Raw genomic sequence first — 113,404 nt, 5'->3', positions numbered from 1 at the left:
CGAGCGGCGGAAGACCATCACGACGATCGCCGTGAACACCAGCATCAGCAGGTAGTAGTTGGCCGAGCGGGTCAGTTCGTGGCCGAGGACGTCGTGCGGGACTCCGAGGTTGAATCCGAAGATCTCCAGGTCGGGGATCTGCGGGATGCCGTTGGAGCCGTTGGTGACGTCCGGGCCGCTGTTGCCGTTCAGGTTGTTCATGGTGATGCGGAAGATCTCACCGAAGCCGAGCGTCACGATGGCGAGGTAGTCGCCGCGCAGACGCAGGGTCGGAGCACCGATCACCACGCCGAAGATCAGCGAGGCCACGGCGCCGGTGAGAACGGCCGCCCAGAACGGGAAGTGGACGCCGATGGTCGACGAGGGGGAGCCGGAGACCAGGGCGGCGGCGTAGGCGCCGACGCCGAGGAAGGCGACGTAACCGAGGTCGAGCAGGCCGGCGAGGCCGACGACGACGTTGAGACCCAGGGCGACCGTGGCGAAGATCAGGATGTTCGCGCCGATGAGGGCGAACTGGTCGTTGGACTGGGTGAAGGGGAAGCAGATCGCCGCCGCGAACGCCGCCCCGAGGGTGACGTTGCGGTGCTTGGCCGTCAGCGAGGACAGCCGCTTCAGCAGGCCGGCACGGGTGACGGCGGTGAAGCCGAACGCCGCGACGATCAGGAAGCCGATGAACAGCTCGGAGTACTCGGTGCTGATGCCGTACGCGAAGACGTACAGGCCGACGCCGAAGCCGGCGGCGATGATCAGGATCTCCACCCAGGAGGAGAGTTCCTTGGCACGGCCGGGGTCGGGAGCGGTGAGCGAGTGACGGATACGGCCCCAGAGGTTCGGGGTCGGGTCCGACGCGTCGTAGGGCTGGTCGACGGAGAGGCCGAGGGCGCCGATCACGGCGACGAGCGCGCCGATGCCGGAGACCCAGGCGCCGGGCTCCAGGTTGACCAGGCCGCCGAGCTCCTGGGTGATCGCGCCGATGGCGTAACCCGTGGTGCCGAACACGCCGAGGGCGGCGAGCAGGACGGGGCTGTTCTTGCCGCCGGGGGTGAGCCAGCCAAGGCCGCGGATGCCGTAGCCGGAGAGGGCGAACAGCAGGGTCAGCAGGGAGCCGAAGAGGGTGAGGACCTGAAGGCCGCCCGGGTAGCCGGTGACGGTCAGGTTGCCCGGGAACTCCTCGGTCCACGTCCAGGCGAGGAACGTGCCTATGAGGGCGAGGGCGGAGCCGCCGACCGCCAGTCCGCGGGCCAGGGCCTGCGGCAGCGGGATGATCGGGGTGGCTTCGGCCGTGGACACCTTGGTGGTGCCGGTGCTCTTGTCCATGGGGATCTCGGTGGTCATGGGTATCACGCCCGATCCGCGACGCGTTCGCCGAGCAGACCTTGTGGCCTGAACAGCAGTACGAGGATGAGCAGAGCGAACGCCCACACGTCCTTCCAGGCGCCGCCGCCGAAGAGGTCCATGCCCGGGATATCGCCTATGTAGCCGGTGGCGAGGGACTCGGCCACGCCGAGGACAAGGCCGCCGAGCATGGCGCCGTAGATGTTGCCGATGCCGCCGAGCACGGCCGCCGTGAAGGCCTTCAGGCCCATCAGGAAGCCCATGCGGAAGCCCACCTGGCCGTTCTTGAGCCCGTAGGCGACGGCGGCGACGGCGGCGAACGCGGCACCGATGGCGAACGCCATGACGATGATGCGGTCGGTGTTGATGCCCATCAGCTTGGCCGTGTCCGGGTCCTGGGCCGTGGCCTGCATGCCGCGGCCGGAGCGCGTCTTCGTGACGAAGAAGCCGAGGGCGAGCATGCACAGCGGGGCGGCTATGAGGACGAAGAGGTCACCACGCTGGATGTTGGCGCCCAGGATCTCGATGGGGCCGCCGTGGAACTGCGGGAAGGGGTGGTCCTTCTTCGCGTCCGGGTACCACATCCACACGGCCTGCTGGAGGACGATGGACAGGCCGATCGCGGTGATGAGGGGCGCCAGCCGTGGCGCGGTGCGCAGGGGACGGTAGGCGAACCGTTCCGCCGCTGTGCCGACGGCGACCGAGACGAGGACGCCGCCGATGATCATGAGCGGGACTGCGGCCCCGAGGCCGAAGCCCTCGGGGAGTACCAACCAGACGGTGAGGGCCCCGAAGCCCCCGACCATGAAGATCTCGCCGTGGGCGAAGTTGATGAGCTGGACGATGCCGTAGACCATCGTGTAACCGATCGCGATGAGTCCGTACATCGCGCCGAGGATGAGTCCATTGGCCAGCTGTTGCGGCAGTTCGTTCACCGCAGGGCCTCCGTGGAGTGGTTCGGATATGGCGCCGCGCGGGAGCGCCGATGGACGCTTCCCGCGCGGCCTGGATCAATGTGTGAGTGGGGAGTCTCTACTCGTCCCTCGTCAGCCGAGCTTGGGTTCGCCGCTGAACTCCGGCGCCCAGGCGTTGCTCTTGACCTTGTACGCGGTCATCGTGTGGTTCGTGGTGTCACCGAACTCGTCGAACGAGATGGTGCCGGTGACGCCGTCGAACTTGACCTTGGCCATGGCGTCCAGGACCGCCTTGCGGCCGTCGGACGGGACCTTGCCGTCGTTGCCCTCGACCGCCAGCTTCACGGCCTCGATGATGGCCCAGGTGGCGTCGTAGGTGAGGCCGCCGTACGCCTCGTAGGCGTCCTCGTAGCCCCCCGCCTCGTAGTCCTTGATGAACGCCTTGGCGGAGTCGAGCTGCTCGACCGGCTTGCCCACGGAGGTCGCGAGGTCGCCCTCGGCCTTCTTGTTCAGCTTCGGGAACTCGCCGGAGTAGATGCCGTCGCCGCCCATGAGCGGGATGTTCTGGCCGCTGTCCTTGAGCTGCTGGCTCAGCGGACCGGCGGCCGGGTACTCGCCGCCGTAGTAGAGGGCCTGGGCACCGGTCTTCTTGATCTTGGCGACCACGGCGTTGAAGTCACGGTCGTCGGGGTTGACGTGGTCGCTGCCCACGATCTGACCGCCGAACTTCGTGAAGTTCGCCTTGAAGGACGCGGCCAGGCCGGCGCCGTAGGTCTTCTGGTCGTCGATCAGGTAGACCTTCTTCAGCTTCGCCTGGTTGTACAGGTAGTCGGCTGCGAAGGCGCCCTGGATCTCGTCCGTGGTGGCCGTACGGAAGAACGTCTTGAACTGGCGGACCGAGTCGCCGGTCTTCCAGCCGTCGCCCTGGGTCAGCTCCGTGCCGGTGTTGGCCGGGGAGACCTGGGTGAGGCCGGCGTCGTTGAACGGCTTCTGCATCTGCTGGGAGACGCTGGAGTTCAGCGGGCCGACGACGCCGAGGACGTTCTTGTCGCTGATGAACTTCTGGGCGTTCTGCTGGCCCACGGAGGGCTGCGCCTGGTCGTCGAGGGGCTCGATCTTGAACTCGACGCCCTTGACGTACTCCTTCTTGTTGGCCGTCTTGGCGGCCAGGTCGGCGGAGTTCTTGATGCCGAGGCCGAGGGCCGACAGGTCGCCGGTCAGCGGGGCGTCGACACCGATCACAACCGTGGTCTTGTCGCCGTTGCTGCTGCCGCCGTCGTCGTCACGCGACCCACAAGCCGTGAGTGTCAGCGATCCCGCCGCGAGCGCGGCGGTTATGGCGATGATCGAACGTTGACGCACGAATCAGGTCCTTTCCCTGGCACGGCGGCTCCCCATGGAACTCGCCGAGTCGAGCGCTGGGCCGAAGTGACTTCGAATCCGATGGCGCGGTGACTGGCGGTGACTCTAAGCGCGGGTGGGGAACATGGAGGAGGGCCTGACCAAGGCTGTGACGCTCTTGTTATGACACGGGGTATCGCAGAGCGGTACTCGGTGGGGGGAAGAGCGGATTTCCGGCTGATTCGCCCTGTCCACATTGTGAGAACTTGCAGCGTTCGCGCGTAGCTTCTTCACGAGTGTTCACGCGTTTTGGTGGTTACCGGGTTCGTTGCTGGAGGCTACCAGGGGGTCTCCGGCGTCTTGCGTGAAAGGCGGTCACCATAGGGGAACTGTTGGTTCGTATTGCACCCGGATTACGCTGAGTTACGAATGTGAAAGGTGTTCGGCGCCTCCGGCCCTTTCGTGCATAGGGCAACGAAATTCGGATTACGGAATGCCGCACTCAGCCCCATGGACCCCCGGTCGGCTCGCCTTCGCGGTACCGCTCCGCACACAACTCCCGTGCCCTGCGGGCGATCAGCCGGTCCGCCGCACCCTCGTCCGCGCGCTCGCGTTCGGCCCGCGCGGCGTCAACCACCTTGCGCAGGATCTCGTACTGACCGTCGGACAGGCCCATCGACTGGTAATCGCCATAGGTGTCGCCGGTCAGGGAGCGGCGCGCCCAGTATCCGATGAGGTGCGCACACAGCTGCGCGGGCGGAGTCGCCGACGGGGAGGGGGAGTTGGCGCTCGCCCGGGGCCCGGGCGCGTCGCCCCGGGCGCCCGGGTCTCCGCAGCCGGCCGCCGATACGGCGGCCAGCAGCGCCAGTCCGAGTGCGGCCCCCTTGCGGCGGGGGCCTCCCGTCGTCATGCCCCTGACGTTATGCCGTCGGGCGCCGGCGTTTCAACGGTGGGCAGACGCAAGGGGGTTGTGGTCATGCCGTCGTCGTCAAGGCGTCGGCGTCAGTTCGCCGACCGGAGGTGCTCACCGTCGCCCGGCCTCACGTCCCGCAGCAGACAGGTCAGCCGCGCGCTGCACACCCGCCGTCCCTGCTCGTCACTGATCACGATCTCGTACGTCGCCGTCGAGCGGCCCTGGTGCAGCGGCGTGGCCACTCCGGTGACGGTGCCGGAGCGCACGCCCCGGTGATGGGTGCAGTTGAGGTCGACGCCGACCGCGATCTTGGAGGTGCCGGCGTGCAGCATCGACCCCACCGACCCGAGCGTCTCGGCGAGCACCGCGGACGCGCCGCCGTGCAGCAGCCCGTACGGCTGGGTGTTCCCCTCGACCGGCATGGTCCCGACGACCCGCTCGGCGGAGGCTTCCACAATCTGGACACCCATGCGCGTCCCGAGGTGCCCGGCGGAGAAAAGGGCCGGCAGGTCGACGCCCAGCGCGGCGTACTCGTCGATGACCTCCTGCGGGAACTTCACGTGCTGCTGCTCGCCCATGGGTCGGCTCCGTTCAAGGGTGCTCAGTCGGTGCGGGTCGACTGAGCAAACGCTCAGTCGGTCGCCGATTGTTCCAGACGGACGACGACGGACTTGCTGGCCGGGGTGTTGCTGGTGTCCGCGGTGGCGTCCAGCGGGACCAGGACGTTGGTCTCCGGGTAGTACGCGGCCGCGCAGCCGCGGGCCGTCGGGTAGTGCACGACCCGGAAGCCGGGCGCCCGCCGCTCGACGCCGTCCTTCCACTCGCCGACCAGGTCGACGTACGAGCCGTCGGCGATGTTCAGCCGCTCGGCGTCCTCGGGGTTGACCATGACCACCCGGCGGCCGTTCTTGATCCCGCGGTAGCGGTCGTCCAGGCCGTAGATCGTGGTGTTGTACTGATCGTGCGACCGCAGCGTCTGCAGCAGCAGCCGTCCCTCCGGAACCTCCGGGTACTCGACCGGGGCCGCCGTGAAGTTGGCCTTGCCGGTCGCCGTCGGGAAGCGGCGCTCGTCGCGCGGGGCGTGCGGGAGCGTGAAGCCGCCGGGGCGGGCCACGCGCGCGTTGAAGTCCTCGAAGCCGGGGATCACCCGCGCGATACGGTCGCGGACCGTCGCGTAGTCCTTCTCGAACTCCTCCCAGGGCGTCCGGCTGCCCTCGCCCAGCACACGGCGTGCCAGACGGCAGACGATCGCCGGCTCCGACAGCAGGTGCGAGCTCGCGGGGTCCAGCCGGCCCCGGGAGGCGTGCACCATGCCCATGGAGTCCTCGACGGTCACGAACTGCTCACCGCTGCCCTGGAGATCGCGCTCGGTACGGCCGAGCGTCGGCAGGATCAGCGCGCGGGCACCCGTGACGGCATGGCTGCGGTTGAGCTTCGTCGACACGTGCACGGTGAGCCGTGCGCGCCGCATCGCCGCCTCGGTGACGTCGGTGTCCGGCGTCGCGGACACGAAGTTGCCGCCCATCGCGAAGAAGACCTTCGCCTCGCCGTCGCGCAGCGCGCGGATGGCCCGTACGACGTCGAAGCCGTGCTCGCGCGGAGGCGCGAAGCCGAACTCCTTCTCCAGGGCGTCCAGGAAGGCCGGAGCGGGCCGCTCGAAGATGCCCATCGTGCGGTCGCCCTGCACGTTCGAATGGCCGCGCACCGGGCACACACCCGCGCCCGGACGGCCGATGTCGCCGCGCAGCAGCAGGAAGTTGACGACCTCGCGGATGGTCGGCACGGAGTGCTTGTGCTGGGTGAGGCCCATCGCCCAGCACACGATCGTGCGTCGCGAGGCGAGGATCATGGCCATCGCCTGGTCGATGTCCGCGCGCGTGAGGCCGGTCGCCTCGAGGGTCTCGTCCCAGTCGGCGGTGCGGGCGGCCTCGGCGAACTCCTCGTAGCCGTGCGTGTGGTCGCGCACGAACTCCTCGTCGACCGCTCCCTCCGTCTCCAGGATCAGCTTGTTGAGGAGGCGGAAGAGGGCCTGGTCGCCGCCGATGCGGATCTGGAGGAACAGGTCGGTGAGCGCCGCGCCCTTGATCATGCCTTGCGGGGTCTGCGGGTTCTTGAAGCGCTCCATGCCCGCCTCGGGCAGCGGGTTCACGGTGATGATCTTCGCGCCGCTCGACTTCGCCTTCTCCAGGGCGGAGAGCATGCGCGGATGGTTCGTGCCGGGGTTCTGGCCGGCGACGATGATCAGGTCGGCCTTGTAGAGGTCCTCGAGCAGGACGCTGCCCTTGCCGATGCCGATGGTCTCGGAGAGGGCCGAGCCGGACGACTCGTGGCACATGTTCGAGCAGTCCGGCAGGTTGTTGGTGCCCAGCTCGCGGGCGAAGAGCTGGTAGAGGAACGCGGCCTCGTTGCTGGTGCGGCCGGAGGTGTAGAAGACGGCCTCGTCGGGGGAGCCGAGCGCGGTGATCTCCTCGCCGACGATGTCGAAGGCGCGCTCCCAGGAGACCGGCTCGTAGTGCGTGCCGCCCTCGGCGAGGTACATGGGGTGGGTGAGCCGCCCCTGCTGTCCCAGCCAGTAACCGCTCCTGGTCGCGAGATCGGCGACGGAGTGCGCGGCGAAGAACTCCGGGGTGACCCGGCGCAGGGTCGCCTCCTCGGCCACCGCCTTCGCGCCGTTCTCACAGAACTCCGCCGTGTGCCGGTGGTCCGGCTCGGGCCAGGCGCAGCCCGGGCAGTCGAAGCCGTTCTTCTGGTTGACGCTGAGCAGGGTCAGCATGGTGCGCTTCACACCCATCTGCTGCTGCGCCATCCGCAGACTGTGCCCGATGGCCGGCAACCCCGCCGCCGCATGCTTCGGCTCGGCGACCTGCGGCGCGTCCTGAACCGGATCACCCTTGGGCGGCTTCGTTGCCATCGCGCACTCCTCTTCACGTACACGTGTGAGCTACATCGCCGATCCTCGCATGCGGGGCCGACAGCACGATGAGGGGTCCCGGCATCCGCGGTCCTCCGGCATCCGGGGACCGACTGTCAGTGGGGCGTGGCAGGATCGGGGGCGTGGCAGAGACAGCATCGAAGAAGACCGACAGCAACTCCGGCGGCAGCCGGCCCCGCCTGATGCTCATGGACGGGCACTCGCTGGCCTACCGCGCGTTCTTCGCGCTCCCCGCGGAGAACTTCACGACCGCGACGGGCCAGCCGACGAACGCGATCTACGGCTTCGCGTCGATGCTGGCCAACACGCTGCGCGACGAGGCGCCCACCCACTTCGCGGTGGCCTTCGACGTGTCCCGCAAGACGTGGCGCTCCGCGGAGTTCACCGAGTACAAGGCGAACCGCTCCAAGACCCCGGACGAGTTCAAGGGCCAGGTCGAGCTGATCGGCGAGCTGCTCGACGCGATGCACGTCTCGCGGTTCGCTGTCGACGGCTTCGAGGCCGACGACGTGATCGCCACCCTCGCCACCCAGGCCGAGGCCGACGGCTTCGACGTGCTGATCGTCACCGGCGACCGTGACTCCTTCCAGCTCGTCAGCGAGCACACCACGGTGCTGTACCCGACGAAGGGCGTCTCCGAGCTGACCCGGTTCACACCGGAGAAGGTCTTCGAGAAGTACGGACTGACGCCCGCGCAGTACCCCGACTTCGCAGCCCTGCGCGGCGACCCGTCCGACAACCTGCCGGGCATCCCGGGCGTCGGCGAGAAGACCGCCGCGAAGTGGATCAACCAGTTCGGCTCGTTCGCGGAGCTGGTCGAGCGCGTCGAGGAGGTCAAGGGCAAGGCCGGTCAGAACCTCCGTGACCATCTGGAGGCGGTCAAGCTCAACCGCCGGCTGACCGAGCTGGAGCGCGAAGTCGAGCTGCCCAAGACGGTCACCGAGCTCGCGCGCGAGCCCTACGACCGCAAGGGCGTCTCGATGGTCCTGGACACCCTGGAGATCAGGAACCCGTCCCTGCGCGAGCGGCTCTTCGGCGTCGACCCCGGAGCCGAGGAGGCCGAGACCACCCCGATCGCGACCGATGGCGTGGAGATCGACGGCTCGGTGCTCGGCACCGGGGAGCTGGCCCTCTGGCTCACCGAGCGCGGCGGCGAGGTCCTCGGTGTGGCCACCGTCGACACCTGGGGGCTGGGCACCGGCTCGGTCGCCGAGGTCGCGCTCGCGGCGGCCGACGGCACGGCCGGCTGGTTCGACCCGTCGCAGCTGGACGAGGCCGACGAGAAGGCGTTCGCGGCCTGGCTGGCCGACGCCGCCAGGCCGAAGGTCTTCCACAACGCCAAGGGCGCGATGCGGGTCTTCGCCGAGCACGGCTGGAGCATCGAGGGCGTCCGCATGGACACCGCGCTCGCCGCCTACCTGGTCAAGCCGGGCCGCCGCTCCTTCGACCTGGACGCTCTGTCCCTGGAGTACCTGCACCGTGAGCTGGCCCCGGCCGCCACGGCCGACGGCCAGCTCGCCTTCGGCGCGGACGACGGCGCCGAGGCCGAGGCGCTGATGATCCAGGCCCGCGCGGTCCTCGACCTGGGCGAGGCCTTCGAGGGCCGTCTCGCGGAGGTCGGCGCCGCGGACCTGCTCCGCGACATGGAGCTGCCGACCTCCGCCCTGCTGGCCCGCATGGAGCGGCACGGCATCGCGGCCGACCGGCCCCACCTGGAGGCCATGGAGCAGATGTTCGCGGGCGCCGTCCAGCAGGCCGTGAAGGAGGCGCACGCTGCGGCCGGTCACGAGTTCAACCTGGGCTCGCCCAAGCAGCTCCAGGAGGTCCTCTTCGGCGAGCTCGCCCTGCCCAAGACGAAGAAGACGAAGACGGGCTACACGACGGACGCCGATGCCCTGGCCTGGCTGGCCGGCCAGACCGACAACGAACTGCCGGTCATCATGCTCCGCCACCGAGAGCAGGCGAAGCTGCGCGTCACCGTCGAGGGCCTGATCAAGACCATCGCGGCGGACGGCCGTATCCACACCACCTTCAACCAGACCGTCGCCGCGACGGGCCGGCTGTCCTCGACGGACCCGAACCTCCAGAACATTCCGGTGCGCACCGACGAGGGCCGGGCGATCCGCCGGGGCTTCGTGGTCGGCGACGGCTTCGAGTCCCTGATGACCGCGGACTACAGTCAGATCGAGCTGCGCGTGATGGCACACCTCTCCGAGGACGAGGGCCTGATCGAGGCGTTCACCTCGGGCGAGGACCTGCACACCACGGCCGCCTCCCAGGTGTTCGCCGTGGAGCCCGCCGCCGTGGACGCGGAGATGCGCCGCAAGATCAAGGCGATGTCCTACGGCCTGGCGTACGGGCTGTCGGCCTTCGGTCTCTCGCAGCAGCTGAACATCGACGCGGGTGAGGCCCGTGCGCTGATGGACGCGTACTTCGAGCGCTTCGGCGGCGTACGGGACTATCTGCGCCGCGCGGTCGACGAGGCCAGGGCGACGGGCTACACGGCGACGCTCTTCGGCCGCCGCCGCTACCTCCCCGACCTCAACAGCGACAACCGCCAGCGCCGCGAGGCGGCCGAGCGCATGGCCCTCAACGCCCCCATCCAGGGCACCGCGGCGGACATCGTCAAGATCGCCATGCTCAACGTCGACCGGGCCCTGCGCGAGGAGAACCTCACCTCCCGCATGCTCCTCCAGGTCCACGACGAAATCGTCCTGGAGATCGCCCCCGGCGAACGCGAGGCGGCCGAGGCCGTGGTTCGCCGGGAGATGTCCGACGCCGTCCACCTCAACGTCCCGCTGGGCGTCTCGGTCGGCGTGGGCCCGGACTGGGAGTCGGCAGCGCACTAGCCTCCGGCGGTACGGCCACATCTGGATACCGGTCAGCATCCCCGCGCCCCACAGGGGCGCGGGGCGGTGCTCCCCGGCAGGGCCCGTCACTCGCGTGGCCCCCGCAAAAGCGCTGTTGCCGGCCGATGCCCGTAAGGATGCGGGCATGGGTATACGCATGCTCCACCGCCGGACGGCTCCGGCGCCGGCGAACGCGAACAGCGAAGACGCACCCTCCACCGCACCGCCCTCGGTCCAGCCCTTCGCCGCCGACGCGAGCACCGCCCGCATCCCCGCCGACGTGATCGGACCGCTGCGGCACCCGGCGACGAACCTCCGCGGCTATCTGGCCCTCGCCCGCACCGCGCTCCCGCGCACCCGCCCGGCCCGTACCGTCGCGGTGTTCGTCGCGGCCGCCCGCGCCCTCACCGAGCCGCAGGCCGGCTCGGCTCTCTCCCGGCCCCATCCGCGCCCGTACTGCCAGGGCCCGGAACCGGACGCCACACCCTGACGCCGACGGCATACAGCAGCAACCCCAGGGCGAGGCCCGCGCCCGCCCCGAAGCACAGCGTCGGAATCAGCTCCCAGTACTTCGCGGTCGACCCCCAGTACGCCCACCAGCGCGACGCCCGCTGCACCGCGGCCACCGCGGCCGACCCGCCGATCACCGCGCCGGCCAGCCAGCGGTCGCGCACCGAAAGCACCGGAACCCCGACCGGCGCGCGGGCAGGGGACCGCCGTAGCGCCACGATCACGAACGCGGCGATGACGACCGCCGCCACCGCCGAACCGCCGTACTGGAGGTACCAGTACAGCGGCGACCCGGCGATCTCCTCGCGCAGCACGGGGAACAGCCGCATCCCCCAGCGGTCGAGATGCGTGAAGGCGTCCCACACGACATGCGTCAGCGCGCCCAGCACGGCCGAGACGTACCAGCGCAGCGCCAACGACGGCCGTACACGCGCGCGTGTCGCCCCGCAGCGCAGCAGCGCGGCCACCCGCGCCCGGCGCCGTACCGGCAGCAGCGCCACCAGCGGTTCACGCAGCAGGAGCCACAGGCCCACCAGCGCCCAGGCGATGACCACGTCGACCGTGAACACGCCCGCGAACGAGTGCGTGACATCGCCGAACTCCATCGCTCCATCAAAGACACTCGCCGCGTAATAGGTCATGTCGGGAGCGAAGGAACCCGCCACCAGTACGGCGGGCACGAGCGGGCCCCGGCCGGTTCCGTCGGTGCGCACGGCGGGCAGCACGGCCGCCGCATGGCTGAGCGTGAACGGCAACGGGGCTCCTCGCGCGGGGGCTTGACGGGACGGGTCGGCCCCGGTGTCGGCGTAGCCAGTATGAGGGACATACGACGCACAGCTCCCACATGGCCAAGCGGTAAAAATCGGGCGCCAACGGGTGACCGTGCAAAGGAAGTTGTCGTAGGGTCGCCTGGGTCGCCGCACCGGGGACAGCGGTCGAACAGATGAACAGCGACGAAGGTGGGCCGCGAGGGCAACTGTCGCGGCAAGTCGATCGTCACTACAAGGGCGAGCACCGCGAGCTCGGCAGACAGAGACGGGCGCTCGGGCGTCCACGGGAGGGGTCCATTTCATGGCGGCGCAATTCGGCAGGCTCCGCAAGGGCGCGGTGAACACCACGGTCGCCGCCGTCGTCGTCGCGGCACTGGCCGCCTCCCAGGCTCCGGGAGTGACCACCGACGACGCCGGGAGAAGAGTCACCACCGGCACCCAGCCCTCACCGGACACGCCCGCCGAGAACAGCGCGACCGGCAACTCGCCGTACTACACGGACCTGCCGCCGCTGAACAGCCCCAAGCCCTCGCCCAGTGCCGGTGCGACCCCGGTCGCCCCGGGCGAGAGCGAGGCGGGCATCCCCGCGACCGTCCTCGACGCCTACAAGAGGGCCGCGACCTCGCTGCAGCAGGCCAAGCCCGGCTGCAACCTCCCCTGGGAACTCCTCGCCGCCATCGGCAAGGTCGAGTCCGGCCAGGCCCGCGGCGGCCGCGTCGACGCGGACGGCACCACGCTCTCCCCGATCCTCGGCCCGCAGCTCAACGGCAACGGCTTCGCGAACATCGGCGACACCGACGGCGGCGCCTACGACGGGGACAGTTCCTACGACCGTGCCGTCGGCCCCATGCAGTTCATCCCGTCCACCTGGGAGTGGGCCGGCCGCGACGGCAACGGCGACGGCAAGAAGGACCCCAACAACGTCTACGACGCCGCGCTCGCCGCCGGCCACTACCTGTGCCGCTTCGGCTGGGACCTCTCCGCCCAGGCCGACCTCGACAGCGCGATCCTCAGCTACAACAACTCCCAGGACTACCTCAACCTCGTCCTGACGTGGCTGGAGTACTACCGCAAGGGCACCCACCAGATCCCGGACGGCACCGGCACCCTCCCGAGCGACCGCAGCGACGCGACGGCGGGCGCGAGCCCCTCGCCATCGCCGACGGAGCCGAAGACGCCGACGACGCCGAGCACCAAGCCCGGTGGCAACGGCGGCTCCGCGAGCCCCACCCCGAAGCCGGACGAGCCGGGTACACCCAGCCCGACGCCCACACCCACGCCCACCGACACGGTCCATCACCTGGAGAACGCGGGCACCGCGAAGCTCACCGCGATGGCGGGCGACAGCTTCACCGAGAGGATCAGCACCCGCGCCGAGACCAGGGCCGGCAAGGCCGTCGCCAAGGTACGGGTCCGCTTCACGATCGTCGGCAGCACCGACGCCACCTTCTCGACCGGCGAGAAGTACGCCGCCGCCGTCACCAACAGCGCCGGTGAGGCGGTGGCGCCGGCGCTCAAGGCGGGCGAGAACACGGGCGAGTTCGTGGTCCGCGCCACTCTCGTCGGCCGATCGGTCACGCTCGACTACAAGGCCACGGTCACCGAGCGCGCCGCCGACACCCTGGCCCGCACCAGCGAGACCGCGCTGACCTGCACCGCGGGCGGCGAGTTCGCCGACCAGGTCGAGGTCAAGGCGACCTACAAGGGCGCCGTCGCCGACAAGGTCGCGGCCACCGCCACCCTCATCAAGTCGGCGGACGACCCGGCCGAGAACGACAAGGGCCCCTACTTCAAGGACGCCGACGGCAAGACCGTACGCACCCTGAGCGGCCTGACGACGGACGCGAACGGTCTGCTCAAGCTCCCCAAGCTGTACGCCGACGACACCGCGGGCACCTATCTGCTCCGCATCACCACGGCCGGCGGCGCGACGCTGACGGTGGAGCTGAAGGTGGAGGCCGCCGCCACGCCCAGCCCGACCCCGTCGGACTCCGCGTCCGGCTCGCCCTCGGCGAGCCCGAGCGTGTAGGCCCGCGGGGCCAGCACGGCATCCGGCGAAGGGCGCTCTTCCGCTACGGCGGACAGGGCGCCCTTCGTCCGTGTGTGCAACGTGTTCTCATCTCGCCCGCCCGTTGCTACGGTGCCGAACCTGACGACGTATCAGATGCGTTGGCAGTGTCAGCTCCGGGATGCCGGGAGGCCCGTATGCGCGCCCTGATCGCCGCCGCGACCGGACTCGCCGCCGCGCTCGCCCTGGTGTTCACCCTCACCGCGCTGGGCAGCCCGGCCGGCGAGACATCCCCCAAGCCGCTGCTGACGACGGTGCCCGCACACCCGTAACCGCCCGTCCGGGAGGGAGGCCGAGATGCGCCGCAAGGCCAGTCTGATCCTGCTCGCCCTCGCCGTGTTCTTCACGGCACTGTCCCCGCTGCTGCGCTGGTACGCCTTCCCGCGCCTGGCCAAGATCCCGGCCGGCCAGTACCAGGACATGGTCCTGGAGGCGAAGGACGCCACCCTCCTCGACTACGGCACCATGAAGGCCCGCAAGGTCTCCAAGGTCACCATCGTGCAGACGCTCAAGGGCAACGTCGAAGAGTCGGAGAAGATCGAGAGGACGGCCGGCAAGGACGTCGTCGTCTGGGACGGTCTGTCCTATGTCGTCGGCCCCGACGGCAAGATGGTCTCCAAGATCCCCGAGCGCTACATCTTCGACGCGCACACCCAGGAACCCGTGCACGCCACCGGCGAGATGGTCGACGGCGACCCGGTGAAACGGACCGGCATCGAGTTCAAGTGGCCCTTCCTGACGGAGAAACGGGACTACGAGTACTTCGACGCCCAGGCGCGCGTCACCGCCCCCATCCACTACAAGGGCACACAGGACTTCCGCGGCGTGGACGTCTACTACTTCGAGCAGACCATCCCGTGGACCAAGGTGAGCTTCCCCAGGACGATGCCGGTCGAGGGCATCACACCGGAGTCCGTCGCCAAGACCGGCACGACCCGCTGGTACACCACCGTCCGCAAGTTCTGGGTCGAACCCCTCACCGGCGCCCCCGTCTACGGCGAGGAGATCCACAAGGAGGAACTGCGCGGCGGCACCCTGCTCGGGGACCGCGACAAGGTGACGGCGTTCGCGGGCCACGTGAAGATGCGCGAGGACTACATCGACCACACGGTCGACCTCGTCAAGTCCAACCGCACCCTGGTCCTGCTGATGACCTCGTACCTGCCCTGGGGCTTCCTGACCCTGGGCCTGCTGCTGCTCGCGCTCTCCCTCTACCTGGAGGCGCGGAGCCGCCGCCCCGGCGACCCGCAGCCGACGAAGAACACCGAACCGGAACCGGTCACCGCCTGAGCCGGGCGTTGGTGTGCCGGGTCGGCTCGGCCGTGGCGGGATCCTCGGGCCACGGATGCTTGGGATAACGGCCGCGCAGCTCCGCCCGTACGCCCTTGTAGCCGTCCTTCCAGAAGGAGGCGAGATCCGCGGTGACGGCCGCGGGCCGCCCGGCGGGGGAGAGGAGGTGGACCAGGACGGGCACCCCCGCGACGGCGGGCGACTCGTGCAGGCCGAACATCTCCTGCAACTTCACGGCGAGGACGGGCTGTTCGGGATTGCCGTAGTCGACCCGGATTCTGGACCCACTCGGTACGGCGATGCGCTCCGGCGCCAGCTCGTCGAGCCGGCCGGCCTCACCGGACGCCCACGGCAACAGCCGGGCCAGCGCCTGCCCCGCGTCGATCCGCCCGAGGTCCCCCCGCCGCCGGGCCCGCCCCAGCTCGGGCTCCAGCCACTCGTCCACGCGCGCGTGCAGCGCCTCGTCGGAGACCTGGGGCCACCGCTCCCCGAGGTGCAGACGCAGGAAGGCGAGCCGCTGCCGCAGTACGAGGGCGTCGGGCGTCCACCGCAACAGACCGAGCCCTTCCTGCCGCAGCCCTTCGAGGAGCGCGTTCCGTACGAGGGCGGGGTCGGCGTCGCGCAACGGGCGCGCCGCGAGCTCGATCGCCCCCAGCCGCTCGACCCGCCGGGCGACGACGTCCCCGTCGGCCCAGTGGACCTCCTGGCTCTCGCGGTACAGCGGTGCCGCCGCCGACCGGGCCATCTCCTCGTCCACCGCGGCGGCGAGCTGCACGCGCGCGTGCCCCTTGCCGACGGGCCGGTCCGCGACGGCCACGGCGATCCACGGGGCACCGCGCAGCGGACTGCCGGCACCGAGTTCGGCGCGCGTGCCGGAGGCCATCAGATAGGAACCGCCGTCGGCCCGGGCGACGCGCTCGGGGAAGGCGAGGGCGGCGACGAGGCCCACGGTGCGGTCGTCGTCGTCCACGCCCCGCGCCGACGCGCTCCCGGCGCTCGCCCGCAACCGGCGCACCTCCGCACGCCAACGCCCCGCATAGGCGTCCCCGCCCCGCCGGGCCGCCCGCCAAGCGGCGGCCAGGTCGTCGCCGTACTCCCTCGGGGCCTCCTCGCTCAGCAGCGCGACCACCTCGGCACCCGCACCTGAGGTGTCCAGCAGCGCCCGCCCCAGCCGCGGATGCAACCCCAGCCGGGCCATGGCCGTCCCCCGCGCGGTGGCCCGTCCGTCGGCGTCCACCGCCCCGATGGCCGTCAGCACGGTCCTCGCCGCCGCCATCGCCCCGCCCGGCGGCGGATCCAGCAGCGCCAGCCCGGTCGCCTCCGGATCGCCCCAGCACGCCGTCTGCAACGCGAACGCCGTCAGGTCGGCCACCTTGATCTCCGGCGACGGGAAACGCGGCAGACGCGCGTCCTCCGCCTCCGCCCAGCAGCGGTAGACCGCGCCGGGTGCCTCACGCCCGGCCCGCCCCGCCCGCTGCCGCCCGGCCGCCTGCGAGGCCCGCACGGTCGTCAGCGCGCTCAGCCCGCGCGCGTGGTCCACGCGGGGCTCCCGCGCCAGCCCGGAGTCGACGACCGCACGCACCCCGGGAACCGTCAGCGACGACTCCGCCACGGACGTCGCCAGCACCACCCGCCGCCGTTCCCCGCCCGCCAGCACGGCATCCTGCACAGCCGCCGACGCCCGCCCGTGCACCTGCAGCACCTCTACGTCGCCGAGCTCCCCCAGCTGCCCGGCCACCCGCGCGATCTCGCCCACGCCCGGCAGGAAACACAGCACGTCTCCCGCCCGCTCGGCCAGCGCCCGCCGGACCACCGACGCCACATGCGTCAGCAGCGCCGGGTCGACCCGCATGCCGTGCGGCGGCCGTATGGGACGCGTCGGGGGCGCCCAGACCACGTCCACGGGATGCGCGGTGCCCTCGGCCTCGACCACCGGGGCGTCGCCCAGCAGCCGCGCCCAGCCCTGCGCGTCCGTCGTCGCCGACGCGGCCACCAGCCGCAGCTCCGGCCGCAGCGCCTGCCGTACGTCCCACAGGAACGCCGCCACCGTGTCCGCGTCCAGGTGCCGCTCGTGGCACTCGTCGAGGATCACGACGTCCACGCCGGCGAGCTCCTGGTCGCGCTGCAGCCGCTGGAGCAGCACACCGGTCGTGACGACCTCCACGCGCGCGTGGCGCCCGACGACCCGCTCCCCGCGCACGGTGTAGCCGACGCTCTCGCCGACCTTCTCGCCCAGCAGCCACGCCATCCGCCGTGCCGCGGCCCGTGCCGCGATCCGCCGGGGCTCGGCGACGACGACGCGCCGCGCCGGTCCCTCGCCGAGCAGCCCCGCCAGCGCCAGCGGCACCAGCGTGGTCTTGCCGGTGCCGGGCGGCGCGACGAGCACCGCGGTGCCGCGCGCCTCCAGGGCGTCGCTCAGACCGGGCAGGGCGTCGCGTACGGGCAGCGCGTCCAGGGCGTCGTAACGGATCACGCTCTCAGTCTCTCCCCCAGCCTCAGGCCGGGGGTGCCCCCGTCTCGCTTCGCTCGCACACGAAGATCGCCGTCCCCGGGATCAGGTTCCCGCGCAGCGGCGACCAGCCGCCCCACTCCGAGCTGTTCCAGGCCGGCCACTCCGGCTCGACCAGGTCCACCAGCCGGAACCCCGCCGCCACGACGTCCCGCACCCGGTCGCCGATCGTGCGGTGATGCTCGACGTAGACCGCGCCGCCCTCCTCGTCCTGTTCGACGTACGGCGTGCGGTCGAAGTAGGAGGCGGCGACGGACAGGCCCTCCGGGCCCGGCTCGTCGGGGAAGGCCCAGCGGATGGGATGGGTGACCGAGAAGACGAACCTTCCGCCCGGCCGCAGCACCCGCCGCACCTCGCGCAGCACCAGCACCGGGTCGGCGACGAACGGCAGCGCGCCGTACGCCGAGCACGCCAGGTCGAAGGAGGCGTCGGCGAAGGGGAGCGCGCCCGCGTCGGCGCACACCAGGGGGAACGCGCCCCCGATGCGCAACGCGTGCTGGAGCTGGCGGTGGGAGAGATCCAGGGCGACCGGGCGGGCACCCTGCGCGGCCAGCCAGCGCGAGCACTGCGCCGCGCCGGCGCCGATCTCCAGGACCTCCTTGCCCTTGAGGTCCTCCGGCGGACCGAGCAGCTCGGCCTCCACCTCGTCCAGACCCTCGGGACCCCACACGAAACGGTCGTCGCCGAGGAAGGTGCCGTGGTCGATCTGGTACTCGTCGGCGTTGCGGTCCCACCAGCCCCGATTGGCGCGGGAACTCTCGGCGACACCGGCCGTGCGCCGGGTGGCCTCCGGTTCGAAGGAGGCGTCAGGGGCGCCGGAGACATCGGTCGACGCGCCGGACGCGATCTCGGGCGATACGGGCTCTTGGATGATCGGCTCCCTCGTCGTACTCTTCCGTCACCTGAATGGCGCGGCCCCCCGCGGATGTGTCACACAAGGGGCTGCCCAAGGCCTGCGTGGCCTCAAGAGACAGGTTTTGTGCCGGGTATGGGGCGATCCGCCCCGGGTGTGCGGCTTCGCGCATTGACCCTGTCCGGCTGCCCCCGTATGCTACAAGTTGCGCTGCGGGCCTGCGCACCTCAGACGTAGCAGGCTGCGCTCGCATCTGTTGTATGTCCCCTCGGTTGTCGAGGCGCCATCACCTTCACCGGTGGGGCGCTTCCTTGGCTGTCCGGCTTCTTCAGAGCGATACGGGCTCCCGGCGTAGCAGTACCTACGACTTCAATGTCCGTACCGGAGCCCTTTCCCACATGACGAGCAGCACCGAGACCACCGCCACCACCCCGCAGGTTGCGGTCAACGACATCGGTAACGAGGAAGCCTTCCTCGCCGCTATCGACGAGACGATCAAGTACTTCAACGATGGCGACATCGTCGACGGCGTCATCGTCAAGGTTGACCGGGACGAGGTTCTCCTCGACATCGGTTACAAGACCGAAGGTGTCATCCCGAGCCGCGAGCTCTCGATCAAGCACGACGTCGACCCCAACGAGGTCGTCGCCGTCGGCGACGAGATCGAAGCCCTTGTTCTCCAGAAGGAGGATAAGGAAGGCCGCCTGATCCTCTCGAAGAAGCGCGCCCAGTACGAGCGTGCCTGGGGCACCATCGAGAAGATCAAGGAAGAGGACGGCATCGTCACCGGTACCGTCATCGAGGTCGTCAAGGGTGGTCTCATCCTCGACATCGGCCTCCGTGGCTTCCTCCCGGCCTCCCTGGTCGAGATGCGCCGCGTTCGCGACCTCCAGCCCTACGTGGGCAAGGAGCTCGAGGCCAAGATCATCGAGCTGGACAAGAACCGCAACAACGTGGTCCTGTCCCGCCGTGCCTGGCTGGAGCAGACGCAGTCCGAGGTCCGCCAGACGTTCCTCACCACTCTCCAGAAGGGTCAGGTCCGTTCCGGCGTCGTCTCCTCGATCGTCAACTTCGGTGCCTTCGTGGACCTGGGTGGCGTCGACGGTCTGGTCCACGTCTCCGAGCTTTCCTGGAAGCACATCGACCACCCGTCCGAGGTTGTCGAGGTCGGCCAGGAGGTCACCGTCGAGGTTCTCGACGTCGACATGGACCGCGAGCGTGTCTCCCTGTCGCTGAAGGCGACCCAGGAAGACCCGTGGCAGCAGTTCGCCCGCACCCACCAGATCGGCCAGGTCGTGCCCGGCAAGGTCACGAAGCTGGTTCCGTTCGGTGCGTTCGTCCGCGTGGACGAGGGCATCGAGGGTCTGGTCCACATCTCCGAGCTGGCCGAGCGCCACGTGGAGATCCCGGAGCAGGTCGTCCAGGTCAACGACGAGATCTTCGTCAAGGTCATCGACATCGACCTCGAGCGCCGTCGCATCAGCCTCTCGCTGAAGCAGGCCAACGAGGCCTTCGGTGCCGACCCGGCGACGGTCGAGTTCGACCCGACCCTGTACGGCATGGCCGCGTCGTACGACGACCAGGGCAACTACATCTACCCCGAGGGCTTCGACCCCGAGACCAACGACTGGCTCGAGGGCTTCGAGTCCCAGCGTGAGGTGTGGGAGAACCAGTACGCCGAGGCGCAGACCCGCTTCGAGCAGCACCAGCAGCAGGTCATCAAGAGCCGTGAGGCCGACGCCGCTGCCGCTGCCGAGGGTGGCGACACCGCGGGTGCGGCTCCGGCCGCGTCCGGTGGCGGCGGTTCGTACTCCTCCGAGGGTGCCGACAACAGCGGCGCGCTGGCCTCGGACGAGGCGCTTGCCGCGCTGCGCGAGAAGCTGGCCGGCGGCCAGAGCTGAACGCTGGCTCGCTGAGGCTTAGCAGTTGACTGAGGGGCCGTACCTTTCGAGGTGCGGCCCCTCAGGCGTTTCCGGTTGTTCTTCGGCCGCGGGTGGGTGGGGGCTTGTCGCGCAGTTCCCCGCGCCCCCACAAAGCGGGCGGCGTTACGCGTGCCGTTCTCATGATCTTGGGCTTCTCCTCGGGAATGACGCCGCCCGTAAGGGTGTTGTGACGTATGGACACGAGGAGGAGCGGTCACAGTGCTTGATCCGCAGGGTTTGTACGCATGGGAGCCGAAGGGGCTCGCCGTGGTCGACATGGCGCTCGCCCAGGAGTCGGCCGGTCTTGTCATGCTCTACCACTTCGACGGATACATCGACGCGGGTGAGACCGGCGACCAGATCGTCGACGGGCTCCTGGACTCGCTGCCGCACCAGGTCGTGGCCCGCTTCGACCACGACCGGCTGGTGGACTACCGCGCCCGCCGGCCACTGCTGACGTTCAAGCGCGACCGCTGGGCCGGATACGAGGTGCCCGCCCTGGAGGTGCGGCTCGTCCAGGACGCGACCGGAGCTCCCTTCCTGCTGCTGTCCGGGCCGGAGCCGGACGTGGAGTGGGAGCGCTTCGCCGCGGCCGTCAAGGAGATCGTCGAGCGGCTCGGGGTGCGCCTGTCGGTGAACTTCCACGGCATCCCCATGGGCGTCCCGCACACCCGCCCGGTCGGCCTCACCCCGCACGGCAACCGCACCGACCTCGTCCCGGGCCACACCAGCCCCTTCGAAGAGGCGCAGGTGCCCGGCAGCGCCGAGGCCCTCGTCGAGTACCGGCTGATGGAGGCCGGGCACGACGTCCTGGGCGTCGCCGCGCACGTCCCGCACTACATCGCCCGCTCCCCCTACCCGGACGCGGCCCTGACCGTTCTGGAGGCCGTCACCGCGGCGACCGGACTGGTGCTGCCCGGCATCGCGCACTCCCTGCGCACCGACGCCCACCGCACGCAGAACGAGATCGACCGCCAGATCCGCGAGGGCGACGAGGAGCTCACCAACCTCGTCGAGGGCCTTGAGCACCAGTACGACGCCGTCGCCGGCGCCGAGAGCCGCGGCAACATGCTCGCCGAGCCGGTGGACATCCCGTCGGCGGACGAGATCGGCCGGGAGTTCGAGCGGTTCCTGGCGGAGCGCGAAGGCGACGGCTGAGCGGCAGGGCCGGTCCTGCCCGAAGCGCTGTCAGTGGCAGGACCTAAGCTGTCGGTCATGCTGAAGGTGGGCCTGACCGGCGGCATCGGCGCCGGCAAGAGCGAGGTGTCACGGCTGCTCGTGGAGCACGGCGCCGTGTTGATCGACGCGGACCGGATCGCGCACGAGGTCGTCGCGCCCGGCACCCCTGGTCTCGCCGCGGTCGTGGAGGCGTTCGGCGAGGACGTGCTCGCGGACGACGGCAGTCTCGACCGGCCCCGACTGGGGTCGATCGTCTTCGCCGACCCCGAGCGGCTCGCCGTGCTGAATTCGATCGTGCACCCCCTCGTGGGCACCCGCTCCCGCGAGCTGGAGGAGGCCGCCGCCGAGGACGCCGTCGTAGTCCACGACGTCCCGCTCCTCACCGAGAACGCCCTCGCGCCGCTGTACGACGTCGTGGTCGTCGTCGACGCCAGCCCCGAGACCCAGCTCGACCGGCTGGTCTCCCTGCGCGGCATGACCGAACAGGACGCCCGCGCGCGTATGGCCGCGCAGGCGACACGGGAGAGACGCCTGGAGATCGCGGACATCGTCATCGACAACGACGTGGCCCTGGAGGAGCTTCAGCGGCGCGTGAAGGACGTATGGGACGAGCTCGTGCGGCGGGCCCGCGGGGCGCGGGCGGACCGGTAGTCCCGTTCGCCCCAGGAATAGCCGTGTTCCGTTCGCGCGTTTAATCCTCCCAGTGAGGGAAGGACTCTGCCGTGCCCGAGACCAGCGGTTCGACCGGACGTACTCCGGAGACGCATGTCATCGACTTCCGCGCCGCCGAGCAGCTGCTCGCCGCGCGGGACCCGCGGGGTGCGGTGAAGCTGCTCGACGGGGTCATCGCGGTGCACCCGGAGAACACCGCGGCCCGGCTGCTGCGCGCGCGTGCATTCTTCGCCGCCGCGCAACTGCGGCCCGCCGAGCTGGAGTTCACCATCGTCCTGGAACGCGAACCGGACAACGCGTTCGCGCACTTCGCACTCGCCCGCACCTACGAGCGCCAGGGTCGGCCCGACCAGGCGAAGCGTCACTTCCGGCTGGCGGCCGCGCTCGACCCGAACCCGCGGTATCTGAAGGCGGCACGGTTCGACGCGTGAGCGGCGGGCGGGGTGGCCGGTCTTCGGCGCACCTAAGGGCGGCGGTCCTCCGGCGGCGGCCGGGGAGGACGGTAGTCGGTCGGTGGCCCCTGCGGGCGGTAGGGGCGGTTCTCGGGCGGGAAGTACGGCGGCACGTCGTGGCCCGGCTGGTAGTGCGGACCCTGGCGGATGTGCCTGAGCACCATGGCCAGGTCGATCGTGATCACCACCCACAGCACCCCGCAGGCCATCGCCCAGCCGGGGCGCCCGGCGAGTGCGAACGCCGCGGTCCCGAAGATCGCCCAGACCACGCCCCACACGCACAGCCAGAAACGGACCCGCAGCGCACTGCGCGCCGTCGTCGGCTCACTGCCCGTACGCATCCACCTCACCGCTCCTCCTTGAAACGTACTCCTCGTTCTCCTCGCAGGGGGCCCTGTGCTGCCGGACACCGATGAACTGGCCGAGGTGCTGCTCGATCTCGCCGTACCCCACGAGGACGTCAACGACCTCGTGCGGATGGGCCGGCGGGTGACGGACGACCCGGAGCTGCGGCCGTTCCTGGAACGGTCCGTGGACGAGCTGGTCCGGGGGATGGGGGAGGTCGGTGGCCCGGTCGACCTGCCCGACCTCGACTGGGCCTCGGGCGCCCTGCAGCGCTGCTTCCCCGTCTACGTGTTCGTCGCGGCGCTGCCGTACGCCCGCGCCTACCACCGTGACCGCGGCATCCCGGCCGATGTCTCCCGGCGCACCCTCGCCGACCTCGGCCGGAACATGGCCGTGCACCGCAGACGGCACGGCCGGGCGGGTCTGCAGGCCCCGTGGTGGCTCATCCATCACTTCCGCGGCGAGCTGTACCAGCTGGGCCGGTTGCAGTTCGAGCGGGCGCGGCTCGGGCAGCGTGCCGGGACCAGACTCGCGGCGGCCGGGCTCGACGTCGGCCCGGACTCGCCCTGCCTCAATGTGCATATACCGGACTTCCAGGGGCCGTTGTCCCCGCCCGCCGTCGAGCGGTCCCTGTCGCTCGCCCGGGAGTTCTTCCCGCGGCACTTCCCGCGGGAGCGGTACCGCGTGGCGACCTGCCACTCCTGGCTATTGGACCCACAGCTCAGGAAGTACCTCCCCGAGGACTCCAACATCGTCCGCTTTCAGGAGCGTTTCCGCGTCAGCGTCGAGGACCGGGAGGCGGCCGACACCGAGCCGGTCCAATTCGTTTTCGGCGACCCGGAGTTGCCGATCGAGAGCCTGCCGCGGCGAACGGCCGTGGAGCGGGCCGTCGGGGACCATCTGCGGGCGGGCGGACACTGGTACGTGGGGCACGGGTGGCTGCCGTTCGACGCGGACGGGACGCCGCCGTTCGACGGGGACGGGTGAAATTCCGTTCGTACGGCGATGAGTTCGGGAGCGAGTGCCGGTCTACCTCTGTGACAGCACCACGGACCGCCGAACACAGGAGACCCCCATGTCCGAGACCACCGCCTCCGTCACCACCGCCGCCTCCGCCACCTCCGGCACGGTCATCGCCGAGTCCGCGACCCCGCGTGGTCGCCGCGCCCGTATCGCCCTGCGCGCTCTGCAGATCGTGCTCGCCCTGTTCTACGGGATCGCCAGCGCCCTGCCCAAGCTGATCGCGCACCCGTCGGCCACCGAGGGCTTCGACGAGCTCGGCTGGGGGAGCGCGGGGATGTACACCATCGGGGCGCTCGAACTGGCCGGTGCCATCGCGCTGTTGGTCCCGGTGCTCCAGTCGGTGGCGGCGATGGCGCTGAGCGCGCTGATGGTCGGCGCGTTCGTCGTGACGATCACCGCCTTCGGCGGGGAGAACGCGGCGACACCCCTCATCCTGATCGTGCCGCTCGCCCTGATCGCGTGGGCACGGCGGAGCTCGAACGCGGATCTGCTGCGGCTGGTGCGACGACGCGCGTGAGCCGACGACCCATGAGCCGACGACGGCGTCCGTCGATGGCGTCCGGCAGGCCGAGAAGGCCGAGCCGGACGCCATCGACGCATGTCAGCCCTGGTGCGGTCGCCCCGCGCCGCCGCCCATGAGGCCGCGCAGGCGTTCCAGCTCCCGCCGGTCCCGCTTGGTCGGGCGGCCCGTGCCACGGTCGCGGATGCCGGCCGGGGCGACCGCCTCGCGCGGGGGCGGAGGGGGCGAGTTGTCGACAAAGCACTGAACCGCCACGGGGGCGCCCACCCGCTTGCGGATGAGCCGCTTGACGATGACGATCCGCTCCCGGTTCTCCTGCCGCAGCCGTACCTCGTCGCCGATGCGCAGGGCGTGGGAGGGCTTCACGTTCTGGCCGTTCACGCGCACATGCCCGCCCTTGCAGGCGGTGGCGCCCATGGAGCGGGTCTTCACCAGGCGTACGGCCCAGATCCAGCTGTCGACCCGCACGGACTCGCCGTTCTGCGGACCGGCGGCCTCGGCGGCGGCCACGGCGGCGGCGATCTTCGGGTCGACGGCCTGCTCGGCCTTCGCCTCGTCCGGCTGCCCCGGTGCCTCGGCCGCGTCCGCGCCGTCGCCCCTCGCCTCGTCATCCTCGGAAGCCATGCCTCGACCTTAGTCCCCGTACGGATCCGGCAGGGCCGTACGGTGGAGGCGTGGACGCCCTCGACGATCTCGACCTGCGGATCTCGGGCTGCCGGGCCTGCCCGCGGCTGGTCGGCTGGCGTGAGGAGGTGGCCCGCGTCAAGCGCGCCGCCTTCGCCGACCAGGCGTACTGGGGCCGCCCGGTGCCCGGCTTCGGTCCGCCGGACGCCCGGCTGCTGATCGTCGGGCTCGCCCCGGCTGCCCACGGCGGCAATCGCACCGGCCGGATGTTCACCGGGGACCGCTCCGGTGACGTGCTCTATCAGGCGCTGTACGACGTGGGCCTCGCCTCGCAGCCGACGTCTGCCGCCGTCGACGACGGCCTGGAGCTGTACGGCGTCCGCGTCACGTCCCCGGTGCACTGCGCTCCGCCCGCCAACAAGCCCACCCCCGGCGAGCGGGAGACCTGCCGGCCCTGGCTCGTGCAGGAGCTGCGGCTGCTGCGGCCCACACTGCGGGCGGTCGTCGTACTGGGTGCCTTCGGCTGGCAGGCGACCCTGCCGGCGCTGGCGGAGGCGGGGTGGCGGGTGCCCAGGCCGCGGCCGGTGTTCGCCCATGGGGCGCGGGTCGCGCTGGACGGGGCGGGAGGGAGCGCGCTGGAGCTCTTCGGGTGTTTCCACGTCAGCCAGCGCAACACCTTCACCGGCCGGCTCACACCGGCGATGCTGCGGGAGGTGCTCGGTGCGGCGGCCGGGGCGGCCTCGCTCAGCGAGGTTCCCCGCCTTCGCCGAAGAGGTGCCGGACCGTAGAGCGGTAGTTGGCCTGCACATGGCTGAGGGTGTGGGCGCGGGCGCGCTCGGGGTCGCCGGAGGCGATCGCCTCGTACAGGTCCTTGTGTTCCTCGAGGAGTTGGGGCCACTCCTCGTTCTGCCGGGTGAGCCAGCGCAGGCGGCCGTCGACCGGTTCCATGACCGAGGTCAGCAGGCTGTTGCCGGCCATGGCCAGGATCCTGTTGTGGAACCGGGTGTTGACGTCGGTGATCTTCTCGGCGTCCCCCGCCTCGGTGGCGCTCGCGGCGCCGCGCAGCAGCTCCCGCAGCTCCGCCAGATCCTCCTGCGTGGCCCGTGATGCCGCGAGTCCGGCCGCGTACACCTCCAACGCCTCGCGCAGCTCGAAGAGTTCCTTGACGTCGGCGGGGGTCAGCCGGCGTACGACCGTGCGGCGGGGTGTCTCGAAGTGGACGAACCCCTCGGCGACCAGCGAGCGGATCGCCTCGCGGACCGGTACCCGGGAGACCTCGAAGCGGTCGGCCAGCTCACGCTCGACCAGGCGATCGCCCGGACGCAGGCGGCCCGCGATGATGTCCTGCCGCAGCGTGGCGAGGACACGCTCGCGGATCGCTCCGAGCGGTTCGATCTTCGTCATGGGGCCATCTTCGCCGACTCCGGGCGTGATTTACGGAGCGTTAACAGCAGCGATATCCGTCCGAACGGTTGACGGGAGGACCATGAGGGCAGTTTGGTATACCAAACGCGTTGCCAAGTGACCGGAAAATAGCCAAGCGACCGGAAAGCAGCCCTCCTCCGTCCCCTCCCTCCTGGAGGCCCCGTGTCCCTCGCCGACCGTGCCGAAGTCACCGGCACACCAGCGTTCGTCCCCGATGCCCGGCTCACCAACGAAGACCTCGCGCCCGCCGGCAAGCGCAACTGGAAGGTCTTCGACCTCTTCGCCCTGTGGATGTCCGACGTTCACAACCTCGGCAACTACACGTTCGCGGCCGGCCTGCTGGTCCTCGGCATGAACGTGTGGCAGGTCTTCACCTCGCTGCTCGTCGGCTTCGTGCTCATCTACGTCGGCATGAACTGGATGGGGAAGATCGGGCAGCGCCACGGCGTCCCGTTCCCGGTCGTCAGCCGCATCAGCTTCGGCGTCTGGGGCGCCAACATCCCGGCGCTGATCAGGGCCGTGATCGCCATCATGTGGTACGGCATCCAGACGTATCTGGCCTCGGTCGCGGTGAATGTGATGCTGCTCGCCGCGTGGCCCGGCCTGGAGTCCTGGACGCACAGCTCCTTCCTGGGCCTGCACGCGCTCGGCTGGGTCTCCTTCCTCTCCCTCTGGCTCATCCAGGCGTTGATCATCAGCCGGGGCATGGAGTCGGTGCGGAAGTTCCAGGACTTCTGCGGTCCGGCGATCTGGGTGGTGATGATCGCGCTGGCGGTCTGGGTCCTCGCCAAGGCCGGCTGGACGATCTCGCTCACGTCCACCCCGCACCCGGTGTCCGTCGGCGAGCAGTGGCGGCAGTGGTTCGGCGCGATCGGCCTGATCCTCGCCACGTACGGCACGCTGATGCTCAACTTCTGCGACTTCTCGCGCTTCGCGCCCGACTACCGGACGGTCCGCAAGGGCAACTTCTGGGGGCTGCCCATCAACTCGACGGCATTCGTGGTCGTCTCGGTGATCGTCACGGCCGGTTCGCTGGAGGTGTTCGGCGAGGCCATCACGGACCCGGCCGAGCTGGTGGCGAAGGTCGGCAACACCTGGGTCCTGGTCCTCGCGGCCCTGACCTTCGCCATCGCCACCATGGGCGTCAACATCGTCGCCAACTTCGTCTCACCGGCGTACGACCTGGCCAACGTCTGGCCGCAGAAGATCACCTTCAAGGTCGGCGGCATGATCAGCACGGTCGCGGCGCTGGCCGTGACGCCGTGGAACCTCTTCTCGAACCCGACGGTCGTCAACTACTTCCTGGGCGGTCTCGGCGCCTTCCTGGGCCCGCTGTTCGGCGTGATCATGGTCGACTACTACCTGGTGAAGCACGGCCGGGTGGATGTGAACGAGCTGTTCTCGGCCGAGCCGGGTTCGCGCTACTACTACCGCAAGGGCGTCAATCCCAGGGCGCTGTGGGCGTTCCTGCCGGCGGCGGGTGTCGCGGCGGTGCTGGCGCTGGTGAAGGCGTTCAGCGATGTGGCGCCGTACTCGTGGTTCATCGGTACGGCGATGGCGGCGGGGCTGTATCTGGTGCTGTGCCGCGATGAGCGGGCCGCCGGGTCTGTGGCGCGGGAGGTCTGAAGGACGTGCGGATCGTCGTCACCAACTGCAACACCACGCAGGAGATGACCGAGGAGATCGTGCGAGGTGCCCGGGCCGCCGCAGGCCCGGGCACCACCGTGCTCGGGCTGACCCCCGGGTGGGGCCCCGAGTCGGCGGAGGGCTGGCTCGACAGCTACCTCTCGGCGGCGGCGGTGATGGACGCGCTGCGGACGTACGAGGGTCCCGCGTACGACGCGGTCGTCATGGCCGGCTTCGGGGAGCACGGGAGGGAGGGCGTCCGGGAACTGGTGGACGTGCCGGTCGTCGACATCACGGAGGCGGCGGGGCATCTGGCCTGCCTGCTCGGGCGGCGCTACGGGGTGGTGACCACCCTGGAGCGGTCCTGCGGGCAGATCGAGGACAGCCTGGAGACGGCCGGGGTGGGCCGCAACTGTGTCGCGGTGGTCGGCACCGGACTGGGGGTGCTGGAACTGGAGGACGGCGAACGCACGGAGTCCGCCTTTCTGGCTGCCGCCGAACGGGCCCGGGACGCGGGTGCGGAGGTCCTGGTGCTGGGGTGTGCCGGGATGACCGGGCTGCAGCGGGTCGTGGGGGAGAAGCTGGGGGTGCCGGTGGTCGACGGGGTGGGGGCCGCCGTGAAACTCGCCGAGTCGCTGGTGGGGTTGGGGTTGAGGACGAGTCGGGCCGGAGGGTACGCGCGGCCGTTGCCGAAGCGGCGGGGGTGGGGGCGGACGCGGGAGTGATCTCAGGGGTGAACGGGATGCCAGACGTAGCGCACGTCCGGCTCCCGCTCCTCGTTCCCGCTGCCGTCCGTGGACTCGACGGCGACGAAACCGTGTCTCTCGTAGAAGCGGTGGGCGGGCCCGTTGACCTGGAAGGTCCACAGGCTCAGCCCGTCCGGGCGGCGCCGTTTGGCGAGGTCGACGAACCGGTCGCCGATACCGCGCCCGCGCCAGTCGGGGTCGAGATAGAGCTGGGAGAGCAGATCGCCGTCGAGCACCATGAGCCCGACGAGCCGATCGGCGGCCTCGGCCACCCAGGTCTCCCGCAGCAGCACCACGACCTCCCGGAAGTACGTCCGCACCTCGTCGTCGGAGCGCGGCCGGACGACGGTCGGCAATGCGGCGGCGAAGGACCGCAGCCAGACGTCGGCGACGGCTCCGGCGTCGGTGGGCAGGGCGCGGCGGAGGGCGACGGCGGTCATGACCGCGTTCCCTCTCCCGACCGCTCGGGAACGACGGCCGTGGCCGTGATCTCCACCAACTGCCCCGTGTATCCGAGGCAGGCCACCCCGAGCAGCGTCGACGAATGAGGGCCGACACTCAGCCCCGACGCCTCGACGACCTCCCATACGGCCGACAGCACGGCGGTGTCACTGCTCACGACGTACACCTCGGTGGACAGCACATGCGCCAAGTCGCTCCCGACCGCACCGAGTTGCACCTCCAGATTGGCGATCACCTGCTCGGCCTGCCGTACGGGATCGCCTTCGCCGACGACCTTCCCGTCGCCGTCGAGCGGCACGGAACCGGCGAGAAAGGCGAGCTTCGTACCGGCCTCGACGACGGAGGCGTGGGAGTAGGTGGGGGGAGGGAAGAGGGCGGGGGAGGTGACGCGTCGGATCACGGCGGCTCCTGACAGGTGTGGGCCCGGCGAGGGCGGGCACGCTCGCGCGGCGTACAACTCGCCGATCATGCGCGCCCGTACGGCTGCACGCATCCGAATTTCCGACGCTCGTCCCGGGAGCTCTCCTACGCGCTCAGCCACTTCCGGTACCGTCCCGTCGAGGAGTAAGGAGGGCGACGAGATCAGGTACCGAGATGACGCGGGTCGCGGCCGCATTCTGAAGAAGCCGGCCGTGGCTGGCAGTGCGACGCCGGCCGCGACTGCGGCTCCTGACGAAGCGCCGAGCTGGTTGTCGCGTGCAAGCCGGGCATGCGGTGCCGGCCGCGCAGCATGATTGCGTTCATAAAGAACGTGGCGTTTCCAGGCATCGTCACATCCCCGAAACCCGAACGTTCCGTCCTCACCGAGTCCCACCCCTACCGTGGACACCACCGGCCGCACCCTTACGGCCACCCACCGCCCGGCCACCGTCGCCCGAAGGCGCGTACCCCGCCCTCGCCCCGACTGGAGCCCTGTGTCCCGGCCCGCACGTCCGCATCTCGCCCTTCCACCCTGGCTCGCCCACGCCCTGCGCACCCAGCGCGGACCCGTTCCCTGGAGTGCGGTCACGCGGGGGGCGTTGGCCGCCGGGCCCCTGCTTCTCGTCGCGGTTCTCGCCGGGCGGGTCTCCCTCGGCGTCGTCGCCGCCATCGCCGCCATGCTCGCCGGGATCAACGACCGCCCCGGCAGCCGACGTGTCTCCGTCCAGCGCATCGGGATGCCCGCGCTGGCGGGTGCGGTGGGGGTGCTCGGCGGGACGTATGCCGGGGATCACCTCGCGGCGGTGGCGCTCACCCTTGTGCTCACCGGGCTCGGGCTTCTCGCCGGAAGCGTCAGTGCGGTCGGGCCCGTCGCCTCCGCCGCCGGTACGCAGGTGCTCGTGGCCGCTGCCATCGGGGCCGGGATGCCGTTGCCCGAGAGCGGGTGGGAGCGGGCCGTCGCCTATGTCGTCGGGGCCGTCTGGTTGCTCTCGCTGCGGCTGGTGCTGCCCACGCCGGGATCGCTCGTCGGTGACTTCCGGTTCGACGGGGAGCGGGACGCGGTGGCGGGCGTGTACGACGCCGTCGCCGCGTTGCTCGACGCCGTCGGGAGCGGCCGCGCCACCGCCCGCCGCGTCGCGCTCACCGCCGCCCTCGACCATGCGCAGGACGCCCTCACCGGACCCCGGCTGCGGCGGTACTCCTCCTCGTTCGCCGAGCGACGGCTGCACGCGCAGTACGCCGCCGCCCTGCCGCTCGCCGAGGCCGCCACCGCGCTCGCCTGGACCGGGGAACCGGTGCCGACGCGGGCCTCCGAAGGACCCCGGCGCCTCGCCGCCGCCGTCCGCGACAACACCCACACCGGCCCCCTTCCCGCGCCCTCCCGCTCCGCGCCCGCCCTGCGCGCCCTCGACGACGCCCTGCTGCACGCCGCCGAGGCCTTCGACCAGGGCAAGGAGAACAGGGACCTGCACACCCGGCGTCGTACGGTGAAGGACCTGGTCCGGTCCGTGTTCGGGGCCGGCGGCCGGGAGTACGGGCTGCGCGTCGCCCTCTGCTTCGGAGCCAGCGCCGGGATCGCCCAGGCCCTGCACCACGCCCAGTGGTACGGGCAGCACCAGCACTGGTACTGGCTCCCGGCCACCGCCGTCTTCCTCGTCAAGCCCGACCTGGGGCCGCTCGTGTCCCGGGTGTTGTGCCGGGCCGCGGGCACCGTGCTGGGTGCCCTGCTCTTCGCCGGGTTCGCCGCCGTGCTGCCCCGGCCCGAGGGGCTCATCGCGCTCGTGGCGCTCAGCGGCGCCCTGATTCCCGTGGCCACTCGGCACTTCGCCGCCCAGACCGCCGTCGTGACCGTGCTGGTGCTCGCCCTGGTCATGGTGGGCGGCGAGCCGCAGGCCTCCGTCAGCCGGATCGGGGAGACGTTGCTCGCGTGCGCGATCGTGCTCGTCGTGGGGCATCTGCCGATGCCGGGGCAGCGGGGCGGGGGCGTGCGGGCGCGACTCGGGGCGGCCGGGCGGGCCGCGTACGCCTACCTCGCTCACGTCCTGCGTGAATCCGACCCCCGCGACACCGCTCCCGGCCCCGACCCCCGCGCCCACCGCTGGACCCTCCGCCGCGAGGCCTACCGCGCGCTGGCCGAGGCACGTACCGCCATCGCCCTCGCCGCCGCCGAACTGCCCGCGCTCGCCCGGCACACGGAAGGCGCGGACGAGGTCGTCCACACCCTCGAAAGGCTCGTCGACGCCACGACCGCCTGTGCCGTGCACCTCGACGACTCGGGCCGGCTCACGCCCCGGCACACCGCCCAGCTGACCGAGCTGCTGGACGAACTCGCGCAGGAACGCGTCCGGGTCGGGCTACGGATCCCCGAGGCCCCCGAGGTGCGCCTCGCGGGCTGACGCCGGCACCGTGGCCCGTACGCTCACAGCCCGCTCCCGGCCACATCTCTCAACTGCCGATGCGCACCCAGACCGGCGCATGGTCCGACCCCGCCTCGCCGCGACGTTCCTGCGGATCCGCCCCGACCGACGGCAACCGCGGAGCACCGGCGCCCGGCACCCCCGTCCCCGCCGCCGTCACCCGGTGGATCAGACGGTGGCCGCACAGGACGTGGTCGATCAGCTCACGCCGCCCGGAGTTGACGCGCGAGAAGCGCTGTTCGGCGGGGATCAGCGGGGCCACGTTCCACAGGCGGCCCGCGTCGCCCCTGTCCTTCACCTTGAAGCCGGGCGTGCCGACCTCCGAGCCGGGCGGGCCCAGCAGGATCTGCGTGGTCGCCGCCTGCACCTCGTCGTTCAGATCGCCCACGACCGCCACGTCATGGGCTCGTCCGTCACCCGCCAGCAGTACGTCCGCCAGCGCGCGCAGTGCCGTCGCCTCGGCCGCCCGCCGGTAGAGCGCATACGCCCCGTACCGCGCCCGTTCGCCTTCGTCACGCGGCTGGAAGCGGTCGCCGGGGTACGACAGCAGCTTGGACTTGAGGTGGGCCACCGCCACCCGCATCGGCCCGGTCCCCGCGGCCGGTTCCGTCTCCACCGCGAGGAAGCCCCGGCCCGACTCCGACGTCGTCCCGCCCTCGTCGTCCGTCTGCACGGGGCGCAGCTTCGGCGGGAAGGCGTTCGTGTCGTGCAGGACCCGCAGCTCCGTACGGCTGAGGAAACCGACCCTGATGCCCCGTCCGTCCGGGTGTTCGGAGAGCGCGATGTGCCAGCCCGCGCCCAGCATCCCGGCCAGGTCCCGCAGGGCCTCCGGGTCACCGACCTCCTGCACGCCGAGCAGGGCCGGGTCCAGACCGGTGACGACCGCGGCCAGCGCCGCGAGCTTCGTCTCGTACGCCGCCTTGTCCTTGGGGCCGAACTCGCCGCCGGGCCGGTAGAGGTTCTCCAGGTTCCAGGTGCCGAGGAGCATGCCGGGCTCCTTCCAGAAGCCGTGGGCCTTGAGGCCCGTCGAGCGGGCCGGGGTGCGCCCGCCGAGCCGGCCGTGCCGCGGCCGCCGGGCGGGCGGTGAGGCCAGCGTGCCCGTGCGGCAGGGCCGGGCGACAGACCCGTGACCGGATGCGCGGTTCACCTCACGCGCCCCGACGACCGCGTCGTACGTTGGCGTGATGACGCCTTCTCCCGCAGAAGCTCCCGCCGACCTCATCATCACCGGATGCACCGTCCTCGTGCACGACGATCAAGAGCGGATCGGATTCCAGGAGAACGCCGGGATCGTCGTACGCGGTGGGGTCGTCGAGTCCGTCACGGCCGCCGACGCGGTGCGCGGGCGGGACGCCGTCGAGCGGATCGACGCCGCCGGACAGGTCGCCCTGCCCGGCCTCGTCAACTGCCACACCCACGCCCCGATGGTCGCGCTGCGCGGGGTCGCCGAGGACCTGCCCCTCGAGGAGTGGTTCAACGACGTCGTGTGGCCCATCGAATCCAACCTCGCCGAGAAGGACGTGGAGTTGGGGGCGCGGCTCGCCTGTGCCGAGATGATCCGTGGTGGTGTGACCTGTTTCGCCGACCACTACTTCTCGATGGACGCCGTCGCCGCCGTCGTCGAGGAGTGCGGGATCCGGGCGCATCTGGGGGAGGCCTTCTTCTCCTCCCAGGGGGAGCGAGGTCGGGAGCGGTCACTGGAGTTCGCGCTACGGCACCGAGGCGGCGCCGGCGGCCGTATCACCACCACCCTCGCCCCGCACGCCCCCTACACGGTCGACGACACCGACCTCGCCGCCACCGCCGAACTCGCCCGCGACCACGCCCTGCCCGTCCACCTCCACGCCGCCGAGAACCGCGACCAGGCCGAGACCGGCCTAGCCCGCCACGGTGTCACCCCCATCGAGGTCCTGCGGCGCACCGGAATCCTCGACACCGACGTCCTCATCGCTCACGGCACGGGAATCCTGGACCGCGATCTGCCCCTGCTCCAGAACGCCACGGGCCGCGTCGCCGTCGCCACCGCCCCCCGCGGCTACCTCAAGTTCGCCTGGCCCACCACCACACCGGTACGCGCCCTGCACGACATCGGCATCCCCGTCGGCCTCGCCACGGACGGCGCCGCCTCCAACAACTCCCTCGACGTATGGGAGGCGATGACCCTCACCGCCCTCATCCAGAAGTCGGCCACCGGCGACCCCCGCTGGCTGACGTCCCGTCAAGCCCTGCACCACGCCACCCTCCAGAGCGCCCGCGCGGTCGGACTCGGGGAGACGGTCGGCAGCATCGCACCCGGCCGCCGCGCCGACCTCGTCCTGGTCGACCTCACCGGCCCGCACACCCAGCCCGTGCACGACCTCGCCGCCACCCTCGTGCACAGCGCCCGCTCCTCCGATGTGCGCACGACCATCGTGGACGGACGGGTCCTGATGCGTGACCGGGAGCTGCTGACCATCGATGTGCCCGCCGTCGTACGGGAGTTGGGGGAGCGACTGCCCGCGCTCCTGGACCGCGGGCACGGCAGGCGGATCCAGGAGTACGACGCATAGGCTCATCCGTATGGATCTCGCCGACGGCCTCATCGACCACCCGTACGACGTCTACCGGAGCCTGCGCGAAGCCGCCCCCGTCCACCGGATCGCCGGTCCGGACGGCAGCCCCGCCTGGCTCGTCACCCGGTACGACGACGTCCGTGCGGCCCTCGCCGATCCGCGGCTCTCCCTCGACAAGAGGAACGCCTCGCCCGGGAGTTACCGCGGCCTCGCCCTGCCGCCCGCCCTCGACGCCAACCTCCTCAACATGGACCCGCCGGACCACGCCCGCATCCGCCGTCTGGTCGGCCGCGCCTTCACCCCACGCCGTGTCGAACAACTCCGTGACCCCGTACGGCGCAGCGCCGACCGTCTCCTCGACGCCCTCGGCCCGCACGGCACCACCGACCTGATCGCCTCCTACGCCGCGCCCCTGCCCATCACCGTCATCTGCGACCTCCTCGGCGTCCCGCACGAGCACCGACGGGACTTCCGGGACTGGACCGACGCCCTCGTCGCCCCCGACCCTTCGCGACCGCAGGCCGCGAAGGAGGCGGTCGGCGCGATGCTCGGGTTCTTCACCCGGCTCCTCGCCGACAAGCGGACGCAGCCTGCCGACGACCTGCTCTCCGACCTGATCGCGGTCCGCGACGAGGGCGACCGGCTGAGCGAGGACGAGCTGATGTCCCTCGCCTTCCTCATCCTGTTCGCCGGGTACGAGAACACCGTGCAGCTCATCGGGAACGCGGTGCTGGCCCTGCTGCGGCACCCCGACCAGCTCGCCGCGCTGCGCGAGGACCCCGCACGAATGGCGGCCGTCGTGGCGGAGTTCAGCCGCTACGAGGGGCCCGCGCTGCTCGCCATCCGCCGCTTCCCCACCGAGGACGTCACCCTCGGCGGCGTCACCGTCCCGGCCGGCGAGACCGTCCTGCTGTCCCTGGCCGCGGCCAACCGTGACCCCGCCCGCTTCCCCGACCCCGACCGCCTCGACCTCGCCCGCGACGCCTCCGGCCACCTGGCCCTCGGCCATGGCATCCACTACTGCCTGGGCGCACCGCTGGCCCGCGCCGAGACCGAGATCGCCCTGGCCGCCCTGCTGGAACGGTTCCCCGAACTCGCCCTCGCGGACGAGGACGTGCGGTGGCGCCGCTCGCTGCGCGCTCGTGGCCTGGCGGCGCTGCCGGTGTCGTACGCCGAGAAAATCTCCTGAGAATTCTCCGCGCCGGCGATGAGTTCCGCCCCTGCCGCCGGTCACCACCCGGAACGGACCGTCGCACAGGAGGGGCGCTCATGTCGCTTCCGGAGATCGTCTCGCGCGCGCAGTGGCGTGCGGCACGCGAGGAACTGCTGGTCAAGGAGAAGGCGGCCACGCGCGCGCGTGACGTGCTCAACGCCGAGCGGCGCAGACTGCCCATGGTCGAGGTCGAGGAGGAGTACGTCTTCGAGGGCGGCGACGGCAAGGCCACCCTGCTCGACCTCTTCGAAGGGCGGCACCAACTCGTCGTCTACCACTTCATGTTCGCCCCCGAATGGGAGGCCGGCTGCCGCAGCTGCTCGGGATTCCTGGACCAGATCGGGCATCCGGCCCATCTGAAGGCACGCGGCACGACTCTTGCCGCCGTCTCCCGGGCGCCGTTCACGCGGATTCTGCCGTTCAAGGCACGGATGGGTTGGACGGTGCCCTGGTATTCCTCGTACGGCACCGAGTTCAACCTCGACTTCGAGGTGACCCTGGAGCACGAGGGCGAGCTGGTGGAACGGCCCGGGATCAGCTGCTTCCTGCGGGACCGGGACCGCGTCTTCCACACCTATTCGACCTACGAGCGGGGCCTGGACGGGCTGGGTTCGACCACCGGCTTCCTGGACCTCACGGCGCTGGGCCGGCAGGAGGAGTGGGAGCAGCCGAAGGGGCGCGCGTCGGCTCTCGGGGCGCCCGCGGGCAGTGAGCGCATCAGGTATCACGACGAGTATGAGGAGTGACACGAGGCGTCACGCTTGATCATCGAGTGTGAGCGAACGCTCACACATCGCGGTGAACGAGTGTCAACTACGTCTCAGTCCCGTCACTGAGCGAGGCTTTTCCTCTCCGCCAGGCGTTAACTCCTACAAGTACGACGCTTATCGGAGGTCAGGATGGTGAACGGGCGAACAGTGCTCGAACGCTTTCCCGCGGGCGGGCCGCGAGGATCGTGGCCGGCGGAGGAGTTCGCACACGCGCGGCGCATGGAGGGGCTGGCCGCCGAGGTCGTGATGGACCTCGCGACGGACGCGTTCCTGGTGATCGTCCGCAGCGACGTCGCGATCGACGCCGCCGCGTGAGCCCTCGGTGCGGGCGGGCCGGTCAGCCCGCCTTCGGTGCGGGCACCCGTGCCGTGAACTGCTCGGCCTGGAGCGAGTACAGCTCGGCGTAGACGCCGCCGGTGGCCAGTAGTTCGTCCGGTGAGCCGGACTCCACGAGCCTGCCCTGGTCCAGGACGTGCACCAGGTCGGCGTGCCGGACCGACGCCAGCCGGTGAGTGATCAGGACGACGGTCTGGCCGGTGGAGGCCAGCGCGCGGATCTTCTCGAAGACCTCCAGCTCCGCCCGTGCGTCCAGAGCCGCCGTCGGCTCGTCCACGATGAGGATCCGGCCGCGCCGGTAGGCGGCCCGTGCGATCCCCAGTCGCTGCCACTGACCGCCGGACAGCTCGTGCCCGCCGTTGAACTGACGGGCCAGCAGGGTGTCCAGGCCGTGCGGCAGATCGGCCACCACCTCCTCGGCCCCGGCCTCGGCGACCGAGCTGGCCAGGCGTTCCTCGGTGAGCGGCGCGGAGGAGCGGCCCACGGCCACGTTGACCCTGGCCGTGAACGGCCAGCGCTTGAAGTCCTGGGCCACCATCGCGATGCGCTCGGCGAGTTGATGCCGGTCGGCGCCGGCCGCGTCGACGTCGTCCCACAGGATGCGGCCCCGGTCCGGGGTGTACAGCCCGGCGAGCAGCTTGACCAGGGTCGTCTTGCCGGAGCCGTTCTCGCCGACCAGCGCGACGATCCGGCCGAGGGGGAGGGTGAGCGTGACGTCGTCGAGGGCGGGGCGGGCGGATTCGCCGGGGTAGGAGAAGGTGACGTTCTCGAAGCGGATCTCCTGGGGGTCGTCGGGCAGTTGGGCTCCCCCGACCGGGATCGCCCGTTCGGCCGCCTCGACGTACAGCCGCTGGAGATCGCCGACGAACAGGGCCTCCTCGTGGAGCGCGTTGACCTCCAGGACGAGTGTGTCGAGGCTGGCGGAACCGGTGCGGATCGCGATGACGGCCGTACCCGCCACCGACAGTGCCATGGCGCCGGCGAGCAGCAGTCCGCCGAGCGTCGCGTACGTCGCCACGGTCGCGAGCCCCGTCCAGGCCGCCGCGATCAGCCCGGTGCGCGCCGCCAGCCGGGCCAGCCGGGCCTGCTCCGCCTCCGCCGTCTCCGACATCGCCCGGTAGTGGCGCAGCAGGAAGGGGCCCACACCGTGCACCCGGATCTCGGGCGCTGCGGCCGGCTCGGTCAGCAGCCCGCTGATCAGATGGCCGGCCCGGGCGTGCTGCACCCAGGTGTGGAAGGACTCGTAGCGCCGCCGGGCGTTGGTCAGGGCGCTCCAGGCGCTGGGCAGCGTCATGGTGGCGAGCAGGGGGAGCAGGGCGGGGTGCAGCACGGTGAGCACACCGGCCGCGGCGATCAGCGAGATGCCCGCGTTCACCACGCGGGCGCTGTACGAGATCATGCGCCGGGCGGACGCGGCGCCGTACTGCGCGGTGTCCAGCAGCTTGTGGAAGGCGTGATCCTCGATCGCGGCGAGCTCCACGGCGGCGGCCCGCTCCAGATACAGCTCGGTCGCCACGCGCTCCACCTTGGGTTCCAGGCGTCCGGTGGCATACGTGGACGCGGCCCGCAGCAGCGTGGAGACGACCATCACGGCGGCCATGGCGACAAGCGCCGGCACGGCACCCCGTAACCGCTCCGCCAGCTCCCCGCCCTGGATCAGCCGCCCCAGCACACTGTTGACGGCGAGCAGCCCGACCGCCTGCGCCAGCCCGCGGCTCACCTCGGCCGCCAGCACGGTCCGCGCGGCCCGCCGGTCGGCCTGCCAGGCGAGCCGGAAGCTCGACCCCAGCAGGGACGGCAACCGCGTCACCATGGCCCGGAAGCTCAGTTCCAGAAAAGCGTCCCGGTGCTGGTTCCACCCCATGTCGTACCGCAGGGGACCCCCGAACAGCAGCCGCTCCGACTCCGAGACCCGCGCTTCACCGGCATCGCGTTTCTTCCTCACCCTGCACCCTCCCCCGACGGCCGCTCGTGACGGAGGGCCACTATGGCGGGGTGGGAGCGTCAGGGGGAGGGCGTGAGTGGGGGCGGGGGGTGCGCGCGGGCGTACGCCTTGAACGGGCGGCGGACCTCACGCGGTGACGCGTGGCGACCCCCTACGCGCTGATGTGCTTGGTCCAGGTCGGCGTGGTGCCCATGACCCGGCACAGCGCCAGATACAGCGGAATCGGCGGAGTGTAGGGCACCGTCCCCGCCGGCCGATGGATCAGCCGCGGAGCCTCCGGAACGACCGCCCCCGTCACATACCGCGCCGACGCCGGCCACTCCAGTGCGTAGTCGGAGTCGGACGGGACGATCCACCACCAGTGCGCGTCGTCGGCGTACACGCACCCCACGCGCGGCAGCCGCGGCAGGATCAGCGGACCGAAGCGGGCGGGAACCGCCACCGCGTCGCAGCCCAGGGGAATCGTCATCCCCTCCGGAACGGGCAGGAGGCGCGGGGCGGCCGATGTGCGCATGCCGCGGCGAAGGCGGACCAGCGTGTCCAGGCTCAGCACCTGACCGCCGCCGGACGCGCCGCTCACAGCCATGCGGATCCCATCCCCCTGTCGTGCCGGGCCTGTGTCTCGTCCTCGTCGCCACCGCAGGGCGGACCGGGCTTGGGCCGCGAGCCCCAGCCGAGGTCGTTGTACGGTCCGGTGCCGGTGCCGGGCACGTCACCGAAGCCGGCCCTGCGTGGCAGATCGGCCCAGACCACCAGTCCGGACCCGTGCTCCTGGGCACCCCAGGCATGACAGAGGGCGTCGATGAGGAGCAGTCCCCTCCCCTGCTCGTCCTCGGGGCGCGCGGGCGTCGGATGCGGCTCACCCGGCGCGCAGCCCTCGTCACGCACGGCTATTCGCACCAGTTCGGCGCCGTCGTGCAGCTCGCAGACGATGTGTTCGCTGGCGGTGTGCACGATCACGTTGGTGACCAGCTCGGACACGACCAGAGCGGCCGTGTCGCAGGTGTCCTCGCACACCGCCCACCCGTTCAGTCTCGCCCGGGTCAGACGTCTGGCCTGCGCGGGAGAACCCGGATGAGCGGCCAGTTCGAACCGGAACCGGCGCTCGGCCGGGGCGCCCCGCTGGGGGCCGACTCCCGTGCCGGCACCGAGGTCGTGGGGGACCGCGGTGGCGTCTGTTCCTAAGGGCGGGGACGGAATCACGCTTGCCACTATCGCCCCGCCGTGAACACTTGGCAAGTGTCACTCTGAAAAATGCAGAGTGCTGTGTGACTCTCTGGAAGGCCGTGGCACACTGCTCGCAACAGCATGTCGAACGGCGCCAGTTGGGATCACCGAAGATCCGCCACGATCTTCGAATAGGTCTTCGAATGGCGCCGTCGGCCTGTCAGCGTTCGGTTGGTCCGCGGGAGTTGCGACCGTCTGTCAATATTCAGTCGGTCTGCAGGGATACGGAATATGGGATACGTATTCGTTCGGTTGTGTAGGTGTTCATTCGTGGAGGTGGGGCGTGAGCGAGCCGCGGTCCGCGCCGACGGTCGGCCAGGTCGTCCTGGGCCGGCGCCTGCTGGACCTGCGCGAACGCGCAGGGCTCAAGCGTGAGGAGGCCGCCCGCGTCCTCCGCGTCGCCCCCGCCACGGTCCGTCGTATGGAGATGGCCGAGGTCGGGCTCAAGATCCCGTATCTCCAACTGCTCCTGAAGGCCTACGGCGTCTCCGAGGACGAGGCCGAGGGTTTCGTGCAGCTGGCCGAGGACGCCAACAAGCCCGGCTGGTGGCAGCGGTTCCACGACATCCTGCCCGGCTGGTTCTCGATGTACGTCAGCCTGGAGGGCGCGGCCGCCCTCATCCGGTCGTACGAACCCCACTTCGTGCCCGGTCTGTTGCAGACCGAGGACTACGCGCGCGGAGTGCTGAGGTCGGGCGCCATCGGCCAGACCAGCCCCGACGACATCGAGCGGCATGTGGCCCTGCGCCTGCAACGCCAGCAATTGCTCACCCGTGAGGACGCGCCCCGGCTATGGGTCGTGATGGACGAGACCGTGCTGCGCCGCCCGGTGGGCGGCCCGGAGGTGATGCGCGCCCAGATCGACAGACTCCTCCAGGCCACGAAGCTGCCCAATGTGACGCTGCAGGTGGCCCCGTTCGCGAACGGGCCGCACCCCGGCACGTACGGGCCCTTCGTGCTGTTCCGATTTGCCATGTCAGAACTGCCGGACATGGTCTACAGCGAGTACCTGACCGGCGCCGTCTACCTCGACGCGCGCCCCGAGGTGGCGACCCATCTCGAGGTCATGGACCGCATGGCGGCGCAGGCCGCTACGGCACATCGCACGAAGGAGATCCTGCGGGATCTCCGCAAGGAGCTGTGAATGGATCGCATCAAGCCGCGCATACACGTCTACAACGGCATGCCCGCGCGGGACTTGGGCAGCGAGGGCTGGCACAAGCCGTGGAGCGGCGGCAACGGCGGCAACTGTCTGGAGGCGATGAAGCTCGCCGACGGCCGGATCGCCGTCCGCCAGTCGACGGACCCCGACGGGCCGGCGCTGATCTACACCACGGACGAGATGACGGCGTTCATCGAGGGCGCCAAGGCGGGGGAGGCGGACTTCCTCCTTTCCTGAGCCACGTGAGTCACCTGCCTGTCTCTCGCGCAACTGCCTTGATTTGGTGCTTAGTTGATAATCAATTGCGTCTCAACCGTCTTAAGCGTCTCAACCGTCCTACGGAGTGCCTCATGACCGGGATCGACACCAGCAAGCCGCACCCCGCGCGGATGTACGACTGGTATCTCGGCGGGAAGGACAACTACCCCGTCGACGAGGCCATGGGCAAGCAGATGCTCGCCCTCGACCCGCGCGTCCCGGTGATGGCGCGGGTCAACCGCGCGTTCATGCACCGCGCCACCAGCTGGCTCGCCCGCCAGGGCGTACGGCAGTTCCTGGACATCGGCACCGGTATCCCCACCGAGCCGAACCTCCACCAGATCGCCCAGCGGATCGCCCCCGACGCGCGCGTCGTCTACTGCGACAACGACCCCATCGTGCTGGCCCACGCGGCGGCCCTGCTGCGCGGCACGGACGAGGGTGCGACCGAGTATCTGCAGGCCGATGTGCGCGACCCCGACGCCATCCTCGGGGGAGCCAGGAAGATCCTGGACTTCGGCCGCCCGGTGGCCCTTTCCCTGGTCGCGCTGCTGCACTTCGTCCCCGACGAGGACGGCGCGCACGAACTGGTCGGCCGGCTGCTGTCCGAACTCCCCTCCGGCAGCCATCTGGTGATCACTCACGCGAGCGCCGACTTCACCCCCGAGGAGTCGAAGGCGGCGACCGAGAAGCTCAAGGCGGCCGGCGTCACCCTGGCCCTGCGCTCCCGCGAGGAGTTCGCCCGCTTCTTCGACGGCCTCGAACTCGTCGAGCCCGGCGTCCAGGTGCCCCACCAGTGGCACCCCGAACTGGGCGAGCCCGTACCCGGACAGGACGACGGGGTCATCCCCGGGTACGGGGCGGTGGGGCGCAAGCCGTGACCAGGCCCAGGCCGTAACCAGTGCTCAGGCCGTAACCAGTGCTCAGGCCGTAACCAGTGCTCAGGCCCTGATCAGTGCCTAGAAGTACGACATGATGCGCCGCGGAGCGTCCAGCAGACGGCTGACGACCAGCACCGGCAGCGGCGGCTGCTCCGCCTTGGCGGGGCTCAGGTTCAGCCCGTAATAGATCTGCTCGATCGACGGCGGTCCGACCGCGAGGTTGCGCCGGACCGCTGTCGACGGCGACTCCTCACCGGTGTTCACGAGGTACGCGGCGGCCATCGCGCCCGTACGGCCGACACCCGCGCCGCAGTGCACGAACACCGGACCGGACGCCGTGGAGACCACGTCGAGGAAGCGCTGCACCTGCTTCGGCGACGGCGTCTGACCGTCACGGATCGGCAGGCGTACGACATTCAGCCCGGCGTCGCCCGGTTCGGCCAGCTCGGCCGTGCTCATGTCCTCGGCACGCAGGTCGACGACGGTGGTGATGCCCATGCCCGACAGCGCTCGGTAGCCGGCCGGGGAGGGCGCGGAGCCGCGCCACAGCCGACCGTCGGAGTCGACCGGCTGGAAGTGGTTCACGCCCTGGACGACGCGCGTTCCGGCGGGTGCGGGGGTCTCCGTTCGGGCCAGGTACGACAGGCCCAGGATGCTGCCGGCACTGACTGCCCACAGAACGAAGTAGCCGATCACGATGCCGACGACGACCCGCAGTGCGCGCTGCGACAGTGGGCGCTTGCGGAGGGCAGGGTGGGGCAGAGTAGCGGAGATGACAGCCATGGGCGACCCGGGGGACTAGGGGACGTGGGCGCAAACGGAAGAGTACCCCGGGGATTGCGATCAATGGGTGATACGTCCGTTTTTGTGCGATACGTCTCAGGGGTCATGCCCGGTCGCCCGGCAGCAACCTTTTCGGTCACCGTGAGTCGTCGCCCGACTCCACGTCATTGACGGCGACCACCGTGAGGTGCGCGCGCTCCAGCGTCGCGTCCTCCAGGCAGCCGCGCAGCCGCATGAGGTCGTGGTCGGTGAGCGCGGGCCGTACGACCCCGGCGAACATGCCGTTCCCCAGGTCGCCGAGCGGAGCGTGCCGCAGCGGTGCGGATGTGGAGTCGCGGCAGCCCTCCCAGATCTGCTGGGCGGCCAGTGCCTTGCGACTGGCCGACACGTCCGTGCCCCGCAGATCGACCTGGACCACCATCGAGGTCGCCTCGTGCTCGTTGGACTCCTCCGCCCGGGTCTGGGTGAGGTCGGCGAGGCTCACGACCAGCGCGGCGACCAGGGCGACGGAGAGGACCGCGACGGTGGTCACGCGTGCCCTACTGCGGCCGGAACTCGTGCCCGGCGCCGGCAGGTCCTCCAGATCGCCGGGCGCCGCCGGATCGGGCGCGGACAGGACGGCCAGCTTTCCGGCCAGGCGCCGCTCGGCGGGTCTGGCCGTGGCCGACGCGACCTTCTGCACCACCCAGGCGAGCCCGGACAGCACCACTCCGGCCACCATCAGCACCGGCACGAAGACGTACGAGCGGTCCGCCGGGTCCTCCAGCCAGCGGAACCGTGTCTCCTCCCGAGCCAGGGCCGGTTCGCGCAGCCGCGTCAGCATGTCCTCCTGGCGGGCGTCCAGCTCGCGCTGCCGCCGGTCGGTGTCGCGCAGCCGGTCCTCGATCCGGTTCAGCCGTCCCAGCGTCACCAGGCCGACCAGCATCACCTCGATGACCAGCAGCAACACCCCGCAGATCACCGCCCGCTGCCACTGCCAGCGGTACAGATAGACGATCAGGTAGGTGCCCGCGCCCGCCGCCGCGAGCGCTCCGAAGACATACGCGATCTTCCTCATGGCGCGTCCCCCGGTCCTACGTCACCGGCGGTCCCGTCGACCGTCAGCCGCGAGCCCGGCGGGAAGCGGCGCACGGCGTCCACGGCGCCGACGACCGCGGGCAGCCCGTACTCCCTCGCCAGGACCGCCAGATGCGACAACGGGCTGCCGGTCTGCGCGACCAGGCCGGTGAGGCCGGGCAGCAGCGGGGCCAGCGCGGGGTCCAGGGTGCGCACGACCAGCACGGCATCCGTCGGCCGCGGCCCCGTCCCGTCCCATACGGTCCCGACGGCACGGCCCGCGGACACACCCCGCACACCGTCGCTTCGTCGGGTGTCGTGTTCGGCGGCGACGACCTGACCGTCCGCGAGCCGGAATTCGTCCGGCAGCGGGGGCGACGCGGGCCGCGGCACCCGCTCGTGGAGGTCGCCGGGCAGGGGGCCGCCGTCCAGTACCTCGGCCAGCTCCGCCCAGCGCAGCAGGCTCACGCGCTCGACACCGACCCCCAGTCGCCGTGCCGCTTCGCGGACGAGCCGCACCTGCAGTTCCTGCACCCAGCGGACGCGGAGGCGGAGGGCTTCGCGGGGTGGAAGAGCGGTGACGAGGAGTGTTTGGGGGGTGGTGGGGGTGGTTGCCCGTGGGCGGGCGGTGGCAAGGGTGGTTGCCCGTGGGCGGGGAGTGGTGGGCGTGGTTGTGGTTGCCTGCGGGTGGTCTGTGGTCCGAGTGGCGCCTGCGAATGCGGTGGCGTAGATGGCCAGCCGTGCATCGTGCACCGGCCCCGGTGCCTGCCCTCCGGTGGTCCCGGGCGCGGACGCGGGTGCGGGCGGCAGGGCGACCTCCGGCAGCTGCCCCCGGCCGTGCAGGCTCGGGGCGGTGAGGGCCAGGACGACGGGGTCCGTGGCGATCACCTGGTCGTCGGGTACGCCCTGTGCGCGGGCGTCGGCCAGTGCGGTGAGGGCCGTGCCGGCCGCTGTGCGGCTCTTGGGCGGTTCGTGCAGGAGGGCGCCCGCGAGGGCCTCCTGGGCGTGCAGCGAGACCAGGGCCCGGCGGGTCCAGCGGAGCTCCGCGGCGAGGGCGGAGCCGGAGAGCGCGCCGAGTGACGGGATCTCGGCGAGGCGGCGGTCGATGTCGGCGGTGAGGTCGGTGGCCAGTCCGGGCAGGGCGGAGACGAGGCGGCCCACCCGCCAGGCCGCGGTGAGGCGGCGCGCTCCGGGTGCCGGGTTGAGCAGCGCGAGCCAGCGGTGCCGCGGCGGCACGGCGCCGAGGAGGCGCAGGTCGGCGGCCGCGCGCCCGCCGACGGTCGTGACCGTCGGCACGGACTTGAGCAGCCTGCGCGGTGCCGTGCCCCCGATGTCGAGCGCGGCGGCGAGGCCGCGGGCCATCGGCGCCACCCACAGGTCCTCCTCCAGCGGCGCGAGCTGCTCGGGCAGCGTCTCCGCCACCGGACCGGGTCCGAGCAGCCGTGCCCGGCGCCCCGGCCGGGCCGCCATCGCGGTGATCGGCCTGCTCTGGAACAGCCACAGCCGCCCGTCCGCGTCGAACCCGAACTCGACGTCCTGCGGCCCGCCGAACACCCGCCGGACCCGGCGCGCGAGCCGCGCCAGGCGGAACAACTCGGCGCGCGTGAGCAGCGAGCCGGCTCCTGAGCGCGGGTGCCGCCGATCCGGCGGCTCGCCCCGCCGGTCCGCCGGCTCGACCGGCGAGGGTGCCGACGCGAGCGGAGGCTCTCCCGCGGCCTCCGTCCACGCGTCCTCGGCGGACTCGGTCCGCAGCAGTCGTCCGTGCCCGCTCAGCCAGTAGCTGATGCCGCTGCGCGTGCCGCCGACCAGGCTGTCCGGACCGCCGCGCACCGCGCTGACCAGCATCCGGTCGGCCCGTCCCGCGACCGGGTCGGCCCCGAACATCACCCCGCCGACCTGAGCGGACAGCATGGGCTGCACCAGCACCGCCATCGGCGCCGTGGATCCGTCGGGCCGGTGCGCCGAGTCCAGCACGGTCTGTACGGCCGTAAGAAAGTCCCGCCAGCCGCGCACATCCAGCACCGACGTGAACTGACCCGCCAGGGACGACTCCTCGGTGTCCTCCTGGGGCGAGGAGGACCGTACGACGAGCGGGCGGGTGCCGCCGTCGGAGAGTTCGTCCCAGGCGCGCCGCAGGGCGATCATGTCGCCGCTCGCCTGGTGCGGGATCACGAACCCGGGCAGTACGGGCAGCCCGGCGCGGGCCGCGCGGGCGAGATTCGCGGCCTTGGAGCCCATCAGACGGGGGAGTGCCGTGCCGGACTGGTTCAACGGGACCACGGCCGGGCCGTACACGCCGGTCTGGCCGGCGGCGACGTCGCCCCGGTGCTCTTCCCCGCCGCGGGCACCTTCTCCATGACGTTCATCGACTGTCGTCATCGCACACCCTCCAGGACCGACCGCCAACAGGGGGGACGCGCGGGAGGGGCCCTGCGCCTGACGACGGAACGAAGGATGGGGGCGAGCCGCTACCGGCCCGGTCAGGGTGCGACTACAGCACGCCTCCTGCTCCGATGATCCCACTCCTGTTTGGCTGCATGTAGTCCGGAAGCCACTTTTCGGACAGATAGGAGAACAAATCCGAGCGCGGCAGTATGCCGGGTCGGGACGATTCGTCCGGCGGCAGCAGCCCCGGATCCTTCGTGAGCAGGATCCGGCGCGGGCGGTTCCTCCACGGGCAGGATTGCGGCGGGAGCCTCAGCCCCCGTCAGGCCCCGGCTCCTCAGCCGGCGGCAGCACCCCGCAGAGCGCCTCCAGCGCGGCCCCGTACGCGTGCTCCGAAGGCGTGGCGTAGCCGACGACGACGCCGTCGCGGACCGGCATGTCCGGCTCCGCCGCCGGGTGCCGGAACTCGGCGAGGCCGTCCAGGGCGACGCCCTGCCAGGTGGCGGCCTTGACGGTGGACCGCTCGGTGCCGGGCGGCAGCCGCAGCACCGCGTGGAGTCCGGCGGCCACACCCGTGACCTCGACGTGCGGCGCCTGCGCGGCCAGGGCGGCCACCAGGCGGTCGCGGCGGCTCCGGTACCGCTGCCGCATCCGCCGTACATGACGGTCGTACGCCCCGGAGACGATGAAGTCGGCGAGGCTCAGCTGATCGAGGACGCTCGCCCATGCCTCGCGCTCGCCCTTGGCCGCGAGCACATCACCGACGTACCGCTCCGGCAGCACCATCCACCCGAGCCGCACCGCCGGCGAGAGACTCTTGCTGACCGAGCCGATGAAGATCACCCGCTCGGGATCCAGGCCCTGGACGGCGCCGACGGGCTTGCGGTCGTAGCGGAACTCCCCGTCGTAGTCGTCCTCCAGGACCAGGCCGCCACGCGCGCGTGCCCAGTCGATCACGGCGGCCCTGCGCTCGGCGTGCAGCGGGCCGCCGGTCGGGAACTGGTGCGCGGGCGTGAGCAGCACAGCCCGCTCGCGTGCCAGCCGGTCGACGCGGGCGCCGTCGTCGTCGAGGGGGAGCGGAACGGTCCGTACGCCCGCGGCGGCGAGCAGTTCCCGGTGGAAGCCCAGCCCGTACGCCTCCACGGCCAGCGGTCCGCGCAGCACACCGCCGCCACCGCCCCTGTCCTGGCCGAACAGCAGCCGCAAGGCGTGCGCGAAGCCGGAGCAGATCACGATCCGGTCCGGCTCGGTGCGTACGCCGCGCGCGCGTGCCAGGTAGTCGGTGAGCGCCTCCCGCAGTTCGCGGCGGCCGGCGGGATCGCCGGGCCCCAAGACCTCGTTCGGTGCCTGCTGAAGGGCCCGCCGATAGGAGGCCAGCCAGGCCGCACGCGGGAACGCCGACGCGTCCGGCGTGCCCTGCCGCAGATCGTGCCGGGGCCCACGCGCGCGTGCTGGCGCCTTCCGGGGTACCCGCTCGGCGCTCCTCTGCTGCCTGGAGGGCGTGGGCGGTAGTCCCATGGCCACCCTGGTCCCCGAGCCCTGCCGCGCGGTGAGCCAGCCCTCCGCGACCAGCTCCGCGTACGCGTCGGCCACGGTGTTGCGGGCCACCCCGAGGTCGGCGGCGAGCGAACGGTACGGCGGCAGCCGGGTGCCGGGGGCGAGCCGCCCACTGCGCACGGCCTCGCGCAGGGCGCGGATCAGGGCGGCCCGCCGCCCGCCGGATCCGGACGCCCCCGAGGGATCCGAGAGGTCCAGATGCAGGTCGGCACCGATCCGCTCCGCCGAATTGACCCACGAATTCGCCATGGAAATGCACCCTACAGCCGGTCTTTCCAGGCCGTAGGTTGATGCACATGACGACGAACACGATCGACACCGAGCTGGCCGAGTCCATCAACGAGGCCCAGGCCGCCCGCACCCGCCTCGACCTCGCCAAGTCCGCCCCGAAGGTCTTCCGCGCCATCATCGGCTTCGACGCGGCCGCCCGCGAGGGCCTGGACCCGGCGCTCGTCGAACTGATCCAGATCCGCGCCTCGCACCTCAACCACTGCGCCTACTGCCTCCACATGCACACCAACGACGCCCGCAAGGCCGGCGAGAGCGAGGACCGTCTGCACCTGGTCGCCGTCTGGCGCGAGGCCCGCCACTTCTTCACCGAGAAGGAACAGGCGGCCCTGGCCCTGACGGAGGCGGTGACCCTGGTGGCCGACGGAGGGGTGTCGGACGAGGTGTACGCACATGCGGCGACCCAGTTCGACGACGCGGAACTGGCCCATGTCCTCGCCCTGATCATGACGATCAACACCTGGAACAGGGTGGCGCTCGCCACGGGGAAGGTGGCCGGGACGGACGAGCGGCGCTAGGGCGAGCGCCGCTCGGGGTCCCTACACCGTCATCGGCCGGTCATACGGCGATATCGGCGCCGGCAACCGCGAACTCCCCGTCAGATAGTGGTCGACGGCCGCCGCCACCGCCCGCCCCTCGGCGATCGCCCACACGATCAGCGACTGCCCCCGGGCGGCATCCCCCGCGGCGAACACCCCGGGCACGTTCGTCGCGAACCCGGCATCCCGCGTGATCGTGCCGCGCGGCTCCAGCTCCAGCCCCAGCTGCTCGATCAGCCCGTCCGTGCGGTCGGGCCCGGAGAAACCGAGGGCGAGCAGCACGAGGTCGGCCGGCAGCGTCCGCCCGCTGTCCGGCAGCGGGCGGCGCCGCTCGTCCACCTCGACCAGGTGCAGCGACCGCACGTGCCCGTCGTCGTCGCCCGTGAAGTGGAGCGTGGACGCCGCGAACAGCCGGGCGTCCGCGTCCGCCGCGGGCGCCGTCTCCAGTTCGCGCGCCTCCTCGTGCGCGGCCGAGAGCCGGTAGATCTTCGGGTACGTCGGCCAGGGCTCGGCGTCCTCGTCCCGCTCGGCGCCCGGCTGGGCGTAGATGTCCAGCTGGGTCACGGACGCGGCACCCTCCCGCACGGCGGTGCCCAGACAGTCGGCCCCCGTGTCCCCACCGCCGACGATGACGACATGCTTCCCGGCGGCGGACATGGGGGACGTCTCCATATCCCCCTCGCGCACCCGGTTGGCCAGCGGCAGATACTCCATCGCCTGCTCGATGCCGCTCAACTCCCGCCCCGGAACGGTGAGTTCACGCCAGGCCGTCGCCCCGGTGGCGATCACGACGGCGTCGTAGCGCGACCGCACCTCGGTCGCCCCGACGTCCCGCCCGACCACCGTCGAGGTACGGAACTTGGTCCCCTCGGCCCGCATCTGCTCGATCCGCCGCTCCAGATGGTGCTTCTCCATCTTGAACGCGGGGATGCCGTACCGCATCAGCCCGCCGATCCGGTCGTCCTTCTCGTACACGGCGACCGTGTGCCCCGCCCGGGTCAGCTGCTGCGCCGCCGCGAGCCCCGTGGGCCCCGAGCCGATGACGGCGACCGTCCGTCCCGACAGCCGGTCCGGCGGTCGAGGCGGCGTGAAGCCCTCCTCCCACGCCCGGTCGGCGATGGCGCACTCGACGTTCTTGATGGTGACGGCCGGCTGATTGATCGCCAGCACGCACCCCGCCTCGCACGGCGCCGGGCACAACCGTCCGGTGAACTCGGGGAAGTTGTTCGTCGCGTGCAGCCGGTCCGCCGCCGCCCGCCAGTCCTCCCGGGACACCAGGTCGTTCCACTCGGGGATCAGGTTGCCCAGCGGGCAGGCGTCGTGGCAGAAGGGGATCCCGCAGTCCATGCACCGGTCGGCCTGCTTGCTGATGATGGGCAGCAGCGCCCCCGGGACGTACACCTCGTCCCAGTCCCTGGCCCTCTCCTCCACGGGCCGGCGGGGCCAGTCCTGGCGGGGGGTGGTCATGAAGCCCTTGGGATCGGCCATGGCCGTCTACCTCGTGCGCGTGTGACGTGCTGGAGCCGTGCGTCGTCGGGCGGCACTCTTCCGGCAACGATACGTCCCACCGGCCACGCGCGCAGAGTGGGCGGACAGCGCTTTCTCGCGCAGGCCCGCCCGGCCCCCCCGTCTCTCCCATCAGCTGATGGCCAGCACGTACGACACCGTCGCGGCGGCCGAGGCGACCGTCCGGACGTGGTTCCACGCCGTCCACTCCCGCACATACGCCGGCCAGTAGTCGGCCGCCTCCTGGGTGCCCGGCTCCAGCTTCATCAGCGCGTCGTTGCGGGGCACGTTCGCCACCATGGTCACCCCGAAGGAGCCGAACAGATACAGCGCACTGCCCAGCAGGAGCTCCACCGTCCCCTCGTCCGGCCAGAGCACGAACGTCACCACGGCGATCACCGCACACAGCACCGCCGACCCGATGAACACCAGCATGAACGCCGGCATCAGAGCGGTCACATTGATCGCCCGCATCGCGGCGACGCCCTGCGCGGGCGGCAGCGAGGCGAGTCCGCGCATCACGAAGGTCGAGAAGGCGCAGAACACCCCGGCCACGAGTCCGGTCCCGACCACACCGATCACGATCAGTACGAAGTACGGCCCATCGATCATGTCAACGTCAACTCCCGCATCCCGCCGGGATCCTGCCCGGCCCGTCCGTCACCTCAAGTGAAATCCTGTACGAGAACAGTGACCATGGCCGAGCGGCGCGAGCACATACGCGAGCGTCCAGTCGAGCGAAACCGGGAACGTTCGTCCCGTGTGCGTTCCGCTGATCCCGTACCTCCCCGGGCCCGCCATCAGCCGACCTCGGATGCCTCCGCCCGCCACCCCCGCAACGTCGTCTGCACCGCCGCCATGATCCGCCGCCGAGCCTCGTGCCGAGGCACCCCGCTCATCAGCAACTGGTCGTACGGCGTCTCCAGGTGCCGCACGGACGCCACGACCGCCGAAGTCACCGCCACCTCGGTCAACGCCCGCCCCGCCGCACTCCGCCCCACCCGGCCGCTGCCCCGCACCGACGCATGCGCGGCGATGTCCCGCGCCCGGTCCGCCGGACACCCCGGGAACAGCCGGCGTATCTCCGCCGCGAACGCCTCCGCGAACCGCACGTCCTCCAGCGCCCGGCGCCGCGCGTCCCGCACCCGGCGCCGCCGCCGTGCCTCGGCGTCCACGAGGCACCGCTCCTCGGCCCGCGCGAGCCCCGCCTCCTCCACGAGAACGCCCTGCCGCTCGTAACGGCCCTTGCGCCGGTTGAACCGCACCACCACCGCCGACAGCGCGCTCTCCTCCCGGGACCGACGCGTCAACGCCGTGTCGCCGCGCGGCAGGAACACCAGATGCCCGAGGTCGGCACAGTCCAGACACCGAGGCGCCCCGTCCTCCAGCACGAGCATCTGCAACGGCCCCGCATGGCACTCCGCGCAGAGCCGTCGCTTGAGGGGCTGGATGACGAGAAGGCCGGTTCGGAGCGGGGGAGTTGTGCGGGGTGCCATACGGGGTTCATTCCCCCCGGGGTGGGGCCGGGGAACTCCCTGATGAAGCGTCGCGCAGCCGCCCTGGCCGGTTGCTCCAGGAGCGAAACCGAGAGGTGCCGGCGCCCCTCCCCGCGGACCGCGCCGCACCACACCCTCCGCCTGTCGCATCATGGGCCGTGTGCGACTGGAAGCGATCACCTGGGACCGGCTCGGCGATCTCCTGGCCGAGCGGCTGCTCGACCTGAAACCGGCCGACGGCAGCCCCTGGCCGCGCATCGCCTTCGACGGTGCCCCGGCCGCCCGACCCGGCGACCTGGCCGAGCGGGTGGGGGAGGCGCTGCGCATACGCGGCCGCCCCTCGCTCGCAGTCGGCACGGAGGGCTTCCTGCGCCCCGCCTCGGTCCGCCTGGAGTACGGCCACCGGGACGTGGAGGCCTACTACGACGGCTGGTTCGACACCGGCGCACTGTGGCGCGAGGTCTTCGGCCCTCTCGAACCGGGCGGCGACGGCCGCGTCCTGCCCGATCTGTGGGACCCGGTCGCCGACCGGGCCACCCGCAGCCCCCACGTCCAACTCCCGCCCGGCGGCTTCCTGTTGCTGCACGGTCCCCTCCTGCTGCGCCACTGGTTCCCCTTCGATCTGACCGTCCATGTCCTCCTCTCACCCGGCGCCCTGCGCCGCCGCACCCCCGAGGACGAGCACTGGACCCTCCCCGCCTTCGAGCGCTACGACCAGGAGACCGACCCGGCCGGCACGGCCGACGTCTTGGTGCGCGCCGACGACCCCCGGCACCCGGCGTGGAGCGGTGGAGGAGAGTGATCCACCAAAACTCTTCTATATGCACATGCATTTAAATATGCTGGTGCTCATGTGACGACCTCCGCGAGCGATCCGATCCTCTTCGACGACTCCGTCCGCTCCCTGCTGGACGGCCGGAATTTCGCCGGCGTGGCCACGCTCGGCCCTGACGGCGCGCCCCAGAACTCGGTGGTCTGGAGCAAGCGGGAGGGTGACACCGTGCTCTTCTCCTCCGTGGACGCCCGCCAGAAGGTGCGCAACCTCCGCCGCGACCCCCGCATCAGCGTCTCCGTCTACGACCTCACCAACCCCTACTCCTCCGTCGAGATCCGCGGGCCGCCGGGGCCGCCTGCCCCGCTTCGGCATGCTCGGCTGGCAGCCCGGCGGGCGGCCCGCCCGTCCGCCCGGCGTGCCGGCCGGTGCCGGGCAGCCGGAGCGCGGGCGGCTCGGGCGGCGTGCTGGTGGGCGTGCCGTTCCACCGCCCAGATCGTCCCGGACGAGGCCAAGCGGCTCCCGTTCGAGCTTTCGCACAAGTACCTCGGTATCGACCCGCCCGCCGAGAGCGACGACGAGTCCCGCGTGATCATCCGCGTCGTACCGCGGAAGATCGTCCGCTTCTCGGCCTGATCGACGCCTGCGGCCCATCGCCGTTACCGCTCCGTTCCAGGTGCAGGGGCCGGACGCCACGGCGAGAATGAAGGGCGCCGGGACTAGCGGTGCGTCCCGCGCCGCGCCGGCCGTCCGGCATCGGGAGGTAGTCCATGACCACTGCCGGAGACATCATGCACCGAGGCGCCCAGTGGATCCCGGCCCACGAGACCCTGGACCGCGCCGCCCAGTTGATGCGTGATCTGGGCGTCGGAGCCCTGCCCATCAGCGACGAGAACGAAAGGCTCTGCGGCATCCTGACCGATCGCGACATCGTCATCGGCTGTGTGGCCATGGGCCACGACCCGAGCAAGGTCACCGCCGGCGAGATGGCTCAGGGCACCCCGCGCTGGATCGATGCGAGTGCCGACATCGGCGACGTGCTCCGGGAGATGAAGGATCACCAGATCCGCCGGCTCCCCGTCATCGACAACAAGCGCCTCGTCGGCATGATCAGCGAGGCCGATCTGGCCCGGAACCTCTCGGAGGACGAGATCGGCCCATGGGTCGAGAGCGTCTACGCCATGGGCGCATCGCCGACGACGCACTGACCGGGCGAAGGCCCTGCCACCCGGTGTGCCGTTCCCGTCCGGCCGGCCGTGCCGGACGGGAACGCGTCGCGGGCGGTCGGAGCCGTCGCCAGCGTCGCGGTCGGTCGGGACGTCAGCGTCGCGGTCGGTCGGGACGGCAGTGTCGCAGGAGGTCGAGCCGTCGAAGCCGTGGTCTGTCGAGCCGTCAGAGCCTGGCCGGAGCCGTCAGAGCCACCCGTTGCGCCGGAAGCCGCGGTACAGCAGCACACACGCGACGGATATCACGCCTATGACCAGCGGATAGCCGAACGTCCAGCGCAGCTCCGGCATGTAGTCGAAGTTCATGCCGTAGACCCCGCACACCATCGTCGGTATCGCGATGATCGCGGCCCAGGCCGTGATCTTCCGCATGTCCTCGTTCTGCGCCACGGTGACCTGTGCCAGGTGCGCCTGGAGGATCGAGTTGAGCAGCTCGTCGAATGCGGCTATCTGCTCCTTGGCCCGCAGCAGATGGTCGGAGACGTCGCGGAAATAGGCCTGTATCTCCGGCTCGACGGCCCCGATGGGCGCCGTGGCCAGCTCCTCCAGCGGTCGGCTCAGCGGGACCACGGCCCGCTTCAGCTCCAGCAGTTCCCGCTTGAGCTGGTAGATCCGCCCGGGGTCGGCCCGCGCTCCGTTCTCCGCGAACACGTCCGTCTCGACCGCGTCGATGTCCTCCTGCACCGCGTCGGTGACGTGGAGATAGTCGTCGACCACGTGGTCCGCGACGGCGTGCAGCACCGCCGCCGGTCCCTTGGCGAGCTGCTCTGCGTTCGACTCCAGCTCCTCGCGCAGCGGGCCCAGCGAGCCGTGCCGCCCGTGGCGCACCGTGATGACGAAGTCCTTGCCGACGAACACCATGATCTCGCCGGTGTTCACGACCTCGCTGGTCGCCGTGAGCTTCTCGTGCTCGACGTAACAGACGGTCTTGAACACCGCGAACAGCGTCTCGTCGTACCGCTCCAGCTTCGGCCGCTGATGGGCCTCGATCGCGTCCTCGACCGCCAGCGGGTGCAGGTCGAACAGCTCGGCGATGCCCGCGAACTCCTGGTCCGTCGGCTCGTGGAGGCCCAGCCAGACGAACCCTCCACCGCGCTTTCGTATCCTCTGCACGACGTCGACCAGATCACCGCTCTCCGGGACCCGCACGCCGTCCCGGTACGTCACACAGTTCACCACCGAGGAGCCCAGCGGGGACCTGGCGGGGTGGCTGAGGTCGACGCGGGGGCGGCGTCGAGCCAGCCGTGCCACCTTGCGCAGGCCGCCGACCTTGCTCAGGCCCGTGACCTTCCGCAGATTCCCTGCCATGGACATCTGGATCTCCTTGCGTGGATCCCTTGCGCCGCGTTCCTGCGCCTTGGCCTGCCAGTTTGCCAGCCGGTGGTGAGTGGCGGGTAAGCCTGTGGGAATAGCGGATTCCGCCTGGTTCCCGCCTGTGGACAACCGGCCCGGACAACCGGTCCACCCAGGTAGGACGCATCCCCCGCCCGGCCGGATGCAATCTCCCCGCCGGACGTCCGCCATCTCGTCGTAGGTGCCGCGTCGCCCGCTCATCGCGAGCGGGGCAACTGGGATGATCCCGCCATGACGCGAAACGACGGGTATCTCCTCGACAACCGGCAGACCGAGGCGGGCGAGCGTTTCGACGCCTTCGCCACCCTCTTCGACCCCACGACCTTCCGGCACCTCGAAGGATTCGGCATCGGACCCGGCTGGCGCTGCTGGGAGGTCGGCGCCGGCGGCACCTCGGTCGTGTCCTGGATGGCCAAGAAGGTCGGCCCGACCGGGAGGGTGGTGGCGACCGACATCGACACCTCTCAATTCGCCTCCGCCGCCCGGCCGCCGGTGGAGGTCCGTGTCCACGATGTGGGCGCCGACGAACCGCCGGGGGAGGGGTTCGACCTGGTGCACGCCCGGCTCGTCCTCGTCCATGTGCCGGACCGGGAACGGGCGTTGCGCTCGATGATCGAGTCCCTGCGCCCCGGCGGACGGCTCCTGGTCGAGGACGCCGACCCCGCTCTGCAGCCCCTCATCTGCCCCGACGAGTACGGCCCCGAGCAGCAACTGGCCAACCGGCTGCGCCAGGGCTTCCGCAAGCTCCTCGCCGACCGCGGAGCCGACCTTTCCTACGGCCGCAGGCTCCCGCGACTGCTGCGCGAGGCCGGTCTGCGCCAGGTGACGGCCGACGCCTACTTCCCGATCACCTCGACCGCCTGTGCCGCCCTGGAGTCCGCCACGATCCGCCAGCTCCGCGACCAGCTCGTCACCGCCGGCCTCGCCACGGACCAGGACATCGACCGCCACCTCGCGAACGTCGCCACCGGCACGATGGATCTGGCCACGGCCCCGCTGATCTCGGCGTGGGGACGGAAGGCATAGCCGGCACCGCCTGGGGCGGAGCGCCACAGGCGACCGGGCGGTACCGCCCGGCTGCAGGACGGCGGCGCCGACCGCCGCGCAAGTGACCGTCACCGGGGGTGCGGCACCGACCGCTTCCCAAGTCCCGTCATCCCCGCTGCGGCGGCCTCCCTCCGACCCGCTCCACCGCCAGTGCCCCCGCCCGGCACCCCGCCCGAGCCGCCTCCTCCGGCTCCATACCGGTGAGCAGCGAGGCGAGGAAAGCGCCGGTGAAGGCGTCCCCCGCTCCGGTCGTGTCCGTCGGTGTCGCCGGTACGGCGGGGACGTGGGCGCTCACCGCGCCGGACCGGGCCACCAGCGCGCCGTCCGCGCCCTGCTTCGCGACCACGAGCGGCACCTGGCGACTCAACTTGGCCGCCGCGTCAGCCGCATCCGGCAACCCCGTGAGCAGACAGGCCTCGTCACGGCTCGGCAGCAGGACGTCCACGCCCTCCGCCAACGCCAGGAAACGATCGACGCCCAGCTCGACGAGGAACCCGGCGGACGCCGGATCCAGGCTCACCGGCACCCCGCGCGCGCGTGCGGATGCGAGAGCCTCCGCCACCAACGCCCGGCCCGACTCGGAGAACAGCAGATAGCCCGACAGATGCAGCCATATGACACCGTCGAGGAGCGCGTCCGACCAGTCGCCGGGTTCGAGTCGCAGCGACGCGCCGCTGTCGGTGAGGAACGTCCGCTCGGCGGCGGCACCCGTGTCGACCAGGCAGATCACCGTCCCGGTCGATGCCCGCGGATCGACCACGAGACAGGGCCGCACCCCGCTGGCGATCAGCTCCCGCTCGTGCCATTCGACGGCGTCCGCGCCGACCCGCCCCAGCAGGCGCACCTCCGCGGAGCCTCGATACGCGGCCCAGCAGGCCACATTGGCGCCCGCGCCGCCCGGCATCGTCCGGATGGCCGCCCCCGTGTCCGTCCCCGAGGCGAGCGGCCCCTGATGCCGGGCGATGACGTCCGTCACCACATCCCCGACCACGAGCAGAGCACCTTCGCGGACGCCCGACGCGCCCGGTCCGCTTGCCGAACCGTCGGACAACGTCCCGCTCACGCCCCGGCCCAGGCCGCCGCGATCCGGCCCGCAAGCCGTACGTTGCCGCGCACCGCCGCGAGATTGGCGCTCAGCGAGGCACCGTCGGTGTGCCGTACGAGGTAGTCCAGCAGGAACGGCGTGACGGCCTGACCGGTGATGCCCTCCTCCTCGCACGCGTGCAGTGCGTCGGCGAGCACACGCGCGTGCAGCTCGGGATCCAACTGCTCGGCCTCCGGCACCGGATTGGCGACGATCAGCGCCGACTCGGGCCCGTCGAGCGCCTCCTGAGCGCGCATCACCTCGGCCACCTCCTCGGGCGAGCCGAGCGTCCAGTCCACGGGGTGCCCCGAGTCGGAGAGGTAGAAGCCGGGGAAGTGCTCGGTGCGGTAGCCGGCCACCGCGACGCCCAGGGTCTCCAGCCGTTGCAGGGTCGCCGGGACATCCAGGATCGACTTCACCCCGGCGCACACCACCGTGATCCGCGTACGCGCGAGCAGCCCCAGATCGGCCGACTCGTCCTGCGTCACCGTCCACTCCCGGTGCACACCGCCGAGCCCACCCGTCGCGAACACGCGCACGCCGGCGAGAGCCGCCAGCAGCGCCGTCGCCGACACCGTGGTCGCCCCGCTCGCTTCGGAGGCGACAGCGAGCGGCAGATCCCGGTGCCCCAGCTTGCGGATCCCGTCCTCGTTCGCGATCCGCTCCAGCTGTTCCTCGTCCAGGCCGACGTGGGGCCGCCCGTCCAGCACGGCGATCGTCGCCGGAACGGCACCCTCCCGCCGTACGACGTCCTCCAGCTCCCGCGCCACCTGAAGATTGCGCGGGCGAGGCAACCCGTGCGCGATGATCGTGGACTCCAGGGCCACCACGGGTCGACGCGCGTCGATCGCCTCCCGCACCTCTTCCGACACCACCAGCACCACGCGCCTGCCTCCTGTCCGTCGGTCTTCCCTCATCTCTGGCGGGCGCCGCGCCCGATCAAACCCCTTGCGGCCTGTGGGACACGACACCAGCCTTGGACGCATGAAGGACAACACTGCACGTCTCGACCATGTCGTCCTCTGGGTGCGTGACCCGGTGGCGTCGGCCGACTTCTTCGAGAAGGCGGTCGGCATGGAGCCGGTCAGGCTCTCGGAGTTCTCCGCGGGGGCGGTTCCCTTCCCCTCCGTTCGCCTCAACGAGGAGACGATCCTCGACCTCATGCCGCTCACCATGGCGGAGCGCATGAAGATGCTGCCCGGTGCCGCCGAGAGCGCCGGGCACCCGGTCAACCACGTCTGCCTGGCGCTGCCCGGCGACGACTTCGACACCCTGCGCGCCCGCCTGGAGGAGCGCGCCGCACCGGTGTCGGACATCTCGCACGATTCCTTCGGCGCCCGCGGCAAGGCCAAGCGCAGCTTCTACTTCCGCGACCCCGACGGCAATGTCTTCGAGGCCCGGCACTACGACTAGCGAGCCATGAAGGGGGCCACGCGCGCGTGGCCCCCTTCGGACACGTCGGACCGGACCGGCCGGGCGACGGATGTCAGACCGGCCGTACGCCGTCCAGCACCCCATGCGGGTTCAGCACGTACTTGCAGCCGGCGCCCTGGTCGAACTCGGCGTAGCCACGTGGTGCGTCCTCGATCCCGATCACGGTCGCGTTGACCGCCTTCGCGATCTGCACCCGCTCGTGCAGGATCGCCCTCATCAGGCCCCGGTGGTACTGCATGACCGGGCACTGACCGGAGGTGAAGCGGTGGCTCTTGGCCAGCCGAGGCCGAGCCGCACCTTCAGCGTCCCGGACTTCGTGTCCTCGTTCGCGTGGCCACCGGAGGACACACCCGCCCTCCGCCTCCCCGGTGGAGCAGGGCGTAACGTCAGTCGCCCGCCGGAGCGTCCTGGGCCCGCCCACCCCGGGTGAACAGCGCCAGCGCCGCCAGCGGAAGCAGCAGGCACGCGGCCGCGAGGTTCAGCCAGCCGTAGCTCGCCTGGGCGACCACGAGCCCCGCGGCGGCCCCGCCGAGACCCGCGGACGCGTTCATGACGAGGTCCGACAGACCTTGCGCGGCGGCCCGCGCGGGCTGTGGCACGGAGTCAGTGAGCAGCGCGGAACCGGAGACGAGCGCCGCCGACCAGCCGAGCCCGAGCACGAACAGCCCGGCGGCCGTCTGTCCGTGGCTGCCGCCGGCCGTACCGGCGACGAACACCGCGCACGCCAGCAGCCCCACGGCGAGCCCGATCCCGGACAACCGTCCCAGCCGGTCCGACAACCGCCCCATGAGCGGGGCGAACGCGTACATGCCCGCGATGTGCCCGCTGATGACCAGCCCGATCAGATCGATGCCCGCGCCGTGGTGCGCCAGGTCGACCGGGGTCATCGACATCACCGAGACCATCGCCGTGTGCGCCACGGCGACCGTCACCACCGCGAGCCGCGCCCGCGGCGAGGCGGCCACGGCAGTCATCCCGGCACGCAGTGAACGGGCCGCGGGCGAACTCTCCTCCGCCGGCGCCAGCGCCCGCGCCGTCAGCAGCGGGTCCGGCCGCAGCAGCACGGCCACCACGAGCGCGGATATCAGGAAGATCCCGGCCGCCCACAGGAACGGACCCGCCGTCGCCGGTATCCCGAGGCCCGTGACACTGCGACCGGCGGGCGCGGCTATGTTCGGGCCGAGGACCGCGCCTATGGTCGTCGCCCACACGACGAGGGAGATGGCTTGGGCCCGCCGCTCCGGCTCGGCCAGATCCGCGGCCGCGAACCGCGCCTGGAGATTCGCCGACGAGGCCGCACCGAAGGCCGCCATCCCGCACAGCAGCAGCGGGAAGCTCCCGATGCGGGCCGCGATCACGGTGACACCGGCGCCCAGGGCTCCGATGAGATAGGCCAGGACGAGCCCGGGACGGCGTCCGCGCGCGGTCATCAGCGCGGCCAGCGGCATCGAGAGCACCGCCGTACCGGCGACGGTGGCGGTGGGCGCGAGCCCGGACAGCGACTCGGTGCCGCTGACCTCCTTGGCCAGCACGGCCGCGAGCGCGATGCCGGTGGCGACACCCAGCCCGCCCAGGATCTGCGTCGTGATCAGCACGGCCGAGATCCGGCGTCGCAGGGCCGGCAGCCGGTCGGGCGGGACCGTCGCGACGACCTGTCGCTCGACGGCGGTCATGAGGTGTGAATGAAAGGTGTCGTCACAGGCGCAGTCTCCCCCCTCTTCACTCGCCTGCCCATCCCCGGGAAAGACCGGCAACCGTCAGAACAGCGGCTCCGGCAGTACCCCCTCCAGCGCGAGCAGCTTGCGCTTGGTCTCCAGGCCGCCTCCGAAGCCGCCGATTCCGCCGTCGCTCTCCACGACCCGGTGACAGGGCACGACGACCGGCAGCGGATTGGCGCCCATGGCCGTGCCGACCGCCTGGGCCGCGCCCGGCTGCCCGACCCGCCCGGCCAGATCGCCGTACCCGACGACCGTGCCGTATGGGACACCGGACGCCAGCTCGCGCAGCACCTGCCGGTTGAAACCGGAGATCAGGGACCAGTCCAGCGGCAGTTCGAAGTCACGCCGCGCACCCGCGAAGTACTGCTCCACCTGACGTATCGCCTCGGCCAGCAGCGGGGAGTCGGGCGCCTCGACCGGCTCGGCACCCAGCCGGGACGCGAGACGGTCGAGCATCTTCTCGCGCACCTTCTGCGTGGCGTGGAACACGACGCTGACCAGGCCGTCGCGAGTCGCGGCCAGCATCAGCGGACCGATGTCGGTACCGACGACGGTCCAGACGACCTGCTGCTCGTACTGCCCGTGGCTGTCCATGCGCCAACCGTACGACCCGCCACTGACAACGCCCCCGCCTCACTTCGCGGGCAGGGCGTCCCGAACCACGTCGGGGGTGTTCGTGATGATCCCGTCGACGCCGTACCCGGCGACCAGCCGCGCCGTGTTCGCGTCGTTCACCGTCCAGACGAAGACCTCCAGCGGCCTGCCGTGCGGCCCCTCGACCGCGTGGACCGAGGCGACATAGCTCATGGACACGGAGCCGTACGAGGGGTTGATCTGGTCGGCGAAGACCGCGTACCGGTCCAGGTCCGCCACGGACGGCGTCCCCAGGAAGCCGGTCTTCACGGCGGGCTTCAGCTCGTGGACGGTCCGCACGCTGTCGGCGCTGAAACTCTGCACGATCAGCCGGTTCGCCACATGGGTCTCGTCGAGCCACCCCTCGTTGCCCAGGGCCTTGAGCGTCTGCTGCTCGATGCCCGGGTAGAGCTCGGGGTTCTTGATCTCCAGGAGCAGCTTCTGATGGTGCAGTTCCACACGATCCATGTACTGCTTCAGCGTCGGCACGCGCGCGCCCGCGTACTCGGGGCCGAACCAGCTGCCCGCGTCGAGGCGCGTGATCTCGGCCGCCGTGAAGTCCTTCACCTTCCAGGGCGCCCGGTCGGGGAAGACCTCCTCCGCGTCGGTCGTCCGCCTGAGGTTGTCGTCGTGAAGGACGACCAGCTCGCTGTCCTTGGTGCGCTGGACGTCGTTCTCGACCCAGTCGATGCCCAGCTCGGCGGCCTTGTCGACAGCGGCCAGCGTGTTCTCGGGGGCATAGGCGGAGGCCCCTCGGTGAGCGATGACCGTGGGCCGCTCGGCGCCGGCCCGGGCGTCGGGGGCGGGAAGAAGCAGAGCGGCGGTTCCCAGGAGCGCGGTCGTCGTGGCGGCTACAGCGCGCGCGTGCATGCGTACTCCTCGCGTCGGACGATCACGAACAGCTCAACTGTGACAGCAGAGGGTCAACGGCGGAGGAGTACAGAATGGCCACAGATTGAATGGAGTTGCCCGGGGCCGCTCACGCTTGCGGCACAACTGAGGCAAGGCCGTGTTTCTTTGCCGGAAAATCGTTCGACCATTGCGGTGGGCGTTACCCTCAGCCTCAACCCTGACCGCTCGGGCGGTACTGGGAGGGGGCGCATTTCACGGGGATCCGGGATGTAAGAGGGCGGGAAGGGCAGCCGCGTATGCAGGGCACGATCGACGGATTCAGTTATGGACTCGTCACACCGCTGGTGGCATACGTCATGGCCTGCCTGGGCGGAGCGCTCGGCCTTCGCTGCACCACCAGATCGATGCTCGTTTCCCAGTCCTGGCGCCCGGGCTGGCTCGCTCTGGGCTCGGCGGCCATCGGCTCCGGCATATGGACGATGCATTTCGTCGCGATGATGGGGTTCACGGTCGAGGAAACGCCGATCCACTACGACAAGGCGATGACCTTCGGGAGCCTGGCCGTCGCCATCGTCATGGTGGGCGTCGGGATCTTCATAGTCGGTTACAAGGGCGCACGAGGAGCGGCCCTGTTCACCGGCGGCACCATCACCGGTCTGGGCATAGCGTCGATGCACTACCTGGGCATGGCCGGCATGCAGCTCAACGGCAAGCTGGAGTACAACACGTTCACCGTGGGCGCCTCCGTCGTCATAGCGATGTGCGCGGCCACCGCCGCCCTGTGGGCCGCCGGACAGGTCAGGGGCCTGCTGTGGAGCGTGGGCGCGAGCCTCGTCATGGGCCTCGCCGTCAGCGGGATGCACTACACCGGCATGGCCGCCCTCAGTGTCCATCTGCACGGCACGGGAGCCCCCGCCACGGGCGACTCGCCAGCGGCCCTGCTCGCGCCGATGCTGGTCGGCCCGCTCGCCTTCCTGCTCCTCGCGGGTGCCGTCGTGCTCTTCGACCCGAAGATGGTCATGGGGCGACCCGCGGTGACCCCCGTCGAGCCCAAACCGGGCGTCCCCGCCCACGCCACCGTCCCGCACCCGGCCCGCCGCCCCCCGCTGCGGCCCCGCCGCACCGCCGGAACCCGAGGCCCCCGGACCCCGCAGAACCTCTGACCGGACCGCGTTGTCAGTGGGGGGTCGTACGGTGGATCCATGCGGCCCGTTTCCAACATCGAACGCACGGTGGCGCCCTTCGAGGTCGTCAGCCCCTACCAGCCCAGCGGCGACCAGCCGCAGGCCATCGCCGACCTCGCCCGGCGCATCGACGCGGGCGAGAAGGACGTCGTCCTGCTCGGCGCGACCGGCACAGGCAAGTCCGCCACCACCGCGTGGATGATCGAGAAGCTCCAGCGCCCCACCCTGGTGATGGCGCCGAACAAGACCCTGGCCGCCCAGCTGGCCAACGAGTTCCGCGAGCTGCTGCCGAACAACGCCGTCGAGTACTTCGTCTCGTACTACGACTACTACCAGCCCGAGGCCTACGTCCCGCAGTCGGACACCTACATCGAGAAGGACTCCTCGATCAACGAGGAGGTCGAGCGCCTGCGCCACTCGGCGACGAACTCGCTGCTCACCCGCCGCGACGTCGTCGTGGTCGCCTCGGTCTCCTGCATCTACGGCCTCGGTACGCCACAGGAGTACGTGGACCGCATGGTCCCCCTCAGGGTCGGCGACGAGATCGACCGGGACCAGCTGCTGCGCCGTTTCGTGGACATCCAGTACACGCGCAACGACATGGCCTTCACCCGCGGCACCTTCCGGGTGCGCGGCGACACCATCGAGATCTTCCCGGTCTACGAGGAGCTCGCCGTCCGCATCGAGATGTTCGGCGACGAGATCGAGGCCCTGTCCACGCTGCACCCGCTCACCGGCGAGATCATCAGCGACGACCAGCAGCTGTACGTCTTCCCGGCCTCCCACTACGTCGCGGGCCCCGAGCGTCTGGAGCGGGCCGTCAACGACATCGAGAAGGAGCTGGGCGAGCGCCTCGCCGAACTGGAGAAGCAGGGCAAGCTCCTGGAGGCCCAGCGCCTGCGGATGCGCACGACGTACGACCTCGAGATGCTCCGCCAGATCGGCAGCTGCTCCGGTGTCGAGAACTATTCGATGCACTTCGACGGCCGCTCGCCCGGCTCAGCGCCGAACACCCTGCTGGACTACTTCCCGGAGGACTTCCTGCTCGTCATCGACGAGTCGCACGTGACGGTGCCACAGATCGGGGCCATGTACGAGGGTGACGCCTCCCGCAAGCGCACCCTGGTCGACCACGGCTTCCGCCTGCCCTCCGCCCTCGACAACCGGCCCTTGAAGTGGGAGGAGTTCCAGGGACGCATCGGGCAGACCGTCTATCTGTCGGCGACCCCCGGCAAGTACGAACTCTCCCGCGGGGACGGCCAGGTCGAGCAGATCATCCGTCCCACCGGCCTCGTAGACCCGGAGGTCGTCGTCAAGCCCACCGAGGGCCAGATCGACGACCTGGTCCACGAGATCCGGTTGCGGGTCGAGAAGGACGAGCGCGTCCTGGTCACCACCCTCACCAAGAAGATGGCCGAGGACCTCACGGAGTACTTCCTGGAGCTCGGCATCCAGGTGCGCTATCTGCACAGCGACGTCGACACCCTGCGCCGAGTCGAGCTGCTGAGAGAGCTGCGCGCGGGCGAGTTCGACGTCCTCGTCGGCATCAACCTCCTCCGCGAGGGCCTCGACCTCCCCGAGGTGTCCCTGGTGGCGATCCTCGACGCCGACAAGGAGGGCTTCCTGCGCTCCGGTACGTCCCTCATCCAGACCATCGGCCGTGCGGCACGCAACGTCTCCGGCCAGGTCCACATGTACGCCGACAAGATCACCCCGGCGATGGAGAAGGCCATCGACGAGACCAACCGCCGCCGGGAGAAGCAGGTCGCGTACAACAAGGCGAACGGCATCGACCCCCAGCCGCTGCGCAAGAAGATCAACGACATCGTCGCGCGGATCGCCCGCGAGGACGTCGACACCGAGCAACTGCTGGGCACCGGCTACCGCGCGAAGAAGGACGGCCGGGGCACCAAGGCTCCCGTGCCTTCCCTCGGCGACAAGGCGGCCAAGGGCGCGAAGTCGGCCAAGTCCGCCAAGGGCAAGGCGAAGGAGTCGGTGCCGACCGACCGTCCGGCCGCCGATCTCGCCGAGCAGATCGAGGAGTTGACGGAGCGGATGCGCAACGCGGCCGCGGATCTCCAGTTCGAGATCGCGGCCCGGCTGCGCGACGAGGTGTCCGAGATGAAGAAGGAGCTGCGTCAGATGAAGGAGGCGGGTCTGGCCTGACAGGCCCGCCCGAACGGTCGTCGGCCGAACTCCCGGTACTCGCTGTGTTGCAAGACCGACACAAAGTGGGGACCGGGGTACGGCACTGTCAGTGCCTCTGCGTAGGGTTCTCGTCATCCGCGGGGTCCGCGGCCAACAGGGGAAAGCTCGAGAGGGGAATCAGCACGTGACCGTCAACATGACCAAGGGTCAGGCAATCAGTCTGCAGAAGAACGACGGAGGCAGCCTGACCGCGGTGCGCATGGGTCTCGGCTGGCAGGCGGCTCCTCGGCGCGGTCTGTTCGGCTCGCGCACGCGGGAGGTCGACCTCGACGCCTCGGCCGTCCTGTTCGCGGACAAGCAGCCGGTCGACGTCGTCTTCTTCCGCCACCTGGTGAGCGACGACGGCTCGGTGCGCCACACCGGTGACAACCTCGTCGGCGGTGTCGGCCAGGGCGGCGACGACGAGGCGATCCTCGTCGACCTCGCGCGCATCCCGGTCCACATCGACCAGATCGTCTTCACCGTGAACTCCTTCACGGGCCAGACCTTCCAGGAGGTGCAGAACGCGTTCTGCCGTCTGGTCGACGAGACCAACGGCCAGGAGCTCGCCCGCTACACGCTCGCGGGCGGCGGCGCGTACACGGCCCAGATCATGGCCAAGGTGCACCGCTCGGGCTCGTCCTGGTCGATGACGGCCCTCGGTACGCCGGCCAACGGCCGTACCTTCCAGGACCTGATGCCCTCGATCCTGCCGCACCTGTAGGACCTGCAAGGCGGCTCGGCGAGCGGCACACGACACGACAACTGACACAGGGGGACGAAGGCATGACGGCCGAGCTGGTGCGGGGGCAGAACCACCCGCTCTCCCAGGCCCGTCTGGAGATCCGGGTCTCGGCCGGCGCGCCGATCGTGGCCGCGGCCACGCTCGGCGACGAGCAGGGAAAGATCCACGGCGTCGAATGGGTGGCTCACCCGGGCGCGCCGACCCTGCCCGGCCTCGAGGTCTCCCGGCAGGCGGCCGCCGACCATCGCCTCGCGGTGGACCTGGACGCCATGCCGGAGGCCGTCCACCGTGTCAGTGTGCTGCTCGCCCTGCCGACCGGGGTCGGCGGCCCCGTCAGCTTCGGCGCCGTCCCCACCCCCTTCGTCGCGGTCACCGGCCTCGACGGCAGCGAGGTCGCCAGCTACACCATCACCGGTCTGGAGGCCGAGTCGGCCGTCGTCGCGCTGGAGCTCTATCGCCGCCAGGACGCCTGGAAGGTGCGCGCCATCGGCCAGGGTTACGCCGGTGGCCTCGCCGATCTCTTCACCGACCAGGGCCTGCCCCAGGCCCATCAACTCGCCGGTGGCATCAACGAAGCGGTGGCCCAGGGCGTGGCCCGCTCGATCCCGGCGCCCTCGCCACGAACGGACGGCGACCGCTCCCGGCAGGCCCCCGCGCCCGCGCGCGGCCCGGACCAGAGCGGCCCCGCGCAGCAGGGCGCCGTACCGCCGCAGCCGACGTCGCCCTACGGCCCCCAGACGCCGTACCAGGGCGGTACCGGCGCGAGTGATCCCACTCAGCCGTCGGCTGCCACGTCCGGCGGCCCGATCAACTACAGCCACCCGCGCCGGCAGAACGCGGCTCCGCCGCCGCCCCCGCCGACCGCGCCCCCGGCCCAGCCCGGGCAGCCCGCCCAGCCCGTCGCGGGCGACGCCACCGGCTGGTCCATGGACGAGCGGCTCTACAACCAGGTGTGGGGCATGTTCGAGGACCTGGCGCGTACGACGGCCGCGTACCGCAGCGCCGTCGACTTCGCCGACTCGCGCATGGAGAAAGAGCTCGACCAGGTCCTGTCGGACCCGCGCAGCCGGATCGGCGGACAGGGCGACGCCGCCCGCGAGGCGGCCCAGGCCAAGCACACGGAGCTCGTCAACCAGGCCAGGGCGACGCTCGACCGCGACGTCGCCCAGCTCACCGCGGAGTCCGAGGTCGTCGAGCCCGCGCTGCCGCCCGCCTACGCGCGCTGGGACAACCCCGTCTGGCACGGATACCGCGTGCCGATGGAGATCCCGATGGCCCTGCGCCTGGGCGACCTCCACCTGCCCGAGAGCGACCCGTTGCGCATCCCGATGCTGATCCGGCTGCCGCTGGAGCGCGGCCTGTGGGTCGACAGCGGACGTGGCGCATCGCTCGACGGCTCGTTCACGGACTCCCATGACCTGCGTCGCCTCGCGATGGAGACGGCGGTGGCGCACGCGGCCCGGCTGCTCGCCGTCTATCCGGCGGGCGAATTCACCGTGCACGTGATCGATCCGGCCGGTTCGGGCGCTCAGGCGCTCGCACCGCTGGTGCAGACCGGCGTGCTCGCGGCCCCGCCCGCGATGGGCGCGGCCGGAGTCGCCGACGTCCTCGCGCGGCTCACTCAGCGCGTCGACCTGGTGCAGATGGCGCTGCGCGCCGGCGCGCCCGACTCCCTGCCGCCCGACTTCGACACCTCCCAGCAACTGCTGATCGTCAACGACTTCCCGCACGGCTTCGACGACAGGGCCGTGAACCAGCTGCGCTACCTCGCGGACGAGGGTCCGGCGGTGGGCGTCCACCTGATGATGGTCGCGGACCGTGAGGAGGCCGCCGGGTACGGCCCGTTGCTCGACCCGCTGTGGCGGGCGCTGATGCGCCTGACCCCGGTGCCGGACGACCACCTCGCCGACCCCTGGGTGGGCCACGCGTGGACCTATGAGCCCCCACTGGTGCCGCCCGGCAGCCAGGTCCTCCATCAGGTGCTCACCCAGGTCGCGGCGGCTCGGGCCAAGTACCGGTAAAGAGCCTCTGACCTGCTGACTTGGCACTTCTTTTGCCAAGCACTTTACCTTTCCTTGGTGATTGGGTAGTCTTCATTGCACGGAGGGGAGTACTCCCTGTCTGCTGCGGCGTACCCGTCAATACGGATCAGGCCAGATCCCGGGGCGTCGGCCCATCCTGGGTGGAAGAGACCTCCGGCGCGCGACGACGCTGACATTTGCCGTTACGACTGCCGGAGGCGCAGTGGAAATTTCCACGACCCTATGGGTCCTGACCATCTTGGGCCTTGCCGCCCTGATCGCGGTTGATTTCTTCATCGGCCGCAAGCCGCACGACGTCTCGATCAAGGAAGCCGGAATCTGGACGGTCGTCTGGATCGCCCTGGCGGGCCTCTTCGGGCTCGGCCTGCTGATCTTCGGCGACGGACAGGCCGGCGGCGAGTTCTTCGCGGGATTCATCACCGAGAAATCGCTGAGCGTCGACAACCTCTTCGTCTTCGTCCTGATCATGGCGAAGTTCGCGGTGCCGTCCCAGTACCAGCAGCGAGTGCTGTTGGTCGGTGTCCTCATCGCCCTGGTGCTGAGGGCCATCTTCATCGCCGCCGGTGCCGCGATCCTCGCGAGCTTCGCGTGGGTGTTCTACCTCTTCGGCGCCTTCCTGATCTGGACCGCCTGGAAGCTCATCCAGGAGGCCCGGGCCGACGAGGAGGACGAGGAGTTCGAGGAGAACAAGCTGCTGAAGGCGGCCGAGCGCAGGTTCGGTGTAGCCGACCGCTACCACGGCACCAAGCTGTGGATCCAGGAGAACGGCAAGCGGGTCATGACCCCGATGCTGGTCGTGATGCTGGCGATCGGTACCACCGATGTGCTGTTCGCGCTCGACTCCATCCCGGCGATCTTCGGCCTGACGCAGGACCCGTACATCGTGTTCACGGCCAACGCCTTCGCGCTGATGGGTCTGCGACAGCTGTACTTCCTGATCGGTGGCCTGCTGAGGAAGCTGGTCCACCTCAGCTACGGCCTGTCGATCATCCTCGGCTTCATCGGCGTCAAGCTGGTGCTGCACGCTCTGCATGAGTCCGGCGTCCACGTCCCCGAGATCAGCATTCCGGTCTCGCTCGGCGTGATCTGCTCGGTCCTGATCGTCACCACGATCACCAGCCTGAGGGCTTCCAAGAAGAAGGCGGAAGCAGAGGCGGCGCAGAAGGGGAGCGAAGGCGCTCCGAAGGACAGCATCGACGTCTGACCACGTCGGACGTAGGAAGAACCAACACCGGGAGTGGTGCCCAGCGAATTGCCGAGCACCGCTCCCGGTGCTTCGTTGGGTGCTGTGGGTGTCCCCGGCCGGGGACACCACGGCCGGGTGGAGGCACCTGTGGACGCACCCATGAAGTTCATGCAGATCATCGACTTCGAGACCGAGCGCATCGAAGAGATGCGCGCGCTGGCCGACGAGACGGAGCAGCGCCTGGCGGGCGGCAATGGCGGCCCCACGCGCCGATTCGTCCTCAAGGACCGGGGACAGCCGAACCGCTACCTCGTAGTGATCGAGTTCGACTCATACGAGGACGCCATGCGCAACAGCGACGACCCCGAGACGACCAAGTTCGCGGAGCAGATGGCCGCGCTGTGCACCCGGCCGCCGTCCTTCACGGACTGTGACGTACAGGAGATGACCGATTTCGCGTAGCGACATACGACGCGCAGGGGCCCCGCATCCCGAGGGCGCGGGGCCGCCTGATCACCATCCTGACAACCAGACAGACCGGAATGCGAACCCTCACCCCCTCTGCGACGATCGCTCCATGATCGATCGGCTCAGGTCGCTCACGACAGGGTGGACGTACCTCGTGCCGGCGCTCGCGGTCGTCCTGCTGGCCTTCACCTGGGGACGGGACCTGCCGGGCGCGGTCGTCGCACTGGTGACGCTGGTCCTCGCGGGTGCCGTCCTGGCCGCCGTACACCACGCCGAGGTGGTCGCGCACCGCGTCGGTGAACCCTTCGGCTCCCTCGTCCTCGCCGTCGCCGTCACGATCATCGAGGTCGCCCTGATCGTGACCCTGATGGCCGACGGCGGTGACAAGAGCTCCACCCTCGCCCGGGACACGGTCTTCGCGGCCGTGATGATCACCTGTAACGGCATCGTCGGCCTGTGTCTGCTCGTCGCCTCGCTGCGACACCGTACGGCGGTCTTCAACCCCGAGGGCACCGGTGCCGCCCTTGCGACAGTCGCCACCCTGGCCACGCTCAGCCTCGTGCTGCCGACGTTCACCACGAGCAAGCCCGGCGCGGAGTTCTCCACCGTGCAGCTGACGTTCGCCGCGGTCTCCTCGCTGATCCTGTACGGCCTCTTCGTGACGACCCAGACCGTGCGGCACCGCGACTACTTCCTCCCCATCACCCGGCAGGGCGACGTGATCACCGACGACGACCACGCCGACGCGCCCTCCGCCCGCACGGCGTCGCTGAGCCTGGGGCTGCTGGGCCTGGCCCTGATCGGTGTGGTCGGCCTGGCCAAGGGAGTCTCGCCCACCATCGAGTCCGGAGTGGCTGCCGCCGACCTGCCCCATGCCGTCGTCGGTGTGATCATCGCCCTGCTGGTGCTGCTCCCCGAGACGATCGCCGCGCTGCGCTCCGCCCGCCGCGACCGAGTGCAGACCAGTCTGAATCTCGCGCTCGGCTCGGCGATGGCCAGCATCGGACTGACCATCCCGGCAGTCGCCCTGGCCTCCCTCTGGCTCTCGGGCCCGCTCGTCCTGGGCCTCGGCCCCACCCATATGGTGCTGCTCGCCCTGACCGTGGTCGTGAGCTCGCTGACGGTCGTGCCGGGGCGGGCGACGCCGCTCCAGGGCGGCGTCCACCTGGTGCTGTTCGCGGCGTACCTGGAGCTCGCGATCAATCCGTAGCCGCTCGTTCTCGCCGTCTTTGTTCCGGAGCCCGTCAGCCTGTGGCGGGCTCCGCCGCCGCGACGGCCACCGGACGGGTCTCGGGCAGCAGCATGAAGCACCCCAGACTGAGCAGCGCGACCCCCGTCAGATACGCCCCCACGCCCCAGGGCACCCGGCCGCCCTGCTCGGCGAGCGCCGTCGCCACGATCGGCGTGAGCGCACCCCCGAGGACACCACCGAGGTTGTAGCCCACCGCGGCGCCGGTGCAGCGCACCCGGGGCTCGTACAGCTCCGGCAGATAGGCGGCGATCACGGCGAACATGGTGATGAAGGCGAGCATCGCCCCGAGGAAGCCCAGGAACATCAGCAGGGGTTCGCCCGTGCCGAGCAGTGCGACCAACGGGAACATCCACACAGCTGTGGCAGTGCACCCGATCAGACACAGGGGACGCCGCCCGTACCGGTCGCCGAGGATCGCCACCAGCGGCGTGAGCGAGCCCTTGACGACCACCGCGCCCATGATGCAGGTCAGCATGACGCCGCGGTTCACCCCGAGCCGTTCCGTTGCGTAGGCGAGGGACCAGGTCGTCACGGTGTAGAAGATCGCGTATCCGATCGACAGCGCCCCGGCGGTCAGCAGTACGAGCCGCCAGTGGTCGCGTACGACCTCGGCGAGCGGCACGCGCGCGTGGTCGTCGAGTTCGAGGAACCGGGGACTCTCGGCGAGCGACGACCGCAGCCACAGCCCCACCACCGCCAGCACACCCGCTGCCCAGAACGGCACACGCCAGCCCCAGGCGGCGAACTGCGCCTCGGACAGCGTCGCCGTCAGCCCCAGCACCACACCGTTGGCGAGCAGAAAGCCCAGCGCGGGCCCGACCTGCGGAAAGCTCGACCACAGACCACGTCGCCCGGGCGGCGCGTGCTCGACGGTCAGCAGCACGGCCCCGCCCCACTCGCCGCCGAGACCGAGTCCCTGGAGAAAACGCAGCACGAGCAACAGCAGCGGAGCGGCCACACCGATCGTCTCGTACGTCGGTACGCAGCCGACCGCGACCGTGGAGGCGCCGGTCAGCAGCAGTGAGGCGACGAGGACCGGCCGGCGTCCGTGCCGGTCCCCGATGTGCCCGAACAGCACCGACCCCAGGGGCCTTGCCACGAAGCCCACCCCGAACGTGGCGAAGGCGGCCAGGGTTCCCGCCACCGGCGAGAAGGTCGGGAAGAACAGCGGGCCCAGGACCAATGCCGCCGCGGTTCCGTAGACGAAGAAGTCGTAGAACTCGATGGCCGTCCCGGCGAGCGAGGCGGCCGCGAGCCGCAGCATGGACGGGGGTGCCTTTACTGTGCGTACGTCGTGCATGCTGCGTCAACTACCCAGCGTGATCGCTGGTTACGGGGGCGTGCGGGGGCGCTGGGGCTTCGTCAGTACGTGACGGTGATGCGCCGGGCGGGGCCGTCGACGCGGACGAGGCCGCCGTAGGGGATCACGAGTTGCGGATCGGTGTGGCCGAAGTCCACGTCGAAGACGATGGGGGTGTTCGGGGCATAGATACGCATGGCCCGCAGCACGGCCTCGCGCTGGTCCGTGGCGTAACGAGCGGCCTCTTCCGGGCCGTTGGGGTGCTCGAAGGACCAGGTCTTCGCCCGGCCCATCAGGAGCGCGGAGAAACGCCGGAGCAGCCCGCGCTCGCCCATGTTCCGCAGGGTCCAGAAGACCTCGTCGGCGCTCGGCATCTCCTCCGACGTCTCGAGCAACAGCACGTCACCTTCGTACTCGGAGAGATCGCGCGCGATCTCCCGGTCGGCCATGAGCAGCCAGCCGACGATCTCCAGGCAGCCGCCCCAAGTGCGGCCCTCCACCACCCGGTCGGTGTTCACCCAGGTCCATCCTCCGCCGGGCCGGGTCTCCGCCTCCGTGTCGAAGGTCGCCGGGTCGGCCCAGTCGCGGTTGATGTCGTTCCAGCGCTCGGCGGGACGGAGTTCGTACTCGCCGGAGGTGAACAGCGCGGCTCGCAGCGAGTCGGCGGTCTGCGGGTTCATGGCACCGGGGCGGCCCAGCTCGCACATCACGGTCGCGCCGTGGTAGCCGACGATTCCTGTGTTGCGCAGGAACATCAGCAGGTTCGTGTTGTCGCTCATCCCGACGAACGGCTTCGGGTTCGCCCGGATCAACTCCCGGTCCAGCAGCGGCAGCACGGTGATCTGGTCGTCACCGCCGATGGACGCGATGACCGCCTTGATGCCGGGGTCGGCGAACGCGGCGTGGATGTCGTCGGCCCGTTCCTGGGGCGTCGAGCCCATCTTGCGGCTCGCCGGATACTCGACCGGTTCGAGCCCGTACTCCTTGCGCAGCCGCTCCAGGCCCAGTTCGTAGGGGCGTGGGAAGAGTCCGGGCAGGCCCGCGCCGGGCGAAATGACGGCGACGCGGTCGCCGGGGGAGGGCTTGGGAGGGTAGGAGACCATGGTCATGGCCAGAGGGTATGGGGCATGGCACGGTCGGTGCATCGTGATAAACCGGGTCTGAGCAGCGGTCATCGACGGATCGCCGCACCCCGAACGGACCGGAGGAACCGTGCCCCGCACCCTGGCCAATGCCCCGATCATGATCCTCAACGGCCCCAACCTGAACCTGCTCGGTCAGCGTCAGCCCGAGATCTACGGCTCCGAGACCCTGGCCGATGTCGAGGCACTGTGCGCCAAGGCGGCGGCCGCGCACGGCGGCACGATCGACTTCCGTCAGTCCAATCACGAGGGCGAGCTGGTGGACTGGATCCACGAGGCACGGCAGAACCACTGCGGCATCGTGATCAACCCCGGCGCCTACTCGCACACCTCCGTGGCGATCCTGGATGCGCTCAACACCTGTGACGGTCTTCCGGTGTTGGAGGTCCACATCTCCAACATCCACAAGCGCGAGTCCTTCCGGCACCACTCGTATGTCTCGCTGCGCGCCGACGGGGTCATCGCGGGGTGCGGTGTGCAGGGCTACGTGTTCGGAGTGGAGCGGGTCGCGGCGCTGGTGGGGGCGGGTCAGGCGGACACGTGACGTCGGCGCGGCGCGGATGCGGGAAAGCGCGGATGTAAGGACCGCCCGCCCTGGGGGAGCGGTCCTTACAGTCTCCCGGCCTCCACGATGCGCCGCAGGAAGCGCTGCGTACGCTCCTGCTGCGGATCGCCGAAGATCTGCTCGGCCGTGCCGCGCTCCAGCACCACACCTCCGTCCAGAAAACAAACCTGGTCGGCGACGTCGCGGGCGAACCCCATCTCGTGCGTGGCCAGCACCATCGTCATCCCGTCCGCCTTCAAGTCGCGGACGACGGCGAGGACTTCGCCCACGAGTTCCGGGTCGAGGGCGGCGGTGATCTCGTCCAACAGCAGCAGCCGCGGACGTACGGCCAGGGCGCGGACGATCGCGACCCGCTGCTGCTGGCCACCGCTCAGCCGGTCCGGGTACTCGCTCGCCTTACCGGCCAGCCCGAGCCGCTCCAGCAGCTCACGCGCGCGTGCCTCGGCCTCGGCGCGGGACAGCCCATGCACCCGGCGCGGGGCGAGGGTGATGTTGTCCAGGACCGTCATGTGCGGGAAGAGGTTGTACGCCTGGAACACCACGCCGATACGGCGGCGTACGGCGTCCTGGTCGACGCGTGGATCGGTGATCTCCTCGCCGTCCAGCCAGATCGCGCCGTCGTCGATCTCCTCCAGCAGGTTCGCGCACCGCAGCAGTGTGGACTTGCCGGAGCCGGAGGCGCCGATGAGGGCGGTCACCGTGTGCGAGGCGACCTCCAGGTCGACGTCCCGCAGCACGACCGACTCGCCGAAGGCCTTGCGGACGGACTCCATACGCAGCACAGGTGCGTCGCTGACAGATGCGTCGCTCACAGGGCTCCTCCTTGGGCGCGCCGGCGGTCCATCCGGGCCGTCACCCAGTCCGTGAAGCGGGTCATCGGAATGGTCAGCGCCACGAAGACCAGGCCGGCGACGATGTACGGCGTGTAGTTGAGGCTGCGGCCCACGATGATGTCCGCGGCCCGTACGGCATCCACCGCCCCGCCGATCGACACGAGGCCGGTGTCCTTCTGCAGCGACACCAGGTCGTTCAGCAGGGGCGGCACCTGACGGCGTACGGCCTGCGGCAGAACGACGTGCCGCAGCGCCTGCCGGTTGGTGAGGCCGAGCGAGCGGGCCGCCGCGCGCTGCGAGGGGTGAACGGACTCGATGCCCGCGCGGAACACCTCGGCCACGTAGGCCGAATACGTCAGGGTGAGAGCCGTACCGCCCAGCAGCACCGGATCGACGGTCACACCCTGGAGCCGCAGCGCAGGCACACCGAGGACGACGATCATGAGGTTGATGATGAGCGGAAGGCCCCGGAAGAAATCCGTGTACGCGGCCGCCAGCGCCCGCAGCGGGAAGAACACCGGGCCGCGCAGGGTGCGGGCGACGGCGATGAGCATCCCGAGGACCAGCACGGCCGCCCCGCAGATCAGCAGCAGCCGGACGTTGAGCCACAGGCCTTCAAGAACCTTGGGGAATGCCTCGCGCGCGTATTCCCAGTCGAAGAAGGTCTCCTTGGTACGCGGCCAGCCCGGCGCGTTGACCACGACCAGGTAGAGAACGAGTCCGGTGACCAGGGTGGAGAGGGCGGCGATGGCCGTGGCGCGGCGGGCGCGGGCACGCTTGTAGCGCTCGCGGTCCAGACGTCGCTGCGAGGGGATGTAACCGTCGCCGCCCGCGCCGGACATGCCATCGTCGTCCGCGCCCTCCTGGCCGGACTCCTCCTTCGTGACCGTCACTTGAGCACCGGGGCGTCGACGGCGTCCGACAGCCACTGCTGCTCGAGCTTGTCCAGGGTGCCGTCCTCGCGCAGGGCGTCCACGGCGTCGGTCACGCACGAGGTGAGCGCGCTGCCCTTGTCGAGCACGAGCCCGAACTGCTCCGGCGTGCCGCCCTGGTTCTCGAACTGGCCGACGATCGTCGCGTCCGTCACCTCGGCCGCGGTGATGTAGAAGGCGGTGGGCAGGTCCACGACGATGGCGTCGACCTGACCGTTCTTCAGCGCGGACTTGGCCTGGTCGTTCTTGGCGTACGCGGCGACCTCCTGGGTCGGCTTCACCACGTCGTCGAGGTAGTTCAGGCTGGTGGTGCCGACCTGCGCACCCAGCTTGAGGCCCTTCAGGTCCGCGATGCTCTTCGCTTCGGCGGCCTTGTTGTCCTTCAGGGCGATGACGGCCTGGCGGACGTCGTAGTAGCCGGACGAGAAGTCCACGGCCTTCTTGCGTTCGTCGCTGATGGACACCTGGTTGATGTCGAAGTCGAAGGTCTTCTCGCCGGGCGCGAAAGCCTTGTTGAACGGGACGCTCTGCCATACCACGGCACTCTTGTCGTACCCGAGTTGCTCGGCCACGGCGTAGGCGACCGCCGACTCGAAGCCCTCGCCGCCCGCCGGTTTGTCGTCCTTGAACCAGGGTTCGTAGGCCGGCTCGTCGGTGGCGATGGTCAGCTTGCCGGAGGTCTCGGTGGGCAACTCGCCCTTGGCGCAGGTGTTCCCGGCCGAGCCCGACGGCGCGTCGGCGGCCTTCTCGTCCGGTTGCGGTGCACAGCCGAGAGCGGTGGCGAGCAGGGCTGTCGTTGCGACGGCGACGGCGCGACGCAGCGCGCGCGGGGCAGGGTACATGGCGCGAGATTGACAGTACATCGTCGTCTTTGTCGAGGTCACGACGGTGAATGTCCGCATATTGGGAACGGGTGTTGCGGTCCTGTGAACACGTCCCTCGGCGGCTCGCCGGGGCCGCCGGTCGAGGGCGGGGATTGAGACCGGCGGCCCTTTCCGCTCAGGAGCCGTCATCCTGTGCGGGGCTGCTTCCAGTTGACTGCGCAACAACGCACGCCGGGAGCGCGCGCATGGCACCAGCGCGTGTGAAGGGTTCACACGGGGCGCGTGCGCGGGGCGCGTAGTCAATGACCACGCGCCCCTACTTCGTCACCTTCACCGGCCTCGCACGTTCGGCCGGTCGCGCTCACCAGCCCCGCGCGCGCCACTCCGGCAGATGCGGCCGCTCGGCACCCAGTGTCGTGTCGTTGCCGTGCCCGGGGTAGACCCATGTCTCGTCCGGCAGCGTCTCGAAGATCTTGGTCTCGACGTCGTGGATCAGGCTGGCGAACGCCTTCGGGTCCTTACGGGTGTTGCCGACCCCGCCGGGGAACAGGCAGTCCCCGGTGAACACATGGGGATGCCCGTGCGGGTCGTCGTAGACCAGCGCGATCGAACCCGGGGTGTGCCCGACCAGGTGGCGTGCGGTGAGCTCCACGCGTCCCACCCGGATGATGTCGCCGTCGTCGACCGGGACATCGGTCGGCACCGGGATGCCGTCGGCGTCCTCCCGGCCGGCGTAGGTGCGCGCGCCGGTGCCTTCGACGACGGCGGCGAGCGCCTGCCAGTGGTCACCGTGCTGGTGGGTGGTGACGACGGACGCGATGCCGTCGTCACCGATCATGCCGAGCAGCGTGTCCGCCTCGTTGGCGGCGTCGATCAGCAGTTGCTCGTCCGTGGCCCGGCAGCGCAGCAGATAGGCGTTGTTGTCCATAGGGCCGACCGCGATCTTGGTGATCATCAGGTCCTTGAGCTCGTGCACGTCGGCGGGGCCACCGACCGTCACCTGTCCGCTGTACGTCATGTCGGCAGCCTATAGCGGCCAAGCGGTACCTGGGCCGTTACAGGCGGCTTCCGAGCGGCCCGGGGACCACCCGGGCGCTACAGCGGGGGAAGTGACGGCAGCGTGCCGCCCTCCGCACTCAGCCCGGCCCCGTCGCGGCGTCCGGCGAGCCAGCCGAGCAGGTCGGCCGTGGCGCCTCGGACGGTGACCTCGGGAGCGTCCGCCGCCCGGCCCGTGCTCCACGCGCGCGTGCCGTCCGTCACGCGGGTCGGCGGCACGTCGGCGTGCCCGCTGAACCGCTCCGTGAGGAAGTCGATCTCCCGCTCCACGAACTCCGCCGGCAGATCCTCCAGCTCGTATCCGATGCCGAGATCCACGTGGTGCAGCTCCACCTCGACCCACCGCCGGAACGGCACCCGGGCCGCCGCGTCGGTGACGCCGTTGCGCAGTTCCACCGTGCGGGACCAGTCGGCGGGCACGGCCCCCACGTCCTGGAAGCGGCCGCCGCTCGCGCGCACGTCCGTGAGCTGGACGTCGAGGGGGCGGGGGGCGTCCCGCTCGATGTCGGCGTCCCGGGCGGTGGCCGAGGGATACATGGGGCGCCCTTCGAGGACGTTCACGAGAGCGTCCGCGTTGCGGGCGAGGTGCGCGAGGACATGGCCGCGGCTCCAGCCGGGAAGCCGTGACGGCTCGGCCACCGAGGCGTTGTCCAGTTTGGCCGCTGCGATGAGCAGCCGGTCGGTCGCTTCGCGTACAGACACCAGGTCACGAGCGTGATCAATCATGGTGCTGACACTAGCCCCGCCACACCTTTGGGTGAAGGTGGTGAACGGGTGCCGTAAATCGAATGCGCGTGCTATAGGGTCGGTCGTGACGTCGGGCATGCTGGATGGCCCGGGATTGTTGTCCTATCCGGGAATCCGACCGGCGTTGTCAGTGGCTCCCCCTAGTCTGGGAAACACGGGGCCTAGTCCGAGAACACACGGGGGCCTCGCCCCCTGTCACTTCTCTCAAGAAAGGTGCGGACCGGCGTGGCCGACCGTCTCATCGTCCGTGGCGCGCGCGAGCACAACCTGAAGAATGTCTCGCTCGACCTGCCGCGCGATTCGCTCATCGTCTTCACGGGCCTGTCAGGGTCGGGCAAGTCCTCGCTGGCCTTCGACACGATCTTCGCCGAGGGCCAGCGGCGCTACGTGGAGTCGCTGTCGTCGTACGCCCGGCAGTTCCTCGGCCAGATGGACAAGCCGGACGTCGACTTCATCGAGGGTCTGTCCCCGGCGGTCTCCATCGACCAGAAGTCGACCTCGCGCAACCCGCGCTCGACGGTCGGCACCATCACCGAGGTCTACGACTACCTGCGACTGCTCTTCGCGCGCATCGGCAAGCCGCACTGCCCCGAGTGCGGCCGTCCGATCTCACGCCAGTCGCCGCAGGCCATCGTCGACAAGGTCCTGGAGCTGCCGGAGGGGAGCCGCTTCCAGGTCCTGTCGCCGCTGGTGCGCGAGCGCAAGGGCGAGTTCGTCGACCTCTTCGCCGACCTCCAGACCAAGGGCTACTCACGCGCGCGTGTGGACGGCGAGACGATCCAGCTGTCCAACCCGCCCACGCTGAAGAAGCAGGAGAAGCACACCATCGAGGTGGTCGTCGACCGTCTCACGGTGAAGGACTCCGCCAAGCGCCGGCTCACCGACTCCGTGGAGACCGCCCTCGGGCTGTCCGGCGGCATGGTCGTGCTCGACTTCGTCGACCTCCCCGAGGACGACCCCGAGCGCGAGCGCATGTACTCGGAGCACCTGTACTGCGCGTACGACGACCTCTCCTTCGAGGAGCTGGAGCCGCGCTCCTTCTCCTTCAACTCGCCCTTCGGCGCCTGCCCCGAGTGCACCGGTATCGGTACGCGCATGGAGGTCGACCCCGAGCTGATCGTCCCGGACGAGGACAAGTCCCTCGACGAGGGCGCCATCCACCCCTGGTCGCACGGCCACACCAAGGACTACTTCGGCCGTCTGATCGGCGCCCTCGCGGACGCGCTGGGCTTCCGGACGGACATCCCCTTCGCGGGCCTGCCGCAGCGCGCCAAGAAGGCCCTGCTGTACGGCCACAAGACGCAGATCGAGGTCCGCTACCGCAACCGGTACGGCCGCGAGCGCGTGTACACCACGCCCTTCGAAGGTGCCGTCCCCTTCGTCAAGCGCCGGCACAGCGAGGCCGAGAGCGACGCCAGCCGCGAGCGCTTCGAGGGCTACATGCGCGAGGTGCCCTGCCCCACCTGTGAGGGCACACGCCTGAAGCCGATCGTCCTCGCGGTCACGATCATGGAGAAGTCGATCGCCGAGGTCTCGGCGATGTCCATCAGCGACTGCGCGGACTTCCTGGGCAAGCTGAAGCTCAACGCCCGCGACAAGAAGATCGCCGAGCGCGTGCTGAAGGAGGTCAACGAGCGGCTGCGGTTCCTGGTCGACGTCGGCCTGGACTACCTCTCGCTCAACCGCGCGGCGGGCACCCTCTCCGGCGGTGAGGCCCAGCGCATCCGCCTGGCCACACAGATCGGCTCCGGACTCGTCGGAGTGCTGTACGTCCTCGACGAGCCGTCCATCGGTCTGCACCAGCGCGACAACCACCGGCTGATCGAGACTCTCGTCCGGCTGCGCGACATGGGCAACACGCTCATCGTCGTCGAGCACGACGAGGACACCATCAAGACCGCCGACTGGATCGTCGACATCGGCCCCGGCGCCGGTGAGTACGGCGGCAAGGTCGTGCACAGCGGCTCCCTGAAGGAGCTGCTCGCCAACGCGGAGTCGCAGACCGGTCAGTACCTGTCCGGCAAGAAGGCGATCCCGCTGCCCGACATCCGGCGCCCGCACGACCCGTCCCGACAGCTCACGGTGCACGGCGCCCGGGAGAACAACCTCCAGGACATCGACGTCTCGTTCCCGCTGGGCGTGTTCACCGCGGTCACGGGCGTGTCCGGTTCCGGCAAGTCGACGCTGGTCAACGACATCCTGTACACGCACCTGGCCCGCGAGCTCAACGGCGCCCGCAGCGTCCCCGGGCGGCACACGCGCGTGGACGGCGACGACCTCGTCGACAAGGTCGTCCACGTCGACCAGTCGCCCATCGGCCGCACCCCGCGCTCGAACCCGGCGACGTACACCGGCGTCTTCGACCACATCCGCAAGCTGTTCGCCGAGACCACCGAGGCGAAGGTCCGCGGCTACATGCCGGGCCGCTTCTCCTTCAACGTCAAGGGCGGCCGCTGCGAGAACTGCGCGGGCGACGGCACCATCAAGATCGAGATGAACTTCCTCCCGGACGTTTACGTCCCGTGCGAGGTCTGCCACGGCGCCCGGTACAACCGGGAGACCCTGGAGGTCCACTACAAGGGCAAGTCCATCTCCGAGGTCCTGAACATGCCGATCGAAGAGGCCATGGACTTCTTCGAGGCCGTCCCGGCGATCAACCGCCACCTCAAGACGCTCAACGACGTCGGTCTCGGCTACGTCCGGCTCGGACAGTCCGCGACCACCCTGTCCGGCGGTGAGGCACAGCGCGTGAAGCTCGCCAGCGAGCTGCAGAAGCGCTCCACCGGCCGCACGGTCTACGTCCTCGACGAGCCGACCACCGGTCTGCACTTCGAGGACATCAGCAAGCTGCTGACGGTCCTGTCCGGTCTGGTCGACAAGGGCAACACGGTCATCGTCATCGAGCACAACCTCGATGTGATCAAGACCGCCGACTGGGTCGTGGACATGGGCCCCGAGGGCGGCGCCGGCGGCGGTCTCGTGATCGCCGAGGGCACGCCCGAGGCGATCGCCGCGGTTCCCACCAGCCACACCGGCAAGTTCCTGCGCGAGATCCTCGACGCCGACCGGATCAGCGACGCGGCCTCGGTGAAGGCCCCGCGCAAGGCGGCGGCCAGGAAGACGGTCGCGGCAGGGTCGACGGCGAAGAAGACCGCGACGGCCAGGACCACCAGGACGGTCAACAACAAGGCCACCGACAAGGCGGCCGGAGCCACGAAGAAGGCGGCTGCCGCGAAGAAGGCCACGCCCGCGAAGAAGACGACGCGGGCCCGCAAGGCCTGAGACCGGCGGACCACGAGTCCCGACACAATCTGAGAAAGTGCGGCGCCCCGCGGGAACTCCCCTCGGGGCGCCGTCCGTTGCATGATCAGCCGCCCGATCCAGGCGGCCATGACGGACCTTGACTCCTCAACAGTGGCCTGGAAAGCGAACGCCTCCTAGAAGTCCCCCAGTTCGGAGGTGTACGGCGGTTCTGCTCCCGCCCGGGAGCAGGTGATCGCGGCAGCCCGCGCCGCGAACCGCAGCAGCCGTGTCCAGCCGTCGGCGCCGAGTCCCACGAGCGCCTCGGCGGACAGGGCGTCCTGAGCGGCCAAGCCGTGCAACAGAGCCGCGTTCACGGTGTCGCCCGCACCGATCGTGTCCACGACGTCCACCTCTTCGCCCGGCACGGAATGCTCCGCGCCGTCCCCTGTGAAGACGGTCAGACCGTCACCGCCCCGAGTGATCACGACGGCCGCAGGTCCCGCGGCCAGCCACTCACGAGGAGTGCCGCCCAGCCACAGCGCGTCCTCCTCGGAGAGCTTGAGCAGCGCCACCGACGGCAGCCAGCTCTTGAACCGGGCCCGGTATCCATCCGGGTCGGGGATCAGTCCGGCCCGTATGTTCGGGTCGAGCGCGGTGAACACCCCTTGCGCGGCCGCATTCCGCATCAGCTCCTCATAGGCACTCGCCCCCGGTTCCAGGACGAGCGAACAGGTGCCGAAGGAGACCGCGCGGGCCGCCGCGGGCAGCTCCGGAGGTGCGGTGAAGAGCCGGTCGGCGGTGCCCTCGACATAGAAGGAGTAGGCGGCCGAGCCCTTCTCGTCGATGGTGGCGACCGCGAGCGTGGTCGGTTCCACGCCGCGCTGCACTGCCGACACATCCACCCCCGCCTCCCGCAGCCCGTCGAGCAGGGCCTCGCCGAACGCGTCGGAGGAGGTCCGGGAGCAGAAGGCGGTGGGGGAGCCGAGGCGGCCGAGGGCCACGGCGGTGTTGAAGGGGCCGCCACCGAGCGCCGGCTTCAGTCCGGCGAGGGCACCCGTGCCCTGCGGTACCAGGTCGATCAGGGCCTCACCGGCGACGACGATCACGAGACGGTTCCTTTCACGGAGCTCAGGGACTGTTCGGGGCTGTCGGACATCGGGGGTTCGGTAGCGCCCTCCGGTTCATCGGAACCCACCGGGAGCTGTGGCTTCCCGGAGATCTCCGACCTCGTGGATCTTCCCGGCCGTCCCGGATCTTCGGGGCAGCCGCACGAGGTGCGATGCACGAAAGCGCAGGCGAGCCGCACGGTCCGGGCGGGCCGGTCCGGCGAGGCGAGGCGGTCCAGGAGCACACGGAGGGCCTGGGCGCCGATCTCCCTGCTGGGCTGGGCCACCGCGGTGAGCCGGGGCGAGACCAGGTCGGCCCAGGCAAAGTCGTCGAAGCAGCACAGCGCGATGTCGTTGGGCACGGACAGGCCGAGGTCGCGCAGGGCGCGCAGGGCACCCATGGTCATCGCATTGTTGGCGGTGACGAGTGCGGTGGGTGGCGAGTCGAGCGACAGCAGCGCGGCGGTGGCCCGCTCGGCGCCGGCCGACTCGGAGTCTCCATGCTCGACGAGCCCTCCGTCGTACGCGAGCCCGGCGGCCGTCAGACCGTCCCGGTATCCGGTGAGCCGCTCGCCGGTGGTGCTGAGTCCGGGCAGTCTGGCGACCAGACCGATCCGCCGGTGACCGAGGCCGGCGAGGTGGGTGACCAGGTGGGCCATGGGTGCGGCACCGTCGGCGCAGACCTGGTCGAATCGCGGCGAGCCGTCCGCCGGATCGTCGACCACACGGTCGAGGAGGACAGTCGGCACCTTGTGGCGCCCGAGATAGGCGAGGAGCTCGTGCGGGTCGGCGGAGGGCGCGACGATCACACCGTCCACGCGGCGCTCGTGCAGAAGCTGAGCGACCTTGCGTTCATGTGCCGGGTCGTCGTGCGGGTCGGCGATGAGCAGGCTGTAGCCGTGTTCCAGGGCGGCGGCCTCGACGCCCTGGAGAATCTCCGTGAAGTAGGGGTTGCTGATGGCCGACACCGCGAGCCCGATGGAGCGGGTGCGGGAGGTCACCAGGGAACGGGCCAAGGTGTTGGGCGTGTAGCCGAGCTGCTCGATGGCGTCCAGCACCGCCTGGCGGGTGTGCGGGAGCACGGGACGGGTCCCGTTCAGCACATGCGAGACGGTCGCCACGGACACGCCGGCGCTTCGCGCGACGTCGGCCATGGTCGCCATCGCGATCCCCTCCCTGTGCGGCGCCCGTCCCGGGCCACCGGGCTGCTTCTGGCCGGGAAGGTATCCCATTCGAAGCCCCACGTAAACGCTTGCGCAATCGTTTACGTCACGAACGGAACCGAACCCATCAACCCGAACGGAACCGAACCATCCAGGGGAAGGCCAAGGCACACCGGGATCAGCAGGCGGCGGTCAGATCAGCCGGCAACGGCTCGGAGCGGCGGATCCGCTCACTCCCACTCCCATCCGATGCCCACGATCCCCGTCCGCACCCGTGGCTCGACGAGGTGAACGCAGTGATGCGGCCCGCTGAGGGCCAGGCCCTGGCGGCCGCTGCGGGGTGCCGCCGCCGAATGCTGGGCGAAGCGGTGGCAGCGGGCCGGGAGGGCGTTCTCGGCGAAGCGGACCTGGAGGGCGTACTGGCCGCCCGCGAAATGGAAGCCACGGGCGTACTCGCGGGACACCTCGGCCGTGCCGTCCTCGACGCCGTAGCGGAAGAGATAGGTGTCGCCGGCCCGCAGACGGGTGCCGAAGAGCAGCTCGGTGACGAGGATGCCGGTGTCGTGGTGCCAACGGACCCGTCCCGTATGGCAGTTCTCCATGGCGTGCACCGTCATGCGTTCCGGCGCGCATCCCGGGTCGCCGTGGTGGACGGCCACGTATCGGTCCACGCCGTCCTTGTGGGCACGCACGATGTGGTGCGACTCACGGCCCGCCAGTTCGCGGCGCGCACCGATCCGCACCTGCTCGTGGTGACCGAGCGTGTGCAGGCCGCCGTCGACCGGGCAGTTCAGTTCGGTCAGCAGCCGCTCCAGCACGCCCGAGGCCTCCATCAGGGAGCGGTAGGAACGGGCGGCGGGCTGCTGGAGGGCGGAGTGGTCGTCGGCCTCGGAGAGCAGCCGGATCAGCGACTCCTCGGGGAGCTGGAGTATCTCCTCCAACGCCCGTACCGCGCGAAGTGACTCGGGGCGCTGCGGACGGCGGGCCCCCTGCTGCCAGTAGCTCAGGCTGGTGACGCCGACCTTCACACCGCGACGGGACAGATGGTGCTGCACACGCTGAAGCGGCAGTCCCCGGGCGGCTATCGCCGCACGCAGGGCGACATGGAAGGGGCCGCCTCGCAGAGCCGTGTCCAGCTCCGCGGAGGAGACGGCGACGGTGGCGATGTCCGCGTGCTGTGTGGCGTGCAGCATGCAGGGGCCTTTCTGTGGTTGGTCACAACGGCTGGTCAGACCGTTCACTCGAGTGGTCGGGGCCACCCCGTCGGCGCGGTGGGGGAGTCTTCACATCCGTACGCCGCCGTTCAGATCCCCGAGTTCCCCCGCATTGAAGCGTGTTGACCAAGCCCCGACAACACCTGATGCCCAACCGCCACGCACTCCTGGCCGAGTCGCGATGCGTGCGTGGGGTACCGAGGGGGAGGGGGCAAAGGCACGGCGTCGGACGTACGCGGCTGCCGCTTCCGCTGGCCGGCCCGAGGCATGGATGACGGTGCCAGGCGGACGCCGGGGCGTCAGCCGCCCAGGTGGGGGGAGACCTGGGCTCGGCGACGTGGAGAACGCTCCGGGGGGTCCCGTCGGGCGGAGAGGCGACCGTTCGGCTCCGGAGGCGGTGGGGACAGTGACGATCACCGTCCTGCGCCGGCGGTTCTCACGTTCCGGGGCCCCGCTGACCATGGCGGGGGTTATCCACAGCCTCGCCGGACTGTCACCGGGCGCCAGTAGGGTGTGAGACATGGCCGACCCCTCCAGCTACCGCCCCAAGCCGGGACAGATCCCGGACTCCCCCGGGGTGTACAGGTTCCGTGACGAGCACCGCCGGGTGATCTACGTCGGAAAGGCGAAGAGCCTGCGCCAGCGCCTGGCGAACTACTTCCAGGACCTGGCGGGCCTCCACCCGCGCACCCGCACCATGGTGACCACGGCCGCGTCCGTGGAGTGGACGGTGGTGTCGACGGAGGTCGAGGCCCTTCAGCTGGAGTACTCCTGGATCAAGGAGTACGACCCCCGGTTCAACGTCAAATACCGCGACGACAAGAGCTACCCCTATCTCGCGGTGACGATGAACGAGGAGTTCCCGCGCGTTCAGGTGATGCGCGGTCACAAGAAGAAGGGCGTTCGGTACTTCGGACCGTACGCGCACGCGTGGGCGATCCGCGACACCGTCGACCTCCTCCTGCGCGTCTTCCCGGTCCGCACCTGCTCGGCCGGCGTCTTCAAGAACGCCTCCCGTACTGGCCGCCCCTGCCTGCTCGGCTACATCGGCAAGTGCTCCGCCCCCTGCGTCGGACGCGTCTCCGCCGAGGACCACCGTGAACTGGCCGAGGAGTTCTCCGACTTCATGGCCGGCCGCACGGGCACGTATCTGCGCCGCCTGGAGACGCAGATGATGGAGGCGGCCGACGAGATGGAGTACGAGCGGGCCGCCCGCCTGCGCGACGACATCGAGGCCCTGAAGAAGGCCATGGAGAAGAGCGCGGTCGTGCTCGCCGACGCGACCGACGCCGACCTCATCGCCGTCGCCGAGGACGAGCTGGAGGCGGCCGTGCAGATCTTCCACGTCCGCGGCGGGCGGGTGCGCGGCCAGCGCGGCTGGGTCACCGACAAGGTCGAGGAGATCACCACCGGCGCCCTCGTCGAGCACGCCCTCCAGCAGCTCTACGGCGAGGAGACCGGGGACGCGGTGCCCAAGGAGGTCCTCGTCCCGGCCCTGCCCGACCCGCTGGAGCCCGTGCAGGAGTGGCTGACGGGCCGGCGCGGCTCGAACGTCTCGTTGCGCATCCCCCAGCGGGGTGACAAGCGCGCCCTCATGGAGACCGTCGAGCGCAACGCCCAGCAGGCGCTCGTCCTGCACAAGACCAAGCGCGCTTCCGATCTGACCACTCGCTCGCGCGCGCTGGAGGAGATCGCCGACGCCCTCGACCTGGACAGCGCCCCGCTCAGGATCGAGTGCTACGACATCTCGCATCTCCAGGGCGATGACGTGGTGGCCTCCATGGTCGTCTTCGAGGACGGCCTGGCCCGCAAGAGCGAGTACCGCCGCTTCCAGATCAAGGGCTTCGAGGGCCAGGACGACGTCCGCTCCATGCACGAGGTGATCACCCGCCGCTTCAAGCGCTACCTCGCCGAGAAGGAGCGGACGGGCGAGTGGACCGACGGCGAGGACGCCCTCGCCGACACCGCTTCCGGCTCCCCGACCGGCTCGTCCTCCGGCTCCCTCACGGACTCCTCGTCCGACCCGCTCGGCGACACCTCGTCCGCCGGCCTCAGCGAGCCCTCCTCCACCGGCCTCACCGACACCTCCGCCGCCCCCCTCGCGAACGGCCTCAAGGACGACGACGGACGCCCCAAGCGTTTCGCCTACCCGCCCCAGCTCGTCGTCGTCGACGGTGGACAGCCCCAGGTCGCGGCCGCTCAGCGGGCGCTGGACGAGCTCGGCATCGATGACATCGCGGTCTGCGGCCTGGCCAAGCGCTTGGAGGAGGTCTGGCTGCCCGGTGACGACGACCCGGTCGTCCTGCCCCGTACCAGCGAGGGCCTGTACCTGCTCCAGCGTGTCCGCGACGAGGCGCACCGCTTCGCGATCACCTACCAGCGCACCAAGCGCGCCAAGCGCTTCCGGTCCAGCCCGCTGGACGACGTCCCCGGCCTCGGCGAGACCCGCAAACAGGCGTTGATCAAGCACTTCGGTTCGGTGAAGAAGCTGCGAGCTGCGACCATCGACCAGATCTGCGAGGTTCCCGGCATAGGTCGCAAGACGGCCGAGACGATCGCCGCGGCCTTCGCCCGGGCGGCCCCGGCCGCACCCGCCGTGAACACGGCGACTGGAGAGATCATGGATGACGAGGAATCCGAGACGACGGCGGAGACCTCGGGGGAGCCCGTGTCCGCGGGCGCCCCGGACGAACGACGGGGGCAGGAGAGATGAGCGAGCACGACAAGCAGCCCACAGCCGAGCGAGATCAGCAAGCCCAGGAAACGCACAAGAAGACCGGCGAGGATCTCACCCAGCAGGACGCACTCCAGAAAGACGGAGCACAGGTGAGTACGGGAAGCGATACAGCCGGGAGCCCCGAGCCGGCCATCCCCGAGCTGGTGATCATCTCCGGCATGTCCGGGGCCGGCCGCTCCACGGCGGCCAAGTGTCTGGAGGACCTCGGCTGGTTCGTCGTGGACAACCTCCCGCCCGCGCTGATCCCCACCATGGTGGAGCTCGGCGCCCGGTCCCAGGGCAACGTGGCGCGGATCGCGGTGGTCGTCGACGTCCGCGGCCGGCGCTTCTTCGACAACCTCCGCGACTCGCTCTCCGACCTCGACACCCGGGGCGTCACGCGCCGGATCGTGTTCCTGGAGTCCTCCGACGACGCCCTGGTGCGCCGCTTCGAGTCGGTGCGCCGCCCGCACCCGCTCCAGGGCGACGGCCGGATCGTCGACGGCATCGCCGCCGAGCGTGAGCTGCTGCGTGAGCTGCGCGGCGACGCCGACCTGGTGATCGACACCTCCAGCCTCAATGTGCACGAGCTGCGGGCCAAGATGGACGCCCAGTTCGCCGGCGAGGAGGAGCCCGAGCTGCGGGCCACGGTGATGTCCTTCGGCTTCAAGTACGGCCTCCCGGTCGACGCCGACCTGGTCGTGGACATGCGCTTCCTGCCCAACCCGCACTGGGTCCCGGAGCTGCGCCCCTACACCGGCCTCAACGAGGAGGTGTCGGCGTACGTCTTCAACCAGCCCGGCGCGAAGGAGTTCATCGACCGTTACTCCGAGCTGCTCCAGCTGATCGCGGCCGGATACCGCCGCGAGGGCAAGCGGTACGTGACGATCGCCGTCGGCTGCACCGGCGGCAAGCACCGCTCGGTCGCCACATCCGAGAAGCTCGCGGCACGCCTTGCCTCCCAGGGCGTGGAGACGGTGGTCGTGCACCGGGACATGGGACGGGAATGACGGGACGTACTCCCCGGCTGAGCAGGCTGCGCCGCGCGGTGCCCGAGTCGCGCGCCGGCCGGCCCGTCGAGGCCCGCGGGGCGAAGCCTCGCCGCCGGGGCGCCCAGCCCAAGGTCGTCGCCCTCGGCGGCGGCATGGGCCTGTCCGCCTCGCTCGCCGCGCTGCGCCGGATCACCGGCGACCTCACCGCCGTCGTCACCGTGGCCGACGACGGCGGCTCCAGCGGGCGTCTGCGCGACGAACTGGGCGTGCTCCCGCCCGGGGATCTGCGCAAGGCCCTGGCAGCGCTGTGCGGCGACGACGACTGGGGCCAGACCTGGGCCCGCGTCATCCAGCACCGCTTCCACTCCCAGGGCGACCTGCACGACCACGCGGTCGGCAATCTGCTGATCGTCGCCCTGTGGGAGCAGCTAGGCGACCATGTCCAGGCCCTCGACCTGGTCGGCAAGCTGCTCGGCGCGCACGGGCGGGTGCTGCCCATGTCCGCCGTACCGCTGGAGCTGCAGGCCCTGGTCAAGGGGCACGACCCGGACCGGCCCGAGGAGGTCGGGACCGTCCGCGGTCAGGCCAACGTCGCCCTCACCCCCGGTGAGGTGCAGTCGGTGCACGTCGTGCCGCTCGACCCGCCCGCCGTCCCGGAGGCCGTCGCCGCCGTCCGGGACGCCGACTGGGTGGTGCTCGGCCCGGGGTCCTGGTTCTCCTCGGTCATCCCGCACCTGCTGGTGCCCGAACTGCTGGACGCGCTCACCGAGACGAAGGCGCGCCGGGTACTCTCCCTGAACCTCGCGCCGCAGCCGGGAGAAACCGAGGGCTTCTCCCCGCAGCGTCATTTGGAGGTTTTGGGACGACACGCCCCTAAACTCGCCCTGGACGTGGTGCTGGCCGACGAGGCCGCCGTGCCCGACCGCGAAGTGCTCACCGAGGCCGCCAAGCGGCTCGGCGCCGCGGTCGAGCTGGCCCCGGTGGCCCGGACGGACGGGACGCCCCGGCACGACCCGGAGCTCCTCGCCGCCGCGTACGACCGTATTTTTCGGATGCATGGAAGGATCGGCCCATGGCGATGACGGCAGCGGTGAAGGATGAGATCTCCCGGCTCCCCGTCACCCGGACCTGCTGCAGGAAGGCGGAGGTCTCCGCCATTCTGCGGTTCGCCGGCGGCCTCCACCTGGTCAGCGGGCGCATCGTGATCGAGGCGGAGCTGGACACCGCGATGGCGGCGCGCCGGCTGAAGCGGGACATCCTGGAGATCTTCGGCCACAGCTCCGAGCTGATCGTGATGGCGCCGGGCGGGCTGCGCCGCGGCTCGCGCTACGTCGTTCGTGTGGTCGCGGGCGGTGACCAGCTGGCCCGCCAGACCGGCCTGGTCGACGGGCGCGGCCGCCCGATCCGCGGTCTGCCCCCGCAGGTGGTCTCCGGCGCGACCTGTGATGCCGAGGCCGCTTGGCGGGGTGCCTTCCTCGCGCACGGCTCGCTCACCGAGCCCGGCCGCTCGTCCTCCCTCGAGGTGACCTGCCCGGGCCCCGAGGCCGCGCTCGCCCTGGTCGGCGCCGCCCGGCGTCTGTCGATCGCGGCGAAGGCCCGCGAGGTGCGCGGCGTGGACCGCGTGGTCGTCCGGGACGGTGACGCGATCGGCGCCCTGCTCACCCGCCTCGGCGCGCACGAGTCCGTGCTGGCCTGGGAGGAGCGCCGGATGCGCCGCGAGGTCCGCGCCACCGCTAACCGCCTCGCCAACTTCGACGACGCCAACCTCCGCCGTTCCGCGCGCGCGGCCGTCGCCGCCGGTGCCCGCGTCCAGCGCGCCCTGGAGATCCTCGCCGAGGAGGTCCCCGAGCACCTCGCCGCCGCCGGACGCCTGCGCATGGAGCACAAGCAGGCCTCCCTGGAGGAGCTGGGCGCGCTCGCCGACCCGCCGCTGACCAAGGACGCCGTGGCCGGCCGGATCCGCCGGCTGCTGGCCATGGCCGACAAGCGGGCGCAGGACCTCGGCATCCCGGGCACGGAGGCCAATCTCTCCGAGGAGCTGGCGGACAACCTCGTGGGGTGACGCAAGAGATCGTCAATACCTTGGTGCCGACGTCCACTTGGGGCGTCGGCACCAGTATTTGTCAGTCTTTGCGGCACTCTTGACTGGAACATGAAGTGGCATGAGCCTGGCAGTCATTCGTCACTGTGGCGGAACACTGCTAGGGGGGTACATGAGACCCAGAGCGAGATCGATCCTCGCTGTCGGCGCGCTCCTCATAGGTGGAGCGAGTATCGCACCCATCGCCCAGGCACAACCGGGAAGTTCACAGGAAACCGACCCGAGCGAAGTCAAGGTCTTCCGGGCCGAGGTCACCAAGAAGCAGGTACCCCTGCTGCTGGCGGCCGGTCAGGACGGCCACGAACTCAGTGAGCAGGCGCCCGAGAAGGGCACGGCCACCGTCGAGGTCTACCTCACCGACGACCAGGCCGAGAAGCTCGGGAAGCAGGGCGTCGAGCTCACCGAGCACGACCTCTCCGCCAAGGCGGAGGCCCGCACCGAGAAGGCCGCCGAGGGCGTGTACCGCCCGTACAGCGGAAGCGGGGGCCTCAAGGAGGAGATCGTCCGGACCGGACAGGAGAACCCCGGCCTCACCAAGGTCGTCTCCATCGGCAAGACGGTCAACGGCCAGGACATCCTGGCGCTCAAGCTCAGCAAGAACGCGAAGAACACGAAGGACGGTTCCAAGCCTTCCGTCCTCTACATGTCCAACCAGCACGCGCGCGAGTGGATCACGCCGGAGATGACCCGGCGCCTGATGCACCACTACCTGGACAACTACAAGACGGACAAGCGGATCAAGAAGATCGTCGACTCGACCGAGCTGTGGTTCGTCCTCTCGGCCAACCCCGACGGCTACGACTACACCTTCAAGGACTCCGCCAACCGTCTGTGGCGCAAGAACCTGCGGGACAGCAACGCCGACGGCACCATCAGCACCGGCGACGGCGTCGACCTCAACCGCAACTTCACCTACAAGTGGGGCTACGACGACGAGGGTTCGTCCCCCAACCCCACCAGCGAGACCTACCGCGGCACGTCCCCTGCCTCGGAGCCCGAGACCAAGGCGCTGGACTCCTTCCAGAAGCGCATCGGCTTCACCTACGGCATCAACTACCACTCCGCCGCCGAACTCCTCCTCTACGGCGTCGGCTGGCAGGTGGCCACCGACACCCCCGACGACGTGCTGTACAAGGCGCTCGCCGGCACCCCGGACAACTCCGCGATCCCCGGCTACCGCCCGCAGGTCTCCTCGGAGCTGTACACGACCAACGGCGAGGCCGACGGTCACGCCTCGAACGTCAACGGCCTGGCGATGTACACGCCCGAGATGTCGACCTGCCAGACCGCGTCGAACATCGACCCGAACGACCAGTGGAACGCGGCCGACTGCCAGTCGGTGTTCAACTTCCCGGACGACGAGAAGCTGATCCAGGACGAGTTCGCCAAGAACGTGCCGTTCGCGCTCTCGGTCGCCGAAAGCGCCGAGCGTCCCGACCAGCCCGTCTCCTCGCTCGGTCTGAAGGCCGCCGACTTCACCCCGGCGCCGTTCACCACGTCGTACTCCCGCGGCGCGGACCAGGAAATCTCCGTCGTCGCACGCAAGTCCGTGCGTGACAAGGAGCTCAAGTACCGCGTCAACGGCGGCCGTACGCACGACATGGCGCTGAGGTCATGGAAGGGCGGCGAGACGTACGGCGGTGAGGACAACCTCTACTTCGACCAGTACCGCGCCAAGGTCGCCGACGGCGACCAGGGCGACAAGGTCGAGGTGTGGTTCACGGGCGAGACCAGGAGCGGAAAGAAGGTCTCCAGCGCGCACTTCACGTACACCGTGGCCGAACGGCCGCGCGCGGACGTGCTCGTGGTCGCCGAGGAGGGCGCCGGCGCCGCCCACGCGCAGAAGTACGTCGACGCGCTCAAGGCCAACGGCCACCGGGCCATCGTCTGGGACGTCGCCGCACAGGGCGCGCCGGACGCGCTCGGCGTGCTGAGCCACTTCGACACCGTCGTCCACTACACCGGCGCGAACGTCCCCGGCAACGCCACCCAGCTCCAGCTGCGCGCCTACCTCAACGAGGGCGGCAAGCTGATGGAGGCGGGCGAGCAGGCCGGCGGCAACGTCGACCTCGGTGACGGCACCCTGTCGAACGACTTCAGCCAGTACTACCTGGGCGCCTACACCCGTACGTCGCTCCCCGGCGCCACCGGCTTCACCGGCTCCGGTGAACTCGGCGGCTTCGCCGGAACACTCGGCGACGCCACCGGCAACCCGCTGGACAAGGCCGGGAGTTACAGCGTCACCTCGGACCAGCTGGCCGCCGACAAGTACCCGCAGTTCGCCAGCGCGGGCGCGGGCCAGTTCGCCGGAACGATCAACCCGTACGGCCCCTACGCGGGTTCGTGGATGGCGGCCGCCGTGCACACCGACGACGCCTACAAGCGGCTCACCAGGACCGTCGACCTCACCGGGGTGACCGCGGCACAGCAGCCGACCCTGCGCACCCAGTTGCTGTGGGACGTCGAGCCCGGCTACGACAATGTCCTGATCGAGGCCCACACCACCGGGGGCGAGGACTGGACGACGCTTCCCGAGAAGGGCGGCGCCGGCAGCAGCACGGTGCCCGCGGAGTGCGAGGCCGGCTTCTACATGGCCGAACACCCCTGGCTCAAGCACTACCTGACGCAGTCGGCCGCGGGCTGCACCGCGTCCGGCACCAGCGGCCAGTGGAACGCCCTCACCGGCGCCTCCGCGGGCTGGAAGCAGGTGGAGTTCGACCTGAGCGCGTACGCCGGCAAGTCGGTCGAGATCTCGATCAGCTATGTCTCCGACCCGGGCTTCGGCGGTCGCGGCGTCCTCGCCGACCAGGCCGCGCTCGTCGTCGGCGGCACGGCCACCGAGACCGAGGGCTTCGAGACGTCGCTCGGCGCCTGGAGCGTGACCGGACCGCCCGCGGGCAGCCCGGCCGTGCTCAAGGACTGGGCGCGCACCGGAGCGTTGTTCCAGACCTACGGCGCGATCACCACGGACGACACGGTGCTCCTCGGCTTCGGCCTGGAACACGTCACCGCGGCGGCCGATCGTGCGGCGCTCATCGGAAAGGCCCTTTCCTCACTTGAGAACTGACACGCCGAGGTCAACCGTGCACCACGCACGGTGACCGGATCGAGTGATCCGGGCTTTCGGGTGGGGCGGTCCGTACCCCTACTGGCGGGTACGGACCGCCCTGCCGCGTATGAGGCATGTGGATGTCACCACGGCGGCCACAGAGAGGTAGGGTCGTAGGCGGTCGGGGACATCCCAAATAGAGCTCGCCGGCACCGCATGGCCGGCGTACCAACGAGGAGATCGGTTCGTGACGATCCGCGTAGGCATCAACGGCTTCGGTCGTATCGGTCGCAACTACTTCCGCGCGCTGCTGGAGCAGGGCGCTGACATCGAGATCGTGGCTGTCAACGACCTGGGTGACACTGCGACCACGGCTCACCTGCTGAAGTACGACACCATCCTGGGCCGCCTCAAGGCCGAGGTGACGCACACCGCCGACACGATCACGGTCGACGGTCACACCATCAAGGTCCTGTCCGAGCGCAACCCCGCCGACATCCCGTGGGGTGAGCTGGGCGTCGACATCGTCATCGAGTCGACGGGCATCTTCACGAAGAAGGCCGACGCCGCGAAGCACCTTGCCGGCGGCGCCAAGAAGGTCCTCATCTCGGCTCCGGCCAAGGACGAGGACATCACCATCGTGATGGGCGTCAACCAGGACAAGTACGACCCGGCGAACCACCACGTCATCTCGAACGCCTCCTGCACCACCAACTGTGTGGCGCCGATGGCCAAGGTCCTCGACGAGAACTTCGGCATCGTCAAGGGCCTGATGACGACGGTCCACGCGTACACCAACGACCAGCGCATCCTGGACTTCCCGCACTCGGACCTGCGTCGCGCCCGCGCCGCCGCCGAGAACATCATCCCGACCACCACCGGCGCCGCCAAGGCGACCGCCCTGGTCCTCCCGCAGCTCAAGGGCAAGCTGGACGGCATCGCCATGCGCGTCCCGGTCCCGACCGGTTCGGCCACCGACCTGGTCGTGCAGCTCCAGCGTGAGGTCACCAAGGACGAGGTCAACGCCGCGTTCAAGAAGGCCTCCGAGGACGGCGACCTGGCGGGCTACCTGTCGTACACCGAGGACCCGATCGTCTCCTCGGACATCGTCAGCGACCCGGCCTCCTGCACCTTCGACTCCTCCCTGACCATGGTCCAGGAGGGCAATTCGGTGAAGATCCTCGGCTGGTACGACAACGAGTGGGGCTACTCCAACCGTCTCGTCGACCTCACGGTCTTCGTCGGCAACCAGCTCTGATATCCAGAGCAGGCACATTGATGTGAGTGCAGGGCTCGGGCGGCGCAGGGACGCGTCGCCCGAGCCCTGACTCACGTGCAGATCAGACCTGTTGGATCACGAGCGTTTCCGAGCGAACACGAGCCCTTCTCAGGAGTCCCCTTCATGAAGACGATCGACGAACTCCTCGCCGAAGGAGTCGCGGGCCGGCGGGTCTTCGTCCGCGCCGACCTGAACGTGCCGCTGGACGGCACCGCCATCACCGACGACGGCCGTATCCGCGCCGTGCTGCCCACCGTCAAGGCGCTGGCCGAGGCGGGCGCGCGGGTCGTCGTCGCCTCGCACCTGGGCCGCCCCAAGGGCGCCCCGGACCCCGCCTTCTCCCTGGCCCCGGCCGCCGCGCGGCTCGGTGAACTCCTCGGCGCGGATGTGGCCTTCGCGACCGACACGGTCGGCGAGTCCGCCCGTGCCGTCGTCGCCGGCCTCGCCGACGGCCAGGTCGCCGTCGTCGAGAACCTCCGCTTCAACGCCGGGGAGACCAGCAAGGACGACGCCGAGCGCGCCGCCTTCGCCGACCAGCTCGCCGCCCTCGCCGACGTCTACGTCGGTGACGGCTTCGGCGCGGTGCACCGTAAGCACGCCTCGGTGTACGACCTCCCGGCCAAGCTGCCGCACTACGCCGGCCACCTCATCGCGAACGAGGTCGCCGTGCTCAGGAAGCTCACCGATGAAGTCAAGCGGCCGTACGTCGTCGCGCTCGGCGGCGCCAAGGTGTCCGACAAGCTCGCCGTCATCGACCAGCTGCTCGCCAAGGCCGACCGGCTGCTCATCGGCGGCGGCATGGCGTACACCTTCCTCAAGGCCCAGGGCCACGAGGTCGGCATCTCCCTCCTTCAGGAGGACCAGATCCCGGCCGTCACCGAGTACATGGAGCGCGCCCGGAAGAACGGCGTCGAGCTCGTCCTGCCGGTCGACGTCCTGATCTCCACCGAGTTCCCGGACCTGAAGACCAAGGCCCCGGCCAACCCCACGACCGTCGCCGCGGACGCCATCCCCGCCGACCAGGAGGGTCTGGACATCGGTCCTGAGACCCGCAAGCTGTACGCCTCGAAGCTCGCCGACGCCGGCACCGTCTTCTGGAACGGCCCCATGGGCGTCTTCGAGCACCCCGACTACGCCGAGGGCACCAAGGCGGTCGCCCAGGCCCTCGTCGACACCCCGGGCTTCACCGTGGTCGGCGGCGGCGACTCCGCCGCGGCCGTCCGCACCCTGGGCTTCGACGAGTCGGCATTCGGCCACATCTCGACCGGTGGCGGCGCCTCCCTCGAATACCTCGAGGGCAAGACGCTCCCCGGCCTCGCCGCACTGGAGGACTGACCTCAATGAGCACGCGCACGCCGCTGATGGCGGGCAACTGGAAGATGAACCTCAACCACCTCGAGGCCATCGCGCACGTCCAGAAGCTCGCCTTCGCCCTGGCCGACAAGGACTACGACGCAGTCGAGGTCGCCGTCCTGCCGCCCTTCACCGACCTGCGCTCCGTGCAGACCCTGGTCGACGGCGACAAGCTGAAGATCAAGTACGGCGCCCAGGACATCTCGGCGCACGACTCCGGTGCCTACACCGGCGAGATCTCCGGTCCGATGCTGGCCAAGCTGAAGTGCACGTTCGTGGCGATCGGCCACTCCGAGCGCCGCCAGTACCACGCGGAGACCGACGAGATCGTCAACGCCAAGGTCAAGGCCGCCTACAAGCACGGCCTGACCCCGATCATGTGCGTCGGCGAGGAGCTGGAGGTCCGCGAGGCGGGCAACCACGTCTCCCACACCCTCGCCCAGGTCGAGGGCGGTCTCAAGGACCTCCCGGCCGAGCAGGCCGAGACGATCGTGATCGCCTACGAGCCCGTCTGGGCCATCGGCACCGGCAAGGTCTGCGGCGCCGAGGACGCCCAGGAGGTCTGCGCCGCCATCCGCGGCAAGATCGCCGAGCTGTACACGCAGGACCTGGCCGACCAGGTCCGCATCCAGTACGGCGGCTCCGTGAAGTCGGGCAATGTCGCCGAGATCATGGCGCAGGCCGACATCGACGGTGCCCTGGTCGGAGGCGCCTCGCTGGACGCCGACGAGTTCGTCAAGATCGTGCGCTTCCGCGACCAGTAAGTATGCGGTAGCGGCGATCCGTCGTACCCTTGCGGGGGCACAGCCTCGAGGCTGTGCCCCTGTCGTCCATCCAGATCCGAGGAAGTTGGTCCAGCCGTGGTTATGGGGTTCTCGATCGCCCTGATCGTCTTCAGCGGGCTGATGATGCTGCTGGTGCTGATGCACAAGGGCAAGGGCGGCGGCCTCTCCGACATGTTCGGTGGCGGCATGCAGTCGTCCGTCGGCGGCTCCTCGGTCGCCGAGCGCAACCTCGACCGGATCACCATCGTGGTCGGTCTGCTCTGGTTCGCGTGCATTGTCGTACTCGGCATTCTTATGAAGGTCAGCAACTGACCGGCACGCACAATCCACACGTAAGGCCCCATGTTCGGTACGCGCAGCTGAGCGCGGCCTATCATGGGGCTTGCGTCTTGGTGTAGGGGCTATGTAACTCCAATCACTGGACGCGCGTTGGGCCTTACGTAGACTGAGGCGCTCGCAGCGAAGCGAAACGCCGACTCGCTTTGCGGCACCATCACGCAGGGAGTTACGACCGTGGCAAGTGGCAACGCGATCCGAGGAAGCCGGGTCGGGGCGGGGCCGATGGGCGAGGCCGAGCGGGGCGAGTCCGCGCCCCGGCTGCGCATCTCCTTCTGGTGCTCCAACGGGCATGAGACGCAGCCCAGCTTCGCCAGCGACGCGCAGGTTCCCGACACCTGGGACTGCCCGCGCTGCGGCTTTCCCGCCGGACAGGACCGGGACAACCCGCCGGACCCGCCGCGCACCGAGCCCTACAAGACGCACCTCGCGTATGTACGGGAACGGCGCAGCGACGCGGACGGCGAGGCGATCCTCGCCGAGGCGCTCGCCAAACTGCGCGGCGAGATCTAGGAGTTGAGGCCGGCCGGGTACCCGTGGGTGCCTGGCCGGACCTGTCGGAACCACCGCGGCCCCCCGCTCCGGGGCCGATTGTCAGTGGCGCCCTCTACGGTTTGTGTATCGATCTTTCGGATCGACCGGACCGGGAGGGGGAGCCGTGGCGACGGCGGGGACGGCAGGCGCGAGTGCGCCCGCGTGGCGCGGTGGATTCGGACGGCTGTGGACCGCCGCGGTGGTCTCGCGGTTCGGTGACGCGCTGCGTACGACCGCGCTGCCCCTGCTCGCCGTGCAGCTCACGGACGATCCCCTGGTCATCGCCTCGGTCACGGCCTGCGGCTATGTCCCCTGGCTGCTCTTCGGGCTGCTCGGCGGAGCCGTGGCGGACCGGGTGGATCAACGGCGCGCGATGTGGGCGGTCGATCTTCTGCGAGGACTCCTCGTCGCCGGATTCGCCCTGGCTGTGGGACTGGGACACGCCTCGATCCTGTTGCTGCTGGTGCTCACCTTCTCGCTGACGACACTCCAGACCCTGTTCGACAACGCCTCCACGGCCCTGCTCCCGTCCCTGGTGGACCGCGCGGCCCTGGGCAGCGCCAACGCCCGGCTGATGACCGGGCAGCAACTGGCGGGCGGCCTGATCGCGGGCCCGTTCGTGCCGCTGCTGCTGACGGCCGGCGCCGCGATGCCCTTCGTGGCCGACGCGGGCACCTATCTGCTGGCCGCCGCCCTGGTGGCATCCCTGCGCATACGGCCGCCCGAGCACGGACCTCGCCCGGCCGGCGGCACACTGCGGGCCGAGATCGGCGACGGACTGCGCACACTGTGGCGGGACCGGGCGCTGCGGGCGACCTGTGTGGCCACCCTCCTGTGCAACATCGGGATGGGTGCCCTGATCGCCACCCTGGTACTGCACGTGACGGGCTGGCTGCACGGCGGCCACGCGGCCTACGCGGCGGCGATGACCGGTTACGCGGTCGGCGGGCTCGCGGGCGGCTTCCTGGCCCAGCGGATCGCGCGCAGGACCGGGCGGGTGCGGGCGCTGCTGCTGGCCGGGACCGTGCAGACGTCGGCGCTGCTGCTCACGGGGACCGTCCGGCATCTCGCGGCCCTCCTGGCGGGCATGGTGCTGCTCGGCGCCATGGGCATGGTGTGGAACGTCAACCAGGTCACGCTGATGCAGCAGCGCAGCCCCGAGTCCATGGTGGGCCGTATCGCCTCGGCCTTCCGCACGGCCTCGACGTCCGGCGCCCCGGTCGGTGCGCTGCTCGGCGGCGCCGTGGCGGGGGCGTGGGGGCTGAACGGACCTGCCCTGCTGGCCGCCGCACTCTTCGCCTTCGCCGTCATCTCGTTGATACCGGCGCGCAAGCCCCACGTACCTGTTGTTGCGCCGGACGACGACGCCACGACCGCTCACGTCCCGCGCTGATCAACTAGGTTGGAACAGCTGGGACAGGCACGAAAGAAGGCTGAAGTCGGACATGAACGCAGACGGCCGTACCAGGCTCAACCAGACCCCCGAGTGGACCGCGCTGGCCAAGCACCGCGAGGAGCTGGGCGACGTGCAGCTGCGGGAGCTGTTCGGCGCCGACGCGGGCCGCGGCGCGGGGTACACGATGCAGGTCGGGGACCTGCACATCGACTACTCCAAGCACCTGGTCACCGACGAGACGCTGCGGCTGCTGCGCGAGCTGGCCGCCGCGACGGACGTCTTCGGGCTGCGGGACGCCATGTTCCGCGGCGAGAAGATCAACACCACCGAGGACCGCGCCGTGCTGCACACCGCGCTGCGCGCGCCGCGCGAGGCCGTGGTCGAGGTCGACGGGGAGAACGTCGTCCCGGGTGTGCACGCCGTCCTCGACAAGATGGCCGGCTTCGCCGAGCGGGTCCGCTCCGGCGCCTGGACCGGCCACACCGGCAAGCGGATCAAGAACGTCGTCAACATCGGCATCGGCGGCTCCGACCTCGGCCCCGCGATGGCCTACGAGGTGCTGCGCGGCTTCACCGACCGCGACCTCACCGTCCGCTTCGTGTCGAACGTCGACGGCGCCGACCTGCACGAGGCCACCCGCGACCTGGACGCCGCCGAGACGCTGTTCATCATCGCGTCCAAGACGTTCACCACGATCGAGACGATCACCAACGCCACGTCCGCGCGCAACTGGCTGCTGGGCGAGCTGAAGGCCGGGCCGGAGGCCGTCGCCAAGCACTTCGTCGCGCTGTCGACGAACGGCGAGAAGGTGGCCGACTTCGGGATCGACACGGCCAACATGTTCGAGTTCTGGGACTGGGTGGGCGGGCGCTACTCCTTTGACTCGGCGATCGGCCTGTCGCTGATGATCGCCATCGGGCCGGACCGCTTCCGGGAGCTGCTCGACGGTTTCCGGCTCGTCGACGAGCACTTCCGCACCGCGCCCGCCGAGGCCAATGTGCCGCTCCTGCTCGGCCTGTTGGGCATCTGGTACGGCAACTTCCACGACGCCCAGGCGCACGCGGTGCTGCCGTACAGCCATTACCTGTCGAAGTTCACGGCGTATCTCCAGCAGCTGGACATGGAGTCCAACGGCAAGTACGTCGGCCGGGACGGGCGGGAGGTCGACTGGCAGACCGGGCCCATCGTGTGGGGCACGCCGGGCACCAACGGGCAGCACGCGTACTACCAGCTGATCCACCAGGGCACCAAGCTGATCCCGGCGGACTTCATCGGCTTCGCCGAGCCGGTCGCCGAGATGAGCGACGAACTCAAGGCGCAGCACGACCTGTTGATGGCGAACTTCTTCGCGCAGACGCAGGCGCTGGCGTTCGGCAAGACGCCGGAGGAGGTGCGCGCGGAGGGGGTGGCGGAGGAGCTGGTGGCCCACAAGACGTTTCTGGGCAACCACCCGACGACCACGATCCTCGCGCGCGAGCTGACCCCGTCGGTGCTCGGTCAGCTGATCGCACTGTATGAGCACAAGGTGTTCGTTCAGGGCGCGGTGTGGAACATCGACTCCTTCGACCAGTGGGGCGTCGAGCTCGGCAAGGTCCTCGCCAAGCGGGTCGAGCCCGCACTGACCGAGGGCGCCCAGGTGCCGGGTCTCGACGCGTCGACGAAGGCGCTCGTCGCCAAGTACCGGGAGCTGCGCGGGCGGCAGTGACCGCTGATGCGGAAAGCGGGCGGCGCGCTGCCGTCCGCTTCCCGTAGACTCCCTCGGTGATCATGACAACGATCACTCGGGGGAGTGCAAGTTGACTTATCCACAGGGAAGTTGGACCGGCGGCACGCTGACCGCGCGGTCGTTCCTGAAGCCTCATCATGTGGCCCGGGCGGTGTTCCACCCGACCTGGATCCCGGAGTCACTGGATCCGTCGGTGGACGCGCTCAAGCGGGTGCGGGTCATCGCGGGCGCGGTCGCGGCGTTCGGCGTCTACACCTTCGTCGAGGGCGGCTTCGCCTTCGACGAGATGCTGGACAACGCGGCCACCGCCTGTCTGGTCCTGCTGTTCATCACGCCGCTCACGGTCGGCGTGATGCTCCATCTCTGGCGGCGTTCCGGCGCCGGTACTGTGGGGCAGCTGCGGGACCCGCTCGTCAGGTCGCTGAAGCTGCTGCTGCTGTTCGTCGGCTCGGCGCTCGGTACGGTGCTGATCTTCCAGGTGGGCGGCGCCCTCGGGACCCTCGGCGGCCTGCTGTTCAGCTTCGTAGGGCTCTGGATGGCCTTCTTCGTGATCGCCGGTGCCTACCGGATCTCGGGGAACTTCTTCGGCACCGCAGTCGTGCACCGCTGTCTGCCGCCTCTGCTCGCCACGGTGACGTCATGGCTGATGGCCATCCCCGATCTCATCACGGGTGATCTGCACGGCCTCGGCCTCGCCATGGGCTTCGTCTTCATCCTGGCCGCCCCCTTGACGGTCACGGCCATCTCCCTGCTGGAGATGGGCCGCCTCAAGAGCCGGTACGGCATCCGGCTGGCGGACCACCCGGCCACCCTGTCGCCGAGGCCCGGCCCCCTGCCCGGTCCGGCACCGACCCCGCCGCCACCGTCGTACGCACCGAACGGCTTCGTACCGCCGCAGGGCAACCCCTACGCACCGGGCCCACAGAACCCGTACGCCCCGCCGCGGCCACCCCACACCCCGCCGCCCCCGTACCACCCGCAGCAGCCCTACGGCCCCGGCCCCTACGGCGGCTGACCTCGCCGAATCCGTCGGGGCCCGGCCCCGGCGTCGGTCAGGCGACCGCGCTCAGCGTGTCCGCGAGGCGGCGCCGGGCCGCGCGGGACGCGGGTACGGCGGCGAGGGCGGCCGCGCCCGCGACCGCTGCCGTACCGAAGAGCAGCAGGAGTGCGGGGGAGGGGCCCTGGGCGATCCCGGAGCCGATGCCGCTCGATCTGCCCTGGGAGTCGATCAGCCAGTGGCCGAGGGGCAGGCCCACGGCCGTACCGACGACGACCGCGGCCAGGGCGGTGCATGCGGTGGAGGTGACGGTGATCGCCGTGATCTGGCGGGGGGACAGGCCGATGGCCTTGAGGGCCAGCAGGTCGCGTTCGCCCTCGCGGACCGTGCCGCCGATCGCGGTCAGCAGTTCGATGAGCCCGATCAGGGCCAGGACGGCGATGAGGCCCACGACCACCCCGCGCAGGGGCGAGAGCCCGTCGGCGGGGTTCGGCACGGCGTGGACGTCGAGGCGTCCCTGCCCGGCGTCGGCCAGCCGGTCGGCCACCTGATTCGGGTCCGCGCCGGGGCGCAGCCGCAGTTCGTAGAGGGTGGGGCCGAGGCCGGGGTCGTTCTCGCGGAGGGTGTCCAGTGAGGTGGAGATGACCCGGCCGGCGTTCTCCGGCTCGATGCTTCGGCCCACGATGTGCAGGATCTGCGGCTGGTCGCCGACGGTCATGCGTACCCAGTCGCCGACCTTCACGTCCAGCAGCTCCAGCAGTCCCTGCCCGGCCACCGCCTCGTCGCGGCCCAGCGCGGCACGGCCCTCGGCCAGGGCGTACGGGTATGGGTCCGCATGGGTGCCGAGGCCCCGCAGGGCGATCGTGGCCGTCTGGCCGGGGACCAGGGCGGCCACCTCGACGCCCGGGTAGGCGGCGGCGACCTGCGCGTCGCGTTCCAGCAGCGTGTGGGCTTCGCCGCCGGCAAGATCGGAGGCGTGGACGGTGAGGGCGGTCGGCAGGCCGACCTGTTCGGGCCTGCTGTCGAAGCGGTCGATGGTGGACCACGCGCTCATCGCGACCACGATCAGCAGCAGCGGCAGCGCGAGCCGGGCGACCGTGGCCAGTGACCGCGGGCGGCGGGTGAACGCCCGGTGCCAGCCCAGGACGAGCGCGGGCGGCAGCCGCAGCCCGAGCGCCCCACGGGCCACACCCGAGAGCCGGCCGCCGAGCGGAGCGGCCCGCCGGGGCACGGGCACCGGAGGCACCCGTCCCGCCCGCCAGGCCGCGAGCCCCGTGGTGGCGCCGATGAACAGCACCGCCCCCACCGGCACCGCGAACAGCGCCAGGGTGTGCCCCGGCAGCCCGTGCCAGACCCCGACCGCGTCTCCCAGCCGCCCCGGGATCTGGCTGCCCAGCGCCTGGATGAGGGCCGCGGCGGCCACCGCGCCCAGAAGTGCGTAGGCGAGGTGCTGGAGCAGGAAGACGCGCACCACCTGACCCGGCGTGAAGCCGATCGCCTTCAGGACCGAGATGTCCCGCAGATGGCCGCGGATCCGGGTGCCGATGGCCCCGTGCACGGCCAGCCCGGCGGCCACCAGAGCGCCCAGCCCGAACAGCCCCAGCACCTGCCCGAGCAGCCGGTTGTCGCCCTGCGCCTCGGCGCGGGCCTGCTGCCACGTGGAGACCTCGCCGATCGCACCGGCGCCGAGCACGGTGACGGCGCGCTGGACGGCGTAGTCCGTGTCGTCGGGGTCCGTCAGGCGCAGCCCGATCGCTCGGCCGCCCGGATCACGCACGGCGGACGGCGGCGCCCAGACGAGCCCCGCCTGTTCGCCGGCCCGGTAGCGCGGCTCGGCGCTGTCGGCGATGCCGAGCACGGTGAGGGTCCGGTCGGTGCCGGGCAGGGAGAGGGTGTCGCCGGGGGCGGCAAGGAGGGCGCGGGCCAGGCGGCTCTCCAGGACCACGCCCTCGGGGTTCGCGGGATCCAGCCAGTGGCCGGAGGTCAGCAGCGGGCGGCCGACGGCGGGTCGCTCGGGGGTGCCGCGCAGTTCCACGGAGGCGCGGGTGCCCCGGGAGGCGAGGGTGGTGGACTCGTTGGGGTAGGGGCCCGCGACGGATTCGACGCCGTCGAGCTCGGCCAGCTTCCCGGTGTCGGCCGAGGTGCCGGTGTGCAGCCAGACATGGGCGCCGTGCGCCTGTGTGAAGACGCGCTGCCAGGGGTTGGTGGCATAGCCGAACAGGGCCGTGGCCAGCAGCAGCGAGACCACGATGCCGGCCGTGGCCAGCACGATGAACAGGGCTTCGCCGCGGTGCGTGCGCAGATCCGAGTGCGCCCAGCGCAGGGTGGCTCGCACGGGCCTCAGCCCCTCGGCCCGGAATCAGGGCAGTGCTCGTAGGCGCGCATCTCAGTCCCTGAGCTCCAGCACACCCGACGTTCCGGCCCGGCGCGGCGGCGGGCCGCCGTCCAGCTCGGCGTCATCGGCGATCCGGCCGTCGAAGAAGCTGATCACCCGGTCCGCGGCGCTCGCCAGCCGGGCGTCATGCGTGACCAGCACGATCGTCTGGCCGCGCTGGTGGAAGCGGGTCAGCAGCCGCATCACCTCGCGGGTGCCCTTGCTGTCCAGGCTGCCGGCGGGTTCGTCGGCCAGCAGCAGTGGCGGCCGGTTCACCAGCGCCCGGGCCAGCGCGACCCGCTGCTGCTCGCCGCCGGACAGCTCGCCCGGCATGCTCCGCTCCTTGCCCCCGAGACCGAGCTCGGCCAGCAGTTCCGTCCGCTCGGCACGGGCCCGTTTCGGCGGGACGCCGGCCAGCAGGGCGGGCAGCTCGACGTTGTCGGCGACGGAGAGATTGGAGACCAGGTTGAAGAACTGGAAGACGATCCCGATGCGCTTCCTGCGCTCCACCGACCAGCGCGACTCGCTCCACCGGTCCGCGCACTCGCCGTCCAGCCAGATGCTCCCGCTGTCCTGCCGCTGCAACCCGCCCAGCAGATGCAGCAAGGTCGACTTGCCGGCACCGGAGGGACCGGTGACGGCCAGGAACTCGCCGCGCCGGACGGAAAGATCCACGCCGCGCACGGCATGCGCCGGAGCACCCTCGCCGTAGTGCGTCTTGGCCAGGCCCGCCGCGCGCAGCACGGGACGCTCGTCCGGCACCACGGGACCGTCCGCGGGCAGCGAGGGAGTGGAATCGTCGCTCACTCCGGCTCCTCCAGCTCTTCCTGGCACCGCTCCAGCCAGTCCAGGTCGGCCTGAAGGTGCAGCATCGCGCCTTCGATCAGCAGCTGGGCGATGCGGTTGTCCCGGTTCTCGGCGGCGGCCAGTTTCGACAGATGACGCATGGTGTTCAGATAGTGGCGCCGCTGTTGGTTGATGAGGGCGATCTGGTCGGCGAGACCGGTCTGCGGGGCGAGGGCCAGTTTCATGAAGAACTCGTCCCGCACGCGCGGCTCGTCCTCGGTCTCCTCGAACCAGACGCGCAGCGCCTCACGCCCGGCTTCGGTGAGGTGGTAGACCTTCTTGTTGGGCCGGCTCGACTGTTCGACGTCCTCGCCCTCTATCAGTCCCGATTTCTCGAGACGGCCGAGGGTCACATAGATCTGGCCGACGTTCGGCTGAGGGTACGCGGAGCCCAGCAGTAGCTCAAGGTCCTGCTTCAGCTCATAGCCGTGGGCCGGGCCGCGCGCCAGCAGGGCCAGGAGGGGCAGCCGCACTCGTGCTCTCCTCCCGCGTCCCGAGTAATGTGCCGCAGGCCCTAGTATCGCGCATACCTAACAGGTATACATGGCCTCTGTTCCCCCGGGCGAAGACGCCCGGTGTCAGGTGTACAGGGAGGAACCTATGCGGTGGATCCACGCCGCCGGTAGGGGCCTTCTCGTCCTCGTCGTGATCCTGACCGGCTACGTCGCCTCCGGCGCCCGTGCCGACGAGGGTCCCGCGAGCGGCAGGGGGCCGTTGACCCTCGCCACCGCCGGTGACCTCACGGGCTATCTCGGCTCCGTGCTGGACGGCTGGAACCGCGCCCACCCCGACGAGAAGGTCACCCTCGTCGAGCTGCCCGACTCCGCCGACGAGACACACGCGCAGATGTCCACCGACCTGCGCGGGGGCGAGCGCAGCCGCTTCGACATCCTCAACATCGACGTCAGCTGGACCTCGGAGTTCGCCGCGCACGGCTGGATCCGTCCGCTGGCCCGCGACCGCTTCCCGCTGGACACCTTCCTGCCACCGGTCGTGGACACGGCGACCTACGACGGACAGCTGTACGCGGTCCCGTACGTCACCAACGCTGGCCTGCTTCTCTACCGCAAGGACATCCTCGCCAAGGAGGGCGTCGACCCTCCGCGCACCTGGGCCGAGCTGGAGCGGGCGGCGAAGACCATCGCGCCCAAGTACGGCCTCGACGGCTACGCGGGCCAGTTCCTGCCGTACGAGGGTCTCACCGTCAACGCGGCCGAAGCCGTCTACTCGGCGGGCGGCTCGATCCTCGGCGACGAGGGCGAGCGCGTCACCGTGAACTCGATGGCGGCCCGCGACGGCATCGACTTCCTCGCCCGGGGCGTGCGCGAGGGCTGGATCCCGAAGCGGGCGCTGACCTTCAAGGAGGAGGAGTCCAAGCAGGCCTTCCAGGACGGCCGCCTGCTCTTCCTCCGTAACTGGCCGTACGCCTATGTCGGCGCGTCGGCCAAGGGCTCACCGGTCGCCGGGAAGATCGGCGCCGTACCGCTGCCGGGGCCGGACGGTCCCGGGACCAGCGTCCTGGGCGGCTCCAACCTGGCCGTCAGCACCCACACCGAGCACCCCGACTCGGCCGCGCGCCTGCTCGCCCACCTGGCCGGCGAGCGGGTCCAGCGTCAGGTCCTCACCCGGGGCGCGCTGCCTCCCGTACGGGCCGACCTGTACGAAGATCCGGAGCTGGTGCGGGAGTTCCCGTATCTGCCGACCCTGCGCGAGAGCGTGCGCACGGCCGCTCCGCGCCCCAAGAGCCCGCGCTACGACCAGGTGAGCCTGGTGGTGCAGGCGGTCGTGCACGACGCGATGACCGGGCGGGAGACGCCCGAGGCGGCCGTGCGGAGGCTGGCGCGAGAGTTGGCGACCGTCTCCACTCGCTAGTTACTTGTTAAGTAACGGCGAAGTCTCATCTGGGGTTCGTTTGCCCAGATAAGTCCGAATTTGACACCCCAACTCGCCAGTATCCTTTGTTTCTTTCATTGACACCCTCGCGATACGCCTACCTAACATGCATGCATGTTGAGTAAGCACCACTGGTGGCGCGACGCGGTGATCTACCAGGTGTACGTCCGCAGCTTTCTGGACAGCACCGGTGACGGCGTCGGCGATCTGGCCGGGGTCCGCGCCGGCCTGCCGTACCTGAAGAAGCTCGGGGTCGACGGGATCTGGCTGAGCCCCTTCTATCCCTCCCCGCAGCATGACCACGGCTATGACGTCGCCGACTACTGCGACGTCGACCCCCTCTTCGGCGACCTCGCCGAGTTCGATCTGCTGGTCGCGGCGGCGCGACGGCTCGGCATCAAGGTGCTGCTGGACATCGTCCCCAACCACTGCTCGAGCGAGCACGCGTGGTTCGAGGAGGCGCTGGCCGCCGAACCCGGCAGCGCGGCCCGTGCCCGCTTCCACTTCGCCGACGGCCGCGGCGCCGACGGCTCCGAGCCGCCCAACAACTGGCACGCGATGTTCGGCGGCCCGGCCTGGAGCCGGGTGACCGAGGCGGGCGGGCGGTCCGGCCAGTGGTACCTGCACATGTTCACGCCCGAGCAGCCCGACTGGAACTGGCGCAACCCGGAGGTCGGCGCCGAGTTCGACCGGGTGCTGCGCTTCTGGCTGGACCGGGGTGTCGACGGCTTCCGCATCGACGTCGCCGCCGGCCTCTACAAGCACCCCGAGCTGCCCGACTCCGACGACCCGGAGGCCGACGCCCGCACCCGTGACTCGGTCAACCAGCTCGCCTGGAACCAGCCCGAGGTGCACGCGGTGTGGCGCCAGTGGCGTGCGACATGCGAGGAGTACACCGCCGGCGACGGCCGTGAGCGCCTCCTCGTCGGCGAGGTGTCCGTGCCGACCGCGCGCGAGCACGCCCTGTACGTCCGCTCCGACGAACTCCACCAGGCCTTCTTCTTCGACCTGCTCAGCGCCCCCTGGGAGGCCGACGCCTTCCGCAAGGTCATCTCCGAGGCCATGCAGGACATAGCCGGCACCGGCTCGACGGTCACCTGGGTGCTCAACAATCACGACCAGGTCCGCACCGTCACCCGCTACGGCGAACCCGCCACCGAGGGCAGCGGCCTCGGCGCCGCCCGCGCCCGCGCCGCCGCGCTGATGATGCTGGCGCTGCCCGGCGCCGCGTACATCTACCAGGGCGAGGAGCTGGGCCTGCCCGAGGTCGTCGACCTGCCCGACGACGTGCTCACCGACCCGATCTTCCGCCGCACCGGAAGCCGGGCCCGGATACGCGACGGGTGCCGTGTGCCGCTGCCGTGGTCGGGACAGGCGTCGCCGTTCGGCTTCACCTCCGGCGCGGAGAGCGCCAAGCCGTGGCTGCCGCAGCCGGAGTACTTCGCCGAGTACGCCACCGACCGCGCCCTCGCCGACACCCGCTCCTTCTGGCACCTGTACCGCGACGGCCTTCAACTGCGCGCCGCGCTGCCCCAGTTGGGAGAGGGCTCGCTGCGCTGGCTGGACAGCCCGCCCGGCGTCCTGGCCTTCGTCCGCGGTGACGGCCTGGTCTGCGCCGTCAACTTCGGAACGGTGCCCACGGCCGCGCCGGTCTCCGGCACCCCATTGCTGTCGAGCGGTCCCTGCCCGGCCGGGGTGCTGCCCGGTTCGACCGCCGCCTGGTGGATCAGCGACCGCTGAATCTCCCGATCTCCGTCAACTCCCCATCCCCGAAGGGACATCAACGATGATGCGACGACGTACGACCCTGCTCACCGGCTGCACCGCTCTCGTCCTGGCGCTCGGCGCCACCGCCTGTGGCGGCGGCCCCGTCTCCGCCGGCGGCGGCGACAAGTCGCTCGACGGCCAGACGGTCACCGTGGCCGGTGTCTGGTCCGGCAGCGAGCAGAAGAACTTCCAGAAGGTGCTGGACGCCTTCACCGAGAAGACCGGCGCCAAGACCCAGTTCACGTCCACCGGCGACAACGTCTCCACCGTCGTCGGCAGCAAGATCGAGGGCGGCAACGCCCCCGACGTCGTGATGGTCCCGCAGGTCGGCGTGCTGAAGCAGTTCGCGGGCAGCGGCTGGCTCAAGCCGCTGTCGGGCACGGCCCAGAAGTCCGTGGACAGCAACTTCGCCCCCGTGTGGAAGGACTACGGCAGCGTCGACGGCACCCTGTACGGCCTCTACTTCAAGGCCGCCCACAAGTCGACCGTCTGGTACAGCCCCGACGCCCTCACGCAGGCCGGCGTCGAGCCGCCGAAGTCGTACGACGACATGCTGAAGGCCGGACAGACCGTCTCCGACTCCGGACTCGCCGCCTTCTCGGTCGCCGGGCAGGACGGCTGGACGCTCACCGACTGGTTCGAGAACGTCTACCTCTCCCAGGCCGGACCCGAGAAGTACGACGCCCTCGCCACGCACAAGCTGAAGTGGACCGACGCCTCCGTGGTCGAGGCGCTCACCACCCTCGGCAAGCTGTTCAAGGACAAGCAGCTGATCGCGGGCGGCCAGAAGGGCGCCCTCAACACCGACTTCCCGGGCTCGGTGGAGAAGGTGTTCGGGCCCAAGCCCGAGGCCGGCATGGTCTACGAGGGCGACTTCGTCGCGGGCGTCGCCAAGGACCAGTTCGGCAAGTCGATCGGTGAGGACGCCGACTTCTTCCCGTTCCCGGCGGTCGGCGGCGGCGACGCGCCGGTGGTCAGCGGCGGCGACGCGGCCGTCGTCCTGAAGGACGGCAAGAACCAGAAGGCCGGCATGGCCCTCCTGGAGTACCTGGCGACGCCGGAGGCCGCGGCGGTGTGGGCCGAGGCGGGCGGTTTCCTGTCCCCGAACAAGAACGTCGATCCCGGCTCGTACGGCGACGACGTCACCCGCGCCACCGCCAAGTCCCTGATCGACGCGGGCGATTCGGTTCGCTTCGACATGTCCGACCAGGCCCCGGCTGCCTTCGGCGGCACCAAGGGCGCGGGCGAGTGGAAGCTGCTGCAGGACTTCCTGCGCGACCCGTCGGACCCGAAGGGGACCGCGGCGAAGCTGGAGGCCGCGGCGGCCAAGGCGTACGAGGGCCAGGGCTGATTTGGACATGACCGCCACACTCGTGAAAGAGGCGGGCCGGGGGGCCGCCGCGGGCGCCGGGAAGACGACGGGCCGGGGCACGCGGCGGCGCGGCCGGATCATCGCCCTGCTGTTCGTCTTCCCCGCGCTGCTCCTGCTGGGTGCCCTGGTCGTCTACCCGGTCCTGTTCTCCATAGGACGCAGCTTCTTCGACGCCTCCGGCACCCGGTTCGTGGGCGGCGAGAACTACGCCGAGATGTTCCGGGACCCGGCCACCCTCAAGGCCATCCGCAACACCACGATCTGGGTCGTCGTTGCCCCGACCCTGCTCACCGGCCTCGGCCTGATCCTGGCCGTGCTGGTGGAGAAGGTGCGCTGGGCGACGGCCTTCAAGCTGCTGCTGTTCATGCCGATGGCCGTGTCCTTCCTCGCCGCCGGCATCATCTTCCGGCTCGCGTACGACGAGGACCCGGACAAGGGCGTGCTGAACGCCGCGGCCGTCTCCGTGCACGACGCCTTCCAGGGCACGTCGACGTATCCGACGGCACGGGCGCGCGACGGACAGGGGCTGACGAAGGACGCGGACGGCTCGTACCGCACCGGCGCGAGCGTGTCCCCGGGCGACGCGGTGACGCTGGGCCTGGTCGGTGTGCTGCCCGACGACCTGCCCGGGGGCGCCGAGCCGGCGTACAAGGCCGCCGGGCAGCAGGCGGGCCCGGGTGAGCTGCGCGGCGTCGTCTACCTCGACTTCACGCCCGGTGGGGGAGGGGAACAGGGCAAGGTCGACCGGCGGGAGAGCGGGCTGCCGGAGATGAAGGTCGAGGCGCTGCGGGCCGGGAAGACCGTCGCCACGGCGACGACGGCGTCCGACGGCTCCTTCCGCTTCGAGTCTCTGGACGACGGTCCCTACACGGTGAAGCTGCCGGCCTCGAACTTCGCCGCGCCCTACGAGGGCATCTCCTGGCTCGGACCCACGCTCGTCACGCCGGCGATCATCGGGGCGTATCTGTGGATCTGGACCGGCTTCGCGATGGTCCTGATCGGCGCGGGCCTGTCGGCGCTGCCGCGCGACGCCCTGGAGGCGGCGCGGATGGACGGCGCGAACGAGTGGCAGATCTTCCGGCGGATCACGGTCCCACTGCTGGCACCGGTCCTCACGGTCGTCTTCATCACCCTGGTCATCAACGTGATGAAGGTCTTCGACCTCGTCTACATCATCGCGCCCGGCCCGGTGCAGGAGGACGCAACCGTGCTCGCGACGCAGATGTGGCTGGTGTCGTTCGGCGGCGGCAACAACCAGGGTCTTGGCAGTGCGCTGGGCGTGCTCCTCCTGCTGCTCGTGATCCCCGCCATGGTCTTCAACGTCCGCCGTTTCCGAAGGAGTCAGCGATGAACGCGGTCAGGCGGGGCCTGGGCAACGGACTCGTCCAGGCGTTCTTGGTGGTCATCGGGCTGGTGTGGCTGACCCCGCTGGCCGGGCTGTTCCTGTCGTCGCTGCGGTCCGCCGAGGAGACGGCGAACGGCGGCTGGTGGACGGTGTTCACCAGCCCGGGCCAGCTGTCCTTCGACAACTACTCGGCGCTGCTGGGGAACGCCGGGATCAGCCAGGCCTTCTGGAACACCGTGCTGATCTCGGTACCGGCGACCGTGCTGGTGGTGGTCATCGCGGCCCTCGCCGGATACGCCTTCGCCTGGCTGGACTTCCCCGGCCGTGAGGCGGTCTTCCTGGTCGTGGTGGCGCTGCTCGTGGTGCCCGTCCAGATCGGACTGCTCCCGGTCGCCAAACTCTTCGGCCAGCTGGGCCTGTTCGGCACGATCCCCGGTGTCGTGCTCTTCCACGTGGCGTACGGGCTGCCGTTCGCGGTGTTCCTGCTGCGGAACTACTTCGCCGAGATGCCCAAGGAGATGCTGGAAGCGGCCCGGATGGACGGTGGCAGCGAGTGGCGGATCTTCACCCGGCTGGTGCTCCCGGTGGGACGGCCGGCCATCGCCTCGCTCGCCATCTTCCAGTTCCTGTGGGTGTGGAACGACATGCTGGTGGCCCTGCTGTTCGCCGACAGCTCCGCACAGCCGCTCACCGTGGAACTCCAGTCCCAGATCCGGCAGTTCGGCAGCAACATCGATGTGCTGGCGCCCGGGGCGTTCGTGTCGCTGGTGGTGCCGGTGGTCGTGTTCTTCGCGTTCCAACGGCACTTCGTGCAGGGCGTGATGGCCGGGTCGGTGAAGTAGCCCCACCGTTTCGGGCCCCCACTTCGCGGTGAAGTGGGGGCCCGAAGGCGTTCAGGGCGACGCCGGTGGATACAGCGATCTCGGCAGTTGCGAAGCCGCCGCCGTGTCCAGGAGCCACAAGGTCCTCGCACGGCCGTACGCCCCCGCCGCCGGTGCCTGGATCTCGCCCGCGCCGGACAGGGCGATCGCCGCGGCCTGGGCCTTGTCCTCGCCCGCCGCCAGCAGCCACACCTCACGCGCCGCCCGGATCGCGGGGAGCGTGAGGGTCACTCGGGTCGGCGGAGGCTTCGGGGCGCCGTGGACTCCGACGACCGTGCGCTGT

101 protein-coding genes (2 of these 101 cut by a window edge) are annotated in these 113,404 nt (G+C 70.6%); 55 read left to right on the top strand and 46 right to left on the bottom strand.

What is annotated here, in order from left to right:
- The 6 genes from ACFQ6S_RS30535 to ACFQ6S_RS30510 all read right to left on the bottom strand — a co-directional run.
- A protein-coding gene (locus ACFQ6S_RS30535) for a branched-chain amino acid ABC transporter permease (protein WP_383417260.1) crosses the window boundary here: on the bottom strand, positions 1-1,317 show its 5' portion. It extends 495 nt beyond the left edge of the window; 1,317 of the gene's 1,812 nt are visible here — the first part of the coding sequence; its start codon is at positions 1,315-1,317; its stop codon lies off the left edge, out of view.
- Positions 1,318-1,340: 23 nt separating this feature from the next.
- On the bottom strand, positions 1,341-2,270 hold the full coding sequence (locus tag ACFQ6S_RS30530; RefSeq protein ID WP_383416711.1) for a branched-chain amino acid ABC transporter permease: 930 nt from the start codon (positions 2,268-2,270) through the stop codon (positions 1,341-1,343).
- A gap of 111 nt (positions 2,271-2,381) precedes the next feature.
- Positions 2,382-3,611: a branched-chain amino acid ABC transporter substrate-binding protein gene (locus ACFQ6S_RS30525; protein ID WP_383416708.1), complete on the bottom strand. Its 1,230-nt coding sequence runs from the start codon at positions 3,609-3,611 to the stop codon at positions 2,382-2,384.
- Between the two features lie 481 nt (positions 3,612-4,092).
- Positions 4,093-4,500 carry a hypothetical protein gene (locus ACFQ6S_RS30520; RefSeq protein ID WP_383416706.1) on the bottom strand — a complete coding sequence of 136 codons (408 nt, stop codon included), beginning with the start codon at positions 4,498-4,500 and terminating at the stop codon, positions 4,093-4,095.
- 92 nt (positions 4,501-4,592) lie between these two features.
- Positions 4,593-5,081 carry a hotdog fold thioesterase gene (locus tag ACFQ6S_RS30515; protein WP_383416703.1) on the bottom strand — a complete coding sequence of 163 codons (489 nt, stop codon included), beginning with the start codon at positions 5,079-5,081 and terminating at the stop codon, positions 4,593-4,595.
- A gap of 53 nt (positions 5,082-5,134) precedes the next feature.
- On the bottom strand, positions 5,135-7,414 hold the full coding sequence (locus ACFQ6S_RS30510; RefSeq protein WP_383416699.1) for an FdhF/YdeP family oxidoreductase: 2,280 nt from the start codon (positions 7,412-7,414) through the stop codon (positions 5,135-5,137).
- Positions 7,415-7,557: 143 nt separating this feature from the next.
- Here ACFQ6S_RS30510 and polA point away from each other — a divergent pair, with 143 nt between their 5' ends.
- Together polA and ACFQ6S_RS30500 are read left to right on the top strand one after the other, a co-directional pair.
- Positions 7,558-10,284, top strand: a complete 2,727-nt coding sequence (gene polA / locus ACFQ6S_RS30505; RefSeq protein WP_383416696.1) for a DNA polymerase I — start codon at positions 7,558-7,560, stop codon at positions 10,282-10,284.
- Between the two features lie 145 nt (positions 10,285-10,429).
- Positions 10,430-10,774 carry a hypothetical protein gene (locus tag ACFQ6S_RS30500; RefSeq protein WP_383416693.1) on the top strand — a complete coding sequence of 115 codons (345 nt, stop codon included), beginning with the start codon at positions 10,430-10,432 and terminating at the stop codon, positions 10,772-10,774.
- Here ACFQ6S_RS30500 and ACFQ6S_RS30495 read toward each other — a convergent pair.
- The gene (locus ACFQ6S_RS30495) at positions 10,689-11,549 is read right to left on the bottom strand and encodes a DUF4184 family protein (RefSeq protein WP_383416690.1); all 861 of its coding nucleotides are present in this window, start codon (positions 11,547-11,549) and stop codon (positions 10,689-10,691) included. The two genes, ACFQ6S_RS30500 and ACFQ6S_RS30495, sit on opposite strands and share 86 nt — an antisense overlap.
- Before the next feature lie 316 nt (positions 11,550-11,865).
- On the opposite strand from ACFQ6S_RS30495, the gene ACFQ6S_RS30490 reads away from it, so the two are divergent.
- The 3 genes from ACFQ6S_RS30490 (at position 11,866) to ACFQ6S_RS30480 (ending at position 14,922) form a co-directional block, all read left to right on the top strand.
- Positions 11,866-13,593: a lytic transglycosylase domain-containing protein gene (locus tag ACFQ6S_RS30490; RefSeq protein WP_383416687.1), complete on the top strand. Its 1,728-nt coding sequence runs from the start codon at positions 11,866-11,868 to the stop codon at positions 13,591-13,593.
- Between the two features lie 176 nt (positions 13,594-13,769).
- Positions 13,770-13,904: an SPW_0924 family protein gene (locus ACFQ6S_RS30485; protein ID WP_383416684.1), complete on the top strand. Its 135-nt coding sequence runs from the start codon at positions 13,770-13,772 to the stop codon at positions 13,902-13,904.
- A 25-nt stretch (positions 13,905-13,929) separates the two neighbouring features.
- Complete coding sequence (locus tag ACFQ6S_RS30480) at positions 13,930-14,922, top strand: DUF3068 domain-containing protein (protein ID WP_383416681.1); 993 nt, start codon at positions 13,930-13,932, stop codon at positions 14,920-14,922.
- On the opposite strand, the gene hrpB is transcribed toward ACFQ6S_RS30480, so the two are convergent.
- Together hrpB and ACFQ6S_RS30470 are read right to left on the bottom strand one after the other, a co-directional pair.
- Positions 14,912-17,395, bottom strand: coding sequence for an ATP-dependent helicase HrpB (hrpB, locus tag ACFQ6S_RS30475; RefSeq protein WP_383416679.1), 2,484 nt, complete (start codon positions 17,393-17,395; stop codon positions 14,912-14,914). The genes ACFQ6S_RS30480 and hrpB overlap by 11 nt on opposite strands.
- 22 nt (positions 17,396-17,417) lie before the next feature.
- Positions 17,418-18,278: a class I SAM-dependent methyltransferase gene (locus ACFQ6S_RS30470; RefSeq protein WP_383417258.1), complete on the bottom strand. Its 861-nt coding sequence runs from the start codon at positions 18,276-18,278 to the stop codon at positions 17,418-17,420.
- A gap of 404 nt (positions 18,279-18,682) precedes the next feature.
- Between ACFQ6S_RS30470 and rpsA the strand changes: the two genes are divergently transcribed.
- The 4 genes from rpsA to ACFQ6S_RS30450 all read left to right on the top strand — a co-directional run bounded on the left by rpsA (position 18,683) and on the right by ACFQ6S_RS30450 (position 22,488).
- A complete protein-coding gene (gene rpsA / locus ACFQ6S_RS30465) occupies positions 18,683-20,185 on the top strand; it encodes a 30S ribosomal protein S1 (protein ID WP_383416676.1) in 1,503 nt (500 codons plus the stop codon).
- Positions 20,186-20,425: 240 nt separating this feature from the next.
- Positions 20,426-21,364 (top strand): PAC2 family protein, encoded by a 939-nt coding sequence (locus ACFQ6S_RS30460; RefSeq protein ID WP_383416673.1) that lies wholly within the window; start codon positions 20,426-20,428, stop codon positions 21,362-21,364.
- 57 nt (positions 21,365-21,421) lie between these two features.
- Positions 21,422-22,036 (top strand): dephospho-CoA kinase, encoded by a 615-nt coding sequence (coaE, locus tag ACFQ6S_RS30455; protein WP_383416670.1) that lies wholly within the window; start codon positions 21,422-21,424, stop codon positions 22,034-22,036.
- A 71-nt stretch (positions 22,037-22,107) separates the two neighbouring features.
- The gene (locus ACFQ6S_RS30450) at positions 22,108-22,488 is read left to right on the top strand and encodes a tetratricopeptide repeat protein (protein ID WP_383416668.1); all 381 of its coding nucleotides are present in this window, start codon (positions 22,108-22,110) and stop codon (positions 22,486-22,488) included.
- Positions 22,489-22,520: 32 nt separating this feature from the next.
- On the opposite strand, the gene ACFQ6S_RS30445 is transcribed toward ACFQ6S_RS30450, so the two are convergent.
- Complete coding sequence (locus ACFQ6S_RS30445; protein ID WP_383416665.1) at positions 22,521-22,850, bottom strand: DUF6343 family protein; 330 nt, start codon at positions 22,848-22,850, stop codon at positions 22,521-22,523.
- Positions 22,851-22,905: 55 nt separating this feature from the next.
- Here ACFQ6S_RS30445 and ACFQ6S_RS30440 point away from each other — a divergent pair, with 55 nt between their 5' ends.
- A complete protein-coding gene (locus ACFQ6S_RS30440) occupies positions 22,906-23,841 on the top strand; it encodes an acyltransferase domain-containing protein (RefSeq protein ID WP_383416662.1) in 936 nt (311 codons plus the stop codon).
- 88 nt (positions 23,842-23,929) lie between these two features.
- Entirely contained in the window at positions 23,930-24,394 is a 465-nt protein-coding gene (locus tag ACFQ6S_RS30435; RefSeq protein ID WP_383416659.1) for a DoxX family protein, read from the top strand.
- 84 nt (positions 24,395-24,478) lie between these two features.
- Here ACFQ6S_RS30435 and ACFQ6S_RS30430 read toward each other — a convergent pair whose 3' ends face one another.
- The gene (locus tag ACFQ6S_RS30430; RefSeq protein WP_383416656.1) at positions 24,479-25,021 is read right to left on the bottom strand and encodes an RNA-binding S4 domain-containing protein; all 543 of its coding nucleotides are present in this window, start codon (positions 25,019-25,021) and stop codon (positions 24,479-24,481) included.
- A gap of 50 nt (positions 25,022-25,071) precedes the next feature.
- Here ACFQ6S_RS30430 and ACFQ6S_RS30425 point away from each other — a divergent pair, with 50 nt between their 5' ends.
- Complete coding sequence (locus tag ACFQ6S_RS30425) at positions 25,072-25,809, top strand: uracil-DNA glycosylase (protein WP_383416653.1); 738 nt, start codon at positions 25,072-25,074, stop codon at positions 25,807-25,809.
- Here ACFQ6S_RS30425 and ACFQ6S_RS30420 read toward each other — a convergent pair.
- Positions 25,766-26,425 carry a GntR family transcriptional regulator gene (locus ACFQ6S_RS30420; RefSeq protein ID WP_383416650.1) on the bottom strand — a complete coding sequence of 220 codons (660 nt, stop codon included), beginning with the start codon at positions 26,423-26,425 and terminating at the stop codon, positions 25,766-25,768. The genes ACFQ6S_RS30425 and ACFQ6S_RS30420 overlap by 44 nt on opposite strands.
- Positions 26,426-26,608: 183 nt before the next feature.
- On the opposite strand from ACFQ6S_RS30420, the gene ACFQ6S_RS30415 reads away from it, so the two are divergent.
- Together ACFQ6S_RS30415 and ACFQ6S_RS30410 are read left to right on the top strand one after the other, a co-directional pair.
- Positions 26,609-28,072, top strand: a complete 1,464-nt coding sequence (locus ACFQ6S_RS30415; protein ID WP_383416647.1) for an NCS1 family nucleobase:cation symporter-1 — start codon at positions 26,609-26,611, stop codon at positions 28,070-28,072.
- A 5-nt stretch (positions 28,073-28,077) separates the two neighbouring features.
- Entirely contained in the window at positions 28,078-28,797 is a 720-nt protein-coding gene (locus ACFQ6S_RS30410) for an aspartate/glutamate racemase family protein (protein ID WP_383416642.1), read from the top strand.
- A gap of 2 nt (positions 28,798-28,799) precedes the next feature.
- Here the strand turns inward: ACFQ6S_RS30410 and ACFQ6S_RS30405 are convergent, their stop codons facing one another.
- Both ACFQ6S_RS30405 and ACFQ6S_RS30400 read right to left on the bottom strand, forming a co-directional pair.
- Positions 28,800-29,258, bottom strand: coding sequence for a GNAT family N-acetyltransferase (locus ACFQ6S_RS30405; protein WP_383416640.1), 459 nt, complete (start codon positions 29,256-29,258; stop codon positions 28,800-28,802).
- A complete protein-coding gene (locus ACFQ6S_RS30400) occupies positions 29,255-29,680 on the bottom strand; it encodes a RidA family protein (RefSeq protein ID WP_383416637.1) in 426 nt (141 codons plus the stop codon). Before ACFQ6S_RS30400 ends, ACFQ6S_RS30405 begins: the two co-directional genes overlap by 4 nt.
- Positions 29,681-30,194: 514 nt before the next feature.
- On the opposite strand from ACFQ6S_RS30400, the gene ACFQ6S_RS30395 reads away from it, so the two are divergent.
- Positions 30,195-32,096, top strand: coding sequence for an FUSC family protein (locus ACFQ6S_RS30395; RefSeq protein ID WP_383416634.1), 1,902 nt, complete (start codon positions 30,195-30,197; stop codon positions 32,094-32,096).
- A gap of 49 nt (positions 32,097-32,145) precedes the next feature.
- Here the strand turns inward: ACFQ6S_RS30395 and ACFQ6S_RS30390 are convergent, their stop codons facing one another.
- The gene (locus ACFQ6S_RS30390) at positions 32,146-33,105 is read right to left on the bottom strand and encodes an endonuclease/exonuclease/phosphatase family protein (RefSeq protein WP_383417256.1); all 960 of its coding nucleotides are present in this window, start codon (positions 33,103-33,105) and stop codon (positions 32,146-32,148) included.
- Between the two features lie 196 nt (positions 33,106-33,301).
- Between ACFQ6S_RS30390 and ACFQ6S_RS30385 the strand changes: the two genes are divergently transcribed.
- From ACFQ6S_RS30385 to ACFQ6S_RS30370, 4 genes are all read left to right on the top strand, one after another.
- Positions 33,302-34,666: an amidohydrolase gene (locus ACFQ6S_RS30385; protein ID WP_383416631.1), complete on the top strand. Its 1,365-nt coding sequence runs from the start codon at positions 33,302-33,304 to the stop codon at positions 34,664-34,666.
- Between the two features lie 10 nt (positions 34,667-34,676).
- Positions 34,677-35,858, top strand: coding sequence for a cytochrome P450 (locus ACFQ6S_RS30380; protein ID WP_383416628.1), 1,182 nt, complete (start codon positions 34,677-34,679; stop codon positions 35,856-35,858).
- A gap of 80 nt (positions 35,859-35,938) precedes the next feature.
- Complete coding sequence (locus ACFQ6S_RS30375) at positions 35,939-36,628, top strand: DUF899 domain-containing protein (protein ID WP_383416625.1); 690 nt, start codon at positions 35,939-35,941, stop codon at positions 36,626-36,628.
- Between the two features lie 153 nt (positions 36,629-36,781).
- Positions 36,782-36,967: a hypothetical protein gene (locus tag ACFQ6S_RS30370; protein ID WP_383416622.1), complete on the top strand. Its 186-nt coding sequence runs from the start codon at positions 36,782-36,784 to the stop codon at positions 36,965-36,967.
- Positions 36,968-36,989: 22 nt separating this feature from the next.
- Here ACFQ6S_RS30370 and ACFQ6S_RS30365 read toward each other — a convergent pair whose 3' ends face one another.
- The 3 genes from ACFQ6S_RS30365 to ACFQ6S_RS30355 form a co-directional block, all read right to left on the bottom strand.
- On the bottom strand, positions 36,990-38,852 hold the full coding sequence (locus ACFQ6S_RS30365; protein ID WP_383417253.1) for an ABC transporter ATP-binding protein: 1,863 nt from the start codon (positions 38,850-38,852) through the stop codon (positions 36,990-36,992).
- A 232-nt stretch (positions 38,853-39,084) separates the two neighbouring features.
- The gene (locus ACFQ6S_RS30360) at positions 39,085-39,519 is read right to left on the bottom strand and encodes a hypothetical protein (RefSeq protein WP_383416619.1); all 435 of its coding nucleotides are present in this window, start codon (positions 39,517-39,519) and stop codon (positions 39,085-39,087) included.
- Positions 39,510-40,145: an ATP-binding protein gene (locus ACFQ6S_RS30355; RefSeq protein ID WP_383416616.1), complete on the bottom strand. Its 636-nt coding sequence runs from the start codon at positions 40,143-40,145 to the stop codon at positions 39,510-39,512. Before ACFQ6S_RS30355 ends, ACFQ6S_RS30360 begins: the two co-directional genes overlap by 10 nt.
- A gap of 298 nt (positions 40,146-40,443) precedes the next feature.
- Between ACFQ6S_RS30355 and ACFQ6S_RS30350 the strand changes: the two genes are divergently transcribed.
- The 3 genes from ACFQ6S_RS30350 (at position 40,444) to ACFQ6S_RS30340 (ending at position 42,461) form a co-directional block, all read left to right on the top strand.
- Positions 40,444-41,304, top strand: a complete 861-nt coding sequence (locus ACFQ6S_RS30350) for a helix-turn-helix transcriptional regulator (RefSeq protein WP_383416613.1) — start codon at positions 40,444-40,446, stop codon at positions 41,302-41,304.
- Entirely contained in the window at positions 41,305-41,559 is a 255-nt protein-coding gene (locus ACFQ6S_RS30345; protein ID WP_062703874.1) for a DUF397 domain-containing protein, read from the top strand. It begins immediately after the preceding gene.
- 113 nt (positions 41,560-41,672) lie between these two features.
- The gene (locus ACFQ6S_RS30340; protein WP_383416609.1) at positions 41,673-42,461 is read left to right on the top strand and encodes an SAM-dependent methyltransferase; all 789 of its coding nucleotides are present in this window, start codon (positions 41,673-41,675) and stop codon (positions 42,459-42,461) included.
- A gap of 78 nt (positions 42,462-42,539) precedes the next feature.
- Here ACFQ6S_RS30340 and ACFQ6S_RS30335 read toward each other — a convergent pair whose 3' ends face one another.
- The 4 genes from ACFQ6S_RS30335 to ACFQ6S_RS30320 all read right to left on the bottom strand — a co-directional run bounded on the left by ACFQ6S_RS30335 (position 42,540) and on the right by ACFQ6S_RS30320 (position 48,491).
- Positions 42,540-43,244, bottom strand: a complete 705-nt coding sequence (locus ACFQ6S_RS30335) for a dual specificity protein phosphatase family protein (protein WP_383416607.1) — start codon at positions 43,242-43,244, stop codon at positions 42,540-42,542.
- A gap of 136 nt (positions 43,245-43,380) precedes the next feature.
- On the bottom strand, positions 43,381-44,301 hold the full coding sequence (locus ACFQ6S_RS30330; protein ID WP_383416603.1) for a hypothetical protein: 921 nt from the start codon (positions 44,299-44,301) through the stop codon (positions 43,381-43,383).
- Positions 44,298-46,679: a PEP/pyruvate-binding domain-containing protein gene (locus ACFQ6S_RS30325; RefSeq protein ID WP_383416600.1), complete on the bottom strand. Its 2,382-nt coding sequence runs from the start codon at positions 46,677-46,679 to the stop codon at positions 44,298-44,300. The genes ACFQ6S_RS30330 and ACFQ6S_RS30325 overlap by 4 nt, the downstream gene beginning before the upstream one ends.
- A gap of 318 nt (positions 46,680-46,997) precedes the next feature.
- Entirely contained in the window at positions 46,998-48,491 is a 1,494-nt protein-coding gene (locus ACFQ6S_RS30320) for a PLP-dependent aminotransferase family protein (RefSeq protein ID WP_383416598.1), read from the bottom strand.
- Positions 48,492-48,538: 47 nt separating this feature from the next.
- On the opposite strand from ACFQ6S_RS30320, the gene ACFQ6S_RS30315 reads away from it, so the two are divergent.
- On the top strand, positions 48,539-49,048 hold the full coding sequence (locus tag ACFQ6S_RS30315; protein WP_383416595.1) for a carboxymuconolactone decarboxylase family protein: 510 nt from the start codon (positions 48,539-48,541) through the stop codon (positions 49,046-49,048).
- A 21-nt stretch (positions 49,049-49,069) separates the two neighbouring features.
- Here the strand turns inward: ACFQ6S_RS30315 and ACFQ6S_RS30310 are convergent, their stop codons facing one another.
- From ACFQ6S_RS30310 to ACFQ6S_RS30300, 3 genes are all read right to left on the bottom strand, one after another.
- Positions 49,070-50,557: a glutamate synthase subunit beta gene (locus ACFQ6S_RS30310; RefSeq protein ID WP_383416592.1), complete on the bottom strand. Its 1,488-nt coding sequence runs from the start codon at positions 50,555-50,557 to the stop codon at positions 49,070-49,072.
- 150 nt (positions 50,558-50,707) lie between these two features.
- Positions 50,708-51,187 carry a DUF1772 domain-containing protein gene (locus tag ACFQ6S_RS30305; RefSeq protein ID WP_383416589.1) on the bottom strand — a complete coding sequence of 160 codons (480 nt, stop codon included), beginning with the start codon at positions 51,185-51,187 and terminating at the stop codon, positions 50,708-50,710.
- A 188-nt stretch (positions 51,188-51,375) separates the two neighbouring features.
- Positions 51,376-52,071 carry a DUF2293 domain-containing protein gene (locus ACFQ6S_RS30300; protein ID WP_383416587.1) on the bottom strand — a complete coding sequence of 232 codons (696 nt, stop codon included), beginning with the start codon at positions 52,069-52,071 and terminating at the stop codon, positions 51,376-51,378.
- A 151-nt stretch (positions 52,072-52,222) separates the two neighbouring features.
- On the opposite strand from ACFQ6S_RS30300, the gene ACFQ6S_RS30295 reads away from it, so the two are divergent.
- The 3 genes from ACFQ6S_RS30295 to ACFQ6S_RS30285 all read left to right on the top strand — a co-directional run bounded on the left by ACFQ6S_RS30295 (position 52,223) and on the right by ACFQ6S_RS30285 (position 54,051).
- Positions 52,223-52,873 (top strand): uridine kinase, encoded by a 651-nt coding sequence (locus tag ACFQ6S_RS30295; protein ID WP_383416584.1) that lies wholly within the window; start codon positions 52,223-52,225, stop codon positions 52,871-52,873.
- 51 nt (positions 52,874-52,924) lie between these two features.
- Complete coding sequence (locus tag ACFQ6S_RS30290) at positions 52,925-53,479, top strand: PPOX class F420-dependent oxidoreductase (RefSeq protein ID WP_383416581.1); 555 nt, start codon at positions 52,925-52,927, stop codon at positions 53,477-53,479.
- A 134-nt stretch (positions 53,480-53,613) separates the two neighbouring features.
- Entirely contained in the window at positions 53,614-54,051 is a 438-nt protein-coding gene (locus ACFQ6S_RS30285) for a CBS domain-containing protein (protein ID WP_383416578.1), read from the top strand.
- 204 nt (positions 54,052-54,255) lie between these two features.
- Here the strand turns inward: ACFQ6S_RS30285 and ACFQ6S_RS30280 are convergent, their stop codons facing one another.
- The gene (locus tag ACFQ6S_RS30280) at positions 54,256-55,383 is read right to left on the bottom strand and encodes a magnesium and cobalt transport protein CorA (RefSeq protein WP_383416575.1); all 1,128 of its coding nucleotides are present in this window, start codon (positions 55,381-55,383) and stop codon (positions 54,256-54,258) included.
- Positions 55,384-55,653: 270 nt separating this feature from the next.
- Between ACFQ6S_RS30280 and ACFQ6S_RS30275 the strand changes: the two genes are divergently transcribed.
- Positions 55,654-56,448, top strand: coding sequence for a methyltransferase (locus ACFQ6S_RS30275; RefSeq protein WP_383416573.1), 795 nt, complete (start codon positions 55,654-55,656; stop codon positions 56,446-56,448).
- A 127-nt stretch (positions 56,449-56,575) separates the two neighbouring features.
- Here ACFQ6S_RS30275 and ACFQ6S_RS30270 read toward each other — a convergent pair whose 3' ends face one another.
- Together ACFQ6S_RS30270 and ACFQ6S_RS30265 are read right to left on the bottom strand one after the other, a co-directional pair.
- A complete protein-coding gene (locus ACFQ6S_RS30270) occupies positions 56,576-57,520 on the bottom strand; it encodes a carbohydrate kinase family protein (RefSeq protein WP_383417250.1) in 945 nt (314 codons plus the stop codon).
- 8 nt (positions 57,521-57,528) lie between these two features.
- Positions 57,529-58,437 carry a pseudouridine-5'-phosphate glycosidase gene (locus tag ACFQ6S_RS30265; protein WP_383416570.1) on the bottom strand — a complete coding sequence of 303 codons (909 nt, stop codon included), beginning with the start codon at positions 58,435-58,437 and terminating at the stop codon, positions 57,529-57,531.
- Positions 58,438-58,537: 100 nt separating this feature from the next.
- Between ACFQ6S_RS30265 and ACFQ6S_RS30260 the strand changes: the two genes are divergently transcribed.
- The gene (locus ACFQ6S_RS30260) at positions 58,538-58,966 is read left to right on the top strand and encodes a VOC family protein (protein ID WP_383416567.1); all 429 of its coding nucleotides are present in this window, start codon (positions 58,538-58,540) and stop codon (positions 58,964-58,966) included.
- A gap of 73 nt (positions 58,967-59,039) precedes the next feature.
- On the opposite strand, the gene ACFQ6S_RS30255 is transcribed toward ACFQ6S_RS30260, so the two are convergent.
- The 4 genes from ACFQ6S_RS30255 to ACFQ6S_RS30240 all read right to left on the bottom strand — a co-directional run bounded on the left by ACFQ6S_RS30255 (position 59,040) and on the right by ACFQ6S_RS30240 (position 62,208).
- The gene (locus ACFQ6S_RS30255; RefSeq protein WP_383416564.1) at positions 59,040-59,225 is read right to left on the bottom strand and encodes a hypothetical protein; all 186 of its coding nucleotides are present in this window, start codon (positions 59,223-59,225) and stop codon (positions 59,040-59,042) included.
- 148 nt (positions 59,226-59,373) lie between these two features.
- Positions 59,374-60,660, bottom strand: coding sequence for an MFS transporter (locus ACFQ6S_RS30250; protein ID WP_383416561.1), 1,287 nt, complete (start codon positions 60,658-60,660; stop codon positions 59,374-59,376).
- 84 nt (positions 60,661-60,744) lie between these two features.
- Positions 60,745-61,299 (bottom strand): methylated-DNA--[protein]-cysteine S-methyltransferase, encoded by a 555-nt coding sequence (locus ACFQ6S_RS30245; protein WP_383416558.1) that lies wholly within the window; start codon positions 61,297-61,299, stop codon positions 60,745-60,747.
- 39 nt (positions 61,300-61,338) lie between these two features.
- Positions 61,339-62,208 (bottom strand): glycerophosphodiester phosphodiesterase, encoded by an 870-nt coding sequence (locus ACFQ6S_RS30240; protein WP_383416555.1) that lies wholly within the window; start codon positions 62,206-62,208, stop codon positions 61,339-61,341.
- A 278-nt stretch (positions 62,209-62,486) separates the two neighbouring features.
- On the opposite strand from ACFQ6S_RS30240, the gene ACFQ6S_RS30235 reads away from it, so the two are divergent.
- The 7 genes from ACFQ6S_RS30235 (at position 62,487) to ACFQ6S_RS30205 (ending at position 71,212) form a co-directional block, all read left to right on the top strand.
- On the top strand, positions 62,487-63,353 hold the full coding sequence (locus tag ACFQ6S_RS30235) for an MHYT domain-containing protein (RefSeq protein WP_383416552.1): 867 nt from the start codon (positions 62,487-62,489) through the stop codon (positions 63,351-63,353).
- Between the two features lie 39 nt (positions 63,354-63,392).
- Entirely contained in the window at positions 63,393-65,540 is a 2,148-nt protein-coding gene (gene uvrB, locus ACFQ6S_RS30230; protein WP_383416549.1) for an excinuclease ABC subunit UvrB, read from the top strand.
- 166 nt (positions 65,541-65,706) lie between these two features.
- Positions 65,707-66,285, top strand: coding sequence for a TerD family protein (locus ACFQ6S_RS30225; protein ID WP_383416546.1), 579 nt, complete (start codon positions 65,707-65,709; stop codon positions 66,283-66,285).
- A gap of 62 nt (positions 66,286-66,347) precedes the next feature.
- Positions 66,348-68,327 (top strand): TerD family protein, encoded by a 1,980-nt coding sequence (locus tag ACFQ6S_RS30220; protein ID WP_383416543.1) that lies wholly within the window; start codon positions 66,348-66,350, stop codon positions 68,325-68,327.
- Between the two features lie 223 nt (positions 68,328-68,550).
- Positions 68,551-69,552 carry a TerC/Alx family metal homeostasis membrane protein gene (locus ACFQ6S_RS30215; protein WP_383416540.1) on the top strand — a complete coding sequence of 334 codons (1,002 nt, stop codon included), beginning with the start codon at positions 68,551-68,553 and terminating at the stop codon, positions 69,550-69,552.
- Between the two features lie 141 nt (positions 69,553-69,693).
- On the top strand, positions 69,694-69,996 hold the full coding sequence (locus tag ACFQ6S_RS30210) for a hypothetical protein (RefSeq protein WP_383417247.1): 303 nt from the start codon (positions 69,694-69,696) through the stop codon (positions 69,994-69,996).
- A 115-nt stretch (positions 69,997-70,111) separates the two neighbouring features.
- Positions 70,112-71,212, top strand: a complete 1,101-nt coding sequence (locus ACFQ6S_RS30205; RefSeq protein WP_383416538.1) for a calcium:proton antiporter — start codon at positions 70,112-70,114, stop codon at positions 71,210-71,212.
- 34 nt (positions 71,213-71,246) lie between these two features.
- On the opposite strand, the gene ACFQ6S_RS30200 is transcribed toward ACFQ6S_RS30205, so the two are convergent.
- Positions 71,247-72,518 (bottom strand): MFS transporter, encoded by a 1,272-nt coding sequence (locus ACFQ6S_RS30200; RefSeq protein WP_383417244.1) that lies wholly within the window; start codon positions 72,516-72,518, stop codon positions 71,247-71,249.
- 98 nt (positions 72,519-72,616) lie between these two features.
- Positions 72,617-73,663 (bottom strand): S66 peptidase family protein, encoded by a 1,047-nt coding sequence (locus ACFQ6S_RS30195; RefSeq protein WP_383416535.1) that lies wholly within the window; start codon positions 73,661-73,663, stop codon positions 72,617-72,619.
- Positions 73,664-73,766: 103 nt separating this feature from the next.
- Between ACFQ6S_RS30195 and aroQ the strand changes: the two genes are divergently transcribed.
- Positions 73,767-74,240 (top strand): type II 3-dehydroquinate dehydratase, encoded by a 474-nt coding sequence (aroQ, locus tag ACFQ6S_RS30190; protein WP_383416532.1) that lies wholly within the window; start codon positions 73,767-73,769, stop codon positions 74,238-74,240.
- Between the two features lie 65 nt (positions 74,241-74,305).
- On the opposite strand, the gene ACFQ6S_RS30185 is transcribed toward aroQ, so the two are convergent.
- The 5 genes from ACFQ6S_RS30185 to ACFQ6S_RS30165 all read right to left on the bottom strand — a co-directional run bounded on the left by ACFQ6S_RS30185 (position 74,306) and on the right by ACFQ6S_RS30165 (position 78,632).
- Positions 74,306-75,034, bottom strand: coding sequence for an amino acid ABC transporter ATP-binding protein (locus ACFQ6S_RS30185; RefSeq protein ID WP_383417241.1), 729 nt, complete (start codon positions 75,032-75,034; stop codon positions 74,306-74,308).
- A 35-nt stretch (positions 75,035-75,069) separates the two neighbouring features.
- The gene (locus tag ACFQ6S_RS30180) at positions 75,070-75,987 is read right to left on the bottom strand and encodes an amino acid ABC transporter permease (RefSeq protein WP_383416529.1); all 918 of its coding nucleotides are present in this window, start codon (positions 75,985-75,987) and stop codon (positions 75,070-75,072) included.
- Positions 75,984-76,868 carry an ABC transporter substrate-binding protein gene (locus ACFQ6S_RS30175; RefSeq protein ID WP_383416526.1) on the bottom strand — a complete coding sequence of 295 codons (885 nt, stop codon included), beginning with the start codon at positions 76,866-76,868 and terminating at the stop codon, positions 75,984-75,986. The genes ACFQ6S_RS30180 and ACFQ6S_RS30175 overlap by 4 nt, the downstream gene beginning before the upstream one ends.
- Positions 76,869-77,211: 343 nt before the next feature.
- Positions 77,212-77,868 (bottom strand): MBL fold metallo-hydrolase, encoded by a 657-nt coding sequence (locus tag ACFQ6S_RS30170; protein ID WP_383416523.1) that lies wholly within the window; start codon positions 77,866-77,868, stop codon positions 77,212-77,214.
- 77 nt (positions 77,869-77,945) lie between these two features.
- Positions 77,946-78,632 (bottom strand): maleylpyruvate isomerase family mycothiol-dependent enzyme, encoded by a 687-nt coding sequence (locus tag ACFQ6S_RS30165; protein ID WP_383416521.1) that lies wholly within the window; start codon positions 78,630-78,632, stop codon positions 77,946-77,948.
- 246 nt (positions 78,633-78,878) lie between these two features.
- Here ACFQ6S_RS30165 and uvrA point away from each other — a divergent pair, with 246 nt between their 5' ends.
- Positions 78,879-81,935, top strand: a complete 3,057-nt coding sequence (gene uvrA / locus ACFQ6S_RS30160) for an excinuclease ABC subunit UvrA (protein WP_383416518.1) — start codon at positions 78,879-78,881, stop codon at positions 81,933-81,935.
- A gap of 155 nt (positions 81,936-82,090) precedes the next feature.
- Here uvrA and ACFQ6S_RS30155 read toward each other — a convergent pair whose 3' ends face one another.
- The 3 genes from ACFQ6S_RS30155 to ACFQ6S_RS30145 form a co-directional block, all read right to left on the bottom strand.
- Positions 82,091-83,002, bottom strand: coding sequence for a carbohydrate kinase (locus ACFQ6S_RS30155; protein WP_383416516.1), 912 nt, complete (start codon positions 83,000-83,002; stop codon positions 82,091-82,093).
- Complete coding sequence (locus ACFQ6S_RS30150; protein ID WP_383416513.1) at positions 82,999-84,165, bottom strand: LacI family DNA-binding transcriptional regulator; 1,167 nt, start codon at positions 84,163-84,165, stop codon at positions 82,999-83,001. Before ACFQ6S_RS30150 ends, ACFQ6S_RS30155 begins: the two co-directional genes overlap by 4 nt.
- 230 nt (positions 84,166-84,395) lie before the next feature.
- Entirely contained in the window at positions 84,396-85,358 is a 963-nt protein-coding gene (locus tag ACFQ6S_RS30145) for a hypothetical protein (RefSeq protein WP_383416510.1), read from the bottom strand.
- A gap of 541 nt (positions 85,359-85,899) precedes the next feature.
- Here ACFQ6S_RS30145 and uvrC point away from each other — a divergent pair.
- The 13 genes from uvrC to ACFQ6S_RS30080 all read left to right on the top strand — a co-directional run bounded on the left by uvrC (position 85,900) and on the right by ACFQ6S_RS30080 (position 102,661).
- Entirely contained in the window at positions 85,900-88,092 is a 2,193-nt protein-coding gene (gene uvrC, locus ACFQ6S_RS30140) for an excinuclease ABC subunit UvrC (RefSeq protein ID WP_383416507.1), read from the top strand.
- Positions 88,089-89,105: an RNase adapter RapZ gene (rapZ, locus tag ACFQ6S_RS30135; RefSeq protein WP_383416504.1), complete on the top strand. Its 1,017-nt coding sequence runs from the start codon at positions 88,089-88,091 to the stop codon at positions 89,103-89,105. The genes uvrC and rapZ overlap by 4 nt, the downstream gene beginning before the upstream one ends.
- On the top strand, positions 89,102-90,169 hold the full coding sequence (gene yvcK, locus ACFQ6S_RS30130) for a uridine diphosphate-N-acetylglucosamine-binding protein YvcK (RefSeq protein ID WP_383416501.1): 1,068 nt from the start codon (positions 89,102-89,104) through the stop codon (positions 90,167-90,169). The genes rapZ and yvcK overlap by 4 nt, the downstream gene beginning before the upstream one ends.
- Positions 90,160-91,149, top strand: coding sequence for a DNA-binding protein WhiA (whiA, locus tag ACFQ6S_RS30125; RefSeq protein WP_328428511.1), 990 nt, complete (start codon positions 90,160-90,162; stop codon positions 91,147-91,149). Before yvcK ends, whiA begins: the two co-directional genes overlap by 10 nt.
- Positions 91,150-91,300: 151 nt before the next feature.
- A complete protein-coding gene (locus ACFQ6S_RS30120; RefSeq protein ID WP_383416497.1) occupies positions 91,301-94,255 on the top strand; it encodes a M14 family zinc carboxypeptidase in 2,955 nt (984 codons plus the stop codon).
- A 229-nt stretch (positions 94,256-94,484) separates the two neighbouring features.
- Positions 94,485-95,495, top strand: a complete 1,011-nt coding sequence (gap, locus tag ACFQ6S_RS30115) for a type I glyceraldehyde-3-phosphate dehydrogenase (RefSeq protein WP_383416494.1) — start codon at positions 94,485-94,487, stop codon at positions 95,493-95,495.
- A 144-nt stretch (positions 95,496-95,639) separates the two neighbouring features.
- Complete coding sequence (locus tag ACFQ6S_RS30110) at positions 95,640-96,851, top strand: phosphoglycerate kinase (RefSeq protein ID WP_383416491.1); 1,212 nt, start codon at positions 95,640-95,642, stop codon at positions 96,849-96,851.
- Between the two features lie 5 nt (positions 96,852-96,856).
- The gene (tpiA, locus tag ACFQ6S_RS30105) at positions 96,857-97,633 is read left to right on the top strand and encodes a triose-phosphate isomerase (protein WP_383416488.1); all 777 of its coding nucleotides are present in this window, start codon (positions 96,857-96,859) and stop codon (positions 97,631-97,633) included.
- Between the two features lie 102 nt (positions 97,634-97,735).
- Complete coding sequence (secG, locus tag ACFQ6S_RS30100) at positions 97,736-97,966, top strand: preprotein translocase subunit SecG (protein WP_383416485.1); 231 nt, start codon at positions 97,736-97,738, stop codon at positions 97,964-97,966.
- Between the two features lie 201 nt (positions 97,967-98,167).
- The gene (locus ACFQ6S_RS30095; protein ID WP_003957010.1) at positions 98,168-98,503 is read left to right on the top strand and encodes an RNA polymerase-binding protein RbpA; all 336 of its coding nucleotides are present in this window, start codon (positions 98,168-98,170) and stop codon (positions 98,501-98,503) included.
- Positions 98,504-98,723: 220 nt separating this feature from the next.
- Positions 98,724-99,917, top strand: coding sequence for an MFS transporter (locus tag ACFQ6S_RS30090; RefSeq protein ID WP_383417238.1), 1,194 nt, complete (start codon positions 98,724-98,726; stop codon positions 99,915-99,917).
- 52 nt (positions 99,918-99,969) lie between these two features.
- Positions 99,970-101,625, top strand: coding sequence for a glucose-6-phosphate isomerase (gene pgi / locus ACFQ6S_RS30085; protein WP_383416483.1), 1,656 nt, complete (start codon positions 99,970-99,972; stop codon positions 101,623-101,625).
- A gap of 91 nt (positions 101,626-101,716) precedes the next feature.
- A complete protein-coding gene (locus ACFQ6S_RS30080) occupies positions 101,717-102,661 on the top strand; it encodes a hypothetical protein (RefSeq protein WP_383416480.1) in 945 nt (314 codons plus the stop codon).
- Between the two features lie 37 nt (positions 102,662-102,698).
- Here ACFQ6S_RS30080 and ACFQ6S_RS30075 read toward each other — a convergent pair whose 3' ends face one another.
- From ACFQ6S_RS30075 to ACFQ6S_RS30065, 3 genes are read right to left on the bottom strand one after another with little or no spacing between them, the layout of a single operon-like run.
- Positions 102,699-104,978: an ABC transporter permease gene (locus tag ACFQ6S_RS30075; protein WP_383416479.1), complete on the bottom strand. Its 2,280-nt coding sequence runs from the start codon at positions 104,976-104,978 to the stop codon at positions 102,699-102,701.
- A 51-nt stretch (positions 104,979-105,029) separates the two neighbouring features.
- On the bottom strand, positions 105,030-105,824 hold the full coding sequence (locus ACFQ6S_RS30070; protein WP_383416476.1) for an ABC transporter ATP-binding protein: 795 nt from the start codon (positions 105,822-105,824) through the stop codon (positions 105,030-105,032).
- Positions 105,821-106,336, bottom strand: a complete 516-nt coding sequence (locus ACFQ6S_RS30065; protein WP_383416473.1) for a PadR family transcriptional regulator — start codon at positions 106,334-106,336, stop codon at positions 105,821-105,823. The genes ACFQ6S_RS30070 and ACFQ6S_RS30065 overlap by 4 nt, the downstream gene beginning before the upstream one ends.
- A gap of 127 nt (positions 106,337-106,463) precedes the next feature.
- On the opposite strand from ACFQ6S_RS30065, the gene ACFQ6S_RS30060 reads away from it, so the two are divergent.
- From ACFQ6S_RS30060 to ACFQ6S_RS30040, 5 genes are all read left to right on the top strand, one after another.
- Positions 106,464-107,735 carry an ABC transporter substrate-binding protein gene (locus ACFQ6S_RS30060; RefSeq protein ID WP_383416471.1) on the top strand — a complete coding sequence of 424 codons (1,272 nt, stop codon included), beginning with the start codon at positions 106,464-106,466 and terminating at the stop codon, positions 107,733-107,735.
- Positions 107,736-107,870: 135 nt separating this feature from the next.
- Positions 107,871-109,496 (top strand): glycoside hydrolase family 13 protein, encoded by a 1,626-nt coding sequence (locus ACFQ6S_RS30055; protein ID WP_383416468.1) that lies wholly within the window; start codon positions 107,871-107,873, stop codon positions 109,494-109,496.
- A gap of 46 nt (positions 109,497-109,542) precedes the next feature.
- Complete coding sequence (locus ACFQ6S_RS30050) at positions 109,543-110,874, top strand: ABC transporter substrate-binding protein (RefSeq protein ID WP_383416466.1); 1,332 nt, start codon at positions 109,543-109,545, stop codon at positions 110,872-110,874.
- Positions 110,875-110,881: 7 nt separating this feature from the next.
- Positions 110,882-112,246 carry an ABC transporter permease subunit gene (locus ACFQ6S_RS30045; RefSeq protein ID WP_383416463.1) on the top strand — a complete coding sequence of 455 codons (1,365 nt, stop codon included), beginning with the start codon at positions 110,882-110,884 and terminating at the stop codon, positions 112,244-112,246.
- Positions 112,243-113,082, top strand: coding sequence for a carbohydrate ABC transporter permease (locus ACFQ6S_RS30040; RefSeq protein WP_383416460.1), 840 nt, complete (start codon positions 112,243-112,245; stop codon positions 113,080-113,082). The genes ACFQ6S_RS30045 and ACFQ6S_RS30040 overlap by 4 nt, the downstream gene beginning before the upstream one ends.
- A gap of 51 nt (positions 113,083-113,133) precedes the next feature.
- On the opposite strand, the gene pgl is transcribed toward ACFQ6S_RS30040, so the two are convergent.
- Positions 113,134-113,404: the end of a 6-phosphogluconolactonase gene (gene pgl, locus ACFQ6S_RS30035; protein WP_383416457.1), read on the bottom strand. It continues 512 nt past the right edge of the window; only the last 271 of its 783 coding nucleotides appear in the window; the start codon falls outside the window, past its right edge; it ends in the stop codon at positions 113,134-113,136.

The sequence above is a fragment of the Streptomyces sp. NPDC056479 genome, from assembly GCF_042795335.1.
GTDB lineage: Bacteria > Actinomycetota > Actinomycetes > Streptomycetales > Streptomycetaceae > Streptomyces.
This window is presented reverse-complemented; position numbering and strand designations above follow the sequence as displayed.

Bases quoted from the DNA above. Each gene is read 5' to 3' on its own strand.
- ACFQ6S_RS30370 (WP_383416622.1), top strand. From the start codon at position 36,782: ATGGTGAACGGGCGAACAGTGCTCGAACGCTTTCCCGCGGGCGGGCCG.
- ACFQ6S_RS30515 (WP_383416703.1), bottom strand. From the start codon at position 5,081: ATGGGCGAGCAGCAGCACGTGAAGTTCCCGCAGGAGGTCATCGACGAG.
- ACFQ6S_RS30375 (WP_383416625.1), top strand. From the start codon at position 35,939: ATGTCGCTTCCGGAGATCGTCTCGCGCGCGCAGTGGCGTGCGGCACGC.
- ACFQ6S_RS30275 (WP_383416573.1), top strand. From the start codon at position 55,654: ATGACGCGAAACGACGGGTATCTCCTCGACAACCGGCAGACCGAGGCG.
- ACFQ6S_RS30145 (WP_383416510.1), bottom strand. From the start codon at position 85,358: ATGCTGCACGCCACACAGCACGCGGACATCGCCACCGTCGCCGTCTCC.
- ACFQ6S_RS30110 (WP_383416491.1), top strand. From the start codon at position 95,640: ATGAAGACGATCGACGAACTCCTCGCCGAAGGAGTCGCGGGCCGGCGG.
- ACFQ6S_RS30260 (WP_383416567.1), top strand. From the start codon at position 58,538: ATGAAGGACAACACTGCACGTCTCGACCATGTCGTCCTCTGGGTGCGT.
- ACFQ6S_RS30390 (WP_383417256.1), bottom strand. From the start codon at position 33,105: ATGCTCCTCGGCACCTGGAACCTGGAGAACCTCTACCGGCCCGGCGGC.
- ACFQ6S_RS30445 (WP_383416665.1), bottom strand. From the start codon at position 22,850: ATGCGTACGGGCAGTGAGCCGACGACGGCGCGCAGTGCGCTGCGGGTC.
- ACFQ6S_RS30210 (WP_383417247.1), top strand. From the start codon at position 69,694: ATGAAGTTCATGCAGATCATCGACTTCGAGACCGAGCGCATCGAAGAG.
- ACFQ6S_RS30310 (WP_383416592.1), bottom strand. From the start codon at position 50,557: ATGGCCGATCCCAAGGGCTTCATGACCACCCCCCGCCAGGACTGGCCC.
- ACFQ6S_RS30405 (WP_383416640.1), bottom strand. From the start codon at position 29,258: ATGACCGCCGTCGCCCTCCGCCGCGCCCTGCCCACCGACGCCGGAGCC.
- ACFQ6S_RS30335 (WP_383416607.1), bottom strand. From the start codon at position 43,244: ATGGCTGTCATCTCCGCTACTCTGCCCCACCCTGCCCTCCGCAAGCGC.
- ACFQ6S_RS30175 (WP_383416526.1), bottom strand. From the start codon at position 76,868: ATGTACCCTGCCCCGCGCGCGCTGCGTCGCGCCGTCGCCGTCGCAACG.
- tpiA (WP_383416488.1), top strand. From the start codon at position 96,857: ATGAGCACGCGCACGCCGCTGATGGCGGGCAACTGGAAGATGAACCTC.
- ACFQ6S_RS30200 (WP_383417244.1), bottom strand. From the start codon at position 72,518: ATGCTGCGGCTCGCGGCCGCCTCGCTCGCCGGGACGGCCATCGAGTTC.
- ACFQ6S_RS30420 (WP_383416650.1), bottom strand. From the start codon at position 26,425: ATGACGAAGATCGAACCGCTCGGAGCGATCCGCGAGCGTGTCCTCGCC.
- ACFQ6S_RS30205 (WP_383416538.1), top strand. From the start codon at position 70,112: ATGATCGATCGGCTCAGGTCGCTCACGACAGGGTGGACGTACCTCGTG.
- ACFQ6S_RS30165 (WP_383416521.1), bottom strand. From the start codon at position 78,632: ATGATTGATCACGCTCGTGACCTGGTGTCTGTACGCGAAGCGACCGAC.
- ACFQ6S_RS30120 (WP_383416497.1), top strand. From the start codon at position 91,301: ATGAGACCCAGAGCGAGATCGATCCTCGCTGTCGGCGCGCTCCTCATA.
- ACFQ6S_RS30490 (WP_383416687.1), top strand. From the start codon at position 11,866: ATGGCGGCGCAATTCGGCAGGCTCCGCAAGGGCGCGGTGAACACCACG.
- whiA (WP_328428511.1), top strand. From the start codon at position 90,160: ATGGCGATGACGGCAGCGGTGAAGGATGAGATCTCCCGGCTCCCCGTC.
- ACFQ6S_RS30060 (WP_383416471.1), top strand. From the start codon at position 106,464: ATGCGGTGGATCCACGCCGCCGGTAGGGGCCTTCTCGTCCTCGTCGTG.
- secG (WP_383416485.1), top strand. From the start codon at position 97,736: ATGGGGTTCTCGATCGCCCTGATCGTCTTCAGCGGGCTGATGATGCTG.
- rpsA (WP_383416676.1), top strand. From the start codon at position 18,683: ATGACGAGCAGCACCGAGACCACCGCCACCACCCCGCAGGTTGCGGTC.
- rapZ (WP_383416504.1), top strand. From the start codon at position 88,089: ATGAGCGAGCACGACAAGCAGCCCACAGCCGAGCGAGATCAGCAAGCC.
- yvcK (WP_383416501.1), top strand. From the start codon at position 89,102: ATGACGGGACGTACTCCCCGGCTGAGCAGGCTGCGCCGCGCGGTGCCC.
- ACFQ6S_RS30360 (WP_383416619.1), bottom strand. From the start codon at position 39,519: ATGGCTGTGAGCGGCGCGTCCGGCGGCGGTCAGGTGCTGAGCCTGGAC.
- ACFQ6S_RS30480 (WP_383416681.1), top strand. From the start codon at position 13,930: ATGCGCCGCAAGGCCAGTCTGATCCTGCTCGCCCTCGCCGTGTTCTTC.
- uvrB (WP_383416549.1), top strand. From the start codon at position 63,393: ATGCGGCCCGTTTCCAACATCGAACGCACGGTGGCGCCCTTCGAGGTC.
- ACFQ6S_RS30185 (WP_383417241.1), bottom strand. From the start codon at position 75,034: ATGGAGTCCGTCCGCAAGGCCTTCGGCGAGTCGGTCGTGCTGCGGGAC.
- ACFQ6S_RS30150 (WP_383416513.1), bottom strand. From the start codon at position 84,165: ATGGCGACCATGGCCGACGTCGCGCGAAGCGCCGGCGTGTCCGTGGCG.
- ACFQ6S_RS30485 (WP_383416684.1), top strand. From the start codon at position 13,770: ATGCGCGCCCTGATCGCCGCCGCGACCGGACTCGCCGCCGCGCTCGCC.
- ACFQ6S_RS30345 (WP_062703874.1), top strand. From the start codon at position 41,305: ATGGATCGCATCAAGCCGCGCATACACGTCTACAACGGCATGCCCGCG.
- ACFQ6S_RS30240 (WP_383416555.1), bottom strand. From the start codon at position 62,208: ATGCACGCGCGCGCTGTAGCCGCCACGACGACCGCGCTCCTGGGAACC.
- ACFQ6S_RS30315 (WP_383416595.1), top strand. From the start codon at position 48,539: ATGACGACGAACACGATCGACACCGAGCTGGCCGAGTCCATCAACGAG.
- ACFQ6S_RS30040 (WP_383416460.1), top strand. From the start codon at position 112,243: ATGAACGCGGTCAGGCGGGGCCTGGGCAACGGACTCGTCCAGGCGTTC.
- ACFQ6S_RS30195 (WP_383416535.1), bottom strand. From the start codon at position 73,663: ATGACCATGGTCTCCTACCCTCCCAAGCCCTCCCCCGGCGACCGCGTC.
- ACFQ6S_RS30430 (WP_383416656.1), bottom strand. From the start codon at position 25,021: ATGGCTTCCGAGGATGACGAGGCGAGGGGCGACGGCGCGGACGCGGCC.
- ACFQ6S_RS30055 (WP_383416468.1), top strand. From the start codon at position 107,871: ATGTTGAGTAAGCACCACTGGTGGCGCGACGCGGTGATCTACCAGGTG.
- ACFQ6S_RS30510 (WP_383416699.1), bottom strand. From the start codon at position 7,414: ATGGCAACGAAGCCGCCCAAGGGTGATCCGGTTCAGGACGCGCCGCAG.
- ACFQ6S_RS30380 (WP_383416628.1), top strand. From the start codon at position 34,677: ATGGATCTCGCCGACGGCCTCATCGACCACCCGTACGACGTCTACCGG.
- uvrC (WP_383416507.1), top strand. From the start codon at position 85,900: ATGGCCGACCCCTCCAGCTACCGCCCCAAGCCGGGACAGATCCCGGAC.
- ACFQ6S_RS30280 (WP_383416575.1), bottom strand. From the start codon at position 55,383: ATGTCCATGGCAGGGAATCTGCGGAAGGTCACGGGCCTGAGCAAGGTC.
- ACFQ6S_RS30245 (WP_383416558.1), bottom strand. From the start codon at position 61,299: ATGGACAGCCACGGGCAGTACGAGCAGCAGGTCGTCTGGACCGTCGTC.
- ACFQ6S_RS30435 (WP_383416659.1), top strand. From the start codon at position 23,930: ATGTCCGAGACCACCGCCTCCGTCACCACCGCCGCCTCCGCCACCTCC.
- ACFQ6S_RS30220 (WP_383416543.1), top strand. From the start codon at position 66,348: ATGACGGCCGAGCTGGTGCGGGGGCAGAACCACCCGCTCTCCCAGGCC.
- ACFQ6S_RS30520 (WP_383416706.1), bottom strand. From the start codon at position 4,500: ATGACGACGGGAGGCCCCCGCCGCAAGGGGGCCGCACTCGGACTGGCG.
- ACFQ6S_RS30300 (WP_383416587.1), bottom strand. From the start codon at position 52,071: ATGGCACCCCGCACAACTCCCCCGCTCCGAACCGGCCTTCTCGTCATC.
- pgi (WP_383416483.1), top strand. From the start codon at position 99,970: ATGAACGCAGACGGCCGTACCAGGCTCAACCAGACCCCCGAGTGGACC.
- ACFQ6S_RS30305 (WP_383416589.1), bottom strand. From the start codon at position 51,187: ATGATCGATGGGCCGTACTTCGTACTGATCGTGATCGGTGTGGTCGGG.
- ACFQ6S_RS30325 (WP_383416600.1), bottom strand. From the start codon at position 46,679: ATGACGACAGTCGATGAACGTCATGGAGAAGGTGCCCGCGGCGGGGAA.
- ACFQ6S_RS30385 (WP_383416631.1), top strand. From the start codon at position 33,302: ATGACGCCTTCTCCCGCAGAAGCTCCCGCCGACCTCATCATCACCGGA.
- ACFQ6S_RS30045 (WP_383416463.1), top strand. From the start codon at position 110,882: ATGACCGCCACACTCGTGAAAGAGGCGGGCCGGGGGGCCGCCGCGGGC.
- ACFQ6S_RS30340 (WP_383416609.1), top strand. From the start codon at position 41,673: ATGACCGGGATCGACACCAGCAAGCCGCACCCCGCGCGGATGTACGAC.
- coaE (WP_383416670.1), top strand. From the start codon at position 21,422: ATGCTGAAGGTGGGCCTGACCGGCGGCATCGGCGCCGGCAAGAGCGAG.
- ACFQ6S_RS30285 (WP_383416578.1), top strand. From the start codon at position 53,614: ATGACCACTGCCGGAGACATCATGCACCGAGGCGCCCAGTGGATCCCG.
- ACFQ6S_RS30250 (WP_383416561.1), bottom strand. From the start codon at position 60,660: ATGACCGCCGTCGAGCGACAGGTCGTCGCGACGGTCCCGCCCGACCGG.
- ACFQ6S_RS30320 (WP_383416598.1), bottom strand. From the start codon at position 48,491: ATGGCGAATTCGTGGGTCAATTCGGCGGAGCGGATCGGTGCCGACCTG.
- ACFQ6S_RS30295 (WP_383416584.1), top strand. From the start codon at position 52,223: ATGGGCCGTGTGCGACTGGAAGCGATCACCTGGGACCGGCTCGGCGAT.
- ACFQ6S_RS30330 (WP_383416603.1), bottom strand. From the start codon at position 44,301: ATGAGGAAGATCGCGTATGTCTTCGGAGCGCTCGCGGCGGCGGGCGCG.
- ACFQ6S_RS30050 (WP_383416466.1), top strand. From the start codon at position 109,543: ATGATGCGACGACGTACGACCCTGCTCACCGGCTGCACCGCTCTCGTC.
- ACFQ6S_RS30500 (WP_383416693.1), top strand. From the start codon at position 10,430: ATGGGTATACGCATGCTCCACCGCCGGACGGCTCCGGCGCCGGCGAAC.
- ACFQ6S_RS30365 (WP_383417253.1), bottom strand. From the start codon at position 38,852: ATGGGGTGGAACCAGCACCGGGACGCTTTTCTGGAACTGAGCTTCCGG.
- ACFQ6S_RS30170 (WP_383416523.1), bottom strand. From the start codon at position 77,868: ATGACGTACAGCGGACAGGTGACGGTCGGTGGCCCCGCCGACGTGCAC.
- ACFQ6S_RS30255 (WP_383416564.1), bottom strand. From the start codon at position 59,225: ATGCAGTACCACCGGGGCCTGATGAGGGCGATCCTGCACGAGCGGGTG.
- ACFQ6S_RS30235 (WP_383416552.1), top strand. From the start codon at position 62,487: ATGCAGGGCACGATCGACGGATTCAGTTATGGACTCGTCACACCGCTG.